Genomic DNA, 110704 nt, shown 5'->3' on the forward strand with positions numbered 1-110704 from the left:
CGCAGCGGCTGCAGGCTGCCTTCCAGGTCGCCCGCTTCCAGCGCACGGCGGGATTTTTCGATCTCGGCGGCGGCGGCATCGCCCCAGACCACCTCCTCTCCCCGGCGCACGGTCACCAGACCGGACAGGCGGGCGACGGCGGAATCCAATACGCTCTGGCCCTGGCGGCCGGGGTCGCTGGCCGCCATGGCGGCGCGGGCGGCATCCTCAAAAGTCAGGCGCAGCGCGGATTCGGTGGGCGGGCGCGTCTCGGCGAAGCGGGTCAGGGCGGCGGGCGGCTCCCGCAGCGTGGAAAGCGCGCCACCCAGCGGGGCGCCACCTTCCAGCGCGGCGCGGAGCTGGTCGAGCGTCGCCAGACGCCCGGCGCGGCCTTCCAGCGCGGCGAGGCGCTGCTGCTGGCCCTCCAGCTCGGCGATGCGGGCGGCCTGGGCCTGGATTTCGCTGCGCCGCTCGCCAAGCGCCGTCTCCAGCGCGGCGATGCGCCCGGCCAAGGCGGATTCGACGGCGCCGATGCGCTGCGCCGACTGGGTCTGCGCCTGTTCGGCGGTGCCGAGGCGCGTGGCGAGTTCGCGGGCCACACCCTCAATGCGCGCGGAGCTGGCGGTGGCGCGGGCCTCCTCCTGCTGAATGGCGGCCTCGGCGCGCTGCGCCAGACCATCGACGCGCTGACCTAGCGCCTCCACCGCCGCGCGGGGGGCGAGGTTTTCCAGGGCGCTGCGCGGCGCCAGATTTTCCAGCGCGCTTCGGGGCGCGAGATCCGCCAGCGCGCTGCGCGGCGCAAACGCCTCGGTATCCACCGCCGGCCGGGCGGCGGCCTCGCGGCTGGCCTGCTCCACCGCCGTCAGGCGGCGCTCCACGGCGCCCAAATCCGGTGCGGCGCGGCCTTCCAGCGCCGCCAGCCTTGCCTCCAGCGCCGGATCGGCCCCGCGCGCCGCCTCCTGCGGCAGGGGGCGGGCCAGCAGCCAGGCGACCGCGCCCACCAGCACGACGGCCGCGACCAGGATGGGCAGGGCGGCGGGGTCCAGGCGGAAGCGGCGCAGCCGCTCGGCGAAGGACGGGGGAGGGGTCTGGCTCATGGGTCTCCTGGCGCGGCTAGAGTCTGCTCCGGGCCAGCGAACCGGCGGCGGGGCAGGCGTCAAAACAGGGTCTGGCTGCCCGAACCCGCCGCAGCGGGGCCGAGCAGCGCCAGCAAGGCTTCCTCGGTCGGCCGCGCGGCAACACGCAACGCGCGCCATTGCAACGGGGCGAGCGCCATGCGCGCCGCTTCCGCGACGCGGGGACTGATCGCCAACGCCGACATGCCCGCGATGGTCGCCGCATACCCGGCCTCCCGGAACAATGTGATGGCACAGCCAGCCGAGCGAGGCGAGTGGAACAGGATGTGATGCGGTGTGACATGGGCGAGTGCCGCCCCAACCTCCTTGGGCAGCGCGGTCGCCGGCTGCGCGGCATAGGCGATGCGCCGCAGCACCCGGAAGCCGCGCCCCCGCAGATCCGTGGCCAGGTCCAGCGCATAGCCCTGGCCCACCGCCAGCAGCAGCGGACCGGCGGCGGGGTTGAGTCGCGCGACGGCCAGCGTGGTGAGGTCGGCGGCGGTGCCCTCCGCCGCCTCGGCCTTCCAGCCCATCGCCCGCGCGGCCTCCGCGGTCGCCTCGCCCACCGCCAGCAAAGGTAGGCCTGGGATCGGGGGCGGCAAGGCGCGGGCGGCGGCACGGCTGGTCAGCAGCACGGCCTGACAGGGCGGCAGGGTGAATCGGCGCGGCGCGAGAACCAAGGCCGGCGCCAGCAGCGGTTGCCAGCCCAGCGCCACCAGTCGCGCGGCCGTTTCCGCCCCGCCCGGTTCCGGGCGGGTGACGAGGACGCCGCCGGCCAGCCTAGCCAAAGAGATCGGCGGGGCTGTCGCGGCGCAGGCTCTCGCCCAGCTCCCGGCCCAGCGCCGCCGCATCGGCCACGGCGCCGAGCGCGCTGCGCTTCAACAGGAAGCTGCCATCGGCACGGGCCACCAGCCCGGTCAGATGCAGCCGGCCGTCCGGCAGCAGCCGGGCGTGGCCGCCGATCGGTGTGCGGCAGGTGCCGTCCAGCGCCGCCAGCAATCCGCGTTCCGCCTGGCTGACCGCCGCCGCCTCCCGGTCCTCGATGGCGGAGAGCAGTTCGAGCAGTTCCAGGTCATCCGCCCGCACGGTCACGCCGATGATGCCCTGCCCGGCGGAGGGCACCATCGCATCCGGGTCCAGCACGACGGAGGCGCGATCCTCCAGCCCCAGCCGGCGCAGGCCGGCCAGCGCCAGCAGCGTCGCGGCCGGGCCGCCCTCGGCTTCCAGCTTGGCCAGGCGGGTCTGCACATTGCCGCGGATCATCTCGATGCGCAGATCGGGCCGCGCATGCAGGATCTGGCTCTGCCGGCGGACGGAGGCGGTGCCGATGACGGCGCCGGCGGGCAGCGCCCCAAACGGGTCGGAGGGGTCAGGCGTGCCGCAGGACGGGCCGAGGATCAGCGCATCCCGCGCATCCTCCCGCCGCAGGGTGCAGGCCAGGACGATGCCGGGCGGCAGCTCCGTCTCCAGGTCCTTCAGGCTATGGACGGCGAAGTCGATCCGGCGATCCAGCAGCGCCTCATGGATCTCCTTGGCGAACAGGCCCTTGCCGCCGATATCGGCCAGCAGCTTGTCCTGGGTGCGGTCGCCGGAGGTGACGATCGCATGTTCCTCGAAGGCCTGCACATCGCGCAGCACGGGGCAGAAGCGGGTGATGATCGACAGGAAGTGCCGCGTCTGCCACAGCGCCAGCGGCGAACCCCGCGTGCCGACCCGCAGCGGCAGGCTGCGGAAATGCGGACGGACCGGGCCATGGGCGGCCTGGCCGGGGCGGGTGGGATAGGGCGTGGCGGGATGAACGGCGGACATGGGGGCGTATTAGGCCCCTGCGCCGGGTGTTGAAAGGTGGCGGGATGCCAGAGTCGGTTGGGAATCTGCGGGAGGGCGCGCTGGTGCTCGGCCTGGAATCGTCCTGCGACGAAACCGCCGCCGCGATTCTGCGCGCCGATGGCACCATTCTCGCCGAGGCGGTGCTCTCCCAGCTGGAGGAACACACCCCCTATGGCGGCGTGGTGCCGGAGATCGCGGCGCGGTCGCATCTGGCGCATCTGCCGGCCCTGGTGCGCCGCGTGCTGGACCAGGCGGGCATCACGCCGGCCGGGCTGGCGGCGGTGGCAGCCACGGCCGGGCCGGGGCTGATCGGCGGGCTGATCGTCGGCGCCACACTCGGCAAAGGCATCGCCATTGCCCAGGGCATCCCCTACCTCGCCATCAACCACCTGGAAGGTCACGCGCTGACGCCGCGTCTGCCGGGGGTGCATCCCGGCGGTTTGGCCTTTCCCTATCTGCTGCTGCTGCTCTCCGGCGGGCATTGCCAATGCGTGCTGGTGGAGGGTGTGGCGCAACACCGCCGGCTGGGCACCACCCTGGACGATGCGGTGGGCGAGGCTTTTGACAAATCCGCCAAGCTTTTGGGGCTGCCCTGGCCGGGTGGGCCGCACCTCGAAAAGCTGGCCGCAGGCGGCGACGCGAAGCGGTTCAGCCTGCCACGGCCGCTCTATGGGCGGGAGGGCTGCGACTTTTCCTTCAGCGGGCTGAAGACGGCGGTGGCCAATATCGTCTCCAAGGGGTTGGACGCCCAGGGCCGCGCCGATGTCGCGGCCGGCTTCCAGGCCGCCGTTTCCGCCACTCTGGCCAATCGCGCGGCGCATGCCTTGGCCATGGCGCCGGGGGCGACGGCGCTGGTGGTCTCGGGCGGGGTCGCGGCCAATCAGGGAATCCGGACGGCCCTGGCGGCGGTGGCGGCCCAGGCCGGGCTGCCGCTGGTGGCGCCGCCGATCCGGCTGTGCACGGACAATGCGGTGATGATCGCCTGGGCGGGGATCGAGCGGCTGCGGGCGGGGCTGACGGAGGCGCTGGACCATGCGCCGCGACCGCGCTGGCCTTTGTCCGAGTTGGGGGTTCAGGCCCATCCCGGTTAGATCACCGCCGGGGCGGTGCCAGGCAGACCATGCGGGCGCCGCGCCTCCGGACCCTTGGGTCCAAGGTGCCGCGTAGAACCAGCACCAGCCGGGCACCGGGGGCGCAGAGGTCACCCGGCGGAAGCTCGATCGAGGCCGCCGCGGGCGTGCCGCCGCGCCAGGCCTCGCCAAGCCGGGCCAGGGCGACGCGGCGCTGATAGGCTTCGCCGCGCGCCGCATCGCCGGAATGGTAGCGGCGGATGGCGGCCTCCCAATCCGGCAGCCCGGCCCGCAACCGGGACAGGAAGGCGGCGGCGTAGCGAACATTGGCGACCGGGTCGAAGGCCTCCTCCAGGCTGGCGAAGGCGTTCGGATGGTACATCAGGTTGATCTGCATGCAGCCGACATCGACCGATGTGACGCCGCCGGCCCGCAAGGCGCCCACCGCGGCGACGGCGGCCGCCCTGGTCGGGGCCACGCCGCCCCGGCCCGCCGCGTTCCAGGACCAGGGCCAGGGCTGCATGCCGCCACCGCCGGGCACGGCCCGCCCCGTCTCGACCAGGGCGATGGCAAGCAGCAGCCCGGGCGGCAGGCCCGAAGCGGGCTCGATCTGGGCGATCGCGGCGGCGCAGGCGGGGTCGGCATGGGCCGGTGCGGCCGTGCCGGCCAGAAGCCCGAGCGCCGCCAGGATGGGCGCCATTCGGCGCGCAGGGCCGAACATGCCGCGCTCCCCCGGTTTCAGGACCCGCGCTTGGTAGCGCCGCCCGCCGGAAGGTCGCAACCCGCGACCTTCGGCACCCCGCCTCACACCCGGCGGAGCGGCACCCGCGTGGACATCCAGGCGCCGAACAGCACCAGCGCCGCCGCGGTGGCGAAGCTGGCGCGGAAGGCGGTTGTCATCTGGGCGCGGAACACGGCCTCCGCCGCCGCATCCAGCCCGTCCAGCGCGGCCGGCCCCTGGTTGACCAGCGCCACGAACAGCCGCGTCGCCTCGCCGCCCATCAGCGTCAGCGCGCCGAACAGCACCGCCCCCAGCAGCGCCGTGCCCGTCGCCGCGCCGAGGGAGCGGGTGAACTGGACGGAGGCGGTGGCGGAGCCGAGCTGCCGCGTCCCCGCCGCCACCTGCACGGCCACCTGCACCATCGGAAAGGACATGCCGAAGCCGATCGAGGTCAGCCCCAGCATCGCCACCATGACGGGCAGCGGCAGGGTGGCGAGTCCGATGGTCAACGCCAGCAGCAGCGTGGCCGACATGCTCAGCCCGATGCCCGGCCAGCGCATCACGTGCCCGGTCCGGGCCAGCAGCGTGCCGGAGATCATCGCCCCGAAGCCGGCGCAGGCCGAAAGCGGCAGCAGCGCCAGGCCAAGCTGGGCCGGTGACAGCCCGCGCACCGCGGCGAAATAGATCGGCAGGAAGGCGATGCTGCCCACGAAGGCGCCGGCGACGCAGGAGGACATGAGGTTGGCGCGCCAGATGGTCGCATTGCCGAGCAGGTCGAGCGGCAATAGCGGGTCCGGCGCCCGCTTTTCCTGGCGCAGCAGCAGCCAGAGCGCGGTGCCCGCCACCGCCGCCAGCCCCAGCGCCAGCAGCAGCGGCCCCGGCGCCAGCCGCCGCGCCTGGTCCAACGCCATCAGCGCGGGCGCCACGAAGACCGCGAACAGCACCAGCCCCCACCAGTCGAAGCTGAAGCCCTTGGCCTGGCCGCGGGAGGCATCGCGCAGCCGCGTCACCGCTAGCCAGGCCGCGAGGCAGGAGAGCGGCAGTTGCAGCATGAAGATGCTGCGCCAGCCGAAATGCTCCGCCAGCAGCCCACCCAGCACCGGGCCCAGCGCGCTGGCGGTGGTGAAGACGGCGGCGATATAGGCCTGGAAGCGCCCGCGTTCCCGCGCCGGCACCACCTCCGCGATCAGGGCGACCGACAGGCTGATGAGGCCGCCGCCGCCGATACCCTGCACAACCCGCGCCGCCGCCAGCGTGCCCAGCGACCCGGCAAAGGCGCAGAGCGTGGCGCCGGTGGCATAGACGGCCAGCGCCACCAGCAGCATGCGCTGCCGTCCAAAAGCGTCGCCGAGTCGGCCATAGACCGGGGCGGCCACGGTATTGGCCACCAGGTACAGCACGATGATCCAGGACAGCCGCTCCACCTCGCCCAGGCCGCGGGCGATGGCGGGCAAGGCGGCGGCGACCAGGGTCTGGTCCAGCGCCGCGCCGAACATGGCCAGTCCGACTGCGGGAAAGACCCTGAAGAACAGGCGGCGCAGTTCGGCCGGAGGCACCGGCTGGGCCGGTGCGCCGCTATCAGGGGGAGGGGTCATGCGGGCGGGATAAAACCACCCGCCGGGCGGTCAGACGACCCCCGCGCGGCCCATATCCAAAAACTTCTCGCGCCGGCGGGCGCGCAGCGTGGCGCCATCCAGGGCCAGCAGCGGCTCCAGACTGTCCCAGATCTGGCGGGACACGGCGGCCAGCATCGCGGCCGGGTCGCGATGCGCGCCGCCCAGCGGCTCCGCCACCACCGCATCCACCAGGGCCAGCTTGCGCAGATCCTCGGCCGTCAGGCGCAGGGCCTCGGCCGCGGTCGCGGCCTGGGCGGCGTCGCGCCACAGGATGCTGGCGCAGCCCTCCGGCGAGATCACGGAATAGATCGAGTGTTCCAGCATCAGGATGCGGTCGGCGGCGGCGAGCGCGATGGCACCGCCCGATCCGCCTTCCCCGATGATGGTGGCGATGAAGGGCACCGGCGCGTCGAGACCCGCCTCGATGGAGCGCGCGATGGCTTCCGCCTGGCCGCGTGCCTCCGCCTCGATGCCTGGGAAGGCCCCGGCGGTGTCGACGAAGGACAGGATGGGCAGGCCGAAGCGGCCGGCGAGCTCCATCAGGCGGCGCGCCTTGCGGTAGCCTTCCGGGCGGGCCATGCCGAAATTGTGCTTCACGCGGCTTTCGGTGTCGTGGCCACGTTCGGTGCCGATGACCATGACGGCGCGGCCGCGAAAACGGCCCATCCCGCCCGTCACGGCCAGGTCATCCGCGAAGGCGCGGTCGCCGGCCAGCGGCAGGAAGTCCTCGATCAGGCCCTTGATGTAGTCGGAGGCGTGGGGGCGTTCCGGGTGGCGGGCGATCTGCGCCTTCTGCCAGGGCGTCAGCTTGGCATAGGTGGCCTGAAGCAGCTTGTGCGCCTTGTCGCGCAGCTTGCTGACTTCATCGGCCACGTCGATGCCGCCGGCATCGGTGGTGCGGCGCAGCTCCTCGATCTTGCCCTCGAGTTCCGCGATCGGTTTTTCGAAATCCAGGAATTGGCGCATGGCGGAGGCGGGTTACCCGAAAATCGGGGGGCGCGTAAGGGCGGGGGCAGATTTAGCCTGAGCCCTGGGCCGGCCGCCCGGCACCACCACCCCGCGGCCGCGGCCTATGCGACCTATCCAAGCCCCCGGAGGGCGCGCCCGGCGCCTAAGGGCACGGCAACCCGCGGCCGGCGTCTTTCGCCGGCCGAGCGCCCGAATGGGCGCCGCCGCTTATGCGGCGTAGCCAAGCCCCCGGAGGGGGCGCCCGGCGCCTGAGGGCACTGCAACCTGCGGCCGGCGTCTTCCGCCGGCCGAGCGCCCGAATGGGCGCCGCCGCCTATACGGCGAGCCAAGCCGGCGTAGCCGGCGCCCGGCGCCTGAGGGCACCTAACTAATTCGCCGTGGCGCCGGTGGCGCGGACGATCGGAGCCCATTTCGCCGTCTCGTCCCGGATGAAGCGGCCCAGCTCCTCGGGGGTGGAGGCCAGCGGGTCCACGCCATGGCGGGCGAGGTGGGAGACGATGGTGGGGTCGCGCAGCGTCGCATGCATGGCCGCGTTCAGCTTGGCCACGATCGCATCCGGCAGGCCGCGCGGGCCGAGCAGGGCGTACCAGTTGCCGACCTCGTAGCCCGGCAGGGTCTCCGCCACCGTCGGCACATTGGGCAGCAGCTCCGACCGCGCCAGGGTCGGCACTGCCAGCGCCCGCAGCCGGCCGGATTCGATATGCGGCACGGCGGTGGGCGCGGTGGAGAAGGCGAAGTCCACCTTGCCGCCGATCAGGTCCGTCATCAGCGGGCCGCCGCCGCGATAGGGCACATGGGCGGTCTTGATGCCCGCCATCTGGTCCAGCAGCGCGCCCGCCAGATGGCCGGCGCCACCGACGCCGGAGGAGCCGTAGTTGAGCGTGTCGGGCTGCGCCTTGGCCGCCGCGATCAGCTCCGCGGTGGTGCGCCAGGGCCGGTCCGCCGGCACCACCAGCACGTTCAGGATAGAGCCGGACATGCAGATTGGCGTCAGGTCAGTCTGCGGGTTGAAGGGCAGGTTGCTGTAGATGGTCGGGTTGATGGCCAGGGCGCCGATGGTGCCCATCAGCAGGGTGTAGCCATCGGGCGCCGCGCGCACGGCGAGTTCGGTCGCCAGGTTGCCGCCCGCGCCGGGGCGGTTTTCGATGACGATGTTGCCGCCCAGTGCCTGCTGCAGCCGCGGCTGCATGGTGCGTGCCGTCAGGTCCGTGCCGCCGCCGGCGGCGAAGCCGACGATCAGGCGGATCGGCCGGCTCGGGTAGTCGGTGCCCTGGGCCTCAGCGCGGGAGATGAGCGCGGGCGCGGCAAAGGCGGCCGGGATCAGACGTGTCAGGCGACGGCGGCTCAGCATGGGCGGTATCCTCCAGGCGCCCGTGGTCGGGCGCGCCTTTTTCGATATCGACACGCTGCGCCATTCCCGGCTGGCGGGTAAAGCGGAAGATGCGCCCGATTAAGGGGGCGGCAACCGATCCCGTGGGAAGCTGGCATATCAGCAAGACGCCAGGGAAGGCCGCCCATGTCATTCTTCCGCCGGGACCCCTCGGAGCTCTCGGTGAAGGCCGAATGGCTCGACACCTTGTCGAACCATGCCGGCGTCGGCCTCTGGGACGCGATCCTGCATGAGGGGGATGCCATGCATCCCCTGTCGCGCTGGACCTGGTCGGCGGAATTCCGGCGTCTCTGCGGCTTCACCAGTGCCGCCGAATTCCCGGACAAGGTGCAGAGCTGGTCGGACCGCCTGCATCCGGAAGATGTGGACGGCACCTTCGCCGCCTTCGGCGCGGCGCTGGCCAGTGGCGGCACCTATGACACCAGCTACCGGCTGAAGGTGAAGGACGGCAGCTACCGCTGGTTCCGCGCCACCGGCGGCGTTATCCTGGACGCCAATCGCAAGCCGCGCCGCGCTTGCGGCTCGCTGGTCGATATCCATGCGGCCAAGCAGGCGGAGGCCGGCGGCAAGGCCGTGCTGCGGGACATGGCGGATCGCTTCGAGGCGGAGGTGATGGCCATGGTGGGCGATGTGGCCAGCGGCACGGCGCGGCTGGAGCAGGAGGCACGCGCCATGAACAGCGCGGCCGCGCGCACGCTGGACGAAACCGGTCATGTCGCCAGCGCCGCCGCGGCCACCAGCGGCAATGTCCGCTCGGTGGCGGAGACGACGGAGCAGGTGACCGCCTCGATCCAGGAAATCGGCAGCCAGGTCGTGCGCTCCACCAGCGCCACCGGCTCCGCCACCGAACAGGCGCGCGGCGCGACGCTGGTGGTGGAAAGCCTGATCTCCGATGTGAAGCGGATCGGCGATGTGGTGAAGCTGATCTCCGACATCGCCGGCCAGACCAACCTTCTGGCCCTGAACGCCACCATCGAAGCCGCCCGCGCCGGCGAGGCCGGGAAGGGCTTTGCCGTGGTGGCGAGTGAGGTGAAGACCCTCGCCGCCCAGACCGGCAAGGCGACGGAGGACATCACCGCGCGCATCCATGCCGTGCAGGTGGCGACCGACAGCGTCGCTTTGGCGATCCAGCAGGTGGCGGCGACCATCGTCAATCTGAACGAAAGCGCCTCCGCCATCGCGGCGGCGGTGGAACAGCAGGGCGCGGCGACGCGGGAGATCGCGCGCAGCGTGCAGCAGGCGGCCGGCGGCACGGATGATGTCTCCACCTCCATCGCCACGGTGGATCAGGCGGCGCGGGAGACCGGCGCGGTGGCCGGGCGGATCGCGGAGGATGCGCGGTCGCTCTCCATCCAGGCGGGCGCGCTGCGCGAACAGGTCAACGGTTTCCTCGGCCGCATCCGCGCGGCCTGAAGGGGGCCGGAAGGGGGTAAGGCGCGCCGCGCTGCCTCAGGGCAGCATGATCGGCGCCAGCCCGTGCCGCTGGGCGGCGCGCGCCAGGCTGCCATCCACCCGGGAGCGTTCGAGGAAGGCGTTCACCTCGTTCAGCCAGGCTTGGTCGCCGCGCGCCACGGCATAGGCGTAGAGGGTGTCGCCGAAGCGCCCCGGCGGGTCGATCACCCTGGCCCAGTCATGCATCAGCACCATGCGGCGGGTATAGGGAAAGTCCGACATGAAGACGTCGGCGCGGCCTGACAGGATTTCCCCCTCCCGCGTCCGGGGCGGGGCGACCACCATCAGCTCCGCATTGCGCAGCGTATCCCGCATCAGCGGTTCCATCACCGTGCCGGCCGCCACCGCCACCACCGTGCCGGGGCTGTCGATATCCCGCCAGGCCTGGATGCGCGTATTGGTGCGGGTCGTCACCGCATAGATCGGGCTGGCCATATAGGGTTTGGAGAAGGCCACTCGCTGGGCGCGCGCCGGGGTGACGCCCACCGCCATCATGGCGATGTCGCAACTGCCGGCTTCCAGCCGGTCCATGAACTCGGTGAAATTGGTCTCGACGAAGCTCGGCCGGACCTCCAGCCGGGCGGCCAGGCCGCGTGCCATATCGATATCGATCCCCTCCATTTCGCCATTGCGCGGATTGCGGAAGGAGATGGCGAAGTAATCGGGCCAGATACAGACCATCAACTCGCCCCGGCTGCGAATGGCCGCCAGCCGGTCTGGCAGCGGGGGCCGGCCGGTGGGCTGGGATGGCGTGATTTGTTGCGAGGGTAGAATTTGCGCCCGAACTTCGCCTCTCGGCTCGCAAATTAAGACGAAAAAGGCGATAACGCCCGTCGCAAAGATGATCCCACGCATCACCCAACTCCGTTCCGGCTTTCGGCGGTCGCTCGGCCTCGGCGCCCCGCGACCGTCGGAGCCGCGTCCCTGGCTGCTTTTCGCCGCGGCCGTCGGCTTGGTCGCTCTCTGTCTTGTGGGCATCTACAGCATCTTGATGCATCGCGGCCAGCAGGACGCCATTGAGGAGACGGAAAGACTGACCCAGGGGGTCGCGGCCGGCCTGGCGGACCAGTTGACCCGGGCCATGCAGACCGTCGACCTGGTGATGATGGACGCGCAGGACCGGCTGGTGGAAGCCGAGCCCGGCCAGGTGGCGCGGCAGGTGACGGCGCGCATCCGCGACGTGCCGCAACTGCGCGCCGTGCTGATCGCCGATGCGCAGGGCTTCATCCTGGCCAGCTCGGTCGAGGGGCTGCGCGAGGCCTCGGTGGCGGAGCGTGAGTGGTTTCGCCTGCTGCGCTTCGGCGCCCAGACGCTGCGGCTGGGGGCGCCGGAGGCGGGGCGCTACCTCGGCCCCACCGGGCGGGCCATCAGCCATGCCGGCGGGCTCTATGCCATTCCCTATGCCCGGGCGCTGCGCGGTCCGCGTGGCGAGTTCCTCGGCACCATCATCGCCATCCTGAACCCGGACTACTTCGTCGGCGTGGCACGGCGGCACGCCGATGCCTTCGGCGCCACCATCCGCATCCATTCCTTCCAGGGCCTGCTGCTGGCGCGCTCCGATGGTCGGACGGACGGGGTGGGGGAGCTGAACGCCTCCTCCTGGATCTTCCGGGACTTCCTGCCGCGCCGGGAATCCGGCACCTGGGCCGGCATCGACCAGGACCGGGAGGAGGTCGTGGCCTCCTTCGCCGTCACCCGCCAGGGCGCCTTCGTGGTGGAGGTGGCGCGCAACCGGGAGGATGCGCTGGACAGCGCGCATCGCCTGGGCGCGCTGCTGGCCGCCGGTGTCGCCGCCGCAGCCGTGGTCACGCTGGTGGCGCTGTGGCTGCTGGTGCGACAGGCGCAGGCGCTGAAGCTGCAAGGCCAGCGGCTGGCGGAATCCGAACGCCACGCCGTCGCCGCCTCCCGCGCCAAGGAGGAATTCCTGGCGTCCATGAGCCATGAGATCCGCACGCCGATGAACGGCGTGATCGGCATGACCGGGCTGCTGCTGGACACCCGGCTCGACAGCCTCCAGCGCCGTTACGCCGACACCATCCAGGGCTCTGCCGAGCATCTGATGATGGTGCTGAACGACATCCTGGACTTCTCCAAGCTGGAAGCCGGCGCGCTGCAGATGGAGCAGGTGCCCTTCAACATCGAGGCGGAGATCGCCACGATCGTCGAGCTTTTCGCCCCGCGCGCCGCCGCCAAGGGGGTGGAGCTGGTCTGCGCCCTGTCGCCGGACCTGCCGTCACGGGTCATGGGCGACCCCGGGCGCATCCGGCAGATGCTGTTCAACCTGGTCGGCAACGCGGTGAAATTCACCGAGACCGGCTGGATCCAGGTGGCGATCTCGGTGGAGGCGGAGCTGGATTACTGGCGGCTGCGCGCCTCCGTCTCCGACACCGGGATCGGGCTGGAACGCGACAAGATCGCGCATCTGTTCGAGCGTTTCACCCAGGCCGATGCCTCCATCCGCCGCAAATACGGCGGCACCGGCCTGGGGCTGGCCATCTGCAAGCGGCTTGCGGAGGAGATGGGCGGGGGCATCGAGGCGGTGCCGCGGCTGGCCGGCGTGCGCAATGGCGGCGGCAGCGTCTTCCGCTTCTCCGTGAAGATCGGCCGGGTGGAGGGCGACCAGCAGCCGTTGAGCGGCCTCGCCGGGCGCCGCGTGCTGGTGGTGGACGATCTGCCGCTGAACCGGGAAATCCTGGTGCGCCAGCTTGTCGGCATGGGGGCGGAGGCCGCCGCCGTTTCCGATGGCGGCACCGCGCTGGCCGCGCTGCGTGCCGCCGCCAGCCAGGGCCGCCCCTTCGAGGCGGCGGTGCTGGACGGGCAGTTGCCGGATGGCGACGGGCTGGCCCTGGCGCGGCGCATCCGCCAGGACTGGGACAGTTTTGGCCGGCCGCGCCTGCTGCTCTGTGCCTCCGGCTCCGCCGATCCGCGGGAGGCGCAGCGCGTCGGCCAGGGCAGCGGCCAGGGGCGGGGCCAGGGTGTGCTGGACGGGCTGCTGCTCAAACCCGCTTTGCCGACCCGGCTGCGCGACGCCCTGTTGCTGGCCCTGGCCCCGCAGCAGGCGGAGGCGCCGCAACCACCGCCGCCACCGGCCGTCGAGCCGCAGGACCCGCCGGCCGGGCCGCCGATCCGCATCCTTCTGGTGGAGGACAATCCGACCAACCAGCTGGTCATGCGCACCATCCTGTCCCGTGGCGGGGCGGCGGTGGAAGTGGCGGGCGATGGCGCCCAGGCCGTGGCCGCGTCCCAGGGCGAGCCCTTCGACGCCATCCTGATGGACCTGCAGATGCCGGTGATGGATGGGCTGGAGGCAACGCGCACCATCCGCGCCACGCCGGGGCCGAACCGCAACGCCCGCATCATCGGCCTGACCGCGGCCGTTGGCCCGGAATTCGAACGGCAATGCCGGGAGGCCGGGATGGACGATTATCTCGGCAAGCCGGTGCAGCGCGACACGCTGCTGCGCAAGCTCGGCCTGACGGTCAAGCCGAAGCAGCCGGCTGGGTCCGACCGGGCGGCCTAATACCAAATCCATTGATCGTAGCCTGCGGCCAGCGAAGCTGGCCGAGCGCCCGAATGGGCGCCGCGCCAAGTGGCGCGCGGTGATCGGTCACGATCACCAGGATTTGGCATAAGCTACTCCGCCAGGGGCAGGCCCTGCACCGCAACGGCGAACCCGCCGCGGCCGTCGCGAATGGCCGTGACCGCCACCCCTGCCACCGCCCATCCCGAGCCCTGTTGCACCAGCAGCGGCGCGCCGGAGACGCCGCGGGTGCCGGCGCAATCGTGCCGCAGCAGAATCCGACCGGCTGTATCCCGCTGCACCGCCAGAACCCGGCAATTCGTATCGGCGAGCAGCGCATGCGCCCGATCCTGCTGCCAGCCGCCCAGTGCGACCGCCGCACCGGGCTGCGGCAATGGGGCCAGCGGCAGGAACGGGTTGGGCAGGCGGCGCGCCAGCCGCAGCACCGCCCAATCGGCCGCGGTGGGTCCGCCGCTGGCGGGGTCGTAGCCCGGGGCGATTCGCAGCGCCGCGCCCTGGGCATGGGCGGTGAAATCGCCCCGGTCGTAGCCGGCCAGCACATGCAGGCGCTCCGGCCGCAAAGGCTGCTGCGTGCGCCGCGCCACCACGCAATGCGCCGCCGTCAGCACCAGGTTCGGGGTGATTAGCACGCCGGTGCAGCGGCCGCCGGCCTCGCTCTGCACCCGCACCAGGCTGGACCAGGGGGCCCGCCCGGTCGGCACCGGCTGGCGCGCCGCATCCTCCCCCAGCCCCGGCAATTGCGCCGCCGCCGGGCTTGCCAGCAACAGGAGGAGCAATGCGACGCGGATCATGCGGACCGGCGGCCCGGCAGGCGATGGATCAGGATCGCGACGGCCAGGGCCAGCAGGACCAGCAGCCAGGGCACCAGCCAGGCCCCCCAAAAATCCGCCGCCAGACCCAGCGCCGCCGGCACCATCGCCACACCCAGCGTCGCCGCCGAGACCTGCAACCCCACCGCCTGCGCCGCCGCCGCCGCGCCCAGCCGGGCGGGAGTGCGGGCCATGACGGTGGGGTAGATCGGCGACAGCGCCACGGCCAGCAGCGCCAGCATGGGCAGGTCCGCGAAACCGGCGGCAAAGCCCAGCGCCGCCAGCACCGCCAGCGGCGCCAGCAGCCGCAGCAGCCGATCGGCGCCGATCCGGTCCACCACAAAGCCCAGGCCGATACGCCCGCCGGTGATGGCGGCGAAGAAAAGGGTGGCGGCCATGGCGCCCTCCGCCGGGCTGGCGCCCCGCGACGCGGTCAGGATGGTGGCGGCCCATTGGCCGGTGCCGGCCTCCAGCCCCGTATAGAGAAAGAAGATCACCACCTGCAGCCGCGCCACCGGATTGCGCAGCACGGTCCAGGCGGTATGGCGCGGCCCCTCCGCCGGGCCGGCGCCCTGCCAGCGGTCTCGGGTGGCGAGGAAGCCCAGGGTCAGCAGCGCCAGCGCCAGCCCGACGGCCAGGTAGCCGGCCTGCCAGCCAAACCCCAGCGCCAGCAGCCCCGCGGCGCTGGCCGGGCCGAGCGTGGCGCCGACCCCCCAGAAGCCGTGCAGCCAGTTCATGTGGCGCGGCTGGAAGCGGGCGGCGGCGAAGGCGTTCATCGCGGAATCCACCGCCCCGCCCCCCGCGCCGGCCAGCGCGGCCAGGGCCACGAAGAAGACAAAGGGTGGCGCCGCGGCTTGCAGCAGCGCGGCGCAGGCAGTGGCCGCCAGACTCGCCACCAGCAGCCAGCCGATGCCGAAGGCGCCGATCAGTCGGGCGGTGAAGATGCCCGCCAGCACATAGCCGCCCGCGGTGACCGCCAGGATCAGCCCGAGCCCGGCATTCGGCACGCCATAGAAGGGCCGCAGCTCCGGCCAGAGGCTGCCCGGCATCGGGTCCGGCAGGCCGAGCCCGATGAAGGCCAGGAAGGCGAGGGCAAGAAGCGGCATCAGCGGGGGCTACACCGGACGCGGCCCCGAGGCCATCAGGTGCCGCCGCCGCCCGTCGCCTGAAGCGGCGTGCCGTCCTTGCGCGTGTACATCGCGGGCTGGTCGTTCGGCGGCGCCAGCATGTCGATGTCGGAATAGGTGGCATCGTCGTCGGGGATGCGGCTGCCGATCTCCAGCACCAGGGCCTCGGCGCCGGACAGGTTGCGCAGATGGTGACCATCCGGCTCGCCGGCCTTGAAGCCGGCGGCCTCGCCGGGGCGGAGCACTTCTTCCCCCGCATCGGTCACCAGCGTCACCTCGCCGGAGAGCACCAGGATGAATTCGTCGGAGCCATTGTGCCAGTGGCGCTGGCTGGACCAGGCGCCGGGCGGCAGGCGCAGCAGGTTGACGCCGAACTGTGTCAGCCCCGCCGCATCCCCCAGCCGGCGGCGTTCCCGCGTTTGGCAGGGTTGGTCATGCGGCGCGGGATAGGAGCAGCCGATGACAGGGGGAATGGTGGCCGGATCGATGCGCTTGCCCATGCTGCGGTCCCTTCGAAGCGAAGGGCATCACAGCATGGGCCGGCGCCGCGGTCATGGCCGCGTCGTCAGTGCCTGTGGCCGCCACCGGCCGCGGCGGCTGGCCCACGGGCCCCGGCGGATTGCACGGCAAGCTGCACCTGCACCTCCCCGGCCCGCTCGAAAACCAGTGTGACCGGCACGCGCTCGCCCTGGTTCAGCGGCTGCTTCAGGTCGATCAGCATCAGATGCAGGCCGCCGGGCTGCAAGGTGACCGTCTCGCCGGCCGGCAGCTCGATCGCCTCCACCGGCCGCATCCGCATCACGCCGCCCTCGTGAAGATGCGTGTGCAGCTCCACCACCCGGGCAATGTCGGCGCGGGCGGAGACCAGCCGGTCTGCCGCCGCGCCACTGTTGCGCAGGGTGAGGAAGCCCGCCCCGACGCGGCCGGCGCCGGCGGCGCGGCTCCAGCCCGCCTCGGCCTGGATGGTGGCCTGGGCCTGGGCCTGGGCTTGGGCGCCGGTCGCGGCCAGGCCGATCAGCGCGCCGAGACTGGCGCGTCGTGTGAATGCCGTCATGTCGCGGTCCTCAGCCCAGCATGTCGAGGCTGTCGGCGCTGATGCCGGCGCGGCCCTCGATGCGCCCGGCGAGGCGGGCGAGATTCGCGGCGATGCGGGCGCCGGCCACCGGGTCGCCGGTGGTGCAGGTGGCATTGGCGATGGTCAGCGCGCGCTGCATCGCCATGGTCTCGGCCGGGGTGGCGTGGGTCAGCGCGGCCTCAAGCGCCTTGCGCGCAGGTTCCAGCGCACCGTCGCAGACGGCGGTGAGATGCGCCTCCATCGCTTCCGCATCGCAGGCGGCGGCGCGGCGGGTGGAGAGCAGCGTGCCGGCGGCGACCGCGGCGGCGGCGAGCGGCAGGAAACGGCGGGTCTGAGTCATGATGCGGTCCTCAATTGCGCGGCGTCAGCCGCACGGCGGGCGCGGGCATGCGGTAGTCGGTGATGCGGCGGCCGGCTTCGGGAATCTCGGTCCAGGCGGCCTGCTTGCCGTCCGGGCAATCCTGCACGACGGGAATGTAGAACAGCTCGCCGGGCGTGTTGGGCAGGCGCATGCGGACAACGAATTCGTCGTAATGCGCGTTTTCCAGCGATCCGCCTTCCCAGATGATCTCCGCCAGTGGCGGCAGGGCGCCATGGCCGCCGCCGGCCTCGCCACGGGCGACGGTGCGCAGGGTCCAGCCCGGCTTCGGCATCGGCTGGGCGACGGTCACACCCTCCGGCACCCGAACGGTGAAGCGGATGGTGGGGGCGCCATCGCAGCCATGCGGCACGCGGAAAGTGGCGCGGTAGGTGCTGTTGGGCGCGGCCTGCTGGACTTCCAGCGTGACATGGGCGGCGGCGGGCGCGCTGCACAGGGCAGCGCCGGCCAGGGCAAGGGCGCCCAGAGTGGTCTTGAACATGCTCAAACATCCTGATTCCAAGGGAAAAACCCGGTTGGTCGTCAGGAGGTCGGCGGAGCCCTGGGTTGCGGCTGGCAGCGCGGCGGCGGGGCGGGGCTGGGGGTGGAGGGCGGCGCCGGCACCTCGGCCTGCGCCAGCAGCAGCGCCGGCACAATGGCGACGGGCGGGGGCGGAAGCGCGCCGCCGTAGCCGCCGCAGAGCGGGCAGATCATGCCCGCCGCATGGTCCTGCGGCGGGTTGTCCTGGTCGTCGAGGGTGATGGTGATGCTGCGCGGCCCGTCGGCCGAGCAGATATCCATGTGCAGCACGCCGTCGCCGGGCGCGGCCAGCCTCAGGCAATGGCCGAACGCCGAGCCCCACTGCAACAGCAGCAGCAGGACGAGCAGCCGTGTCAGGGCGGGGCGGAGATGCACGGCGGCAGACTAGCATCCAGGGGGATCAAAACGGAAGCGGCGCGCGACCCGTTCGGGATCGCGCGCCGCGTCTTGTCAGGCCATGGGCCTCGGCATCAATCGCTGTTCTGGCGAACGCCCATGAACTGGAGCATCAGCTGGAACAGGTTGACGAAGTTCAGGTAGAGACCCAGCGCGTCGAAGACGCTGCGCTTGCCGGCTTCGTCCGAACCCTCGGCATAGGCATATTCCACGTAGTCCGCCTTGATCCGCTGTGTGTCATAGGCGGTGAGGCCGACGAAGACGACCACGCCGATGACGCTGATGGCGAATTGCAGGGCGGAGCTCTGCAGGAACATGTTCACCAGCCCGGCGATGATGATGCCGATCAGGCCCATCATCATGAAGCTGCCCATCTTCGTCAGGTCGGCCTTCGTGGTGTAGCCGTAGAGGCTGATCGCCGCGAACATGCCGGCCGTGATGAAGAAGGTGCTGGCGATGGAAGCGCCGGTGTAGATCGCGAAGATGTTCGACATCGACGCGCCCATCACGGCGGCGAAGGCCCAGAACAGCGCCTGCGCGCTGGTCTTGCTCATCCGGTTGATGCCGAAGCTCAGCACCAGGATGAAGGCCAGCGGCGCGAACATCGCGGCCCAGCCCAGAATGGTCGGCGCCGTCGCATTGCCGCGCGGCGTGCGGACCACCTGGTAGAACAGGCTGGCGATATCCGGGTTGGAGGCGATGAAATAGGCGACGATGCCGGTCAGGGCGAGACCGGAGGCCATCCAGTTGTAGACGCGCAGCATGTAGGCGCGCAGGCCCGCATCGATGGCGGCGGCATCCACGCCCGCGGACCGCCCATAGGGCTGGGTCCAGGCCGACGCGCCCGTCCGGAAGCGGTTGTCGGGACCGAGAGCCATGGTCAGGAAATCTCCTCGCGGGCGATGGTTAGGGGCCGCCCGCACGTGGCCGAGTATATGGAACTTCTGTAATCCGGATCAACGGGGCCCGAGGGGTGAACGCAAAGATTCATGCGTAACCCAGAGTCTTCAGGCGGCGCCCTGCACCCAGTAGCCCTGATGCGGGACCGCACCCTCCGATTCCAGGGCGGGACCGACCACCTCCACCGCCTCCGCCGCCGATTCGAGCACCGCGCGGCAGGACAGGGTGAGCCCCGCGGTGTGCGGCTGGGCGTTGCGCAGATGCAGGATGGCGGCCGCCGACAGGCCATACACCACCCGCCCGATGCCGGTGTAGAAGATGGCGGCCGAACACATGGCGCAGGGCTCACCGGAGGAATAGATGGTGGCCCGCCGCAGCCGCGGCCTCGGCACCCCGGCGGCGATCACTGCCTGGCAGGCATTCATCTCGCTATGCGCCAGCGTGCCGCCGCCGCCCGACCCCTGGGTGGACAGGCCCTCCGCCAGGATGGTGCCGTCCTCCGCCACGATCACGGCGGAGAAGGGCCGGTCGCCACGGTCACGGGCCTTGCTGGCCAGCCGAAAGGCGTGGCGCAGATGCTCTTCATCCTCGGGAAGCAGGTCAGGGTCCATGCCCCCATCCAAGCCCGAGCCTACTCGTTACGCAACAGCGGTGCGGGGCGGACCCGCAGCGCCAGCGCCGTGCCGATATAGCCCAGCGCCAGGGTCAGCAGCACGCAGCCCAGCACCGTCACGGCCAGCGTCCCGGGCAGGAACACCCAATCGGCCCGCATGACATAGCGCACCACCGCCCAGCTTGCGGCCGATCCGGCGGCGGCGGCCAGCAGCCCGGCCACCAGGCCGAGCAGGCCGAATTCCACCAGCCAGGCCCCCCGGATCTGCCGGCGCGTCGCGCCGATGGTCTTCAGAACCACCGCATCCCGCACCCGCGCCCGCTGCCCGGCGGCCACCGCTCCGGCCAGCACCAGCATCCCCGCCAGCAGGGTGACGGAGGACACCGCCTGCAAGGCGACACCCAGCCGCGTCAGCAGCCCCGCCACCGCTTCCAGCGCATCCCGCACCCGGATGCCGGAGATATTGGGGAAGGCGTCGGTCAGGGTGCGCAGCACCGAGGTCTCCACCGCCTCCGTGCTGCGGACCGTGGCGATATGCGTGTGCGGCGCGGCGGCGAGCAGGCCGGGGGAAGCGACCATGACGTAATTGATGCCCAGGCCGCGCCACTGAATCTCCCGCAATGAGGCCACCCGCAGGTCGATGTCGCGCCCCAGCACGTTCACCGTGACGATGGAGCCGACGCCCATGCCCCAGCCGGCGGCGAGGTTGGCGTCGAAGGAGACGAGCGGCGGGCCGCTGTAATCCGCCGGCCACCACTGGCCAGCGACCAGCCGCGTGCCCTCCGGCGGCGTCGCCGCATAGGTCAGGCCGCGATCGCCGCGCAGCGCCCAGCGGGTTTCCTCGGTGGCCCGGACCTGATCGGCCGGGGTGCCATCCACTGCGACGATGCGGGCGCGAAGGGAGGGCACGCTGCGCACCTCCGCCACGCCGGGCTGGGCGGCGGCCAGAGCGTTGAAGGCCTCCGACTGGTCGGACTGGATGTCGATAAAGAAGAAGCTCGGGGCGGAACGCGGCATCTGGTCCGAAAGCTGGGCGCGCAGATTGCCCTCGATGGTCGCCACCGCCGCCAGTGTGGTCAGGCCGATGCCCAGCGCCACCAGCATGGTGGAGGTCGGCGCCCCCGGCCGGTGCAGATTGGCGAGCCCGAGACGGATGGTCGGCCGACGGATCCCACGCAGGCCCTTGGCGAAGGCCATCAGGCCGCTCGCCCCCAGGCGGAACAGCAGCAGGGTCAGGGCCGCGCCGGCGCAAAAACCCAGGGCGAAACGCGGCTGTTCCGCCGTGCCCACCACCAGCGCGATCAGGGCGAAGGCCGAAAGCCCGGTGGCCACCAGGATGCCCCGGGACGGCCAGCCGGGATTGGCGGTGATCAGGTCGCGGAACAGCGCCGCCCCCGGAATCCGTTGGGCGCGCCCGAGCGGCCAGAGCGAAAAGGTCAGCGCCGTCAGCAACCCGTACAGCGCGGCCAGCGCCAGCGGCGCCGGATACACCCCGAGCCGCGGCGGCACCGGTAGGGCGCCGGCCAGCGCCTGCGCTGCCAGCCAGGTCAGGCCGAAGCCGGCCACCAGCCCGATGGTGATGCCGATGACCGACAGCACCAGCACCTGGATCAGATAGGTGGCGAGGATGGTCCCGGCCGGGGCACCCAGGCAGCGCAGCGTCGCGATGGTGCGGCCGCGCGCATCCAGCCAGGCGCGCACGCCGGTGGCCACGCCGATGCCGCCCACCAGCAAGGCGGTGAAGCCGGCCAGCACCAGGAAGGCGGCGGCGCGGTCCATGAAGCGGTTCACCCCCGGCTCCGCCTGATCCGCCGTCCGCACCCGCCAGCCACCATCGCCCACCGCCGCCTGCATCTCCCGCCCAAAGCGGCGCACCTCGGTGCCCGGGGGCAGGCGGAAGCGGGTGTCGTAGGAGATCAGGCTGCCGGGCTGGATCAGCGCCGTGGCGGGCAGGGTCTCGGCCAGGATCAGGGCGCGCGGGCCAAGCACGGCGGGGCTGGCGACGCGGTCCGGCTCCTCCGCGATGGTGCCGGCGAAGACCAGGTTGGCCTCGCCGATGCGCAGCATGTCCCCCGGCACCAGGCCCAGCCGCTCGACCACCGAGGCCTCCAGCGCCACGCGCGGATGACCATCCACGGGCACTAGGCTGGCCTGGGGCGGGTCGAGGCGCAGCGCGCCATAGAGCGGATAGGCGGCATCCACCGCCTTCAGCTCCACCAGCGACCTTTCGCCCGAAGGCGCGACCGCCATGGCCCGCATCTCGACCACGCGGGAGGCTTCGGCGCCGCGCGCCCTTGCCCAGTCCAGCGCCGCATCGGGCAGCGGCTGGTAGTTCACCCGCACCTCAACATCGCCGCCGAGCAGCCGGGCGCCATCGGCCAGCAGCCCGGCCTCCGTCGCCGCGCGCAGCGTGCCCACCGCGGCAATGGCGGCGACGCCGAGCGCGAGGCAGGCCAGCACGATGCGCAGCTGGCGAAAGCCGCCGCGCAATTCCCGCCGCGCCAGCCGCGCGCCGAGCCGGAGATGATCCATCATGGCGCGTTATTCCGCCGCCAGCTTGAGGCCGGCGCTGTCGGCGACGATGCGGCCATCCTCCATCCGCACCTGGCGCTCGCAGCGTTCGGCCAGCAGCGGGTCGTGGGTGATCAGCAGCAGGGTGGTGCCGAGCCGGGCGCGCAGGCCGAAGAGCAGGTCCATCACCACCGAGCCGGTGGCGCGGTCCAGATTGCCGGTGGGCTCGTCGGCCAGGATCAGCCGGGGTTCGGCCACCACGGCACGCGCCAGCGCCACGCGCTGCTGCTCCCCGCCCGACATCTGGCCGGGATAATGTTCCAGCCGATGGCCGAGGCCGACATCCTTCAAGGCTTCCGCCGCACGTTCAAAAGCGTCGCGCCGGCCGGCGAATTCCAGCGGCATGGCGACGTTCTCCAGCGCCGTCATGGTGGGGATCAGGTGGAAAGCCTGGAAGACGATCCCCACCTCGTCGCGACGGAACCGGGCCAGCGCATCTTCATCCAGCGCCCCCAGATCCCGTCCGGCCACGGTCAGGCGCCCCGCACTCGGCGTCTCCAGCCCGGCCAGCAGCATGAGGAGCGATGTCTTGCCCGACCCCGACGGCCCCACGATGCCCACCGCCTCCCCGGCCGTCACTGACAGGTCGACGCCGCGCAGCACCTGCACCGGGCCTGCCGCCGCACGCGCGGTGAAGACCAGGCCGGAGGCGGCGATGAGGGGTGTCGCGTCGGGCATGCTCACGGGGCGGGAATCCTATTACGGCGGTTTCATGTCATATGGGCGCCGTGCTGCGCTGCGAAAGGCGGCCTTCGGTATCGGAATATTGCTGGCCGCAACGAAAGGCGGCCGCGCCCAAGGCGCGGAGGTCCGCCTGCTGATGCTGGGCGATTCCATCACCGCCGGCTACGGCCTGGCGCGGGGCGAGGGGCCGCCGGCGCGGATCGAGGCCTTGCTGCGTGAGCGCGGGCGGAATGTGCGGGTGCTGGATGCCGGCGTTTCGGGCGACACCACCGCGGGTGGGCGGTCCCGGCTGGAATGGGCGATGGCCGACCGGCCCCATGCGGCGATCGTCGCACTCGGTGGCAATGACGCGCTGCGCGGGCTAACACCGGCGCAGATGCGCGCCAACCTGACCGCGATCCTGGACGGGCTGGCAGCACGGGGCATTCCGACGCTGCTGGCGGGGATGATGGCGCCGCCCAATCTCGGCGCGGAATACGGCCGCGAATTCACCGCCGTCTTCACAGATCTGGCGGCGGCGCGGCCCGATCTGGTGTTCTACCCCTTCCTGCTGGAAGGCGTGGCCGGCGACCCGGCGTTGAACCAGGCGGACCGCATCCACCCCAATCCGCAGGGCGCGCGGATTCTGGCGGAGCGGATGCTACCCGCCATCGAAACGCTACTGGACCGCGTGCCCGCTTCCGCCGCAGGCTGATACCGCCCCGGATTCGGAGCCGCCTGCCATGGTTCGTCTCTTCGTCGCCCTTGCCTTGCCCGATCAGGTGAAGGCTCAGCTCGCCGCGCTGATCGGCGGCATCCCCGGCGCCCGCTGGGTGCCGCCGGAGAATTACCACCTGACGCTCCGCTTCATCGGGGAGGTGGAATCCTGGCAGGCGGAGGAGGTGGATGCGGCGCTGGCGGCAATCCGCGCCCCGCGCTTCGACCTGGCGCTCGCCGGCATCGGCACCTTCGAGAAGGGCGGGCGCATCCAGTCGATCCACATCACCGCCGAACGCAGCGAGGCGCTGACCCGGTTGCAGGCGAAGGTGGAGACGGCCCTGCAGCGGGTCGGGCTGGAGCCCGAACGCCGCCGCTTCGCCCCGCACGTGACCCTGGCGCGGACCGACAAGGCGGAAACGCACAAGCTGATCGGCTTCATCCACGCCCACAGCCTGTTCCGGTCCCCGCCGGTGCCGATCGACAATTTCGTGCTGTTCTCGTCCTACCTCGGGAAGGAGGCGGCGCATTATGTGCCGGAAGTGGAGTATGAATTGAACTGAATCAACCTGAAGTTGGTTCAGATAGATCCAGCTGCTCATCGGCACTGTCCGGGTTTCCAATTGCGCTGGATCAAGAAGTGGCGCGGCACAGGGGCATATTCTCGGCGCATTGCAGGAGAAGTGCGATGCGCAAGGCCGACTTTGATGTTTCCGATCCGGTTGTGGTGCTGCGGTTGCTATGCGGCCTGTTCTATGCGCCGCATGTGCTGTTCAAACTGAACCATATGGCAGGTTCCGCAGCCTTCTTCGGCAAGGTGCTGCCCTTTCCCGAAGTCTTCCTCTACCTAGCGATTGCAGCGGAGCTGGCCTGCCTGGTCGGGCTGACGTTGAACATCCTGGTGAAGTGGGTCGGTCTGCTCTCGGCGGGCGTCATGGCGGTGGCGATCTATGCGACGCTGATGACCAAGGGCATGGGCTGGATGTGGAACCTGGGCGGGGTGGAGTACCTGGTGTTCTGGGGTATCGCCTCGGCCAGCCTGGCAGTGCAGGCCTGGAAGCATGAGCAGGCGACCTATGGTCGCCTTTCCTTCCTGCTACCGACCTCCCCCCGCCTCGCCTGACGCTTTTGGGCCCGAGGCGCCCCACGCCCCGACCCACCATCAGCCAGGCCCATAGACCCCCGGGCGCCCCGCCGTGCCACAAGGCAGCGGCAGCGTCCTAAAAATACCCTTCGCGCTTTTTGCGTTCCATGGAGGCTTCCTGGTCGTTGTCGATCAGGCGGCCCTGGCGTTCGCTGTGGCGGCTTTCGCGGATTTCGGTGAGGACCTGGTCGATGGTCTCGGCACGGCTTTCATGGGCGCCGGTCAGGGGCCAGTCGCCCATGGTGCGGAAGCGCACCCAGAGGGTTTCCACCGTCTCGCCGGGTTCCAGCGGCATGCGGTCGTCGTCGCGCATGATGAGCGCGCCGTTGCGGCGGAGCATGGGGCGCGGGGCGGCGTAGTAGAGCGGAACGACGGGGATGGATTCCGCCGCGATGTAGTCCCAGACGTCGAACTCGGTCCAGTTGGACAGCGGGAAAACGCGCATGCCCTCGCCCGGGTTGATGCGGGTGTTGTAGAGGCCCCAGAGTTCCGGGCGTTGGCCGCGTGGGTCCCAGACATGGCCGGGGGCGCGGAAGGAAAACACCCGTTCCTTGGCGCGGGCCTTTTCCTCGTCGCGCCGGGCACCGCCGATGGCGGCGTCGAAGCCATGGGCGTCGAGCGCCTGTTTCAGCGCCTCCGTCCCCATCACGTTCATATGCAGCTGAGAGCCGTGGCTGATCGGGCCGATGCCGCGGGCCAGGCCGTCGGGGTTGGTGTGGACGATGCATTCCAGCCCGAGTTCGGCCATGCGGCGGTCGCGGAAATCGAGCATCGCCCGGAAGTCCCAGCCAGTGGCGATGTGCAGCAGGCGGAAGGGGGGCTTGCCGGGGGCGAAGGCCTTCATCGCCAGTTGCAGGACGACCGAGCTGTCCTTGCCGATGGAGTAGAGCAGGACGGGGTTGCGGAAGCTGGCCGCCGTTTCGCGCAGGATGCCGATGGCCTCCGCCTCCAGGCGCCTGAGATGGGGCGTCAGGCGGTGGGCGGTCTCGGTTGCCATGGGGGGACGTTGCCTCTGCGGTTGGCGCGCCGTGTCAGATGACACGGCGCGGCGGGAGGCGGAAGTGGCGGCTTTGCCCGAGGCGGCGAAGGCGGCCCGCCGCCTATGCGGCGAAGCCCAGCGCGCGCCCGGCGTTTGAGGGCAGGATCAGGCTGCTTTCAGGAAGGTCAGCAGCTTGTCCTGGGCCGCGGCCTTGTCGGTGCGGTCGATGGCGGCGAGTTCGGCGGCCAGGCGGTCGAGCGCCTGTTCGTAGATCTGCCGTTCGGAGAAGGACTGGTCCGGCTGGCCGGCGTTGCGGTGCAGGTCGCGCACCACCTCGGCGATGGCGATCGGGTCGCCGGAGTTGATCTTGGCCTCATATTCCTGGGCGCGGCGGGACCACATGGTGCGCTTGATGCGGGCACGGCCGCGCAGCACTTCCAGCGCCTCGTTCATCTGCTCGCCGGTCGCCAGCTTGCGCAGGCCGGAGGAGGCGGCCTTGTTCACCGGCACCCGCAGGGTCATGCGGTTTTCCTCGAAGGTGACGATGATCACCTTCAGGGACATGCCGGCGACGGGCATGTCCTCAATGCCCTGCACCTGGCCGACGCCATGGGTCGGGTAGACGACATGGTCACCCGGCTTGAATTCCGGCGGCGGGCCCTTGGGGCGGGGCGGGGGCGGCGGGCTTGCGCCGTCCTCGTCATCCTGCGGCAGCGGGCGGGGGCCGCCACGGGGCGGGAAGATCGACGGGCGCGGCGCATTGGCGGAGTTGGAGCCGGGGCGGCCGGGCGGGCGATGGGGCGGCGGGGGCGAATCCTGGCGCGCCGGCAGTGGCGCGGTCCCGACCTTCTTCTCAGGCTTGGCGGCCTTGATCTCCGGGGAGGCCTCGGCCTCCGGGCCGGACTTGGTCTCGCCGGTTTTCGCCTGGGCGGTTTGCTTCATATGGCCACCCGATTTTGCATCCCGTGCCTGAACCCCGCCCCGATGCCGGTCGGCCGAGGAAGGTCAGGCTTGGGCATGTCATGGACCCGATGGGCGGCAAGGCCGGCAGCATGGCGCCGCTTCTTCCCGATCCCATTGATTATGTAATACAAACCAGGGCGAATTGCCACCCCCCGGCCCGAATCGGGCCGGGATTCAGGGCAGATCGGTCGCGGCCAGGTCTTGGGTGGCGGTCAGGCCTTGCCGGGTGCGGGGTCGAACAGCGCCTTCTTGCCGGGCTTGTCCTTCCATTCATCCGCATCCGCGGGCGCTTCCCCCTTGCGGGTGATGTTCGGCCATTCGGCGGCATAGGTGCGGTTCAGCTCCACCCAGGGTGTTGCCTTGTCGTCGCTGTCGGGCAGGATGGCCTCGGCGGGGCATTCCGGTTCGCAGACGCCGCAGTCGATGCACTCATCGGGATGGATGACGAGCATATTTTCGCCCACATAGAAGCAGTCCACAGGACAGACTTCCACGCAATCCATGTACTTGCACTTGATGCAGTTCTCGGTGACGACGTAGGTCAACTGCGCCTCCGGTGGGGATGCGGGGCCGCGCCCAGCGGCGGCTCCACCACCGCGCCAGTTCGGGGCCGCGGCCTGCCCCACATGGCCCAGCCTCCGGCGCAAGGCAAGCGGTTGCGGTGCATCATCGCGCGCGGCGGGGCGCGGAACGTCACTCAGGCGAGGGGTCGGAGAGGTCCTCATACAGGCCGCGCGCCTCGCTGGCCGGGCCACGGCGCTCGGCGAGCGCCAGCACCCGCCAGATGCGGACCTGGCCGGCCATGGTCAGGGTGAGCACATCGCCGGGCCGCAGCTTGTAATGCGGCTTGTCGGTGCGCTGGCTGTTGACCCGCACGCGCCCGGCCTCGACCTGGCGCGCGCATTCAGGGCGGGTCTTGGCGATGCGCGCGCACCAGAGCCAGAGGTCGAGCCGCTGAAAGGCCGGCTCAGCCGCCACGGCTCAGTCCTTGCGCAGCTTCAACTGGGCCAGCACCGCGAAGGGCGAATCCGGCTTGGGGCCGGAGGACCATTCGCGCGGCTGACGGTCGCCGCCCCGGTCGCGGTCGCGATCAGGGCGGGGGAAGCGGTCGCCGCCGCGGCGGTCCTGGCGTGGACCCTCGGGGCGCGGACCTTCGGGACGCGGCCGATCGCCTTGCGGACGATCACCCTGCGGGCGGGGTCCCCGGTCCGCGTAGGGGCGGTCAGCCTGGGGCCGATCACCCTGGGGACGATCCGCCTGAGGCGGACGATCGCCCTGGGGCCGGTCACCGGCCGGGCGATCCGGCCGCGGGCGGCGCGGGCCGTCGAAGCGGGGACGGTCCTGGCGCGGGGCCTCGGCGCCGGCTTCCACGGGCGTGGCGGCGTCACGGCGCTGCGGCGGCCTGCCGCGGTCGCGGCGCGGGCCATCCTCGCGCTTCGGCCGAAGTTCGGGCGGGATCGGCGGTCCAAAGTAGATCGGCCGCGGGCCGGCATCGGCCGGGCGGGGTCCGCGATCGGGACGCTGATCGGGGCGCCGTTCGCCCCTCGGCTGGTCACCCCGTGGCTGGTCACCACGCGACTCCCCACGAGCATCGCGGCGCGGCCCGCGCGGCCCCATGGGCCGGTCCTGCCGCACCAGGCTGATGCGCGGCGGCACGGGTGGGCCGAACTGCCCCTCCTCCAGCGGCGGGGAGGGCATGAGGCGGAAGCCCATGGCCTCCAGCGCCATGGACAGCGTATCGCCCTTCACCCCGAGGCGGGAGGCGAGGCCCTCCGGCAGGGGCGCGGCGGCGCGGCGGGTCAGATAGCCCAGCTCGCCGGCGATCCGCTCCGCGACATCCAGCCGCAGCAGAACCCGGCCGGCCGGCAGCCAGCCAGCGATCTGGGCGAAGCCTTGGGGCCAGCCCTCCGGCCCGCGCGGCGTGTTGGGATCGGCGGGGGCCTCCGCCGGCGTCTCGGGCAGGGTGACGGAGACCAGGCCGGGATTGGGCAGCAGCGGGGTCGGGATGTTCCGGCGCAGCGCCCAGAGCTGGGCGCGCAGCGCCATGGCGCGCGGCTTCAGCACGTCCGGCAGATACATGGCGTAGCGCCCGGCACGGATGCCGATGCCCTTCAGCCGCGCCCGCAGCTCCGCCGGAATTTCCCGGTCTGTCGCGCCGGGGGCGAGGCCCATGGCTTCGCGCAGGCGGAAGGCGGGGCCGCGCAGCGTATTGTCTTCCGCCGCCTTGGCCTCGATCGCCTCCAGCCCGCCGAGGTCCCGCTTCACCAGGCTGTCGATCCAGGTGGCGAGGCGGACCCGAACCCGCTCGCGCTGGGCGTTGTCCAGGAATTCGGTGGCGATGACGTCCACATGCGGCTTCAGCGGCTCGGGCCCTGGGCGCAGCCGGGCGATCTCGGCCGTGTCCCAGATCACGCGATGCTGCGGCGACAGGGTGAAGGCCTCGTCCTTCGCCGTCTCCAGGGCGGCGAGGCGGCGGGGAATCTCCTCCCGCAAGGCGCGGCGGGCGGCGCGCAGCACCAGGCGGCGCTCCTCCTCCTTCGTCGCATCCGGGTCAGGCTGGAAGTGGAAGCCGGTGACCTTGCCGACCGTATGGCCTTCCACCACCACATCGCCCTGGCGCGTCACGGCGGAGAGCAGCGTCTCCTCCGTGTCATCGAGCCTGCGGATCAGATGGGCGGCGCGGCGGTCGACGAAGCGGGCGATCAGACGTTCGTGCAGCGCGTCGGAAACGGCTTCCTCCGCCTTGCGGGCCTCGGCCTGCTGGGTCGCGGCATCGGCGATCCAGTCGGCGCGGGCGGCGATGTAGGACCAGATCCGGATATTGGCGAGGCGCGCCATCAATGTGTCGAGGTCGCCCTCGATATTGCCCAGTGCCGCGATATTGCCGGCGACCCAGTCGCTCGGCAGCCGGCCCTCGGTCGCCAGATGCCCGAAGATCTTGGCGCAGAGCCGGGTGTGGCTGTCATCCGCGATCTTGCGGAAGTCCGGCACCTGGCAGGCTTCCCACAGCAGCCGCACGCGGGCGCGGCCCTTGCCCAGCTCGCGGATTTCCGATTCGCGGGACAGGGCGTTGAGCGTGATGTGGTCGACCGCGTCATTGCCCTTGGCGAGGCCAGGGGTGGGCGGGGAGGTGGCGAGGCTGTCGAGCAGCCCGTCGATGCTGGCGAAATCCAGATCCGAATTGCGCCAGGCGATCTGGGCCAGCGGCTCGAAGACATGGCCCTCGATCTGGCGGGCCAGCTCGTCCGGCAAGGCCGGGCATTCGGCGGTGGTGCCGAAAGTGCCGTCGCGCATGCCGCGGCCGGCGCGACCGGCGATCTGGGCGGCCTCCTGCGCATTCAGCGGGCGGATCTGGTGGCCATCGAATTTCTGGAGATCGGCGAAGGCGATGTGGTCGACATCCATGTTCAGGCCCATGCCGATGGCATCGGTCGCGACCAGGAAATCCACTTCGCGGTTCTGATACAGCGCCACCTGCGCATTGCGCGTGCGGGGCGACATCCGCCCCATCACCACGGCGCAACCGCCACGGCGGCGACGGATGGCCTCCGCAATCGCATAGACCTCGGCCGCGCTGAAGGCGACCACGGCGCTGCGCGGCGGCAATTTTGTCAGCTTGGCCGGCCCCGAATGGGTCAGCTGCGAAAGCCGGGGACGCGTCTCGATCTCCGCCTGCGGCACGAGCCGCTGCAGCAGCGGCCGGATCGTCTCAGCCCCCAGAAACATCGTCTCGACCATGCCGCGGGCATGCAGAAGGCGATCCGTGAAAATATGGCCGCGATCGGCATCGGCGCAGAGCTGGATCTCGTCCACCGCCACGAATTCGGCGCGGCGGTCGAGCGGCATCGCTTCCACGGTGCAGGCGAACCAGCGCGCCTCGGGGGGGACGATCTTCTCCTCCCCGGTGATCAGCGCGACGTACTTCTCCCCCTTGGCGGCGACCATGCGGTCGTAATTCTCGCGCGCCAGAAGGCGCAGCGGGAAGCCGATGATGCCGGAGGCATGCGCCAGCAGGCGGGTAATCGCCAGATGCGTCTTGCCGGTATTGGTCGGGCCAAGCACCGCGCGAACGCGCGGGGCAAACATCTGGCCGTGGGACATGTGATGGTCGGACATATTGGTATTCGGCATGGTCCGTGGGGGCAGCGGTTGCGTGGCACGGCATGGCGCCCTTGGCAACAGCGGCGCCCGCCGCGACCTGTCATCGCCGTGGCAACGAAGTGTCAATCTCCCTGAGTCAGCTTGCCTTCGGTGGCCCTTCCCCCCGGGTCACATTCGGGCAGGAGGCCCAGGATGTCCGCAACATTTCGGCGCGCCCTGACATCAGAGGCCGGCTCCGACACCCCCCCAACCCCCGAGGCTGCCGAGGGTCGCCTGGCCTGGCTGATCGGCCTCGGCGCATTGGTGGGTCTGTGCCTTGCCGTGGCGCTGGTGCTGCCCGGCGCCGATCCGGCGCCGGAACCGCCGGGCGCGGCGCAGGCGCTGTCACTCCTCGCCCCCCGGGCGCCGGAACCGGCGACGCTGGGCGGGATGAACCGGGCGCTGGTGGTGCTGGATCGCGACCTGACCATCTGGCAGCGGCTGGTGGCGCCGGAAGGCCGCATCGATCTCGGCCCGCTGCGCGCCGGGCTGGCGGATTTCACCGGCTTTGGGCACGAGGCGCCGCCCCGCCCCACCACGGACGAGCCTGCGGCGAATCCGGCGGTGCTGGCGCTGACCCTGCTGGCCATGACGCTGGCCGGGGCGACGCTCTGCGTCGGAATCACCGCCCTGCTGCTGGACCAGCGGCTGCGTGCCACCTTTCGCGCGGATCGCGTGGCGGCCTGCGACATGGCGGAGGGCCAGCAGGACCGCGCGGCGCCCGCAACCGAGCGGATCGATGAGGCTGACCATATCGGGCGCATCGCCGCGGAGGCCTCGGCCCGCGCCCTGGAGCCAGGCCTGGCCAGCAGCGCGGTGCGGCTGCGGGAGGATCTGGCGCGGCAGGCGCGGGACATGGCGCGGCAGGTGCAGGCCCGCCATGCCGGGGCCGACCCCTCCACCCAGGGGCTCGAGGCGGAAGCGGCCGGCACGGGCCGTGCCTTCGAGTCCAGCCAGGCCGGCTGAGCCGGATTCAGCCCCGCAAGGGGCCTTGGCGCCGTCGCCGGGCCGGGTCAGCTTGCGAGGGTGACACCCGCCCTTCGCTTCGTTCTGCTCTACAGCGCCCAGTTCGTGGTGGTCGGCGTCACGCTGCCCTTCCTGCCGGCGGTGCTGGCCGCCAAGGGCCTCTCGCCACAGGAGGTGGGGGTGCTGCTGGCGGTGGGCTCCGCCGTGCGGCTGCTGGCCGGGCCGGCGGGCGGGCGGGTAGCGGATGCGTTGGGCGATGCGCGGGCGGTGCTGGTCGCCGGCGCCGGCATCGCGGCGCTGGCCGCCTGCGGCTTCCTGCTGCCGGCGGGGTTGCTGCTGCTGTTGCTGGCGATGGGCCTGCACAGCGCCGCCTTCGCGCCCGTGGTGCCGCTGACCGATGCGCTGGCGATCGCTGCGTCGCGTCGCGAGCCGGGCTTCGATTATGCGCGGGTGCGGGCGGCGGGCAGCATCGCCTTCATGCTGGCGGCGGTCGCGGTGGGGCAGGCAGTGGCCTGGGCCGGGATCGGCGCGGCGGTGTGGCTGATGCTGGCGGGGCTGGTCGCCACCGCGCTGGCCGGCCTGGTTCTGCCCGCATCACCACCCCGCGCGGCGCGGGGCGTGGCGCGCGGCTGGGTGGGTTTCCTGGCGCCGCTACGGATTCCGGCGGTTCGGCGGCTGATGCTGGTTTCCGCCCTGATCCAGGGCAGCCATGCGCTATATTACGGCTTTGGCACGCTGCACTGGCAGGCGGCGGGGCTCGGCGCCGGGCTGATCGGCGGGCTCTGGGCCGTGGGGGTGCTGGCGGAGGTCGCGCTGTTCCTCTGGGGGCGCGGGCTTGTCGCGCGACTCGGGCCGCTCGGCCTGTCGCTGGGGGCCGCCGGCGCCGGCGTGCTGCGCTGGGGGGTGACGGCGCTGACGGTCGATCCCTGGCTGCTGGTGCCGGCGCAGATGCTGCACGCCGCCACCTTCGGCATGCAGCACCTGGCGACCATGGCGGTGCTGTCCCGCATGGTGCCGCCGGCGGAGGCCGGCACGGCGCAGACGCTGCATGCGGCGCTCGGTGTCGGGCTGTGGATGGGGCTGCTCGCCTTGGTTTGCGGCCCGCTTTACGCCTGGGCGGGCGGTTCCGGCTTCTGGGCCATGGCGGCGCTTTGCGCGTTGGCCGTGCCGGCCAGCCTGGCTCTCGGGACCACTCTGAACCCTAAAGATCCCGCCAGCCGTCCCCGTACCAGACCCGCGGCGTGACCTTCGCCCGGCCCTCCTCCACCTCGATGCGGTTATAGGCGTTGGGCGTGCCGCGCAGGCGATAGGAGGTGGCGCTGCCCGCCTGGGCGAGCACCAGCCCGCCGTCCCTGACCGGCCGCACGTCCCCCAGATGCAGATGCCCGGTCAGCACCAGCCCCACATTCAGCCGGGCGAAGGCGGCCAGCGCCGGCTCCGCATTGCCCACCAGCTTCGCACCAGGCTTCAGCAGCGGCGCCTGGAAGGGGTGGTGCGCCACGATGATGCGGAAGGGGCCGGGCGGAAGGGCCATCAGATGCGCCTCCGCCGCCGCCAGCCGGCTGCGGGACACACGCCCATGGGCCCAGTTCAGATAGAAGCCGGCGCGGCGGGCGGTGTTCATGCCGACCAGAGCCACCTCCGCATCGGTGAAGACCGGCTCCGTCTGCGGCCCGACATGGAAGCGCCAGCGGCGATAGGGGTCGGTGAAGCGTTCCAGCAGGTTGTAGGGCGACAGGTCGTGATTGCCCGGCACCGCCAGGAAGGGAATCCGCAGGCCGCGCAGGAATTCCATGGCGGCGATGAACTCGCTGTGCCGCGCACCCTGGGTCAGGTCGCCCGACACGGCCAGAAGGTCGGGCCGCCATTCCGCCATTTCCTGCGCGAAGCTGGCCACCACCTCCGGGTCATGCGCGCCGAAATGCAGGTCGGAGAGATGCGCGATACGTCGGGTCATCTCTCAGGCCGCGGGCGCGGTTTCGGCGATCTCGCCCTCGGCCTCCCCGGGCGGCGGCACCAGCACGCGCAGAGCGCCAGGATGGATGCGATAGACCAGGGGCGGGGTGAGCAGAATCGCCTCCCCGTCATTCATCACCCGGAGCGCGGTGCGGGGGGTGCCGATGGTCACCTGGCTGGCCGTGCGTTCCTGCACCAGGCGGGATCCGCGCCAGCTGCCCAGGAACATCCCGGCCATCAGCTTGACCCACCACCAGGCGCCGTAGCGCCGCGCCACATACAGCGCGAGTTCCCCGGCATCGAGGCGCGGCCGGGCCATCATCAGCCCGAATCCCTCCGCATAGCGATTGTTGGCCACCGCCAGCGCGCGGGTCCAGAGCCGGACGATCCGCCCCCCCTCCAGCGCCACCGACAGCCGCATCGGCCGGTGCCGCCATTCGGAGCGCAGCGCGGCGAGGGCGAAGCGGAGGCGCGGCCGCCAGCCGCGCTTGCCGCGCCCGCGTTCCCGGTGCCGGCCGAGCCAGGAGGGGGAGCCGATGACGGAGGAGCACAGGAAGACATGGCCGTTCACATCGGCCACATCGATCGCGCGGATATGGCCATGCGACAGCGCGATGGCCGCGGCATCCAGTTCCAGCGGAATGCCGAGATCCTTGGCCAGCATGTTCATGGTGCCGAGCGGCAGGATGCCGAGCGCCGTGTCCTTGCCCATCAGCCGTTCGGCGGCCGCCATGATGGAGCCGTCGCCGCCGCCCACCACCACGGCATCCGCGCCCATGGCGACGGCGGCGTCGAGCCGGGCGAGCAGCCCGTCCGCATGGTCGGGCACCATCACGGCATCCAGGCCCGCGGCCGTGAGATGCCGCGTGACCTCGGCCTCGATTTCCTCGCGGCCAAGAGCAGTGCCGGAGGCGGAGTTGATGACGACAGCGATGCGCATGTGACCCGCAACGGTTTGGCTGGCGAAAGGTTCGCCGGCACTGTGTGATGACACCAGAGGTGTCTGCATGACGCTGCGGTTCGGGCGCCGGGATCACGCCATCGTGCCCGGGCAAGGGATGCGAAAAGGGCGCGGCCCTCGCGGACCGCGCCCGTTCACTGAAGGCGGAGAGGTGTCCCCCTCACCCAAACCTCTCCCCCATCAGGGGGAGGGCTTTTGTGGAGCTCAGGCGGCCTTGGCCATCCCGCGCAACACGTAGTTCAGGATGCCGCCGTTCTTGTAGTACTCGACCTCATCCGCCGTATCGACGCGGCAGAGCAGCGTCGTGCGGTGGGTGGTGCCGTCGGGGCGGTGGATGACCATGCCGACCTGCATGCGGGCCTTCAGATCCTCCAGCCCTTCCAGGTCGATGATCTCGGCGCCGGTGATGCCGAGGGTCTTGCGGTCCTCGCCATTCTGGAAGGTGAGCGGCAGCACGCCCATGCCGACCAGGTTGGAGCGGTGGATGCGCTCGAAGCTCTCGGTGATGACGGCCTTCACGCCGAGCAGGAAGGTGCCCTTGGCCGCCCAGTCGCGGGAGGAGCCGGTGCCGTATTCCTTGCCGCCGAAGATCACCAGCGGCACGCCCTCGGCCTTGTACTTCATCGCCGCGTCGTAGATCGGCAGCACCTCGCCCGAGGGGTGGTGCTTGGTCATGCCGCCTTCGATGCCCGGCACCAGCTCATTGCGGATGCGGGTATTGGCGAAGGTGCCGCGCATCATGACTTCATGGTTGCCGCGGCGGGCGCCGTAGCTGTTGAAGTCGTGCTGCCGCACCTGGTGTTCCAGCAGGTAGTCGCCGGCCGGGGAGGTCTTCTTGATGGCACCGGCCGGGGAGATGTGGTCGGTGGTGATGCTGTCGGCCAGCTCCGCCAGGATGCGCGCCCCGGTGATCGGCGGGATCGGCGGGATCTCCATCGTCATGCCGGTGAAGTAGGGCGGGTTCTGGACGTAGGTGGAACCGCCATTCCAGCGATAGGTGTCGCTGTCCGTGTCAACGCGGATGGCCTGCCACTGCGCCGGGCCTTTGAACACGTCGCCATAGCGCTGCATGAACATCTCGCGGGAGACGGCGGAATGGACGGTGTCGTTCACCTCCTTCTGCGTCGGCCAGATGTCCTTCAGATAGACCGGCTGGCCGTTGCTGCCGGTGCCGATCGGGTCCGTGGTGATGTTCAGCTTCACCGTGCCGGCCAGCGCATAGGCGACCACCAGCGGCGGGGAGGCCAGGTAGTTGGCGCGGACGTTGGCGTGGACGCGGCCCTCAAAATTCCGGTTGCCGGAGAGGACGCTGGAGACGACCAGCTTGTTGTCCTCGATGGCTTCCAGGATCGGGTCTTCCAGCGGGCCGGAATTGCCGATGCAGGTGGTGCAGCCATAGCCGACGGTCTGGAAGCCGAGCGCGTCCAGGTCCTGCGACAGGCCGGCCTTGTCCAGATATTCGGTGACGACCTGGGACCCAGGCGCCAGCGAGGTCTTCACCCAGGCCTTCGGCTTCAGCCCCAGCGCCCGCGCCTTGCGCGCCACCAGACCGGCGGCGACCATGACATAGGGGTTGGAGGTGTTGGTGCAGGAGGTGATGGCGGCAATCACCACGTCGCCATGGCCCAGGTCGTAGTTCTTGCCCGAGACCGGCACGCGCAGATCGGCCTTGTCGCCGGGCACGCCCATGGTGCCGGCCGCCAGATCCTTGGCGAAGCTGGTGGAGACCTGGGTCAGCGGCACGCGGTCCTGCGGGCGCTTCGGGCCGGCCATGGAGGGCTCGACCGTCGAGAGGTCGAGTTCCATCGTGTCCGTGAAGACCGGGTCGGGCGTGGAGGCATCGCGCCACAGGCCCTGCGCCTTGGCATAGGCCTCGGTCAGCTTGATGCGGTGCTCGTCGCGGCCGGACAGGCGCAGATAGTCGATGGTGGTCTGGTCGACCGGGAAGAAGCCGCAGGTCGCGCCGTATTCCGGGGCCATGTTGCCGATGGTGGCACGGTCGGCGAGCGCCATGTCCTCCAGGCCCGGGCCGTAGAATTCGACGAACTTGCCGACGACGCCCTTCTTGCGGAGCATCTGCGTCACGGTCAGCACCATGTCGGTGGCGGTGACGCCTTCGCGCACCTTGCCGACGAGGCGGAAGCCGATGACGTCGGGGATCAGCATGGCGATGGGCTGGCCGAGCATCGCGGCCTCGGCCTCGATCCCGCCAACGCCCCAGCCGAGCACGCCCAGGCCGTTCACCATGGTGGTGTGGCTGTCCGTGCCGTAGCAGCTATCCGGGAACACATAGGTGTCTGGGCCGTCCTGGCTGGTCCAGGCGACCTGGGCCAGATATTCCAGGTTCACCTGGTGGCAGATGCCGGTACCGGGCGGCACGACGCGGAAATTCGCGAAGGCGGACTGGCCCCAGCGCAGGAACTCATAGCGTTCGCCGTTGCGCTCGAACTCGACGTCCACGTTCTTCTGCAGCGCATTCGCGGTGCCGGAGAAGTCCACCATCACCGAGTGGTCGATCACCAGATCGACCGGCACCAGCGGGTTCACCTTCTTCGGATCGCCGCCCAGGTTGGACAGCGCATCGCGCATCGCGGCGAGGTCGACCACGGCCGGAACGCCCGTGAAGTCCTGCAGCAGGATGCGGGCCGGGCGGAACGGCACTTCCTTGGTGGAGGAGCCCTTCTCCAGCCAGGCGACGACGGCCTTGGCGTCGTCCACGGTGTAGCTGCGGCCATCCTCGAAGCGCAGCACATTCTCCAGCAGCACCTTCAGGCTGACCGGCAGCCTGCTCGGGTCGCCGATGGCAGCAGCAGCCTCGGGCAGGCTGAAATAGTGATAGTCCTTGCCGTCCACCTTAAGGGTACGGCGGGTCTTCAGGCTGTCCTGCCCGATCATCCGCATGGTCCGGGGTCCCCGTTCGCGTGGCGCCGGTTGGGTGCCACCCCGGAAGCGGGGCGCCTCCGCCAAGCCTGGCGCGGTTCCGCCGTGCCGCTTTCGCGACCGCAGCTTGCGGCTTAAACCACAGGGATGACGGGCGGTCCATCCGCTTGCGTCGCCTATGCGCGGGCTTGTGCGCGCGTTGTGTCCGACGCATGCCGGATTGGACCCTGCAAACCTGTGCAGGGGTTGTTTTCGTGTGCCGGGCCGTCAGCCTGGGTGCGGGGAAGGGGGAGGGGTGCTGGAAGCGCGGGATCTGGCCTGCTGGCGTGGCGACCGCGCGATCTTCGCCGGCCTGTCCTTCACCCTGGAACCCGGCGGGGCGCTGCTGCTGCTCGGCGCCAATGGCGCGGGCAAGTCCAGCCTGCTGCGGCTGCTGGCCGGGCTGATCCCGCCGGCGGAGGGCCTTCTTCTATGGCAGGGGCAGGATGCGCTGGCCGATCGCGTCGCCCATGCCGCGCGGCTGCGCTACCTCAGCCACCAGGATGCGCTGAAACCCTCCCTGACCGCGGCCGAGAATCTGGCCTTCTATGCGCGGCTCTGGGGTGGGGAGGTGGGGTCGGCGCTGGCGGCGGTAGGGCTGGAGGAACTGGCCGAATTGCCGGCGCGGATGCTGTCCTCCGGCCAGAAGCGACGGCTCGCCCTGGCGCGGCTGGCGCTGGCGCCGGTGCCGATCTGGCTGCTGGACGAGCCGACCGTGGGGCTGGACGCGGCCTCCGTCGAACGCCTCGGCGCGCTGCTGGAAGCTCATCGCGCGGCCGGCGGCGCGGTCCTGGCCGCCACCCACCTGCCGCTGCCGCTGCCGGGCGCGCGGGAGCTGGTGCTGTGAGTGGCGGGCTTTGTTGCCCTATCCCCCCTGCGGGGGGGGATGGCTTTGATAGTGTCTTGCCCTGTCCCGGAGCCTTCCTGTGAAAGGCTTCAACGCCGTTCTGGGCCGCGAATTGCGGCTGGCGCTGCGGCATCCGGCAGACAGCCTGGCGGCGGTCATGTTCTTCGTGCTGGTCTGCGCCCTGTTCCCCTTCGGCATCGGGCCGTCCCCCGAAATCCTCGCTCGCATCGCCCCCGGCGCGCTGCTGGCGGCCGGGCTGCTGGCGGCGCTGCTGCCGCTGGACCGGCTGTTCGGGGCGGAGGCGGAGGATGGCTCGCTCGACCAGCTCCTGGTCTCCGGCCTGCCGCCCTCCCTGCTCGCGGCGGCCAAGGCGCTGGGCCATTGGCTGGTCACCGGCCTGCCGCTGCTGGTGGCGACGCCCGTGGCAGCTGCCATGCTGAACCTGCCGGTGGAGGCCTGGGGCGTGGCGATGCTGGCGCTGGGGTTGGCCACCGGCGTGCTGTCCCTGTTCGGCACGGCCGGCGCGGCGCTGACGCTGGGGGCGCGGCGCGGCGGGGTGCTGCTGCCGCTGCTGGTGCTGCCCTTGTCCATCCCCGCCGTGATCTTCGGCGCCGCCGCCATCGAGGCCGCGGCCGGTGGCATCTCCGCCCGGCCCTATCTTCTGCTGCTGGCCGCGCTGCTGGCCCTGGCCGCGCCGCTGGCGCCGCTGGCAGCGGGGGCGGCGTTGCGGGGGGAATGAGGAACGCCCACCCTGCTTGACGAGGCTTTGACCCGCGCCCAACAATGCATGCGTTAGCCCATTCGCTTGCGCGCGCCTTGGTGGCTGCGGCGGTCTTTCCGGTCCAGACGGGCCGGCGATGGGCATGAAACCAGGCGGGTCAACCGCCGGTGCATGGGGGAGACCATCCGATGACCACTCGTCGCGCCTTGCTCGGGGCCGCCCTGTCCCTGCCGGCCCTGGCCAGCGCCCGCGCCCAGGAGGCCTGGCCCGAACGACCGGTGCGCATGATCGTGCCCTTTCCGCCCGGCCAGGCCGCCGACATTTTTGCGCGCGTCATGGCGGACGAACTCTCGAAGCGCTGGCCGCAGCGGGTGGTGGTGGAGAATCGCGCCGGCGGCGCCGGCGCGATCGGCATGGATGCGGTGGCCCGCGCCCCGGCGGATGGCTACACGCTGGGCATCGGCACCTCCGGCACGCTCGGGGTGAACCCCTCCGTCATGACGCGGCTGCCTTATGACGCCGAGAAGGACTTTGCGGCGATCACCAATATCTTCACCCTGCCGCTGGTCTTCTGCGCCCATCCGAGTTTTGAGGCGAATGACATCGCCGGCTTCGTGGCCCTGGCCAAGGCGCAGCCCGGACGGGTGCAGTACGCCTCCGCTGGCCCGGGCACGGCGCAGCACATGACGGCGGAGATGCTGGCGCATCGCCTGGGTCTGGAGATGCAGCACGTGCCCTATCGCGGCAGTGGCCCGGCCATGGCCGATCTGATCGCCGGCAATGTGAAGGTGATGGTGGACAGCCTGGCTTCCGCTTTGCCGAATATCGCGGGCGGCCGCATCAAGCCGCTCGCCGTCACCGGCCGGGCGCGCACGCCGCAACTGCCCAATGTGCCGACGGTGGCGGAGAGCGTGTCGCCGGGGTTCGAGGCGCTGGGCTGGTCCGGTATCGTCGCCCCCGCCGGCACGCCCGCTGCCGTCATCCGCAAGGTGAATGCTGATGCCGTCGCGATCCTGCGCGACCCCACGGTGTCGGCCCGCATGCTCCAGCTCGGCGGCTTTCCCGACCCCGGCACCCCTGAGGAATACGGCGCCTTCATCAAGGCCGAGATCGCCAAGTGGCGCGAGGTGGCCCGCGTCGCGAACGTCCGTCTGGACGGCTGAAGTCGAGGGTCCCAAGGGGCCCCTGCCCCTTGGTGGGGAAGCTTGAGGGGGCAACGCCCCCTCAACCTGTCATCTGCCTGCCTGTTGACGCCGCCCCGATGACGGCGCCTTCTGCCATAATGTTCCTGTTTCGTCTCTTTGAGCGCGCCGTCGATCCGGTGGCGCCGCCCGGGGCCCGCGCCGCGCGCTGGCTTGGGTCCCCCGTGCCCGAAACCCCGCCGCCGGCGCGGCTGGTGGGTTTCTACTGGCATTTCGCGCGCCAGGCGCGGGCGCTGTTCGGGCTGCTGTTTGCCACCGGGCTGACCGTCGCGCTGCTCGACCTGCTGATTCCCATCTTCATCGGCAGGGTCGTAGGTCTGCTGGATGAGCATGGCCCGCAGCGGATCTGGGCGGAGGCGGGTGGCACGCTGGCCGGCATGGCCGCGGTGCTGCTGCTGGCCCGGCCGAGCGCCATCCTGTGCCAGAATCTGGTGACGCAGCAGGCCATCATTCCCGCCGTCACCTCCATGATCCGCTGGCAGAGCCATTGGCAGGTGGTGCGCCAGGGCTGGGCCTTCTTCCAGGAGGATTTTGCGGGGCGCATCGCCAACCGGGTGATGCAGGCCGGGCCGGCGCTGCGCGAGTCGGTCGTGCAGTCGGTGAATGCCGTCTGGTACATCCTGGTCTATGGCACCGGCGCCGTGCTGGTGCTGGCGGCGACCGACTGGCGGATGGCGATTCCCATCCTGGTCTGGTTCGCGCTCTACGCCACGCTGCTGCGGCTGATCGTACCGCGCATGCGCGATCGCGCCCGCAAGGCCAGTGAGGCGCGCAGCCTGCTGACCGGCCGCGTGGTGGACAGCTACACCAATATCGTCACCGTCAAGCTCTTCGCCCGGGCGGAACAGGAAGACGCCTGGGTGCGGGAGGGGGTGGAACAGCTCAACCGCGACTTCGCCCGGCAGACCCGGCTGGTGACGCTGAACGGATTTCTGCTGTCGACGCTGAATGCCAGCATGCTGACCTCCACCGCCGCGCTGGCGATCTGGCTCTGGTCGCGGGGGGAGGTGTCGCTGGCGATGGTCGCCTCGGCTCTGCCGATGGCCTGGCAGATCGCCAATATCTCCGGCTGGGTCGCCTTCAACGTGGCCGGCATCTTCGAGAATATCGGCGTGGTGCAGGAGGCGATGGGCAGCATCGCGGTGCCGCGGACGGCGCCCGACGCCCCCATGGCGCGGCCCCTGGTGGTGACCAAGGGCGCCATCCACTTCGAGGATCTGCGCTTCGGCTACGGCCGGGCCAGCGCCGAGGGCGCCGCGCCGCGGGGCGCCGTGCTGCATGATTTCGACCTGGATATCGCGCCGGGTGAGCGCGTCGGGCTGGTCGGCCATTCGGGGGCCGGCAAGACCACCGCCATCAACCTGCTGCTGCGCTTCTTCACGCCGGAGGGCGGGCGCATCCTGATCGATGGCCAGGACATCGCCGGGGTGACGCAGGAAAGCCTGCGGAGTGCGATCGGCGTGGTGACGCAGGATACGGCGCTGCTGCACCGCTCGATCCTGGAGAACATCCGCTACGGCCGGCCGGATGCCAGCCCCGCGGAGGTTGTGGCGGCGGCCGAGCGGGCGGAGGCGCATGATTTTATCATGGCACTCTCCGACTGGCGCGGCCGCACCGGCTATGACGCCCATGTGGGGGAGCGTGGGGTGAAGCTCTCCGGTGGCCAGCGCCAGCGGGTGGCGATTGCCCGCGTGCTGCTGAAGGATGCCCCCATCCTGCTGCTGGACGAGGCAACAAGCGCCCTCGACTCGGAGGTGGAGGCGGCCATCCAGGCCAGCCTGGAACGGCTGATGGCGGGTAAGACCGTGATCGCCGTGGCGCATCGTCTGTCCACCTTGGCGCGGATGGACCGGCTGGTGGTGCTGTCCGAGGGCGCGGTGGCGGAGCAGGGCAGCCACGCGGAATTGCTGGCGCGGGGGGGCATCTATGCCAATCTGTGGCGGCGACAGTCGGGTGGATTCATCGGGGAATAGGGCGACTTAGGGCGCGGAAGCCATGTTGCACCGCGTTCATTGCCTTGACACTTGCCCCCCCGCGCCGTAGGAGCGGGCCGCCTTCCGGGCGGGGCGCCGCAGGGGAGAGCGACGGGTGGCGGAAGACGACGGCTTCGAGCAAAGACTCCGGCAGGCCCGGGCACGGCAGGGGATGGATCCCAAGCCGCGCCTCAACGGTCCTCTTTCGGGGAGTAGCGCGAATGTCGGCTTCCGTGCCGGTGTCGAAGTGGTGTCGGCGCTGGTCGTGGGCGTGGCCCTCGGCTGGTATCTGGACCGCTGGCTCGGTACCTGGCCGTGGCTTTTCCTGCTGTTCTTCGTGTTCGGCAGCGTCGCTGGGGTGATGAACGTCTATCGTTTGTTCGCCCCCGGGCGCGGTGCCGGGAAGCAGGATTAGAGGCTGCCGCTTCGCGGCAAGGAAGCTCCCCCGTTCGCGGGGGGACGGGAGATTGCGAGTGGCCGCCGAATCCGGATCGATCGACGCGCTGAGCCAGTTTGAGCTGACGCCCGTTTTCGGGGCCGTCGGTGCCGCGGTCGGCTTCTCCCAGTCCAATGCGCATATGCTGCTGGCGGCGGGGCTGATCACCGCCCTGCTGATGTTCGGCATGGCCGCCCGCGCCGTGGTGCCGGGGCGCCTGCAATCCTTGGCCGAATCCTCCTACGAATTCGTTTACGGCATCGTCGACAGCCAGGTGGGGCATGGCGGGAAGCGCTTCTTCCCCTTCGTCTTCACGCTGTTCATGTTCGTGCTGTTCGGCAACATGCTGGGCCTGTTCCCCTACGCCTTCACCTATACCAGCCATCTGGCGGTGACCTTCGGCCTGGCGCTGATCGTCTTCGTGGTGATCACGGCGGTGGCGCTGGCGCTGCACGGCCGGAAGTTCTTCGGCTACTTTTTCCCCGAGGGTGCGCCGCTGTGGCTGGCGCCGATCATCGTGCCGGTGGAGGTGGTGTCCTACCTCTCGCGCCCGGTGAGCCTCTCGGTGCGTCTGTTTGCCAACATGGTCGCCGGCCACGTGCTGCTGAAGGTGTTCGCCACCTTCGTGGTCATGCTCGGGGCGCTCGGCGCGGTGGGGCCCTTCGTGGCCACGCTGCCGCTGGCGGTGAACGTGCTGCTGATCGGGTTCGAGATCCTGGTGGCCTTCCTCCAGGCCTATGTCTTCGCGATCCTGACCAGCATCTACCTCCACGACGCGGTGCACCTGCACTAGGCCTTACAGGCCCAGGCAGGCGCCCTGCGCGCCGGACCAAGATCCACCCTCTCGAGACGTCGAAAAGGATTACTTTCATGGAAATCGTGCTTGCTGCGAAGGCGATCGGTGCCGGCATCGCTGTCCTCGCCCTGTTCGGCGTCGGCCTGGCGCTCGGCAACATCTTCTCCACGTTGATCGCTTCCGTGGCCCGCAACCCGGCGTCCCGCGACGCGGTGTTCCCGATCGGCATTCTGGGCTTCGCGCTGACGGAAGCCGTGGCGCTGTTCGCCCTGCTGATCGCCTTCCTGATCCTGTTCGCCTGATTTTCGCGGCCGGCACAGGCCGGTCGCGACGTGCGAGTGGCGCGCCGCCCAGGGGGGCTGGCGCGCATCAGGGACGTTGACGGGGAACACCATGCCGCAGCTCGATTTCGGCAACCCGCTGATGATCGCCCAGATCGTCTGGTTGCTGATCATCTTCGGAGTCCTCTACTTCGCTCTCGCCACCTACGCGCTGCCGCGCGTGGAGGCGGTGCTGGAGGATCGCCGGCGCCGGATCGAGGGTGACCTCGAAGCCGCCCAGGCGGCGAAGGCGGAAGCCGATGCGGCCATGGCGACGCATCGCGAGGCGACCGCCAAGGCCCGTGCCGAGGCACAGGCCGCCATCGCCGCCGCCCTGCAGGCGGCGCAGGCCGAATCCGCCCAGCGGTCGGAAGCCCTGGCCGCGAGGCTGGCGCAGCAGATCGAGGCGGCCGAGGGCCGCATCGTGGCCGCGCGGGATTCCGCCATGCGGTCGCTGCGTCAGGTCTCCACCGAGACCACCATCGCCGTGCTGCAGCGCCTGACCGGTGAGGCCGACCAGGCCGCGGTGGGTGCCGCGGTGGACCGTGCGCTCGTCGCGCGCGGCCAAGCCTAAGGACCCGCCGCCATGGCCCATCATTACGAGCATTTCTGGCTCGACCCGAAGTTCTGGGTCGCCATGTCCTTCGTGCTGTTCGTGCTGCTGGTCGGCAAGATGGCCTGGGGCCGGATCACCGGCATGCTGGACGCTCGCGGTGCCCGCATCCAGGCGGAACTCTCCGAAGCCTCTCGCCTGCGGGTGGAAGCCGAGGCGATGCGCCAGCAGGCCGAGGCCGACCGCGCCGCCGCGCTGGTGGAGGCGGAGCAGATGATCGCCCGCGCCCGCATCGAGGCCGGCCGCGTGGCCGAGGCCGCGGCGCTGGAGGCGGAGCAGTCCGCCAAGCGGCGTGAGCGCATGGCCATGGACCGTATCGCCGCAGCCGAGGCCTCCGCCGTCGCCGAGGTGCGCAACGCCGCCGCCGAGATCGCCGGCCAGGCAGCGCGCGAGGTGCTGGCGCAGACGATGAATGCCGAGAAGGACGCCGTGCTGATCGACCGCGCGGTGACCGACCTGCCTCGCGCACTTCGTGCGGCCTGACATTAGGTCGCGCTGCGCGCGGCCCGATTTTATCTACATCGCGTGCCTCCACGACGGGGACCCCAAGGGGTCCCCGTTTTGCGTTTCAGCGGGTTCCCATCGCGCAGGATGCCGGTAGTCTTCCCTGGATCGAAAAATCAGGAGACTTCCATGCGTCGCCACCTTTTCACCGCCGCGCTGCTGGCCGGTGCGGCCTGTGCCGCGCCGATGGCCGCCCAGGCCAATCTGTTCCGCTGGGCCAATGACGGCGACGTCAATTCCATGGACCCCTATGCGCGGCAGGAAACCTTCCTGCTGATGTTCAACGGCAATATCTATGAGCCGCTGGTCCGCCGGAATCGTCAGCTCCAGGTCGAGGCCGCGCTGGCCGAGAGCTGGACACAGCCCAGCCCGACCGTCTGGCGCTTCCAGCTGCGCCGTGGCGTCACCTTCCAGGACGGCACGCCCTTCACCGCGCAGGACGTCGTCTTCTCCTACACCCGCGCCAAGGCCCAGGGCAGCAATGTCGGCGGCAGCCTGGCCAGCGTGAAGGAAGCCCGCGCGATCGACGACCACACGCTGGAAATCGAGACCACCGCGCCCAACCCGATCTTCCTGGAGGAGATCACCGGTATCGGCATCATGTCGCAGCGCTGGGCGGAGGCGAACAACGCCACCCGCAGCGCCGACCTGACCAGCGGCGCCGAGAATTTCGCCACCCGCAACGCCATGGGCACCGGCCCCTTTCGCCTAGTGAGCCGGGAGCCGGATCGCCGCACGGTGCTGGCGCCGAACCCCGGCTGGTGGGACCGGCCGGAGCACAACCTGACCCGCGTCGAGTTCAACGTCATCTCGAACGATGCGACGCGCGTCGCCGCTTTGCTCTCGGGCGAGGTGGACATGGTCTACACCGTGCCGCCGCAGGACACGCAGCGCCTGTCCCGCACCGCCGGCATCACCATCCATCAGCAGGCGGAGCTGCGGACCATCTATTTCGGCTTCGACCAGAGCCGGGCGGAACTGTTGAAGTCCGATGTCCGCGGCCGCAACCCGTTCCAGGATGTGCGGGTGCGCCAGGCCTTCAACCATGCGCTGGACCGCGCCAGCATCGTCCGCACCGTCATGCGCGGCCAGGCCCGCGCCACCGGCCTGATGATCGGCCCGGGCGTGAACGGCTTCACCGAGGCGCGGGACCAGATCCCGGCCTATAACCCCGACCTGGCCCGCCGCCTGCTGACCGAGGCCGGCTATCCCAACGGCTTTGGCGTGACGCTGGACTGCCCGAACGACCGCTACGTGAATGACGAGGCGATCTGCACCGCGGCCGTCTCCATGCTGGCCCGCGTCGGCATCCGGGTGACGCTGAACGCCCAGACCCGCGCCCGCTACTTCGCCGAGATCCTGGGCCCGCGCTACAACACCAGCTTCTACATGCTGGGCTGGACCCCCAACACCTACGACGCCCACAACGCCTTCTTCAACCTGATGGCGTCCCGCGAGGGCAACCGCGGCATGTTCAATGTCGGCGGCTTCAACAATGCCCGCTTCAACGAGCTGGTGGACCTGATGGCGGTGGAAACCGACGTCACCAAGCGGAACGGCATGATCGAGGAGGCGATGCGCATCCACACCGAACAGGCCGGCCATGCCCCGCTGCACCAGCAGACGGTGATCTGGGCGGCGCGCAACAACGTCCAGCTGCAGCAGCTGGCCGATAACTGGTTCCCGCTGCGCTTCGTGCGCATGGGCAACTGAGGCCGCAGGGCGCCGGGCAACCGGCGCCCACTACGGCAGTGTCACTGACCTATCATGCCTGCCGCGCATAGGTGCATTGTTAGCTTCGGTGGCTCCCTTGCGCATGGGTGTTGCGATAGCATCGGGTCACACGCAATAAAAACCGAGAGCGACAGACGCCATGACCCACTTCCCCACCACGCTGACCCGCAGCCCGAAGCCGCGCCAGGCCGATACCGCGCTGGCCTTCGGCAAGTCCTTCACCGACCACATGTTCCTGATGGACTATGCGGAGGGGAAGGGCTGGCATGATCCGCGCATCGTTCCCTATGGCCCGCTGTCGATGGACCCGGCGACCACGGTGCTGCACTACGCCCAGGCGGTGTTTGACGGCCTCAAGGCCTATCGCGGTGCCGATGGCACGATCCGCCTGTTCCGCGCCCAGCGCCATGCGGAGCGCCTCGGCAAGTCCTGCGCCGGCCTCTGCATCCCGCCGATCCCGGCCGAGCTGGTGCGCCAGAGTTTCGAGGCGATCGTGGGCGTGGACCATGACTGGGTGCCGCGGACCGAGGGCACCAGCCTCTACATCCGCCCGACCGTGATCGCGACGGATGTGATGCTCGGCGTGCACCCGTCCCACAGCTACACCTATTTCGTCATCTGCTCCCCGGTCGGCGCTTATTACAAGGAGGGCGTGAAGCCGGTGCGTATCCTGGCGACCGATACGCATGTGCGCGCCGTGCAGGGGGGCCTGGGCGAGTCCAAGGCCGCCGCCAACTACGCCGCCTCCCTCTCCGCGCAGCAGGAGGCGGAGCGCCAGGGCTTCACCCAGGTGCTGTGGCTGGATGGCGTGGAACGGCGCTGGATCGACGAGGTCGGCACCATGAACATCATGATGAAGATCGGCGACGAGATCGTCACCCCGCCCCTGGCGGGCACCATCCTGGACGGCGTGACCCGCAACTCCATCCTCACGCTGCTGCGCGACTGGGGTCACACCGTCTCCGAACGCCCGGTGAGCATCCAGGAAGTTATGCAGGCCGGGCGCGAGGGCAAGCTGACCGAGATGTGGGGCACCGGCACCGCCGCCGTGGTCTCCCCGGTGGGCGAGCTTGGCTACAAGGGCGACCGGATCAGCATCGGCAATGGCCAGACCGGCGAGCTGACGCAGAAGCTGTATGACAGCATCATCGGCATCCAGTACGGCCGCCTGCCGGATGCGCATGGCTGGATGAGCACGGTGCCGGTGCCCGTGGAGGCGTGAGCGTTTAGCCCTCTCCCCCCGAAGCGGGGGGTCGAGGGCTTCAAGGCGCTACTCGCTCTCCAGCCGGTCGATGTCGTCGTCTGAAAACCCGAAGTGGTGCGCGATCTCATGGATCAGCACATTGCGCACCAGTCGGAACAGGTCCTCCCCGGTCTCCACCCATTCCAGCAGGATCGGCTCCCGATAGAGGGTGATGCTGTCCGGCTCGCCCGGGGCGTCGAAGACGCTCTTCTGGGTCATGGGCACACCGCGATACAGGCCGGTCAGCGCCCAGGGGCTTTCGAAGCCGAGTTCGGCGGCGGTTTCATCATCCGCCACCTCCTCCACCACGATGGCCGCGCCGCGGACCAGGTCGCGCAGCTCCTTGGGGATGGCGGAGAAGGCCTGCTCGGCCATCTCCACGATGTCCTCCAGCGTGGGGGGGTGGTGGAATCGGGTCATCCGGTGCTTCCTTCCCGCAGCCGCCGCCGACGTCAAGTCCGCTGAGGGAGAACACCGGCCATGATCCGTCCGCTCGACGCCGCGACCCGTGCCGAACTGTCCCAGGCCCTGCCGCTGTGGAGCCTGGCGGAGGGGCGGGATGCCATCACCCGCCGTTTCCGCTTCACCGATTTCTCCACCGCCTGGGCCTTCATGTCCCGCGTGGCGCTGCTGGCGGAGAAGCACGACCATCATCCGGAATGGTCCAATGTGTGGAACCGGGTGGATATCCTGCTGACCACCCATGACGCCGGCGGCCTGTCGGAGCGGGATGTCACGATGGCGCGGGCGATCGACGCGATCGAGCCTGCGCGCCTTCTCTGATATCTGCGGGCCGGTCTCTTGACCGGTCCGAGCGGCCGAATGGCCGCCGCGGCTTATGCCGCGCTAAGGGCGCGCCTTTGGCGCGACGAAGCCAAGGAAACCGGAGGTTTCCGCGTCACGCCATAGGCGTGCCTCCGGCACGACCGTCTGAGGGCGGCCCGGAGCGGTCACGCGAAGGGCCATTGGCATGAATGCTGGCCACGCGGCCCGGCTCTCGCTTAACCTTGCGACACCGGGCCGATAACGCCCTGAAGCAGGGAGCAACAAGGATGATAAAGCGCAGGACGATGCTCGGCGGCACCCTCGCGGCCCCGATGCTGCTGACGGCGGGGCGCGATGCCCTCGCCCAGGGTTCCGGCCCGATCCGGGTGGCGACGGCCGGGCCGATGACCGGCCAATACGCGGCCTTCGGCGGCCAGATGCGCGCCGGCGCCGAACAGGCGATCACCGATCTCAATGCCGCCGGCGGCGTGCTCGGCCGGCAATTGGCGCTGGAAGTCGGCGACGATGCCTGCGACCCACGCCAGGCGGTCTCCGTCGCCAACCAGCTTGCCTCCCGCCGCGTGGCGCTGGTGGCGGGGCATTTCTGCTCCGGCAGTTCCATCCCGGCCAGCAAGGTCTATGCCGAGGAAGGCGTGCTGCAGATCAGCCCGGCCTCGACCAACCCGACCTTCACCGATAGCGGCGACTGGAATACCTTCCGCGTCTGCGGCCGCGACGACCAGCAGGGCCTGGTGGCGGGGCGCTACATCGCCCAGACCATGCGCGACCGGCGCATCGCCATTCTGCACGACAACACCGCCTATGGCCGCGGCCTGGCGGAGGAGACCAAGAAGTCGCTGAACGCCGCCGGCGTGACGGAGGCGCTGTATTCCGCCTACACGCCAGGGGAACGCGACTATTCGGCCATCGTCTCCCGCCTCCAGCAGGCCAATATCGGCGTGGTCTATGTCGGCGGCTACCACACCGAATCCGGGCTGATCCTGCGCCAGGCCAAGGAAGTGGGCCTGAACCTGACGCTGATCGGCGGCGATGCGCTGGTCACCAACGAGTTCTGGCAGATCACCGGCGCGGCCGGGGAGGGCACGCTGATGACCTTCAGCAGCGACCCGCGCCGCCGCCCCACCGCGGCCCAGGTGGTGCAGCGCTTCCGCGCCCGCAACATCGATCCGGAGGGCTATGTCCTCTACACCTACGCCGCCCTGCAAATCTGGGCGGCGGCGGCCACGCGTGTCGGCGGCACCGATCCGCGCCGCATCGCCGCGCTGCTGAAGTCCGGCGGCCCCTGGGCCAGCGTGCTGGGCGATATCAACTTCGACCAGAAGGGCGACGTCACCGTGCCGGACTATGTTTTCTACGTCTGGCGCAACGGCACCTACGCCGAGATGTAGCCTGCCGGGACGGGGGCGGCGTGTTGCCGCCCCTATTCCACCCGCATCCCCGTCGCCTGCACCACCTCCCGCCACGCCGCGGAAGCCCGCGCCACCCAGGCTTCCGCCGCCGCGCCATCCCCCGCCTCCGGCGTCACTGCCCAATTCGCAAGCCGGGCCTGCGCCGCCGGGTCGGCGAAGACCGTGGCGACCAACCGCGCCGCTGCCGCCCTTGCCGCTTCGGGCGTGTCCTTCGGTGCCATCAGCAGATAGGCGAAGCGGATATCGAAGCCGGCATGGCCCTGCTCCGCCACGGTCGGCACATCGGGCAGCATCGGCAGCCGCGCCGGGCCGGAAATCGCCAGCGCCCGCAGCCTGCCATCCTTCACGAATTCCGCCCCGCCGGAGATGGCGATGAAGCCGGCCTGCACGCGCCCGGCCAGCAGCTCCGTCACCGCCTCCGCATTGCCGCGGAAGGGGATGTGTTCCAGCGCCGCCGGCGGCAGGCCCAGCGAATGGCCGAGATGCGCCATCGCCAGATGCCCCGGCGAGCCATAGCCGGCGGAGGCATATTGCAGCGGTTCCCGCCGCGCCTTGGCGAGGAATTCGGCCAGCGTCGCGATGCCGGCGGAGGGATGCACCAGCAGCACTACCGGATAGGTCCCCGCCACCGCAACGGGGCGCAGAGCCTCCGGATCGAAGCCCAGGTTGCGATAGAGATGCGGGTTGACCGTGAAGCTGCTGTCGATGGCCAGCAGCAGGGTGCGGCCATCCGGCGCGGCGCGCGCGGTCAGCGATGCGGCGATATTGCCATTGGCGCCGGGGCGGTTGTCCACCATGGCGTTGCCCAGGCCGAGCCTTGGCGCGGCTTCCGCCAGCAGCCGGGCGATGCCGTCCAGCGCTGCGCCGGGCGGGAAGGCGGCGATGATGCGCAGCGGGTCGCCACCCTGGGCCAGGACAGGTTTGGCGGCCAGGGTCAGCGTGGCGGCCAGCGCCGTGCGGCGGGACAGTTTCATCCGGTTCTCCCCAGGCCTCTTGTTGGCCCCTATGCTGCGGGACGGAACCTGGGGGGACAAGGCCGATGGCCACGCGCAATGTGCTGTTCATCATGTGCGACCAGCTGCGCTGGGACCACATGGCCTGCGCCGGCCACCCCTTCCTGAAGACGCCGAACCTGGATGCCCTGGCCGCCCGCGGCGTGCGCTTTGCCCAGTCCTACGTGCAGTCCGGCATCTGCGGCCCCTCCCGCATGTCCTACTACACCGGCCGCTACGTCTCCTCGCACGGCGCCACCCACAACCGCGTGCCGCTTTCGGTGGGGGAGGTCACGCTGGGCTGGCATTTGCGGGAGGCGGGGCGGACGCTGGCCCTGGCCGGCAAGACTCATGTCCTGCCCGATGCGCATGGCATGAAGCGCCTTCAACTCGATGGCCAACATGACCTCGCCGCGCTGTTGCGAGAGGGCTGGTTCACTCTGGTCGATCGCCATGACGGCCATCATGCCGAGCCTGACAGCGCCTATGCCCATTGGCTGCGCAGCAAGGGCTACGACAGCGCCGATCCCTGGACCGACTACGTCATCGCCGTGCAGGACGCGCAGGGCCAGGTCCACAACGGCTGGAAGATGCGCAATGCCCGCCTGCCCGCGCGCGTGGCGGAGGAACACAGCGAAACTGCCTATACGGCGGACCAGGGCATCGCCTTCATGGAGCAGCAGGGCGAAACGCCCTGGGTTCTGCACCTGTCATTTGTAAAACCGCACTGGCCCTATATCGCCCCTGCCCCCTACCACGCGATGTATTCCGCCAACCAATGCCTGCCGGTGTCCCGCCACCCGGCGGAGCGCGGGCCGGACGCGCATCCGCTGTTTCGCGAATGGCAGAATGAGGAGGTGTCGCAATCCTTCCAGCAGGATGACTGCATCGCCACCGTGCGCCCGGCCTATCAGGGCCTCATCACCCAGCTCGACGATCATCTCGGCCGGGTGTGGCAGGCGCTGGAGCGGCTGGGGCGCTGGCAGGACACGCTGGTGGTCTTCTGCTCCGACCATGGCGACTATCTCGGCGACCATTGGATGGGGGAGAAGGAGCTGTTCCACGACTGCGTGCAGCGCGTCCCCATGCTGGTCTACGACCCCTCGCCCCAGGCCGATGCCACGCGCGGCACCGTCGACAACCGTTTCGTGGAGGCGATCGACCTGGTGCCGACTTTTTTGGACGCGCTCGGCCTGGAGGCCGCGCCGCATCTGCTGGAGGGGCGGTCGCTGCTGCCGCTGACGCGCGGCCAGGACGTGCCCTGGCGCGATTCGGTGGTCTCCGAACTCGACTGGACCTTTCGCGGGGCCAGGCGGCGGCTGGGCGAAAAGGTGGGGCAGCACCACGCCTGGATGCTGCGCGATGCTCGCTGGAAATACATCCACTGGACCAGCGGCTACCGCCCCCAGCTTTTCGACCTGCAAGCCGATCCGCAGGAATTTTGCGATCTTGGCGCCGACCCTGCCTATGAGGACATCCGCACCGCCATGCGCGAGAGGCTGCTGACCTGGTTCACCGGGCTCAAGCGCCGCACGACACTGACCTGGGCGGAGGCGGAGCTGCGCACCGACCGGCACAAGGCGGCGGGCGTCTTCTACGGGGAGTGGTAGCCCCAATTTTCACGAAGCCGCGACCCCGTGATGCGCCAACCTCCCACCGGCGTTGTCCTGACCTGAAGCAGAACGACCGGGGGAGGGATGTGCATGGCATGGCGCGCGGCCATCGGACTGGCCGTGGCCCTGGTCATCGCGCCGGCGGCGCGGGCGCAGGTCACGCTGGCGATCTCCTGCGGTGCCGTGGGCATGGAGCTGGAGCTTTGCCGGGAAGGGGCCGAGGCCTGGGCGCGGCAGACCGGCAACCGCATCACCATGGTCTCCACCCCCAGCGGCAGCACCGAGCGCCTGGCGCTGTACCAGCAGCTTCTGGCGGCGCGTTCGGCGGATATCGACGTGCTGCAGCTCGACGTCGTCTGGCCCGGCATCCTGGCCCGCCACCTGCTGGACCTCAGCCCGCACGTGGATGCGGCGGAACGCGCGCGGCATTTCCCCGCGCTGATCCGCAACAACACGGTGGAGGGCCGCTTCCTCGCCATGCCCTGGCTGACCAATGCCGGCGTGCTCTACTACCGGCGCGACCTGCTGGAACGCTACGGCCGCCCGGTGCCGGAGACCTGGCAGGATCTGGCCGAGACCGCGGACCTCGTCATGCAGGCCGAACGCGCCGCCGGCCAAAGCCGCCTCTGGGGCTTCGTGTTCCAGGGTCGCGCCTATGAGGGTCTGACGGTCAGCGCGCTGGAATGGCTGCACAGCCATGGCGGCGGCAGCATCGTGGAGGCCGATGGCCGCGTTTCCGTCAACACGCCGGAGGCCCGCGCCGCCATCGCCCAGGCCGCCTCCTGGATCGGCGGCATCACCCCGCGCGGCGTGCTGAATTATGCGGAGGAGGAGGCGCGCGGCGTCTTCCAGACCGGCAATGCCGTCTTCATGCGCAACTGGCCCTATGCCTGGCCGCTCCTCAACGCCGAGGACAGCGCGGTGCGCGGCCAGGTCGGCGTGGCGCTGCTGCCGCGCGGCGGGCCGCAGGGCACGCATAGCGCGACGCTGGGCGGCGAACAGCTCGCCGTTTCCCGCTATTCCCGCCATCCGGATCAGGCGCTGGCCCTGGTGCTGTATCTGACGGGGCGGGAGGAACAGAAGCGCCGCGCCATCACCGGCGGCTTCAACCCGAGCAGGCTCGACCTGTACGAGGATGTGGAGGTGCTGAGCGCCAACCCCTTCTTCGGCGATCTCTACGAGGTCTTCCTCAACGCCGTGCCGCGCCCTTCGGCGGTCACGGGCAGCCGCTACAACCAGGTCTCGGCGGAGTTCTGGAACGCGGTGCATGTGGTGCTGGCCGGGCAGGTGGAGCCCGGGCCGGCGCTGGATCGGCTGGAGCGCAACCTGACCCGGATCGGTCGCGGCGGGCGGTGGGCCCAATGAGCACCTCCCCGATGCAGCGGGCGAGGCGGCGCGCGGCCTGGCTGTTCCTGGCGCCGATGCTGCTGGTGCTCGCCGGCATCGCCGGCTGGCCGCTGGCGCGCACCATCTTCTTCTCCCTGACCGATGCGCGCCTGGACCTGCTCGGCGAGTACGGCTTCATCGGGCTGGAGAACTACCTGTGGCTGGCGCGCGACCCGGAATGGTGGGCGGCGGTGCGCAACACGCTGGTCTTCGCCAGCATCTCCGTCAGCCTGGAAACGCTGCTGGGCATCGTCATCGCCCTGGTGCTGAACGCGAAGCTGCGCGGGCGCGGGCTGCTGCGGGCGGCGATGCTGATCCCCTGGGCGATCCCGACGGTGGTCTCGGCGCAGATGTGGGGCTGGATGCTGCATGACCAGTACGGCGTCATCAACGAGATGCTGATGGCCATCGGCCTGATCGCGGAGCCGCGCGCCTGGACGGCGGATTACGGCACGGCGCTCGCCGCCATCATCGCCGTCGATGTCTGGAAGACCACGCCCTTCATGGCACTGCTGGTGCTGGCGGCGCTACAGTTGCTGCCGGAGGAATTGTACGAGGCGGCGGAGATCGACGGGCTCGGCCCCATCGGCCGCTTTTTCCGCATCACCCTGCCGCTGATCTGGCCGGCGCTGATGGTGGCGATCATCTTCCGTACCCTCGATGCGCTGCGGGTCTTCGACCTGATGTATGTGCTGACCGGCAACAGCCGCGCCACCGCCTCGATGTCCGTCTATGCGCGCCAGCAGCTCGTCGACTTCCAGGATGTCGGCTACGGATCGGCGGCGGCCACGGGGCTGTTTCTGGTCATTGCCATCGTCACCGCGCTGTTCCTGACATTTGGCCGGCTGCGGCTGGGTGCGGAGCCGGGGCGATGAAAAAGCCGGGACGCATTCTTGGCCGCTCGGCCTTCTTCCTGCTGGTGCTGGTGATCGTCGCCTACACCGTCTTTCCCTTCTACTGGGCCATCGTCGCCTCGCTGAAGGAGGGCAGCGCCCTGTTCACGGTGGAGGCCTGGCCGTCCCGCCCCGCATGGGACAATTACGCGGCGGTGTTCCGCGAACAGCCTTTTGGGCGGAACATCCTGAATTCCGTGATCGTGGCCGGTGGCGTCGTCGCCTTGTCGCTGGCGCTTGGCCTGTCCGCCGCCTTCGCCCTCGGGCGGGTGCAGTTCCGGGGGCGCAAGATGCTGCTGCTGGTGATCCTGGGCGTGTCGATGTTTCCGCAGGTGGCGGTGCTGTCGGGCCTGTTCGAGCTGATCCGCGCGCTCGGCCTCTACAACAACCTGTTCGGGCTGACGCTGAGCTACCTGATCTTCACCCTGCCCTTCACCGTCTGGGTGCTGACCACCTTCCTGCGCGAAATGCCCGTCGAATTGGAGGAGGCGGCGATGATGGACGGCGCCGGTCCCTTCACCGTGCTGACCCGCATCTTCCTGCCGCTGATGGGTCCCGCGATGGCGACCACGGGCCTGCTGGCCTTCATCGCCGCCTGGAACGAGTTTCTGTTCGCCCTGACCTTCACCCTGACGGATGAGATGCGGACGGTGCCGGTGGCCATCGCGCTGATCACCGGGGCCAGCAGCTTCGAACTGCCCTGGGGCCGCATCATGGCCGCCAGCGTCATCGTCACCGTACCGCTGATTCTGCTGGTGCTGGTCTTCCAGCGCCGCATCGTGGCGGGGCTCACGGCGGGGGCGGTGAAGGGTTAGTCCTTTGTAGGACCGCGTGATTCAGACCTGCGGTGCCTTCGCACCTTCGGTCATCACGCTATACCACCGCGTCGTCGTGCCCCACCGGATGATAACCCCGCCCGTACCAGATCAGCGCCCGCCCCGGCGTGCCCTGCCGGATCGCCGCCACCTCGGCGAAGAGCACGCTATGGGTGCCCTTCTCGATGATATCGACGATGTGGCAGTCGAAGGACACCGCCGCAGCCTCCAGCACCGGCGCGCCGGTGGACAGGGTGGACCAGGCGCCGAAGGCGAAGCGGCCTTCGCCCTTCAGCCCGCCGACGCCGGCAAAAGCGTCCGAGATGTCCCGCTGCCCGGCCGCCAGCGCATTCACACACAGCACCCCATTCGCCTTGACCAGCGCATTGCCGGAGGAGGAGCGGTTCAGGCAGACCAGCAGGGTCGGCGGGTCATCCGTCACGGAACACACCGCGCTGGCGGTGAAACCGCCGCGCCCGGCCACGCCGGCGCTGGTCACCACATTCACCGCGGCGCCAAGTCGGGCCATGGCGTCACGGAATTCGTCTCGGCTGACTGTCATGGCCCTCGGTCTTGTCTGGTCACGCTGCCATGCAAGATGGGTCGCCAGGCGCCGCTTGGGAAGCCGCCTTCAGCCGCAGGGCAGCAGGCGGATGTTCTCGACCTGGGCGTCGATCGGGCTGTTGGTGTCGTCCACATCCGTGCCGATCGCGACTTCGAGCAGCGCCGGCACCGTGCCGCCGCCGAAGGCGGCGCGCCAGTCGGCGCCGAGGTCCACCTTCTCCTCCACCCAGCGGCCGCGCTGCGCGCCGGCCGGATGCATGATGCGGAGGCGGGAGATGGCGGTGCTCCAGGGGCTGGCGAAGAAGCCATGCGGCGCGCCCGCCGCCTCCTGCCCCGTACCGCCCCAGACATAGGACAGGGCGCTGCGTGGCAGGCGGTGGTCGCCCGTCACGGCCTGCGCCATGGCCATCTGCGCGCGGGCGGCCAAGCCGGCATTCGGCCCGTAATCGGCGAATCCCACGGTCAGCGAAAGCGCCCGGTCATCGCCGCCCTTGCGGCGTAGATCGGTGGCGGGCGGGCCGGCATCGACACGCCAGCGCCAGGCGAGGCAGGTGGCCTGACCCGAGAGCGGCCGATGCACGAAGGCCGCCTGCCCCCGGCCCAGAACCCGGACCCCGCCGGAGGCCGTGGCCTGGAACTGCGCGGGGGCGATCCCCTGCCAATGCACCTTGCGCCAGCCCAGCCGTTCCAGATCCGGCGGCGTGACGCCCGGCGTGATGGCGGCCATGAGCAGGGGGGCGGCACAGGCCACGGCCAGCGCCAGGGCGGGTCGTTTCATGCCGCCAGAATTGCGGCCGCCGATCCATGAAACAAGTGTAAAGTGAGGAGGCCGCGATTCATTCCTCCAGCTCCCGCGCCGTCATCCAGCCCGCCCGGTCCAGCGCGTACCAGAGATGCCGGCTGAGCCGGTGCCCCACCGGAAGCCGGGGATGGTTGAATTCCCCCTGCCGCCGCATGCCCAGCCGTTCCATCAGCCGCCAGGAGGGTTCGTTCTCCGGCGGTGTGAAGGCGATGATCCGGTCCAGCCGCAGCCGGCCGAAGCCATAGGCCAGGGCCAGCCGCGCCGCCTCCTCCGCCAGGCCCTGGCGCTGATGCGCGCGGGCGATGCGCCAGCCGATCTCGATGGCGGGGGTGAAGGGGGCCTGCCAGGGCACCTCCAGCAGCCCGACCACGCCGACGCAGCCGGCGCCGGGCAGATCCACCGCGCCGAAGGAAAAGCCCTGCGCCCCCTGATGCGCCATCATCCGGTCCACCCAGGCATCGCTGGCCGCCCGGCTCATGACCTCCGGGAAATGGCGCATCACCTCCGGGTCGCTGTTCATGGCGAAGACCGTGTCGCGGTCCCCATTCGCCAGGGGGCGGAGGATCAGGCGGGGGCCGTGCAGCAGCATGGAGGGCTCCGGGCGGGAAGGGCGCGGGACCATAGGGCGGCTTTCCGCCCTCTCCAACGCCATGCAACCCCTTCGCGCCGGGGGCAAGCCAGCGTAGTTAGGGCGCATGAGGACCGTCACATGACCCCCAACTCGCCCGACAGCCTCGCCGCGACCGTGCCGGATGGCGCGCTGGTGGCCCTTCCTCCCGACAATTCGCTGCCTTCCGTCGCCCTGGCCCGGGCGCTGGTGCGGCGTGGCGCGAAGCGGCTGCGGCTGCTGGGCGTGCCGGTTTCGGGCTTCGCGACGGATCTGCTGATCGGCGCCGGCTGCGTCGCGGAGATCCAGACCAGCGCCGTGTCGCTCGGCGAGGCCGGCTTCGCGCCGCGCTTTTCCGCCGCGCTGAAGGCCGGCAGCATCACGCTGCGCGACGCTACCTGCCCGGCGATCCATTCCATGCTGCAAGCCGCCGAGAAGGGCATTCCCTTCATGGCGCTGCGCGGCATCATCGGCAGCGACATTTTGGCCAACCGCCCCGACTGGAAGGTGGTGCCGAACCCCATGGGTGACGGCGTCTCCGACCCCATCGTGCTGCTGCCCGCCTTGTCGCCCGATGTGGCGCTGATCCATGGCGTGATGGCGGATGAGGCCGGCAATATCTGGGTCGGCCGCCGGCGCGAACTGGCGACGGTCGCCCATGCCTCCAAGCGCGTGCTCGCCACCGTCGAGCGGATGGTGAAGGGCGACATGCTGGAGGATGAGAAGCTCGCCCCCGGCTGCATCAGCGGCACCTATATCGAGGCGGTGGCCGTGGCCGAGCGCGGCGCCTGGCCGGTGGCACTGCTGGACGAATACGGCTTCGACGCGGCGCATGTCGCGGAATATGCCCGCATGGCCAAGACCGAAGCCGGCTTCGCCGAATATCTTGACCGCTATGTTTTTGGCCAATCGGCACAGGCCGCCGCGGAATGACGATCAAGTTGGAAGAGCGCCTCGCGGCCACCCTGGCGCGGCTGATCCTGGACCCGGCGGCCCCGCCGGCACGCCATATCGCGGTTGGCGCCGCCAGCCCGATCCCGGCGGCGGCCTGCTGGCTGGTGAAGAAGCAGGGCCATCCCGTGCGGCTGTCGCTGCTCCATAAGCGCACCGGCAATCCCTTCAGCGAGGGCTCGCGCGAACTGTTCGACCTGACGGGGCAGGGGCGGATCGACCTGTTCTTCCTGGGCGGTGGGCAGATCGACGGCCAGGCGAACCTGAACCTGGTCGGCACCGGCGAATGGCCCGGCAAGTCCGTGCGCTTCCCCGGCAGCTTCGGCAGCGCCTTCATGTATTTCATGACGCCGCGCACCATCCTGTTCCGCGAGGAACATTCGCCCCGCGTGCTGGTGCCGAAGGTGGACAATATTTCGGCCCCCGGCGTCTCGGAGCCTGGCGTTTTTCGGCGCGGCACGGCCCAGGCCCTCGTCACCGGCAAATGCGTCTTTGCCTTCCATCCGGACCGCGCCCGCTTCTCGCTGGCCAGCATCCACCCCGGCGAGACGGTCGAAAGCATTCGCGCCGCCACCGGCTTCGACTTCGACGCGGCGGATGACGTGCCGCAGACCCCCGATCCGACGGAGGCCGAGCTCGCTTTGCTGCGCGGGCCGATCTGCGACGAGATGCTGGAAACCTATCCGGAGTTCTGTGCCCGCGTGTTCGACAGGAAACTCGCAGCGTGACCGATGCTGTCCCCATGGCCCAGGGCAAGGGCCTCGCTCTGTCCCCCGGCGCGCTCGCCGGCCTCAAGGTCATCGACCTCACCCGCGTCCTCGGCGGCCCCTATTGCACCATGATCCTCTCCGACCACGGGGCGGAGGTGGTGAAGATCGAGCCGCCGCAGGGCGATGAGGTGCGCGACTGGGGCCCGCCCTTCGTCGATGATTCCGCCAGCTATTTCATCGGCGTGAACCGCAACAAGCGGTCGCTCGCGCTCGACCTCGGCAAGCCGGAGGGGCGGGAGGTGTTGATGCGCCTGCTCGATGGCGCCGATGTGCTGATCGAGAACTACAAGCCCGGCGCCATGGAGAAATGGGGCATGGGCTATGCCGATGTCCTGTCCAAGCGTTTTCCCAAGCTGGTGCATTGCCGCGTCTCCGGCTTCGGGCCGGATGGGCCTCTGGGCGCGCTGCCGGGCTATGATGCGGTGATCCAGGCCATGGTCGGGCTGATGTCGATCAATGGCAACGACACCACCGGCCCGCTGCGCATGGGCACGCCGATCGTCGACCTCGCCACCGGCCTCTATTCCGCCATCGCCATCCTGATGGCGCTGCAGGAGCGGACGAAAAGCGGCCAGGGCCAGTTCCTCGACATGTCGCTGCATGACTGCGGCATGGCGCTGCTGCATCCCCAGGCGGCAAATTTCTTCCTCAACGACAAGCGCCCCAAGGCGACCGGCAACCCGCACCCGAACATCTCGCCCTATTCCAAGTACCGGACGAAGACCTGCGAGATCTTCCTGGCCGTCGGCAACGACCCGACCTTCCGAAAAGTCTGCAAATTCCTGTCGCTGGACAGCCTGCCGGATGATGCGCGCTTCCGCAGCAATGGCGACCGCCTGACGAACCGGGACACGCTGACCGAAATTCTGGAAGCGCGCCTGGCGGCGGAGGATGGGCACGAGCTGTGCGACCGCCTGCTGCGCGCCGGCGTGCCCGCCGGCCCCGTGATGCATGTGGACGAGGCGATGGCCGCGCCCCATACAGCGCACAGGCAGATGGTGACGGAGCTGGGCAGCTACCGGGGCCTCGGCACGCCGATCAAGATGAGCCGGACGCCGGGCGGCACACGCGCCGCCCCGCCGCGCTTCAACGAACATGGCGATGACATCCTCGCCCGCCACGGTTTTTCGGCGGAGGAGGTCACGGCCTTGAAGGAAAAGGGAATTGTGGTGGCGGTACGCCGGACATGAGCATGAGCAAGGAACCGCCGCGCAGCCTACGCGCGATCGAGCAACCGGCCGAGATCGAAAGGTTGCTGGCCCTCTGGGCAGCCGCCTTCGATGAAAAATCCATCCCCGCCCGCGCCAAGCCCCGGCTGCGCCCCCCGGCCACCGGCCGAAAGGCCGGATGTACCCTGTGGCAGGCCAAGGTCGCCGGCCTCGACATGAACATCTGCCTGGAGGAGGTCACCTCCAATCGCTGGCGGCTGGACCATGGCAATCAGGGGGCGCTGGCCCTGATGGACGGCACCCCGGTGCTGCTGCGGCAATGGTATGTGAAGCGGGCGCCCACCGATGCCTCGCTCTCCGCCGCCGAGATCGCGCAGGTGACGGAGGAGGCGCCCTATTACGTCACCCCCGGCGTGCATCGCGGCGCGCCGTCGGAACGCCGGCTGTACCAGGTGGTGGCCGACCTGACCCAGCCGCCGGAGGCCATCCGCGAACAGACAGCGGCCGCCATCGCCCGCCAGACCGCCGCCAACGAGAAGTTCGGCTTCGTCTGACCAAAGCCCTCTCCCCCCGACGGGGGGAGAGACTTGGCTGAGGGGGCTTTGCCCACCAGCCGCACCCATCCGCGCAGACCAGTCCCGCGCAACGACCGGATGGCGCCACGCCCGCGCCCCGCTCTATCCACCCCCCATGACCACCCCCATGAATGCCCGGCTCTGGACCCTGCTGCTGGCGCTGGCCGTCATCTGGGGTGGGTCCTTCTTCTTCATGGCCGTGGCGCTGCGCGGCTTTCCGCCCTTCACCATCGTGCTGGTGCGCGTGGCGCTGGCCGCTGGTGCGCTGGCCCTGGCCTGCCGCATTCTGGGCCTGGCGCTGCCGGCGACGCGGGCCGGGTGGTTGGCCTGTGCCGGGACGGGGCTGCTGAACAATGCCATCCCCTTCACCCTGATCGTGCTCGGCCAGCAGTACATCCCCTCCGGCCTCGCCGCCGTGGTCAATGCGGCGACGCCGGTTTTTGCCGTGCTGGCGGCGCACCTCATGACCACGGACGAAAAGCTCACGCCGAACCGCCTGGCCGGCACGCTGCTGGGCCTGCTGGGCGTCGCCATCCTCGCCGGACCCGCCGCCTTTGGCCGCGGCGCGGCGGATGAGGCGCTGGGCATCGCGCTGTGTCTCGGCGCCTGCCTCTCCTATGGCCTGTCGGGCATCTGGTCGCGTCGGGTGCGCCGGGCCGGGCTGGCGCCGCTGCCGGCGGCGACGGGGCAGTGCATCGCCTCCAGCCTGATGATGCTACCGCTGGTGCTGGCCTTCGACCGGCCCTGGGCACTGCCCACCCCGTCGCTGGAGGCGGTGGCCGCGTTGCTGGCGCTCGGCTTGCTGGCAACCGCGCTGGCCTATGCGCTGTTCTACGCCATCCTGGCCGGGGCGGGGGCGACCAACACCATGCTGGTGACGCTGCTGGTGCCCGTCACGGCCCTGCTGCTCGGCGCGCTGGTGCTGGGCGAGGTGCTGGCCCCGCGCCACTTTGGCGGCATGGCGGTGATCGGGCTGGGGCTGCTGGCGATCGATGGGCGGGTGCTGGCCCGAGCGCGGCTCGCCTTCACCGGGCGTTGAGGCCTGGTCCGCGATGATCCGCGCCATGGAGATCGTCAACGGCTACCCCTGCCGCGACTGCACGGATGTGGCGCGAGCGAAGAAGAACATCGACCCCGCCAAGCCGGAGCAGGCCGCGCCGCCCAAGCCGGAACCCGCCTGGGTGGCGGCTGCCGCCGCGGCCGGCGTGCCGCAGCGGCTGCTCGACCTCTACGCCTAAGGCCAGCGGAAATTCCGGGCGAAGGCCTGCTGCGCCGGGGTCTCGGCGGCATGCGGCAGGTAGTTCGCGCGCACATAGTCCAGCGGATCGCCCGCCACCCCCGCCGCCCTGGCCAGACAGGCCATGAACAGCCCGGTGCGGCCGACACCGGCCCGGCAGCCGATATGCACGGGCCGGTCCGGCTCGGCTTCCAACTGCCGCAGCACGACGCCGACCGCCGCGCGCAGCGCCTCCGGCTCCGGCAGGCCGAAATCGGCGGTGGGCAGCGGCACATCCGCCAGCCAGGCCTTTTCGGACATCATCTCCAGACAGACGCCAAAGGCGCCATCCGGGATGGCATCGAAGGGGCCGCCGGTGATGGTCACTGCCCGCCCCGCCACGGTCAGCGGCAGCCTGCCACGAACATTCACGGCTGCGGCGGCAGGCTGCGCAGATAGGCCACCAAGTCGCCCAGCTCCTGCGGGGTCATGTTCGCATAGGCCCAGAAGGCCATGGGCGGCGCGAGCTGGCGGCCGGTATTCGACACGCCCTTGGTGACCGCCTCCACGATCTGCGCATCGGTCCAGCCGCCGAGGCCGTTCGCATGCGGCGTCAGGTTGCGCGCCACGGAAACGCCCCAGGGGCCGCGGAATTCCATGCCGCCGGCGCCGAGCCGGGTCCGGTCATTCTGGCCGGTGGGCAGCATCGGCGTGTGGCATTCCATGCAATGGGCGACGGCATTGGCCAGGTATTCGCCCCGCGCCACCGGCGTGTCGGCGGGCGGCGGCACGCTGCCCAAGGGCGGGCCATAGGCCGGCGGCAGGGTGATGCGGTAGACGCTGCGCTCCACGCGGTTTTCCACCGGCGCCACCGTGCGCAGATAGGCGACGATCGCCGCGAGGTCCTGGTCGGACAGGCCGCGATACAGCGTCATCGGCATGGGCGGGCCGATCAGACTGCCATCGGGGCGAATCCCCTCCCGGATCGCGCGGGCCAGCTGGGCGTCGGTCCAGCGGCCGATGCCGGTCTCGGGGTCCGGGGTGATGTTGGGGGCAACGGCGCGGAAGGGCGGTTCGTCGAAGACCGTGCCGCCGGCCAGGGTGCGGCCCGCGATGGGCCCCTGCGGCCCCATCGGCGTATGGCAATTGCCGCAGGCGCCGGTCACTTCCACCAGATGTCGGCCGCGGGCCAGCAGCTCGGTCTGGGCCAGGGCGGGGGGCGCCAAGGCGGGCAGAAGCGCCGCCACGGCCAAGGCGATCGTCCGAAACATTCCTGGGAATTCCCCCTCCTGCGACAGCGGGGGGCAGACTGGCCGCGCAACGTTTTTCCGGCAAGGGGAGATCATCCCCCGCCGGTTTCACATCATGTCATGCGGCGCTGGTCGGGTCCGCCTCGGGCTCGATCAGCGATTCCGCTTCCCGCTTCAAGGTCAGGTAGGATTGCAGCGAGAAGGGCAGCATGCCGAGATAGATCAGGCCGCCGGCCGCCAGCGCCGCCCAGGGCTCCGCCACCAGGAAGGCGACATAGAGCCCGGCGCCGAGCAGCAGGGGCAGGACGGCGAAGCGCGGCACCCGGAAGTTCTTGAAGGACCAGGTCGGCAGGGTGCTGACCATCAGCACGCCAACCGCGACCAGCACGAAGCCCACCAGGATGGGATGGCGGATGGCGTCGCCGGTGCCGATCCAGCCCCATTCGGAAAAGGCCAGGGCGCCGAACAGCGGGAACAGCGCGCAGCCCGCCCCGGCCGGGGCCGGGACGCCTGTGAAGAAATTATAGGCATAGGCGGGCTTGGGCGCCGGGCCGATATCCAGCGAGGCATTGAACCGCGCCAGACGCAGGGCGGAACACACCGCGAAGAGCAGGCAGGGCACGAAGCCCAGCGGCCCGACCGTCTGCATCGACCACAGATACAGCACCATGGCGGGCGCCACGCCGAAGGACAGGAAGTCCGCCAGGCTGTCGAATTCCGCGCCGAAGCGCGACGTCGCCTTCAGCAGCCGCGCCAGCCGGCCATCAAGCCCGTCGATCACCGCCGCCACCACGATCAGCGCGGCCGCCAGGGCGAAGCGCCCCTCGATCGCGGCACGGATCGCCACCAGCCCGGCGCAAAGGCCGAGCATGGTCAGGATGTTCGGAATCAGCCGGTTGAATGACAGGCCCTCGAACCGCGGCCTGGTGCGGGGGCGAAAGCGGCGCAGGCCGCGCAGGCGCTGCGGTTCGGGCGGCGGAAGCGCCTCACTCATGCCGGGCTCGCCATCGGCAGCAGTTCCGCCACCACAGTCTCCCCGCCGATCATAAGCTGGCCGACCGCGACAAGCGGGCGGGCGCCTTCCGGCAGATAGACATCGGTGCGGCTGCCAAAGCGGATGATGCCGAAACGGTCGCCTGCCTGCACCTGATCCCCCTCCCGCACATGGCACAGGATGCGGCGGGCGATCAGCCCGGCGATCTGCACCACGGCCACGTCCCGCCCATCCGGCATGCGAATGGCGAGCGCGTTGCGTTCATTGTCCACGCTCGCCTTGTCCAGGCTGGCATTCAGGAAGGCGCCGTGCCGGTAAGCGATCCGGGTGACAACGCCATCCACCGGCATGCGGTTCACATGCACGTCGAGGACGGACAGGAAGATGCAGACGCGGTAGCGCGGCGCCGGGCCGAGGCCCAGCTCTTCCGGCGGCACGGCGGGGCCGGCCATCACCACGCGGCCATCGGCCGGCGCCAACACCACCTGTCCGCGGGGCGGGGGCACCCGTTCGGGGTCGCGGAAGAAGTACAGGCAGAACAGCGTGAAGATCACGCCGGGCCAGAACAGCCAGCCGCCGAGCAGCAGACCGCCGATCACGGCGACGGCAAGGCCGCCATAGATGAAGGGGCGCCCGGCCGGGTGCGGCTTGGACAGGACGAGTTGCAGGCTGGTGATCAGGCTCATGTAGGCGCTTATGGTATGTTCATCCTTCGCGGACAACATGCATCCCCATGGACCCACTTCCGCACGGACCCTTTCTGATCGCGCATGATGGCCGCCTGACCCCGGTTGGGCGCCCCGCGCTGCACTTCGCCTGGCGTGGGCGCGGCTGTGAGGCCGTGGTCAGCCCGGGGCATATCAGCCTGACGGCGCAGGCCGGCGCGGTGCCCTACACCGCCGAGCGGCCCTCGGCGCGCCCCGGCGCCTTCGCGGCGCTGGAGGCCATGCCGGCCGACCTGCCGGAAGGCTGGCGCCTGCGCCTGATGCCGGACCATCGGGTGCGGCTGGAGACGGATATGGAACTGCCGGGCAGCACCACGGCCACCGCGCTGGTCAGCGCCATGGTGGGCTTCGCTCTGGCGCTGGACCCTTATCTGGACCGGCTGGAATCGGCCGGCATGGCGGCGGGGATCGCGAAGACCTGACCGGGGAAGATCCGGTTCGGATTGCGGATCTGGTTCCGGTTGGCCTCGAAGATCACGGTGTAGCGAATGCCCTGGCCATAGGCCGCGCGGGCCAGTCGCCACAGGTTGTTGCCCGGCTGCACCACCACGCGCCCCTCCGCCACACTGCCTTCCGGCAGCTGGTCGCGCTGGAAGGGCAGTTCGATACGGGCCGCCACGGCGCCATTGGCGGCGATCTGGTCCAGCCGTAGGTGATGACGGCCGATGGCGGGGGATTCCGCCGGCGCCATGGTCCAGCGACCCTGCGCATCGGCCTCCGCATCCCCGGCATGATGGTCGTTCACATAGACGCGGACGGAGGCGCCGGGCGCGGCTGTGCCGGCGAAGCGGATGCTGCCGGCATCGGTATAATCCACCACTTCCAGCCCCAGGGCCGGATTGGCCGCCGCGGCGCCACCCTGCAGCACGCGTGCGGGCCCGGCTTCGGCCGGCGGCAGCAGCACCACGAGGGGACGGGCGGGGGCGGGCGGCGTGACGGGCCGGGCCGCCGCGCTGGCCTGGGTACTGGCCTGGGCGCTGGACTGCGCGCGTGCGGTCTCGGTCTGGCGAAGCGCCTCGGCGGCCTCCGCTGCGGCGAGCGCTGCCTGCGTGGCGGCATCGACCAGGCGCGTGGCTTCCGCCTGGGCCAGGGCTTCGGCCCGGGCGGCGGCCGCGGCGCGCGCGGCGGCGGCCCGGGACGCCGCCTCGGCTTCCGCCATCTGCATGGCTGAGGCCGCGCGCGCGGCTTCAGCCTGCGCCACCGCCTCGGCCCTGGCGGCGGCTTCGGCACGGCTGGCTGCCTCGGCCCGGGCGACGGCCTCGCGCGCTGCCGTCTCGGCCTGCAAGGCAAGGCGGTCCTGCGCGTCCCGCGCGGCGCGGCGCTCCGCCTCGGCCGCGGCTTCCGCGGCGGCAAGGCGTTCGGCCTGGGCAGTGGCCTCGGCCTGGGCGTCCGGACGGGGGGCCTCGGCCATCAAAGTCGGCTCCGGCACGATCACGACCACCACATCGAGGCCGGCGATCTCGACGCCGGCGATGCGGGCGCGCAGGGAGAGTTGCCGGCTGCCGGGGCGCATCGGCTCGGCGGGCAGGATTACCCATTCGCCGCGCGCATCGGCCCGGGCGCGACCGATCTCCCGCCCATCCTCAAGCAGAATTACCTCTGCGCCCGCCGCGGCCCGACCCGCCACCACAACGCCGCCGCGCGCACCGACGCGCACCACGTCGAAACGTGGCGGCTCCGGCGCCGGCGCGGCCGGGGCGGCAACTTGCGGGGCCACGACAGGCGGGGGCGGGGCGGGGCCCACCTGGGTCGCGCCCGCCTGGGCTGGGCCGGTCGGGGTTTGGCCGGTTGCGACGGTCCCGGTCGGAGCCGTAACGGCCGGGGCTGCAACAGTCGGAGCCGCAGCAGCAGGGGCCGCAGCGGTCTGGGGCGTCGCGGTCGCGACGGCGGGCGGGGGCGCGGCGACCCGTGCCTCCGACCCGGGAACCGGGCGAGTCTCAGCACCGCCCGCCGGATCGTTCCGAACGAACCGGCTGGCGACAAACGTGGCGAGGCCTGCAGAAACCACCACCACGATCAGAAGGGCGCGCCCACTGTTCGTCATACGCACGTAACTAGGACGTGATGCCCTGGGCGCACAAGGGTTTGAGTGCCTTGCATTCACGGCTCACCGGGCCCATGGCGCGCCGGACCCCGTCCGGCGCCCCGCTCAATTGGCCTGCGCGCCCGATGTGGCGACGACGCGGCCCCATTTCGCCCGCTCCTCCGCGATGAAACGGCCGAAATCGGCGCCGAGGCGAGTGCCCGGCTCGGCGCCGCCCTGGGCGAATCGGGCGCGCAGCCCGGCATCTTCCAAGGCGCCGGCGCAGGCGGCCTGAAGCCGTTGCAGCACAGCCTCCGGCGTAGCGGAGGGCGCCACCAGGCCGAACCACGCCTCCGCCGCAAACCCCGGCACGCCGGATTCGGCCACCGTGGGCAGGTCCGGCAGGGCGCCGGCGCGGGCGCTGCCGGCCACCGCCAGGCCCCGCACCTGGCCGCCACGCACCTGCGGCAGGGCGGCGGGCATATTGTCGAACATCATCTGGATCTGCCCGCCCACCAGATCCGTCATCGCCGGCGCCGCGCCGCGATAGGGCACGTGGACGATATCGATCTCCGCCATCGCCTTGAACAGCTCCCCCGCCAGATGGTTGGTGCTGCCATTGCCGGAGGAGCCGAAGGCGAGCTTGCCCGGGTCGCGCTTCGCCAGGGCCACCAGCTCCGCCACCGAGCGAACGGCGAGGCCATTGGTCACCATCAGCACGATCGGCACGCTGGCCACCAGCGCCACCGGGGCGAAATCCCGCTGCGGCACGAAGGGCATGCCGCGGAACAGATGTTCGTTGATCGCCAGCGGCCCCGGCGCGGTCAGCAGCAGCGTCAGCCCATCCGGCGCCGCCTTGGCGACACTGTCGGCGCCGACATTGCCACCCGCCCCGGCACGGTTCTCCACGATCACCGGCTGGCCCAGCCTTTCGCGCAGCGCCTCCGACAACTGCCGGGCGATGATGTCGTTCGACCCGCCCGGCGGGAAGGGAACCACCATGCGCAGTGGGCGGTCAGGCCAGCCCTGGGCCAAAGCGGGCGCGGCGAGGCTGGAGGCAAGGGTGGCGGCCAGCAGGCCGCGGCGGCGCAGAATCATCTTGGACACTCCCGATCGGGCGGCTCGGACGGCCACCTCGTCCAGCCCGGCTTATCGGCTGCGCCCAGGACGGGCAATCGGGATCACGGATCGGCGCGCATCGCGGCGGCACAAAAAAAGGCGGCGACCCTGCGGTCGCCGCCCTAACTGTATGTACACCGAGACCGAAGCCTCAGGCCGCCGTGACGGAAGCCGCTTCCGGCCCCTTCTTGCCCTGCACCACGCGCAGGGTGACCGACTGGCCCTCCGTCAGCGGACGCAGACCGCTGCGCTCCAGCGCCGTGGCGTGGACGAACACGTCCTTGCCGCCGTCGCTCGGCGTGACGAAGCCGAAGCCCTTCTCGGCGCTGTACCACTTGACCGTGCCCTGGACCTCCTCGCCCGAACCGGGCGGGGGCGGGCTGCGGAAGCCGCCGGCGCCGCCGGGCGGGCCACCGGGCCGCGGACCCATGCCACGCGGCGGAGAGGCCGGAACCTCCCCCACCGCGCCAACTTCCAGCACCTCGGTCACCTGCGGGCCGCGCTCACCCTGGCCGACGCGGATGCGCAGCTTGGTGCCGGGCGCCACCGTATCGGCGCCGACGCGCTGCAGGACGCTGATATGGAGGAAGGCATCGCCGCCACCGCCATCGACCGCCACGAAGCCGAAGCCCCGCTCCGGGTCGAAGCGCTTCACCACCGCCGCAACCTCCGGCCCCGAGGCCACCGGGGCGGAAGACCGCCGCGGCGCGCCAGAGGCGGCGGAAGGTGCATAGCTCGGAGTCGGCGGAGGTGCCCACCCGCCCTCCTGCGGCATGTCGTCGTCGAAGCCTCGCTTGCTGCGGGCTTTGCGGTCTCGCCGCCAGTCGTGCGTGTTGGTCATCTCTGGACTCGCCTGTTCGGCCGCGAGCGCTTCCGTCCCCGCCGTCTCGTGGATTCGAGCCCGGGGAGGAGGAGCGGCCGCACCGGCCTGACCCGCAGTATAGGTCACCAGCGTCGCGCTTCAACGTATGAAGCGCAACGAAGTACCGAAAGCTGCTGTCAAGGTGGTCACGGCGGCGGCAAAACCACGACGGTGCCATGAAATCGTGCAGCTGCGCTCCGTCGCAACATGGCCGATGGCACCAGTCTTGCTTCCGAACGCGCGGACAATGCCCGCATCTTCCGGAGGAATCGCATGACCCTGGCCCGCCGCACCCTGTTCGGCGCCACAGCCGGCCTGCTCGCCGCGCCCGCCCTCGCCCAGGCGCCGGAGCGCCTGCGCTTCGTGCTGAACTTCCGGCCCGATGGCGGCACCGCAGGCTATCTGCTCGCCTTGTCGCGCGGCTACTACCGGGACGTCGGGCTCGATGTGACCATCGACGGCTCCTCCGGCTCCGGCGACGCCATCACCCGCGTCGCCTCCGGCAACTACCAGATGGGCAGCGGCGACATCGCCACCCTCATCGAATTCCACGCCCGCAACCCCGCCGCCGCGCCGAAGGTGGTGATGTCCCTGCACGACAGCTCCCCCCAGGCCATCATGAGCCTCGGCGGCACGCGCATCCTGAAACCCGAAGACCTCGCCGGCCGCACCATCGGCCAAGGCCCGGCCGACGGCGCCTCCCGCATGTTCCCGGCCTTCTGCCGCATCAATAACATCCCCATGGACCGGATGCGGCTGCAACAAGTCACCCCCGCCCTCCGCGACCAGATGCTGATGACCCGCCAGGTCGATGCCGTGACCGGCTTCGACTACACCGTCTTCTTCAACCTCAAGGCCAATGGCGCCAAGCCCGAGGACATCCACACCCTTCGCTACGCCGATTACGGCATGGACTTCCCCGGCAACGCCATGCTCGCCAGCCGCAGCTTCATCGCCGAAAAACCCGACGCCGTCCGCCGCTTCCTCTCAGCCTCCACCCGCTGCTGGCACGACGTCATGGCCGACCCCGCCAAAGCCGCCAGTGAACTCAAGCGCCAATTCCCCCTGCTCGAAGAACCCATCGAAGCCGAACGCATCATCTACCTGCGCGACCGCCTGATGATCACCCCACGCACCCAAGCCGACGGCCTCGGCACCCTCAGCGAAGCCCGCCTCACCGAAACCATCTCCCTCGTCAAAGACGGCTTCGGCCTGGCATCCGCCCCACCCCCCGCCGAAATCTACGACGGCCGCTTCCTGCCGAGCGCGGACGAGCGCCGTCTGCGGGGGTAGGGCGAAGGTCCGGCGCGGGTGGCCTTGCGGGGGGACGTTGTCCCCCTGCAAGGCCACTCGCGCGGCCTTCGGCCCTACTCCGCAGCCGTCTCCTGCCCGGTCGGGAAGCGGCGGCGGACTTCGTCGCGGCGTTCGAGCCACCAGGCGTAGGAGGGGGGCATGAGGGGGAGGGGGTTTTGGCCGAGGGTTTGGGCGGCGTGGGTCGGCCAGTTGGGGTTCCACATCATTTCCCGGGCCAGGGCGATGAGGTGGCAGGAGCCGTCCTGGAGGTAGGATTCGGCTTGGTGGGGGTCGGTGATGAGGCCGACGGCCATGGTGGGGAGGCCGGTTTCGCGCAGGATTTCGGCGGCGAAGGGCACGTGGTAGCCGGGGGCGCGGGGGACCACGGCGAGGGTCAGCGGGCCTTCGATGCCGCCGGAGGAGCAGTCGATCAGGTCGATGCCGCGCGGTTTCAGGGCGTGGCAGAGGGCGAGGGTGTCTTCCATGTGCCAGCCGCCGCCGCGGCCGTCGACGCAGGACAGGCGGATGAGCAGGGGTTTGTCGGCGGGCCAGGCGGCGCGGACGGCTTCGACGAGTTCCAGGCCAAAGCGCATGCGGCCTTCGCGGTCGCCACCGTAGCTGTCGCTGCGTTGGTTGGTGATGGGCGAGAGGAATTGCTGGATGATGTAGCCGTGGGCGGCGTGGATTTCGAGGATGTCGAAGCCGGCGTCGTCGGCACGCTTGGCGGCATCGGCGTGGAGCTGGATGACGTGGCGAATATCGTCCGCGTCCATTTCCTTCGGGATTATGGCGCCCGGCTTGAAGGGGATGGGGCTGGGCGCCAGGCCGGACCAGGGCGGCCGGCCGCGGGCGGCGTCTTCCTCGGTAAGTGGAGAAAAACCGTCCCAGGGCGCGCGGGTGGCGACCTTGCGGCCGGCATGGCCGATCTGCATGGCGCTGGCGCTGCCGTTCGCGCGCAGGAAGTCGGTGATGCGGCGCCAGGCGCGGGCCTGTTCGTCGGTGTAGATGCCGGGGCAGTCATAGGTTTTGCGGGAGCGCTCGGAGACGCTGGTTTCCTCGCAGAAGACCAGCCCGGCGCCGCCGAGGGCGAATTTGCCGAGATGGACCAGGTGCCAGTCGCCTGGGATGCCGCCTGGGTCCGACCTGTATTGCGACATCGGCGAAACGACGATGCGGTTGCGCAGTGTGACGCCACGCAGTGCGTAAGGGGTGAGCAGAAGGGGGGTGGCGGCGTCGGTCATCGGCAACTCCGGTCGTAGGGGCAGGTAGGCCCGGGCGCGGGTGGGATGCAAGATGGTGGCCATGGAAGCCAAGGGTTGGATTGGGGCCTCGGTGCCCAGGCGGGAGGATGCGCGGCATCTGCTCGGCCAGGGGGTGTTTGCGGCCGATGTGGCGGCGCCGGGGATGCTGGAGCTGGCCTTCTGGCGCAGCCCGGTGGCGCATGGGCGGATCGGCGCGGTGACGCGGCCGGCGGGCGTGTATGCGGCTGGGGAGTTTGGCCCGGTGACGTTGCTGCCGGCGGGGCCGGACATGCCAGGGTTTCGCCAAGCGCCCTATCCGCCGCTGGCGGAGGAGGTGGTGCGCTTCGCGGGCCAGCCGGTGCTGGCGGCGCTGGCCGCCACGCGCGGCGCGGCGGAGGATTTGCTGGCGCGCTGCGAGGTGGAGATTTCGCCGCTGCCGGCTTTTGCCGATGTGCCGGCGGCGCTGGCGCCCGGTGCCGCCGTGCTGCATCCGGGCTGGGCGGACAATCGCTACGGGTCCGGCCATGTGAAGGCCGGGGACGTGGCGGGACTGGATGCCCCCATTCGCATCCGCCGACAACTCGGGCTGGGCCGGCAATCGGCGGCGCCGATGGAGCCCCGCGCGCTGATCGCCGTGCCGGACCGGCGCACCGGGGAGCTGGTGCTTCACATCTCCTCCCAGGGGCCGCATGTGCTGCGGCATGCGCTGGCGGCCATGCTCGGCCTGCCGGAATCGCGGCTGAGGGTGGTGGCGCCGGATGTCGGCGGCGGCTTTGGTGCCAAGAACCGCCTGATGCCGGAGGAGGTGGTGGCCTGCGCCCTCGCCCTGAAGCTGGACCGCCCGATCCGATGGGTGGAGGACCGCCGCGAGCATCTGATGGCCGGCGCCCATGCGCGGGAACATCTGTACGACCTGACCCTGCATGCGACGCGGGACGGCATCGCGCTCGGCATCGAGGGCGAGCTCTGGGTCGATGCCGGCGCCTATGCACTCTGGCCGACGGGCGCCTTTGCCGAGGCGGGGATGGCGGCGCGCAACCTGGGCGGCCCCTATGGCATCGCGCATCTGGACGTGCGGCATCATACGGTGGCGACGACCAAGCCGCCGATGGGTCCCTATCGCGGTGTCGGCCGCACCGGGGCCTGTTTCGCGATCGAGCGGCTGATGGATGCGCTGGCCGATGAGGTGGGGCTTTCGCGGTTCGAGATCCGCCGTCGCAACCTGATCGCCCACCTTCCGCACACCACGGCGGCGGGGATGACGCTGGATACGGGCGACTATCCCGCGGCGCTGGAAGCCTGTGCCGGCATGCTGGACCTGCCGGCGCTGGAGGCGCGGCGCGCAGCGGGGGAGAAAGTGGGCGTCGGCTTCGCCATCTACACCGAGCAATCCGGCCACGGCACCACGGAATGGGCCGGGCGCAAGGCGCGGGTGGTGCCGGGGCATGAAACGGCGACCTTGCGCATGCATCCGGATGGCAGCCTCACCTTGCTGACCGCCATTCACAGCCACGGCCAGGGGCTGGAGACGGTGCTGGCGCAGATCGTGGCGCAGGAGCTGGGCCTGCATCCGGATGACATCGCGGTGCGGCATGGCGATACCGGCCTTTCTCCCTTCGGCTTCGGCACCTTCGCATCCCGCTCGCTGGTCTTTGCCGGCGGCGCGGCCAAGGCGGCGGCCGAAATGCTGGGCGCCAAGCTGCGGCGCATCGCCGCGCATTTCCTGCAGGCGGAGGTGGCGCTGGTGGAGTTGCGGGAGGGGCGCGCCTGGGCAGGTGCGGCCTCGATCCCCCTGGTCGACCTCGCCCATGCGGCGACGATGCGCCAGGAACGCCTGCCGCCGGGGGAGGCGCCGGGGCTGGAGGCGACCGCCGATTACAGCCCGCCGGAGGATGCCGGCGTCTTCTCCTACGGCGTGCATGCCGCGGTGGTGCGGGTGGATGCGGAGACTGGCGCGGTGGCGCTGGAGGATTACTGCGTGGCGGAGGATTGCGGCACCATGATCAATCCGATGGTCGTCGATGGCCAGGTGAAGGGCGGCGTGGTGCAGGGCATCGGCACCGCGCTAACGGAGGAATTGCGCTTCGACACGGAGGCCCAGCCGCTGTCCACAACCTTCGCCGAGTATCGCCTGCCCGATGCGCCCAGCCTGCCGGAAATCCGCGTGCTTCATCTGGTGACGCCGGCGCGCAGCACGGTGCATGGGGCGAAGGGCGTGGGGGAGGGTGGGGCGATCGCGCCGCCGGCCGCCATCGCCTCCGCCGTGGAACAGGCGCTCGGCCTCGGCATGGTGGTGACGCAGACCCCGGTGACGCCGCGCCGCGTGCTGGCCGCTTTGGCATGATCCCGGCCCCCTTCACCCTCCGCCGCGCCGCGACCTGGGACGCGCTGCCCGCGCTGCTGGAAGACGCGCTGCCGCTGGGTGGCGGCCAGTCGCTGATGCCGTTGCTGGCGCTGCGCCTGGCGGAGCCGGCCGCGCTGGTGCCGCTGCGCGATCTGCCCGGCCTGGCCGAGGTCGCGGAGCGCGACGGCGCGCTCTGGATCGGCGCCGGCGTGACCCATGCGCGGATCGAGGACGGCATCGGCCCGGCCCCCCTGCGGGACTGGCTTTCCCGAATTGCCGCCGGCATCGCTTATCGGCCTGTGCGCAACCTCGGCACCATTGGCGGCAGTCTGGCGCTGCATGATCCGGCGGCGGATTGGCCGGTGGCGCTGCTGGCGCTGGGTTCGAGCGCCGAGCTGCGCCGAGGCGAAGCACGACGGGTGCTGCCTCTCGAAAAGTTCTGCACCGGCGCCTTCGCCACGGCGTTGCGGCCCGGCGAGGTGATCGAGGCCGTGACCATTCCCCTGCCTGCCCCCGGTACCCGCTTCGGCTGGTGCAAGCTGGCCCCCGCGCCGGGCGCCTTCGCGGAGGCGCTGGCCGGCGTGTTGCACACCCCCGGCGCCGCGCCGCGCATCGCCGTGGCGAGCCCGGCGGGCGCCGCGCTGATGCCGGAGGCGCCAGCGCCGGATGACCCGCATCTGGCACGGCTGCGCGCCGTCGCGATCCGGCGGGCCAGCGCATGACGCATCTCTGTGTGAATGGCGAGACCCATGATGTGGTCTGCGAGGATCGCGATTCGCTGGCGCTGGTGCTGCGCGACGGTCTCGGCCTGACCGCCACGCGGATCGGCTGCCAGCATGGCAGTTGCGGCGCCTGCAACGTCTTGATGGAGGGCGTGCCAGTGCGCGGCTGCCTGGTGCCGGCGGCACTTGCCGAGGGCCAGTCCGTCACCACGCTGGAGGGTCTGCGTGACGACGCGGTGATGATCCGTCTGCGTGAAGCATTCACCACGCATCACGCCTTGCAATGCGGCTATTGCACCGCCGGCATGCTGATCGCCGCGCGGGACCTGATTTTGCGTGGCCGCGCGGGATCGGCGGCGGAGGTGCGGGCCGGTCTCGCCGGGCAGCTCTGCCGCTGCACCGGCTATGACGGCATCGTCGCGGCGGTGCTGGACGCGGCTCAGTAGCCGCGCGTGCGATCCACCACTTGATGCAGCGGCTGGCCGGCGCGGAAGCGTGTCAGGTTGGCGAAGAAGGCCTCCAGGCAGCGCGGGGCGTATTCCGCCGGATCGTACAGCCCGCAATGCGGGGTGATGGTGAGATTCGGCGTGTCCCAGAGCGGATGGTCGGGCGGTAGCGGTTCCTGCGGCAGGGCGTCGAGCACCGCACCGGTGAGGCGGCCATCGGCGAGCCGTTCGGCCAAAGCGGCGGTGTCCAGGATTTCGCCGCGGCCGATATTCACCACCCCCGCATGACGCGGCAGCAGGTCCAGCTCCGTCGCGCCGATCAGCCCCTGGGTGGCCGGGGTCAGGGGCAGGGCGATCAGCAGAAAGTCGGCCTGGGGCAGTTGCGCCCGAAAACCGGCGCCCTGGCTCATCTCCGCCACATCCGGATGCGGGCGGCCGGAGTGGCTGTTGCCCAGCACCCGCATTCCCTGCCGGGCCAGGGCCGTTGCCGCGGCCCCGCCGAGCGCGCCCATGCCGAGGATCAGCGCGGTCTTCCCCGCCACGGTGCCGCCGGGATTCGGCGCCCAGCGATGCGCCCGCTGCGCCGTGGCGAAGAAGGGGATCTGGTTGTTCAGCATCAGCACCGACAGCAGCGCGAATTCCGCCGCCTTCGGAATATGCGTGCCGCTGGCATTGGTCAGCGTCACCTGTTCGGGCAGGCCGGCCTTCAGCAGCCATTCGACGCCGGCGCTGGTGTAGCTGATCCAGCGCAGTTTTGGCGCGCGGCGCGGCAGGTTATGCAGGGGCGCGCCGCCGACCAGCAGCAGCGCTTCGGCCTCCGCCAGCCCGGCCTCCAGCGCTTCGGGCGTCTGCCCGAAGCTGAGCGTCGCGTCCTCGCCCGCTGCCAGGCCACGGATGAGGGATTCCGCAAAGGCCTCCGCGATGGCGGAGGCCGGGTTCACCTGCATATGAAGGCGTATCGGCATGATCACTCGATGCGGATGTTATGGGTGCGGATGATGCGGCCGTAGCTTTCGGTCTGCTCGGTCAGGATGCGGCGGAAGCTGGCCGCGCCCTCAGGGCGGACCTCGCCGCCGATCTCGGCGATGCGCTGGATGATGTTGGGCTCGGCCAGCACCTTGGCCAGCTCGCCTTCCAGCCGCGCGATCATGGCGGGCGGCGTGTTGCCCTGGGCCAGCAGCCCCTGCCAGGTGCCGGACTGCGGCTCCGGCCAGCCCAGCTCCTGGAAGGTCGGCAGGTTGGGGGCGGCGGCCAGGCGCTTGGTGCCGGTCACGGCGATGCCGCGCATCTGGTTGTTCACCACGAAGGTCTGCGACTGCGTGGCACCGGCCACGGTGAAGTTCGCCTCGTTGGTGACGAGCGAGGTCAGGGCCGGTGCGCCGCCGCGATAGGGCACATGCACCACATCCCCGCCCCAGGCGGCGGAGAGGGAGGCCGCGACCAGATGGCTCAGCGTGCCGGTGCCGGAATTGGCGGCGTTGAGCTTGCCGGGATTGGCCTTGGCATAGGCGGCGAGTTCCGCCGCGTCGCGCACCGGCAGGTCGTTGTTCACCGCCAGGATATAGGGCGCGTAGACCACCATCTGCACGGGCGCCAGGTCGCGCAGGCTGTCGAAGGGCAGGCGCGGGAACAGATGCGGGTTGGTGGCCAGGACTGAGATGTCCAGCAGCACCATGTTATGGCCATCCGGCCGGCTTTTCGCGACGAGGTCAGCGCCGATATTGCCGCCGGCGCCAGCGCGATTCTCCACCACCACGGACTGGCCGATGTAGCGGGTGAGGGACGGCGCGATCAGCCGCGCCAGGATGTCGCTGGTGCCGCCCGGGGCGAAGGGCACGATGATCCGGACGGGCTGGGTGAAGTCCTGGGCGCGGACGATCGCGGGGGTCGCCAGCAGCGGCGCGGCGGCCAGGGATTGCAGAATGGTGCGGCGTTGCATGGCGCGGTCTCTCCCGAATGCGGCGCCTCTGTCGGGCGCGCAGCGGGGGCAGTTTCGCCGCCGTCCGAGGGGGCGACAAGGCCGCCGGTGGCCGGCGAGGTGGCCTGGCCATCCGCTCTCCGCATCGTGGCACGCGGATTGCTGCATTGCAGCACGTTCATCACGGCCCGATCCGGCCACCAGACCAGGAATTTCCATGCACCGCCGTTCCCTGCTCGCCCTGCCTGCTCTGCTTGCCACCTCCGCCTTATCCCCCGCTGGGGCTCAGGGCACCGCCTGGCGCCCCAATGCCCCGGTTCGCTACGTGATTGGCTTCCCCCCTGGCTCCAGCTTCGACATGGTGGGCCGCATCGTGGCCGAAGGCGCGGCGCCGCTGCTCGGCCAGACGGTGGTGGTGGAGAACCGGCCGGGCGCCGGCACGCTGGTGGCGGTGCAGGCGGTCAAGACCATGCCGGCCGATGGGCAGGTGGTGCTGATGGTCGCCAACAGCTTCACGGTGAACCAGTCGCTGCACAAGCCGCAGCCCTACAGCGCCTCCAACGACTTCGACCCGCTGGCGCTGCTGGTCACCACGCCGCATGTGCTGGTCTGCCATCCCTCGGTGGCGACGGATTTCGCCGGCTTCCTGACCAAGGCGAAGGCGGCGGGCCGCGGCCTGTCCTTCGGCACCAATGGCCAGGGTACAAGCCAGCATATGGGGCTGGAGCATCTGAAGATGCTGGCCGGGCTGAATGCGGAACACGTGCCCTATCGCGGCGTGGCGCCGATGCTGACCGACCTGCTGGCGGGCCGTGTCGACTATTCCATGGGCAATCTGTCCGATGTTCTGCCCGCGCTGCAGGACAATAAGCTGGTCGCGCTGGGCATCGTCTCCGACACCCGCCACGCGCTGCTGCCGAATGTCGCGACCTTCCGCGAGCTGGGCTTTCCGCAGCTTCTGTCGGACACCTGGTATGGCGTGGTGCTGCCGGCCGGCGCGCCGGCGGCGGTGAAGGCGGCGCTGTCCACCGCCTTCATCCAGTCCATCGGCCGCCCCGCGGCGCGGGAACGTCTGGCTGCCATCGGCCTCGACGTGCTGGCGCAGGGGCCGGAGGTGCTGGCGGAACGCATCCGCAGCGACACCACGACCTATGCGGAGATCGTGCGCGCGGCCAATCTGACGGCGGGCTAGCGCCGCATCGGCTGGGACTCGACAGGCGCGGGGCCTCCGACAAGGCTGTTCGACAACCGCGCCCCCTGGAGATGCCGACCTTGTCCCTGGACCTGCTTGAGGCCCGCCTGCGTCAGGATCTGGCGCTGCTGAACCTGCCGCCGGCCAACTGGGTGCCGCCGCGTCCGGATGGGGCGCTGGATGTGCTCGTGCTGGGCGGTGGCATGCTCGGCCTCTCCGCCAGCTTCGCGCTGCAACGCCTGGGCATCGCCCGGCACAGGGTGCTGGACGCCGCGCCGGCGGGGCAGGAGGGGCCCTGGGTCACCTATGCCCGCATGCTGACCCTGCGTTCGCCCAAGCATCTGGTCGGCCCGGCACAGGACCTGCCGAGCCTCACCTTCCGCGCCTGGTACACGGCGCAGCATGGCGAGGCGGGGTGGGAGGCGCTGGGCAAGATCCCGCGCGCGATGTGGATGGACTATCTGGTCTGGCTGCGCCGCGTGCTGGCGCTGCCGGTCACCAATGGCGTCACCGCCACCCGCATTCGCCCGGGGCGCGATGGGCTGGTGGCGGTGGAGACGGATCGCGAAGGGGTGGTGCTGGCGCGCCGCCTGGTGCTGGCCACCGGCCGCGACGGGCTCGGCGGGCCGCGCGTGCCGGATTGGGTGCCGGCCACGCCCGGCCCGCGCATCCGCCACAGCAAGGATGCCATCGACTTCGCCGCGCTCGCCGGCCAAAGCGTCGCCGTGGTGGGCGCCAGCGCATCGGCGGTCGACAACGCCGCGACGGCGCTGGAACACGGCGCGGCGGAGGTGCATCTGCTGGTGCGCCGCGCGGCCCTGCCGGTGCTGAACCGCTTCAAGTCCATGGTGCATGCCGGCTTCACCCACGGCATGCCGGGCCTCGACGACGCAACGCGCCTCGCCATCCTGATGGCGGCCTTCGAGGGTGCCGTCGCGCCGCCGCGTGAATCGCTGCTGCGCCTCGCCGCCCATCCCGGATTCCGCCTGCACCTCGCCACGCCGGTGCTGGGCGTGGCGGAGGATGCGGCGGGGGTGACGCTGGCCCTGCCGGGCGGGCCGATGCGCGCGGCGATGCTGATCCTCGGCACTGGCTTCGCCATCGACATGTCCCTGCGCCCCGAATTGGCGGAACTCGCGCCGCATGTGCGACTCTGGGCCGATATGGTGGATGCGCCGGGCGGGCTGGGCGAATTCGCCACCTACCCCTATCTCGGCCCGGGTTTCGAATTCCAGCCGCGCGGCGCCGCCCGCTCCGCCTGGGTCGGCCGGGTGTATGGCTTCAACATCGGCGCCATGGCCAGCCTCGGCCTGGTCAGCGGCGATATTCCGGGCGTCGGCGACGGCGCGCGACGGCTGGCGGAGTCCATCGCCCGGTCGCTGTTCGTGGAGGATGCGGCGCATCACCTGGCCGCAGTTCGGAGCTATTCCGACAGGGAGCTTCTGGGGGATGAAATTCCATCCGCGGCAATCATGGGGGCATGATCTGCCATCCGGGGCATGACACTTGCATGGGCGTGACCGGTCGTTACTCTCGCCGCATCGCAACAATGCGCCTTCATCCTCCTTGGGGCATCGCGCCATGATCCAACGTCGCAGCTTGATGGGTGGCCTTGCCGGCCTGGGCGCCGTGGCGCTGATGCCGGATCGCGTGGTCGCCCAGGGCAATACGGTGAAGTTCGGTTTCTTCGGCCCCTTCACCGGCAATTTCGCCGCCAATGGCCAGCGCTTCCGTGAGGCTGGGGAGCTGTTCCTGGAACAGACCAACGCCGCCGGCGGCCTCGCCGGGCGCCGGCTGGTGGTGGATTTCCAGGACGATCGCGGCGACCCGCTGCAATCCACCAACATCGCCCAGCGTTTCGTGGCGGATGCCGAGGTGGTGGCCGCCATCGGCAGCTTCACCAGCACATCCTCGATGGCCGCGGGGCAGGTCTTCGCCCAGGCGAAGATGCCGCAGGTCAGCCCGACCTCCTCGCATCCCGACTACACCAAGATCAGCCCCTATCAGTTCCGCATGCCCAATACGCAGGACATCGTGGCGGAGCTGAATGCGGAGCTGATGGTCAACCGCCTGGGCACCAAGCGCATCGCGCTGCCCTATTTCCAGGATGACTGGGGCATCTTCGTCGCCCAGGCCACCAAGGCGGAGATCGAGAAGCGCGGCGGCCAGGTGATCCTGTCCGAGGCGATGACCCAGCAGGCGCGCGACTTCCGCGCCATGATCACCAAGATCCGCGCCGAACGCGCCGATGGCATCTTCATCGCCAGCCATTACGCGCCGAGCGCCATCTTCATGCAGCAGCTTCGCCAGGCTGGCATCACCGTGCCGGTGGGCGGGGCGGACCCGCTGTACAATCCTGAATTCCTGCGCCTGGCCGGGGCGGCGGCGGAAGGGGTGGTCTGCACCACCTATTTCTTCCCCTCCGACCCCGCCAAAGCCACCTTCACCCAGGGCTATCAGGCGAAATATGGGCGGGAGCCGGACCAGTGGGCGGCCTTCGCCTATGACGCCATCGCCATCGCCGCGGAAGGCGCCAAGGCGCTGATCACCGCCGGCCGCCCGGTGACGCGGGAAGCGCTGCGCGATGCCATCGACGCGCTGCCGCCTTATGACGGCGCCAGCGGCGTGACCGAATTCGTCAATGGCAGCCCGCGCAAGCCGATGACGCTGCTGGTGATCCGCAACGGCAAGTACGAACTCTACACGTGAGTCCGCGGCCGGGATGCTGACGCGCGCCTGTCCCTTCGCGGCATAGGCCGCGGGCCGCATTCGCGGCCTCGACCCGCCTGACGGCGGGTCGCATGGAAGGTCTGTTCACCGGGATGATGGACTCGCCCCCCGCATGATCGAGCTGTTCCTCAGCCAGTTGCTGAACGGGCTGGTGATCGGTTCGGTCTATGCGCTGATCGCGCTGGGCTTCTCGCTGGTCTTCGGCGTCGCCAATCTGATCAACTTCGCCCAGGGCGCCCTGCTGATGCTGGGCGCCTTCTTCGCTTTCACGCTGATCCAATGGGGCCTGCCGATCGTGGTGGCGGGCATCCTCTCCGTGCTCGCCACGGCCGCGGTGGGCATGCTGGTGGAACGGCTGGCGCTGCGGCCGCTGCGCAATGCGCCGGCCATCGCGCCGCTGCTGTCCACGCTCGCCATCGCCGTCATCGCCGATGCGGGGGCTGAGCTGATCTGGTCCGCCGAATCGCAACCCTTCCCGAGCCCGCTGCAATCCTTCGTCGTCTTCGTCGGCGGCGCCTTCCTGACCGGCGTGGACATCGCGACCTTCATCGTCTCGCTGGCCGTGATGGGCGGGCTGATGCTGTTCCTCTCGCGCTCCTGGACCGGCCGCGCGCTGCGCGCCACGGCGCAGGACCCGGAAGCGGCGGCGCAGATGGGCATCGACGTCGCCTTGATGCGCCAGATCGCCTTCGGCCTGGCCGGCGCGCTGGGGGCGCTCGCGGGCATATTGGTCGCGATGTACTACCAGTCCGTCTTCCCGCAGATGGGCGTGCCCTTTGGCATCAAGGGCTTTGCCGCGGCGCTGCTGGGCGGACTCGCCAGCATTCCCGGGGCGGTACTGGGCGGTTTCCTGCTGGGCATCTTCGAGAATCTCGCCAGCGGCTATGTCGGCGAAGGCTCGCGCGACCTGATCGCCTATTCGCTGCTGATCCTGGTGTTGATGGTGCGCCCACAGGGGCTTTTGGGCACCGGGAAGCTGGAGGCGCTGGGCGGCGTCGGCGGCGCATCGGGCGCCATCCCCACCACCTCCATCATCGCCAGTCTCGGCGGTGCCACGGCGCGGACGCGCAACTGGGTGCTGCGGCCGAAACTCTGGATGATGCTGGCGGTGATCGCGCTCGCCGCGCTGCTGCCTTGGCTGGGCTCGGCCTATGTGGTGCAGGTGGCGGCGGGCTGCGCCGTCTTCGCTATGCTGGCGCTGAGCCTGACGCTGCTCTCGGGCTCCGCCGGCATCATCTCCATTGGCCATGCGGCGCTGTTCGGCTTCGGCGCCTATCTCTGCGCCATTCTGGGTCGCAACCATGGCTGGCCGGTGGAGGGCATCCTGGCCGCCGCCGCCTTCGGCACCGCGCTGATGGCGGCGGTGGCGACGCTGCCGGCGATCCGCCTGACCGGCCATGCGGTGGCGCTGGCGACTCTGGCGGTGGGGCAGGTGGGTTATCTGCTGTTCCTGAACTGGATCGAGCTGACGCGCGGCCCGATGGGCATCGCCGGCATTTCTCGCGGCACGCTGCTCGGCGTCCCGATGCAGCCGCTGGATCGGCAGTACTGGTTGGCGCTGGCGCTGCTGGCGGTCTGCTACGTCATCGCACATCGCCTGCTGGAATCCCCCATCGGCCGCAGCTGGCGCGCGATCCGGGAGGATCGGCCGGCGGCGCATGCGGCTGGCGTGCCGGTGCGACGCTATTTGGTGCTGGCGGCCGCGACCTCCGGCCTGATCGCCGGGCTGGCGGGCGCGCAATTCGCCTGGCTGCAGGCCTTTGTCAGCCCGGATTCCTTCGTGCTGGAAACCAGCATCGTGCTGATCTCCATGGTGGTGCTGGGCGGCATGGGGAATATCGCCGGCGCCGTCATCGCCGGCGTGCTGCTGGCCATATTGCCGGAGGCGCTGCGTGCCTTCGACGACTGGCGGATGATCGTCTACGGCCTGATCCTGCTGGCGCTGCTGCGCTTCCGCCCGCAGGGGCTGGGCGGCGTGCGATGAGCGAAGCGCTGACCCAGGCCCTGGCCGCGCATCGCCATCCCGGCGCGCTGGTGCTGGAAGGCGTCACCCGCCGCTTCGGCGGGCTGGTCGCCACCAATGATGTCGGCTTTACCGTGCCGGGCGGCGAACTTTTGGCCATCGTCGGCCCGAACGGCGCCGGCAAATCCACTTTGGTGCAGCTCATCACCGGCTTCGTACGGCCGGATGCGGGCCGCATCCGTCTTGGCCCGCATGATCTGACGCGGCTGCCGCCGGAGCGCATCAGCGCCCTCGGCGTGGCACGCAGCTTCCAGACCAGCCGGGTCTTCCCCGGCCTGACCGTGCTGGAAAGCGTGCTGGTCGGCACCCAGGTGCAGTTGATCGGCGGCGGCCGCCTGCCGTGCGCCTTCAACACCTTGGCCGAGACCGCCTCCGTCCTGTTCGGCCTGCCCGGCTATGCCAGCCGCCGCCGCCTGCTGGAGGATCGGGCGGAGGCGACGCTGAAACTGTTTGGCGACCGCCTCTGGCCACGCCGGGACGCGCCGGCCTTCAGCCTGTCCTATGCCAATCGCCGCCGGCTGGAGATTGCCCGCGCTTTGGTCGCGGAGCCCGACCTGCTGCTGCTGGACGAGCCCACCGCCGGCATGAATCCGACCGAGACGGGCGAACTCGCCGACCTCATCGCGCAACTCCACGCCGACCGTCCGGCGCTGACCATCGTGATGATCGAGCACAAGCTTCAGGTGGTGCGGCAGCTCGCCTCCCGCGTCATCGTCATGAACCATGGCAGCGTGCTGGTGGATGCGACGCCGGAGGACGCGCTCGCCGATCCGCGCGTCGTCACCGCCTATCTCGGCCGCGCCGAGACGAGCCACGCCCATGGCTGAACCCTATCTCTCCATCGACGCCATCGACGTTTTCTACGGCCCGGTGCAGGCGCTGTTCGGCGTGACTGTGACGGTCGGGCGGGGGGAGGTGGTGGCGGTGCTCGGCGGCAATGCCAGCGGCAAGTCCACCACGGTGAAGGCGGCGCTCGGCCTGGTGCGGCCGCGTGCCGGGCAGATCACGCTGGCGGGCCAGCGCATCGACGGGCTCGCCCCGCACCAGATCATAGGCCGCAGCGTGGGATCGATCCCCGAGGGCCGCCGCGTCTTCGCCGAGATGAGCGTGGAGGAGAATCTGCGCCTCGGCGCCTATGCGCGGCGCGGCGATCCGGCTGAGCGCCTCCAGGCGGATCTGGAGGAAGCCTTCGCGCTGTTCCCACGCCTGGCCGAGCGTCGCCGCCAGGCCGCCGGCACGCTCTCGGGCGGGGAGCAGCAGATGCTGGCCATGGCCCGCGCCTGGATGCGCCGGCCGGAGCTGCTCTGCATCGACGAGCCCTCCATGGGCCTCTCGCCGCTGTTCGTGGATCATGTGTATGAGGTTCTGGCCCGCTGGAAGGCGGCCGGCCTGACCATCCTGATGGTGGAGCAGAACGCCAATATGGCCCTGCAACTGGCCGATCGTGCCTATGTGCTGCGCAACGGCGCCATCGTGGTGCAGGGCGCGGCGGCGGAGCTGGCGGGGGACCCGGAATTGCGCAAGGCCTATCTCGGTGGCTGATCTTTTGGGTGGTGCGACGATGCGCCAGGTGCTGGGCGCCGGGGGCGTGCGGCTGGCGGCGGTGGAGGGTGGTAATCCGGATGGCTCGCCCATCCTCTTCATCCACGGCTTTTCGCAGGCCGCGCTGTGCTGGACCCGGCAATTCACCGGCGAGCTGGCGCGCGATTTTCGTCTGATCGGTTTCGACCTGCGCGGCCATGGGCAGTCCGACAAGCCGGAGGACCCGGCCGCCTATCAATCCCCCGAGCTATGGGCCGATGACGTGGCGGCGGTGATCGCCGCCTTCGGGCTGGACCGCCCGGTGCTGGCCGGCTGGTCCTTTGGTGGGCGCGTTCTCGGCGCGGTGGCGCGGCGACATGGGACGGCGGCGCTGGGCGGGCTGGCCTTCGTCGGCGCCATCAGCAAGGGCGGCGTGCCGGATGCGCAGCGGTTTCGCGGCACCACCGGCCCGATCCAGGCGGCGATGGGCTCGGCGGACATGGCCGAGGCGGCGGCGGGCACGCTGCGCTTCATCGAGGCCTGTACCGCAGCCCCGCTGCCGCCCGATCTGCAACGGCTGATGGACCTGACCAATGGCATGACGCCGCCCTGGGTCCGCCGGGCCATGATGGGCTGGCAGGTGGACCATGACGATCTGCTGCCGACCCTGCGGGTGCCGGCGCTGGTGATCCATGGTGGCCAGGACCAGGTGCTGCTGCCCAGCGCCGGGCGCCACATCGCATCGCTGCTGCCGGGCGCCGAACTGCGCATCTATGAGGCCAGCGGCCACGCGCCCTTCCTGGAGGAGCCGGCGCGTTTCGACGCCGACCTCGCCGCCTTCACCCGTCGCGTTAGAGCATTTTCAAGCCTTGCGGCTTCGCAAGGCGACTCGGAAAATGCGTAAAAATAAATAGCTAGAGCTGTTTCACCGTCTTCGCTTTCGGTGAAACGGCTCTAGGGCCGGCTGAAGAAGGCCGCTTCCTCCGCCGCCAGGTGCTTTGCCCACATTGCGACGGTGGCCTCCGCCTTGCCGGTTTCCTGCCAGCGGCGGCCGAAGCCGGACATGCCATGCGGCCGGCGCTTGCGGTCCAGCCGCAGTTCCACCATGCAGCGTAGCAGTTCCAGGATGGATTCGCCCGCGATCGGCGGCGTGCCGTCCACCCAGCCATGCGCCATGCCGCTGGTCGGGTCGATGAAGCCGGCGCGCGACGCCGCATCAGCCACACGGCGTTCCACATCCAGGGAATGCAAGGCTTCCGGCAGATGCAGCGCGGCGGCGAGGCAGGCCTCGATGGCGTAGCTGCCCCAATTGGCGATGGTGGCAACCACCAGGATGTCGGTTTCGACCTTGGTGCCGATCAACTTGCCGGTCGGCACGACATCGCGCACCGCCTCCGGAATCCGGCCCATCCCGACCTCGTTGCCGCCATCGCCGATTCCGATGGTCAGCACGCCGCGGCGCTTCGCCTCATCGATATAGAGCTCCACCTTGCCGACCACATCAGTCACGTCGAGGCCCGGGCCGGTATGGGTGGTGCCGGAGAAATTCGGCGCCGGCTTCTCGATGCAGACCATCGCCTTGGCGTTGGTGCCATCGAAGCAGTGCACAGCTTCCACCGCCGCGCGGGCGCGGTCGATCGGCAGGGGCAGGATGGCGGCCTTGAAGGGCGTGGTGACGGCCATGTCCAGACCGATCACGTCGAGGCCGGTGGCGCGCACCAGCGCTTCCATCCGCGCGATATTGGTGACTTCGGTGAGGAAGACCGGCGTGGCATCCAGCGCCACGGCGATGGCGCGGCCGAGCAGCGCGGCGCCGACCGGGCCATCGGCTTCGGAGATCATCGCCGGCGGGTCGAAGAAGCCGGCGCAGATCAGCACCACGTCGCGCGGCTGCACGCGCTCCACCAAGGCGCGCGCGGCCATCGAGGACAGCGGCGCGCCCTGCAGCGCGCGGGCGGCCTCATACAGCTCCTTGGTGATGTTGCGGTTGGTGATGTCGGCGCCACCGCCCGACATGAAGACCTGGGCCGAGACCAGCCGGTCGGCGGATTCGCCGACGACCTGGCAGAGATCGAAATCCGGTTCCATTTTCTTGGGGTCTTTCCTCAGGGCGTCAGCACGATGCGGCCATTGACGGCGCGATCCCGCAAAAGCGCCAGTGCCTGCGCCACCTGATCCAATGTCATGACGGTCGCCGGCGCCGGCTTCACCAGGCCGCGTTCATAGAGGGCAAAAATTTCGGCGAAGCAGGCGGCGACGTCCTGGGGCACGCGCTTGCGGTAGTCGCTGATCTGCAACCCGCTGACCTCGATGTTCTTCACCAGCAGATAGTTGGCCTTCAGCGTCGGGATGTTCCCCGCCGCGAAGCCCACCACGACCAGCCGCCCCTTCCAGGCGAGTGCGCGGAGCGCCGCCTCGAAATAGATATCGCCGAGGGGATCGATGACGATGTCAACGGAACCGCCCCCCGTCACCTCCTTTACCTGCGCACGCAGGCTTTCGCGAATGTTCGGCTGCGACAGGTCGATGATCGCATCGGCGCCCGCATCCAGCGCCAACTGCGCCTTGGATGCGGAGGACACACCCGCCAGCACGCGGCCACCCAGCGCCTTCGCCAGCGCCACGGCGGCGAGCCCCACCGCGCCGGTCGCGCCGAGCACCAACACCGTCTCGCCTGGCTGAAACCGCGCGCGTTCGCGCAGCGCGAACCAGGCAGTGTCATAGGCCAGCGCCATGGACGCCGCTTCCGTGAAGGGCATGGCCGTTGGCAGGCGATAGCACTGGTTGGCGGGCGCGAGCGTGTATTCGGCGTAGCTGCCGATTTCCGCCATCGCCAGCACGCGATCGCCCGGCGCCCATTCCGTGACGCCTTCACCCACCGCTTCGATGATTCCCGTGGGACCCTTGCCCGGCGTGAAGGGCAAAGGCGGCACGAACTGGTAGCGCCCGGCGATCACCACCAGGTCTACATAATTAACGGACACCGCCTGCACGCGGACCAGCACCTCGCCTGGTCCCGGCGCGGGGCGTGGCAATTCGGTGATGACCACCGCCTCCGGCCCGCCAAAGGCGGCGACCTGCGCGGCCCTCATGCCGGCGCGCTCCAGCGCACCGGCACCGGCGTCAGGCGCCCGGCCTCCACCTCCGCCGCCACGCCGCGCTTCAGGATCTTGCCGCTGGCCGTCAGGGGAATCTCCGGCAGGTCGAGGAAGAATTCCGGCATGTCGTAGCGTGACAGGCCCGCGGCATCGAGATGTGCGAGCAGCGCCTCCGCCGTCACCTCCTGTCCCGGCTTGCGCATCACGGCCAGACACACCTTCTCCCCCAGCCGCTCATCCGCCACCGGCAGCGCGGCGGCGCGGGCGATGGAGGGGTGCTGCATGGCCAGTGTCTCGATTTTCGCGGGGAAGATGTTGTGGCCACCGCGGATGATCACATCCTTCTTGCGGCCGGTGATGCGGATGTAACCGGCCTCGTCCACCCAGCCGAGATCGCCGGTCAGGAACCAGCCTTCGCGATTGAAACTGTCCTCGGTCGAGGCCTGGTCGTCGAAATAGCCGAGCATCAGGCTGGTGCCGCGCCCGGCGATTTGCCCGGTCTCGCCGGGAGGCAAGGCCTGATCCGGATCGTCGCGCGAGACGACCTGGATTTCATAACCCGGCGCGGGGCGGCCGGAACTGCCGGTGATCAGCGCGGGATCGTCGCCGGGCAGGGTGTAGTGGGTGGAGCAGGCCTCCGTCATGCCATAGCCGGATTGCGGCGTGACGCCATGCGCCAGCAGATCCGCCACCACCTGCGGCGGCGCCGCGGCGCCGGAGATGCGGAAGCCGCGCAGCGCGCCGATGCGGGTCGCCTGGCGGCGCTTCAACTCCGCCAGCAGGTCGATGGCATGGGTGGGCACGCCGACCAGGAAGGTGGTGCCGGTGTCCACCAGCCGATCGAGCAGCGATCCGCCGCGCGGCAGGTCCGGCAGCACCAGCTCGCAGCCCGCTTCCACCGCCATCACCATGCAGCCGAAGCCGAGGTTGTGACTTAGCGGGCTCAAGGTCGCGATCACATCGCGCGAATCCAGGGACCAGTCGGCCAGAATGGCGCGGGCATTGGCCAGCACGGTGTTGTCGCTGTGCATCACGCCCTTCGGCGCCGCCGTGGTGCCGGAGGTGAAGGCGAGGTACAGCACGCCGTCCGGATGCCCGACGGGTGCGGCTTCCGGCGAGGTGGCCAGCGCCGGCCCCGCCCAGGCCTGCCGCGCCTCCGGCGACAGCTTCGCCATTTGATGCACTCGCTTCAGTGACGGGATCTCCGCCGCGCGCGCGAAAATGTCATGACGTGCCGCATCGGCGCCGTAGCCTTCCTCCGCGATCAGCGCGGCGGCGCGCATGCGTGTCAGCAATTCCGCCACCTCACCAACGGTGTGGTCGCGATGCAGGGATGGGCAGCAGACCAGCCCCTCGCGCGAACAGGCGAGCAGCGCGACCAGAACCTCAACACGGCTTGGCAGCCAGACGGCGACACGCTGCCCGGTGCGCAGTCCGGCGGCGCGCAGGTCGGCGGCCAGCGCATCAGCGGCTTCCACCAGCGCGCGCCATGTGATGGCGCGCTGGCGATCGCGCATGGCCACGGCCTCCGGCGTGCGCGTGGCCTGGGCGAGGGCTCTGGCATGCAAGGTGTGTGGTTGCCAGAAACCCGATTCGTAGCCTTGCCGCAGGCGGTCCGGACCAAGAGTGGTGAGCAGAGTTGTCATCAGAATGGGATGCCGGATGCGCGCGGCGCGAAGGGCGGGCGCTGGGTGAAGGAATTATCCTGACATTTAACCATGTCGTTGCGGCTGGCTGTCAACCATCTTCCCCCCTTGTTGCGACGCAGCTATTCTCGGCCGCAGGATACGACAGGAGCCTGCGGTCCGTGACATCTCCCGCCCGACGGAACCCGCGTGCGATTCCAGCGCCCGCCGCCGTGCCAACAACCCCGTCGCCCGGCAGTCGGGGTACCGCGCGGGCCTTCGTGCTCAATCGCATCGCACCGCTGAATCCGGCGCATGCCATGCCGCTCTATATGCAACTTGCCGAACGTTTCGTCGCCCTGGTGGCGCAGGGACAGGATGCGTTGGTCGGGCAGTCTTTGCCGACCGAAAGCGAATGCATGGCGCATTTCGGCATCAGCCGGCCGACGGTGCGCCAGGCCATGGCACATCTGGCGAATCTCGGCCTCATCACCCGCGGCCGCGGCCGGGGCACCTTCGTCGCGCCGCGCCGGCTGGACCATGATCTGAGCCTGGCCTTCGAGGATGAGGCACGCAATGCGCGCAAGCGCGTGTCCTTCCAGTTGCTGGATCGCCGCACCATCCTCGCCCCCGCCACCGTGCGCACCGCGCTGGAGCTGCCCGAGGGGTCGGAGGTTGAGATGGTGGAGCGGCTGCGCCTGCTGGATGGGGAGGTGTTCGGTCATGAGATGCGCTACCTGCCCCTCAGCGTCTCACGCCATGTGACGGCGCGGATGCTGGAACGTCAGGCGGTGAACACGCTGCTGCGTGCCGCGGTGGGGGAGGCGCCGAAGCGCATGCGCCTGGTGGTTCGCAGCGTGCCGGCGGATACGCGAATCGCCCGTCTGCTGGGCGTGAAGCGCGGCATGCCGCTGCTGGAAAGCGAGCATGTCTACCGCCTGGCCTCCGGCGCGCCGGTGCTCTGCGGATTCGTGCGCTTCCATGGCGACCGCTTCCAGTTCATCGCGGAGGCCGAAATTCGCAGCGAGGCACAGGTCTAGCACCTCGTCTGCCGCGCGCCGGGCATCATCGCCCTTGACGTCTCCGCCCTGCGCCGTCCTATTGTCAGGACATTCACGCATGAGGCGCGGGACAGGGCATGCCGCCGGACAGCAGAATACCGAACGCGCTGCCGAATGACGGGCCGGGGGCGATCGACCGCCCGGCACCGATGACCCAGCCGGAGTCGGCCTGGGGCAGCGACGCCGTGGCGGATATGCTGCGGGCGTTGGGCGTGCCCTATGTGCCGCTGAACCCGGGTGCGTCCTTCCGTGGACTGCATGACAGCCTGGTCAACCACCTCGGCAACCGCGACCCGCAGATGCTGCTCTGCCTGCATGAGGAACATGCGGTCTCCATCGCGCATGGCTGGGCCAAGGTGACGGGCAAGCCGCTGGCGGTGGTGCTGCACAGCAATGTCGGGCTGATGCATGGCAGCATGGCGATCTTCAACGCCTGGTGCGACCGCGTGCCGATGATCGTGCTGGGCGCCACCGGCCCGGTGGATGCGGCGCGGCGCCGGCCCTGGATCGACTGGATTCACACCGCGCAGGACCAGGGCGCGCTGGTGCGCAATTTCTGCAAATGGGACGACCAGCCGGCCTCCGTGCCCGCCGCCGTCGAATCGATGCTGCGCGCCAACCAGATCGCGACGACCGCGCCGCATGGGCCGGTCTATATCAACCTCGACGTCTCGTTGCAGGAAGAAGCGGCGCCGGCGCCGCTGGTGGTGCCGCCAGTCGACCGCTACCGCGCGCCGGAATCGCCGGTGCCGTCGCCCAAACTGGTCGCCGAGGCGGCGGCGCTGCTGCGGGGCGCGCGTAAGCCTGTGATCCTGATGGGCCGCGTCTCCCGCAACCAGGGCGACTGGGACCGGCGTGTGGCATTGGCGGAAAAGCTCGGCGCCACCGTGGTCACGGACCTGAAGGCCGGCGCCGCCTTCCCCAGCACCCATCCGCTGCACGGCCCGCCGCCGAGCGGCTTCCTGACGCCCGCCAACGCCAACGTACTGCGGCAGGCGGATGTGATCCTGGCGCTGGACTGCATCGACCTGGCCGGCACCTGCAAGCTGGTCTGGGACGGGCAGCCTCCGCCGGCGAAGATCATCCGGGCGTCTGTGGATCAGTTGGTCCACAATGCCTGGTCCATGGACTATCAGGGCCTGCCGCCGGCCGATGTCTATCTGCTGTGTGAGCCGGATGCTGCGGTCGCAGCGCTGCTCGATGCGATGGCCGATTTTTCGGGCCCCACTCTGCCGGCGGCCGTTGCGCGCTCCTGGCCAGCGCCGACGCCGGACAATGAGATCGGCCTGCCGGAGCTGGCCGGCGCGCTGCGCGCGGCGCTGGGCGACACGGCGACGACGCTGGTGCGCGTCACCATCTCCTGGCCCGGCACGCTGTGGGATTTTGGCGGGCCGCTGGATTTCCTGGGCGGCGATGGTGGCGCGGGGCTGGGTTCCGGGCCGGGGCTTGCCATCGGCGCGGCGCTGGCGCTGCGTGGCAGCGGGCGGGTGCCGGTGGCGGTGCTCGGCGATGGCGATTTCATGATGGGCGCGACGGCGCTGTGGACCGCGGCGCGCTACCGCATTCCGGGGCTGATCGTTGTTGCCAACAACCGTTCCAACTTCAATGACGAGCTGCACCAGGAACGCGTGGCGCTGACGCGCGGGCGGCCGGTGGAGAATCGCAGCATCGGCCAGGCGATCGCCGGGCCGGATATCGACATTGCCGCGCTGGTGCGCGCGCAGGGCGCGGTGGGGCTCGGCCCGGTGAGCGATCCGGCGGAGCTGGAAGGCGTGTTCCGGGACGCGCTGGCGCAGGTGGCGGAAGGACATTTCGTCGTCGTGGATGTGCGCATCCGCCCGGGCTACGAGGTCGCTACCGCCAGCGGCATGATGCAGCGCGGATCCAAGGCGTGAAGCCCGCGCCCTTTGACTGGCACGCCCCGACCACGCTGGCGGAGGCGGCTTCCCTGCTGGCGCAGCTGGCGCCGGAGGATGGGCGTGTTCTGGCCGGTGGGCAGAGCCTGCTGCCAGCCATGGCGCTGCGCGTTGCCCGGCCGCCGCATCTGGTGGACATCAATCGCGTCGCCGGGCTGGATGTGCTGGCCGTGGAGGATGGCGTGCTGCGCATCGGTGCGGTGGTGCGGCATGTGGCCTTCGAGACGCCGGTCGAGCCCGGACCGCTGGGCGCGCTGCTGGCGGAGGTGGTGCGCCATATCGCCCATTGGCCGATCCGCCAGCGCGGCACCTTTTGTGGCAGCCTGTGCCATGCCGACCCCGCCGCCGAATGGCCCCTGGTGGCTGTGGTGCTGGAAGCGGTGATGCTGGCGCATTCGGTGCGAGGGGATCGGCGCATCGCGGCGCACGACTTCCTGCGCGGGCTGCTGGACACGGCGCTGGCGCCGGATGAGCTGCTGCGCGGCGTCGAAATTCCGCTGCTACCGCAAGATGCGCGCTGGGGTTTTGTGGAAGTCAGCCGCCGCGCCGGCGATTTCGCCCAGGCCATGGCGCTGGTGGTGCTGCGTCTGGACGCGCAGGGCCGTATCGTCGCGCCGCGCCTGGGGATTGGCGGGGTGGAGGCGGTGCCGCGCCGCTTGGCCGTCGTTGAAGCCGTGCTGGAAGGGCAGGCGCCCTCCGACGCGATCTTCGCTGCGGCGGCGGAGGCCGCGGCCGAGGCGGTCGATCCGATGGAGGATGAGGCGTATCGCCGCGCCTTGACCCGCACCGTGACGTTACGAGCGCTGCAACGGGCCTGCCAGGCATGAAGGATCATGCCCTGACCCTGACGGTGAATGGCGCGGCCCATCGCATCACCGTGCCCGCGCGCCGCAGCCTGGCGGATGCCCTGCGCGAGGATTGCGGGCTGACCGGCACGCATCTCGGCTGCGAGCACGGTGTCTGCGGCGCCTGCACCGTGCTGGTGGATGGCGCGCCGATCCGCGCCTGCCTGATGCTGGCGGTGCAGGCGGAGGGTGCGGAAATCCGCACCGTGGAAGGCCTGGCTTCCGGCGGCGCGCTGAACCCGTTGCAGCAGGCCTTCACCGACCATCACGCCCTGCAATGCGGCTTCTGCACGCCGGGCTTCCTGATGCTCGCCACCGCGATGCTGGAGGAAAATCCGGCGATGGCGGAGGCGGAGATGGTGGATCGGCTTTCTTCAAATCTGTGTCGCTGCACAGGCTACACCAATATCCTGAAGGCGGTGCAGGCCGTGGCGGCGCAGCGGCGATGAGCGTCTTCGGGCAAAGCGTGACGCGGCTGGAGGATGCGCCGCTGCTGCGCGGCGAGGGCGCCTTTGCGGCGGACATCGACTTTCCGCGCCAGATCCAAATGCGCGTGGTGCGGGCAGAGATGGCGCATGCGCGGCTGATCTCGGTCGATGTCATGCCGGCGCTCACGCTGCCCGGCGTGATCGCGGCCTGGTCGGCCGCGGATGTGGCGGAGGTGCCGCCGATTCCATTCCGCGCCACCAAGGTGCGCGGGCTGGAACCCTATTGCCAGCCGATCCTCGCCCAGGGCCGCGTGCGCTATGTGGGCGAGCCGGTGGCCGTGATCTTCGCCGAGGATGCGGCTGTGGCGGAGGATGCCGCGGACCTCGTTCTGGTGGAGCTGGAGGAACTGCCGGCGCTGCTGGACGCCGCCGCGACGCCAGGGGATTTCGACGCGACGCGGGACACCGAACCCACCATCGTGCGCAAATCCTATGGCGAACTCGACGCCGCTTTTCGCGACGCGCATGCGGTTGTGGCGCTGGACCTCGCCATTGGCCGGCATTCCGGCGTGCCGATGGAAACGCGGGGCGCCATCGCGCGCTACGACGCGGCGCAGGATGTGCTGGAACTGCACGGCACGGCGAAGAAGCAGCACTGGAACCGCGACGAGATCGCCCGCCTGCTCGGCCGTGCGCCATCCTCAGTGCATCTCTTCGAGGGCCATGTCGGCGGCGGCTTTGGCGTGCGGGGGGAGCTGTATCCGGAAGACCTGTTGGTGTGCCTCGCGGCGCTACGTCTGCGCCGGCCTGTGAAATGGATCGAGGATCGGCGGGAACATCTGGTCGCGACGAATCACTCGCGCGAACAGCGGCATCGAATCCGCGCGGCGGTGGATGCGGAAGGGCGCATCCAGGCGATCGACAATGTCTTCTTCCACGACCAGGGTGCCTATATCCGCACCCATGGCGCGCGGGTTGCGGATATGTCGGCGGGTCTGCTGCTTGGCCCGTATCGCGTGCCGGCCTATCGCGCCACCGGTCATTTTCGCCTGACCAACAAGACGCCAGCCGCCACCTACCGCTCCCCCGGCCGCTTTGAGGGCAGCTTTGTGCGCGAGAGGCTGATGGATGCCATCGCGGCATGCTGCGGCCTGGACCGTGTTGAAGTGCGACGGCGCAATTTTGTCGATGTGTCGGAGATGCCTTATGCGCGGCCTCTGGATGCGCTGGGCACGGATGTGGTGCTGGATTCCGGCGACTATGCGCTGCTGCTGGACAAGGCGCTGAAGCGCTTCGGATGGGACGCGCGCGTCGCCGATGTGGCGCGGCGACGTGCGGCGGGCGAATGCGTCGGGCTGGGGCTGGGCGTCTTCGTGGAGAAGAGCGGGCTCGGTCCTTCGGACGGCGTGCGCATGACGGTGGATGCGACCGGCGCGGTGGAGCTGGTGACGGGCGCGGCCTCGGTGGGGCAGGGGGTAGAGACGGCGCTGGCGCAGATCGCGGCGGCGGCGCTCGGCGTGGATTATCGGCGCGTGCGCGTGGTGCGGGGCCGCACGGACCGCATCGAATTCGGCAGCGGCGCCCATGCCTCCCGCGTTACCGTCATGTCCGGCTCCGCGACGCATCAGGCGGGGCTGGCCCTCGCCGCCCTGGCGAAGCAGACGGCGGCCGCGTTGTTGCAGACTCCGGAAGATGCGCTGGAGATTGTCGACGGCGTGGTGCGTCGTGCCGATGCGCCGGAGGGTGCCTCCGTCACATTGGGCGAAGTCGCGCGCGCCTTGGCGCCGGGAACGAAGCTGTCGCGCGACCGCGCGACGCCGGGGCTGACGGTGGAGAGTTGGTTCCACAGCGATCACATGGCCTATCCCTATGGCGTGCATATGGCGCAGGTGGTGCTGGATCGCGGCACGGGGCAGGTGAAGGTCGAGCATTACCTGGTGGGTTATGATGTCGGCCGCGCGGTGAATCCGATGCTGGTCGAAGGCCAGATCGCCGGCGGCTTTGCGCAGGGCCTCGGCGGCGCGCTGTATGAGGAATTCCGCTACGACGAGCGCGGCCAGCCATTGTCCACGACCTTCGCGGATTACCTGATGCCGACCATCGCGGAGATGCCGCCGCTGGATATCCTGGTGACGGAAGACGCGCCGAGCCCGCTGAACCCGATCGGCGTGAAAGGCGCGGGGGAGGGCGGCACCAATGCCGTTGGTGCCGCCATCGCCTCCGCCGTCGATGATGCGCTGGGCGGGCGTGGCCAGATCACGCAGCTTCCGATCATGCCGCGCGACGTGCTGCGCTTCCTGGCGGAGGGCGCGGCATGAAGGCGCCGGCCTTCGAATATCACGACCCGACGACGCTGGCGGAGGCGATCGCGCTGCTCGGCCGCCTGGAGAATGCGCGACCGCTGGCCGGTGGGCAGTCGCTGATGCCGATGCTCAACATGCGCTTTGTACAGCCGGACCATGTGGTGGACCTCAATCGCATCGCGGAGCTTTCGGGCATCAGCGTGCTGGCGGATGGTGCGCTGGAGATCGGCGCCATGACGCGGCAGCGCGACATCGAACGTGATGCGCGCGTCGCCCAGGCCTGCCCGCTGATGGTCGAAGCACTGGCGCAGGTCGGCCATACGCAGACGCGCAATCGTGGCACCATTGGCGGATCACTCTGCCATATGGACCCGGCGGCGGAACTGCCGTTGGTCTGTGCGGCGGTGGAGGCTGTGGTGCGCATCGCTGGGCCGGATGGTGTGCGGGAGATGCCCTTCGCCGAGTTTCCGCTGGGCTACATGACGCCCGCGGTGGGGCCTGACGAATTGCTGGTGGGGCTGCGCCTGCCGGCGGCGCCGAAGGGGCAGGGGCACGCCTTTCTGGAATTCGCGCGGCGGCATGGCGACTTTGCCGTCGTCGCCGTGGCGGTGCTGCTGGACCCGGCGCCGGATGGGCGCGTGGCGCGCGCTTCCGTGGCGCTCGGCGGCGTTGGTCCGGCGCCACTGCGACTTGCGCAGGCGGAGGCGCTGCTGCGCGGCACGGCGGTGGAGGACGAGGTCATTTCCCGCTCTGTGGCCACCACAGCATCGCTCGATCCGATGGAGGATGCGTTGGTGCCCGGCTGGTATCGCCGCCACCTGGCCGGCGTGCTGCTCGGCCGCGCGCTGCGCATCGCACGGGGGCGCATGGCATGAGCGAGCGGCGGATCACGCTGGCGGTCAATGGCCAGCGCCACGACATCACCGTGCCGGTGCGCCGCAACCTGGCCGATGCGCTGCGCCAGGATTGCGGCCTGACCGGCACGCATCTCGGTTGCGAACACGGCGTCTGCGGCGCCTGCACCGTGTTGGTCGATGGGCGCTCTGCGCGCGCCTGCCTGATGCTGGCGGTGCAGGCCGAAAGCCTGGCCATCACCACGGTGGAGGGGCTGACGCCAGACTCCACAACACTGCATCCGTTGCAGCAGGCTTTTGCCAACAATCATGCGCTGCAATGCGGCTTCTGCACGCCGGGCATGCTGACCACGCTGGTGGAGCTGCTGGCCGAGAATCCTTCGCCGAGTGCGGCGGAGGTGCGCGTCGCCATCTCTGGCAATCTCTGCCGCTGCACGGGCTATGAGACGATCATCGCCGCGACGCTGGAAGCAGCCGCCGTGATGCGGGGAGAGGCGGCATGACGCGGATCGTCGGCCGTGACGTAAAACGCACCGAGGACCCCGCGCTGCTGCGTGGGCGCGGCCGCTTCGTCGATGACATCGCGCCGCCCGGTCTGCTGCACGCCGCCTTCCTGCGCAGCCCACATGCCCATGCGGCGATCCTGTCCGTCGATTGCAGCGCGGCGCGCGCCATGCCCGGTGTCCATGCCGTGCTGAGCTATGCTGATATCGCCCCGTTGTTGGCGGAACCGCGCCTGCGCGTCGCCCTGCCCAGCCCCGCCTACCGCCAAACGCTGGACCGCCCCATTCTTGCGGTGGATGAGGTGGTTCATGTTGGGGAGCCCGTGGCGATCGTCGTTGCGACGGACCGCGCCACGGCGGAGGACGCCGCCGCGCTGATCGAAGTGGAGTATGACCTGCTCGATCCCGTGGCCGATGCCGTGGCGGCCCTGGATGCCGATGCACCGCGCGCGCATCGCACGGCGCCGCACAATCTGCTCGCCGAGTTCACCCTGGCCTATGCCGATGTTGATTCGGCCTTCGCCGCCGCGCCGCACGTGTTGCGCGAGAGCCTGGATCAGCATCGTGGTGGCAGCCATTCCATGGAATGTCGCGGTTGCGTCGCCATTCCCGATGCGGTGGAGGACCGGCTTACGCTGTGGTCCTCCACCCAGACGCCCCATGTCGCGCGCCGCATGCTGTGTGACATGCTCGGCCTGGCGGAGGATCGCATCCGCGTGGCGACGCCCGATGTCGGCGGCGGCTTTGGCCCAAAGCTGGTCTTCTATCCGGAGGATGCGGCGGTGGCCGTCGCCGCGCGGATGCTGAAGCGCCCCGTGAAGTGGATCGAGGACCGGCGCGAGCATTTCGTCGCCACCACGCAGGAACGCGACCAACGCTGGGATGTGGAGATCGCCTTCGACGATACGGGTCGCATCCTCGGGCTGCGCGGCGAGGTCATCCACGACCACGGCGCCTATACCGCGCGCGGCATCAATGTCGCCTACGGCGCCGTTTCCGCCATGCCGCTGGCCTATGTCGTGCCGGCCTATGCCATGCGCTGTCACTCCGCCGTCACCAACAAGGTGCCGGTCACGCCGGTGCGCGGTGCGGGGCAGCCGCAGGGCGTCTTCGCGATGGAGCGACTGCTGGACGCGGCCGCGCGCAAGCTGGGGCTGGATCGCGCCGAGATCCGGCGGCGCAACCTCGTCCCCGGCGATGCGATGCCCTATGCGACGCCGCTGCGTACGCGCGGCGGGATGCAGGTTGTGCTCGACAGCGGCGATTATCCGCGCTGTCTGCAAGCGGCGCTGGATCGTGCGGAATGGGATGGTTTTGGAGCCCGCCAGGCGGCAGCGCGGACGCAGGGGCGCTATCTCGGCATCGGTCTCGCGAACTACGTCGAGGGCACGGGGCGCGGACCCTACGAACACGTCTCGGTCCGCATCGAAGCCTCCGGCCGCATCTTCGTCGCCACCGGCGCGGCGGCGATGGGGCAGTCCACCCACACCATGCTGGCGCAAATCGTCGCGGAGCAACTCGGCTTCGACATGGAGAATATCGAAGTGGTGGCCGGCGACACCGCCGCGGCGCCGCTCGGCCTCGGCGGCTTCAACAGCCGCCAGGCGGTGCTGGCCGGCACCTCCGCCCATGTTGCGGCGCTGAAGGTGCGCGAACGCGTGCTGCGCGTGGCGGCGACACTGCTCGAAGCCGCCGAGGCGGATCTCGAAATCGAGGGCCGCGCCGTGCAGGTGAAGGGTGTGCCCGCCATGCGCGTGACGCTGGCGGAGGTGGCACGCGCCGCCGCCGGCTTGCCGGGCTTCAGCATTCCCGGCGGCGCCGGCCCGGGCCTCGCAGCGTCGGAGGAAGTGGTCATCGATCCGATGAGCTACGCCAATGGCAGTTGCGTGGCGGAGGTGGAGGTGGATGAGGCCACCGGCGCCGTCACCCTCCGCCGTATCAGCTTCGTGCATGATTGCGGCCGCGCCCTGCATCCGCGCATTGTCGATGGCCAGGTGCTCGGCGGCATCACGCATGGCATCGGCAACGCGCTGTATGAGTGGATGGGCTATGACGAGCAGGCGCAGCCCGTCACCACCACCTTGGCGGAATACCTGCTGGTGACCTCCACCGAAATGCCGTCGGAGATTTCCATCGGCCATATCGAAAGCCCGACGCCGCTGAACCCGCTGGGCATCAAGGGTGTCGGTGAATCCGGCGTGATTCCGGTGGCGGCCGCCATCGCCTCCGCCATCGAGGATGCGCTGTCGCCTTTCAACGTCCACATCACGCGCGTCCCGGTGATGCCGCAGCACCTGGTCGCGCAGATTTCGCCGGAGGCGGTGCGATGAAATTCACCAATCACTTCGAAGTGCCGCTGCCCCCCGATGAGGCCTGGGCGCTGCTGCTGGACGTGCAGCGCATCGCGCCCTGCGTGCCAGGCGCCGAACTGACGGAGGTGATCGACGACCGCAGCTTCAAGGGTCGCGTCTCCGTAAAGCTTGGCCCTGTCGCGCTTACCTTCGCCGGCACCGCGCGTTTCGAGACCATCGACGAGGCCGCGCGCAGTGCCACCGTGAAGGCCCAGGGCACGGATGCGAAGGGCCGCGGCGGGGCCAATGCCGTCGCCACCTTCGTGCTCGCCCCGACGGACTCCGGCACGCGCGTGGACATCACGACGGACCTGAACCTCTCCGGCTCCGTCGCGCAATATGGCCGTGGCGCCGGCATGATCCAGGAAGTGGCCTCGCAGATCATCCGGCAGTTCGCCGAGGCCCTGCGCGCCGATATCGCCCGCCGCAGCCCGTCGCCGGCAACCCCGGACGCCGCACCGCCACCACCGCCGCCCCCCGCGGCCCCCATTGGCGGCTTCGGCCTGCTCTGGCGCGCCTTCCTCGCCTGGCTGCGCCGCGCGACGGGGCGCTGATCATGAAGCGCCTCACCCTCAGCCTGTCCTGCCCCGCCTATGACCGCACCCGGGCGCTGTTCGACGGGCGGGTGAGCGTGGAAGGCTGCGATATCATTCCCGTGGCGATGTCGCCCGAAGAGGCCTTCCACCGCGCCTTCCGGCACCAGGAATTCGACATCTCCGAACTCTCGATGTCGAGCACCATGGTGCAGATCGCCGAAGGCCGCTGCGCCTATGTGCCGATCCCGGTCTTTCCCTCCCGCCTCTTCCGCCATTCCGCCATCTACATCCGCGCCGATCGCGGCATCACGCGGCCGGAGGATCTTCGCGGCCGCATCGTCGGCGTGCCCGAATATCAGATGACCGCGGCGCTCTGGGTGCGCGGCATCCTGCAGGACGAATATGGCGTGGCGCCCGCCGAGATGCGCTGGCGCAGCGGCGGTCTTGAGGAAGCGGGTCGGGGCCAGGTGGTCGCGCTGAACCTGCCGCCGGATGTCGAGTTGCAGACGATCGGCGCCGAGGAAACCCTTTCCGGGCTGCTCGATGAAGGCCGCATCGATGCGCTGCTGACGGCCCGCGCCCCCTCCTGCTTCGGTCGCAATCCGAATGTTGTGCGCCTGTTCCCCGATTATCGCGCGGCGGAGGAAGACTACTTCCGCCGCACCGGCATCTTCCCGATCATGCATCTGGTCGGCATCCGTCGCAGCCTGGTCGAGCAATTCCCCTGGCTGCCGGTCAATGTCTTCATGGCCTTCGAACGCGCGAAGCAGCTCTGCTACACGGATCTCGCGAAGATCGGCCATCTGTTCACCACACTGCCCTGGGCAGTCGAGGAATTGACGCGCACCCGCGCGTTGATGGGAGAGGATTTCTGGGCCTACGGCGTGCAAAAGAACACGCAAGTGATCCAGGCGATGACACGCTACGCGGCGGAACAGGGACTCACCCGACGACATCTGTCGGTGGAAGACCTGTTTCCCGCATCGGTCATCGATCTCGCCAAAGTCTGACGGCATCTGAAACCGCGCTTCTGGGGGCTTCAACATGACCGCACCAACCATCACCCGTGCCGCCTTCCTGTCCGGCGCCGCCGCCCTGGCCTTCGCCGGTGGCCGTAGAGCGCAGGCGCAAGGACGACCGCTGCGCATCGTGCTGCCCTATGCCCCCGGTGGCGTGGTGGACACGCTGGGCCGCGTGCTGGCGCAGGGCATGACGGATGCCATGGGCGTGCCCGTCGTCGCCGACAATCGCCCGGGCGCGGGTGGCATGATCGGCTCCGACCACGTCGCCAAATCCGCCCCGGATGGCGCCACCGCGCTGGTGATGGACCCGGCCATCATCATCAACCCCTCGCTTCAGGCGAGCGTGCCCTACGACGTCTTCCGCGATCTGAAGGCCGTCTCCATCGTCAGCTCCTCCCCGCTCGTCTGCGTCGTCTCGCCGTCGCTGCCGGTGAACAACCTGATGGAGCTGGTGGAATACGGTCGCGCGCATCGCGGCCAGCTCAGCTACGCCTCCGCCGGCGTCGGCACCACGCCGCATCTGGCCGGCGAAATGCTGAACCAGCGCACGGGGATCGAGGCCACGCATATCCCCTATCGCGGCATCGCCACCTCCTTCGCCGATATCATGTCCGGCAAGGTCCACTTCGCCTTCAGCAGCATCGCCGGCGCGCGTGGCCTGGTTCTGGACGGCCGCATGCGCGGCTTGGCCACCACCGGCGCCACCCGCCCTGCGGCGCTGCCGGACCTGCCCACCGCCGTCGAGGCCGGGCTGCCCAACTTCGTCATCGATCTCTGGCTCGGCGTCTTCGTGCCCAGCGCGACACCGGATGCCACCATCGCCACCATGCACCGCGCCATCCAGGCGGCGCTCGCCAAGCCTGAGACCGCCGCCGCCTTCCTGCGCGCCGGCGCCGAGGTGCGGCACACCTCGCCCGCTGAAGCGGCGGACATCCTGCGCACCGAACACGCCATGTGGCGGGACCTGATCACCACCGCCAAGATCACACTCGGCTGAGGGCACTCATCATGACCCTCACACGCCGCGCGGCCCTCGCGCTGCCCTTCCTCGCCACGCCGGCGCTCGCCCAGGCGCGGCCGGTGCGCCTGCTGGTCGGCTTCGCCCCCGGCGGCGCGGCGGATACGATCGCCCGCCTGGTCAGCGCCCGCATGGGCGAACATCTTGGCCAGACCGTCATCGTCGAAAACCGCAGCGGTGCCAGCGGCACGCTGGCCGCCGCCCAGGTGGCCCAGTCAGCCCCCGATGGCACATCCCTGCTCTTCGCCACGCTGACCCACGCGACCAACCCCTTCCTGTTCCAGGGCCTGCCCTTCGACTACGCCACCGCCTTCGCCCCTGTCAGCCAGGTGGTGATCTGGCCGCAAATCCTGGCCGTGAAGAATGACTTTCCTGCCCAGAGCTTCGCCGAATTCCTGACCCTGGCACGCGCCCGCCCCGCCACCATCAGCTACGGCACCCCCGGCAACGCCACCGCCCAACACCTGATCGGCGAAATGCTGCAACGCCAGGCCGATATACGCCTGGTCCACGTGCCCTATCGCGGCGGCGCCGATGCCGCCCGTGATCTCTCGGCCGGCGTCATCGACGCCGCCTTCATGACCACCTCCACCGCCCTGCCCATCCTCTCCGGCAACCGCGCCCGCCTGCTGGCCGCCGCCACCACCACTCGCCTGCGCGCCTATCCGGACACCGCGACCATCGCCGAATCCGGCATCCCCGGCTTCGAACTCAACGACTGGTGCGCCATCTTCGCCCCCGCCGCGACCCCCACACCAACCCTCACCCGCACCCACGCCGCCCTGACCCACGCCTTGGCGAACCCGGAGGTGCAAACCCGCCTGCGCGACCTCAGCACCGAACCCGTCGGCAGCACCCCCGAAGTCTTCACCCAATTCCTGACCACCGAATCCACCCGCCTCGGCACCCTGATCCGGGACGCGAATATCCGGATCGGGTGATCCTGGAAGGCGCGGCACTGGGTGAGTTGCAAGGAGGGCTCTGCCCTCCCTGCACCCTCCCGCCAAGGGGCAGTGGCCCCTTGGAACCCTTTGATTCATGAAGAGAAAAGGAGAGGGGCCGAAGCGACCGCATGTTCAGCGGTCCCTCTGGCCCCTCTCCATTTCTCTTCAAGGTCCTGAGGTCCAGGAGGCCACTGCCTCCTGGCAGGGGGTGCAGGGGGACAGCGTCCCCCTGCAAGGCCATTCAGCGCCCCCCTCCCAGCATTTCCGATCCCGGTATCGTGCCTTGGGGCAGGTTGGCGGCGTAGGTGGCGAGGTCGCCGGGGCGGGTTAGCCAGATGTCGTCGCGGTGGGTCAGGATGTGGCGCAGGGCGTTGCGCAGGGGGCGCAGGCGGAAGGGTTGGCCGACGACGAAGGTGTGCAGGACGATGCTGCAGACCAGGGGGCGCTTTTTGGATTGTTCGAGCATTTCGTCGAACTGGTCGGTGATCATGTCGGCGAATTCGCGTCCGCTGTGTTGGCGGAAGACCATGGCGGGGCTGTCGTTCAGCTCGATGGAGTAGGGGACGGAGAGGATGGGGCCGGCGCGGGTGGACATCCAGAAGGGTTGGTCGTCGGCGGGCAGGTCCATCATGTAGCGGAAGCCTTCTTCGCGCAGCAGGTCGAGGGTGACGTTGCTTTGCGCGAGGTAGGGGCCGAGCCAGCCGGTGGGCGGCGCGCCGGCGTGGCGGGTGATGGCGTCGCGGGTTTCGACGATCAGGCGGCGTTCGTCTTCTTCCCAGAGGGTGTCCTGACGTTCGGCGTTGCTGCGGCCGTGGCCGATGAATTCGTCGCCGCGTTTCAGAAGTGCGGGGGCGATGTCGGGCATGTAGTCGAGGGCGGCGCTGTTGACGTTGTGGGCGGAGGGGATGTCGAGCTCGTCCAGCATCTCCAGCATGTTCCAGAGGCCGACGCGGTTGCCGTAGTCGCGCCAGGCGTAGTTGCGCGCGGATTGCGGTGCGTTGACCTGGGCGCTGTCGCTGCCCATGCCGGCGCGGAAGGCGAAGTGTTCGATGTTGTTGCAGACGATGACGGCGAGCTTGGCGCCGTTTGGCCAGCTGTAGGTGGGGCGCGTGGGGATGGCGCTGGGCGCATAGCGGCTGTGGCTGGGCAGCTTCATAATGTCAGGTCCTTTGCAGGTGGCCTGACGCTATGGCGTGGGAAGGCTGGCGGCAACCTCAGCTGCGGCAGGCGGAGGCGCTGATGCGGCAGACGGCCATCGGGTCGCGGGACCGGCATTCGGCAATCGCCTGCTGTTCGGCATGCGCCTGCGTGGCACCGCTGCCGGCGGAGAGCGAGGTGACGACGTAGGAGTTGGGGTCGGAGGTCATGAACAGCGCCCATTGGCTGCGCTTCACGCCATGCGCCGCGGCGCCGCAGGCCTCGGTGAATTCGGCGAGGGGCCGGCAGTCGGGGCCGCCGGCGGTGCAGGCCTGCTGGGCGATGCGATGCGCGGCCATCCGATCCGCCTGCCCCACGACGAGGCCAAAGCCGGCGGAGGGGGTGCGGGCGCCGTAGATCACGCCATGGCTGGCGGCGGGGCGCGCGGCGGCCGGGGTGGCGGGCACCGGGCGGGGTGCCGGCGCGGCGGTACGATAGGCGACGGGCTGCGTCATGCGTTGAGGAACCGGCGGGGTGGCGCGCCGTGGCGCGGCGGGCTCGCTGCCCGGCGCGCGGCCACGGCCGGTGGCTTCCGCGGTGCCGCGATGGGATTGGGTGGAAAGGTAGGCCAGGGTCGCGTCGCAGCGGATGGCGCAGGCTTGCGCGGTGCGGGCGCGGTTGGCGCCCAGCTGGGCATTGCCGGCTTCGTTGCAGCTGGCGCGGCACATGTTCGCCGTTTCGGGATGCGGGCGCTGCTGCGCCACAGCCAGGCCGGGCAGGGACAGGAAGGCGAGGCTGGCGGCGATCAAGGCGGGGCGCATTGGACAGGTCCTTGGGCGGGTCTCGTGGTGGCGCCCTTTTGCTCGCCTGATCTTGCCGCGTGATGTCGTGCTGGTGATGCAATGGCTTGTCATGTTTCGTGCGGTGAGCCGCGTGTGACATTTGTTTCGCGGCGTCCTACGCACGGCCATGACCTTGCCCGATCTACCTGTCTCCGAAGCCCTGCCCCGCCTGACGGCGGCGTTGCGCGCGGGCGCCAATGCGGTGCTGGTGGCGCCGCCTGGCGCCGGCAAGACCACCCTGGCGCCGTTGGCCCTGATGGCGGAGCCCTGGGTGCAGGGGGGCAGGATTCTCGTGCTGGAACCGCGGCGAGTGGCGGCACGGGCCGCGGCACGGCGCATGGCGGAGCTGATCGGGGAGGGGGCGCCGGGCGGCACCATCGGCCTCGCCACCCGGCTCGACCGCATGGTCTCCGACCGCACGCGGGTGGAGGTGGTGACAGAGGGGCTGCTGGTGCGCCGGCTGCAATCCGATCCGGGGCTGGAGGGTGTGGCCGCGGTGCTGTTCGACGAGGCACATGAGCGCAACCTCGACACCGACCTGGCGCTGGCCTTCTGCCTCGACCTGCAAAGGGCGCTGCGGCCGGAGCTGCGGCTGCTGGCCATGTCCGCCACCCTTGATGTCGCGCGCTTCGTCGGGTTGCTGGGCGATTGCCCGGTCATTGAATCCCTCGGCCGGGCCTATCCGGTGCAGGTCGAGTATAGGGCGCGGGACATTAAGGAAGCGCGTGAATTGCCGGATGCGATGGCCGGCGCGATCCGGGAGGCGCTGCGCACCCATCCCGGCGATGTGCTGGCCTTCCTGCCCGGCTGGGGTGAGATCCGTCGCACGGCGGAGCGGCTTTCGGGGATCGAGGCGGAGGTCCTGCCCCTGCATGGCGAATTGCCGCCCGCCGAGCAGGACCGGGCGCTGAACCCTTCGGACCGCCGCAAGGTGGTGCTGGCGACCTCGATCGCCGAAACCTCGCTAACCGTGCCAGGGGTGCGGATCGTGGTGGATGGTGGCTTCCGGCGCACGCCGCGGCTGGACCCGGCTTCGGGGCTGGCGCGGCTGGCGACGGTGCGGATTAGCCGGGCGGCGGCGGAACAGCGCGCCGGCCGTGCCGGGCGCACCGCGCCGGGGGTGGCGATACGGCTGTGGACGGAAGCGGCGCATCGCGGCCTCGCCTTGCAGGACCGGCCTGAGATCCTGGAGGCGGAGCTGTCCGGCCTCGCCTTGGATTGCGCCGCCTGGGGCGCCGCGCCGGCCGATCTGGCGTTCCTCGATCCACCGCCGGCGGGTGCCATGGCGGCGGCGCGGGCGCTGCTGCGGGATCTGGATGCGCTGGATGGGGAAGGGCGCATCACCGCCATGGGGCGCGGCATGGCGCGCATGGGCACGCATCCGCGCCTGGCGCGCATGCTGCTGGCGGCGGTGGATGAGGGGGAGAAGGCCCTGGCCGCCGACCTCGCCGCGCTGCTGGAGGAACGGGACCCGCTGCGTGGCCGCGACCAGCCGGCCAATATCAACCTGCGGCTGGAATTGCTGCATGGCGGCGACCATCCGGATGCCGATCGCGCCACGGTGCAGCGCATCCGCCGCGCCGGGGCGCTGCATCGCCGCCGGCTGCGGCTGCATGGCAGCGCGCTGCCCGGGGGCGAGGCCGGACCGCTGCTGGCGGCGGGGTTTCCGGATCGCATCGCGGCGAAGCGCGGCGGGATGGACGGCGCCTTTCGACTCGCCTCCGGCCAGGGCGCCCGCCTTGGTGCGACCGATCCGCTGTCCCGCGCGCCGCTGCTGGCCGTGGCCGACCTCGAATTGCTGGGGACGGAGGCGCGCATCCGCATGGCGGCGCCGCTGGATCGTGCCGCGCTGGAAGCGCGCTTCCCCGAAAGGCTGCGCTGGGTGGAGGGGGCCGCCTTCGACGCCCGGGCCGGCGCCGTGCTCGCCCGCCGCCGGCTGATGTTCGGCCCGCTGGTGCTGGAAGACCACGCTTTGTCCAGCGCCGACCCCGCCACCATCGCCGCCGCCTTGGCCCAGGGCATCGCCGAGCGCGGTCTGCGCGACCTCGACTGGTCCAATGCCGCGAAGCAGCTTCGCGCCCGCATCGGCTGGATGCGGCGGGCGGAGGGGGAGGCCTGGCCCGACCTGTCCGACGCCGCGCTGGTCGCGACCGCAGCCGATTGGCTGGCGCCACATCTGCATGGTCGGACCAAGCTGACGGAGGCCAAGGCGATCGACATGGTCGCGGTGCTGCGCGGCCTGCTGCCCTGGGATCAGCAGCGGCGGCTGGATGCGGCGCTGCCGGCGCGGCTCGATCTGCCGGCCGGGCGCTCCGCCGCCATCGACTATGACCGGGACGTGCCGACGCTGGAGGCGCGCGCCCAGCATCTGTTCGGGCTGGAACGCCTGCCGCCGCTGGCCCAGGGCCAGGTGCCTTTGCAGGTAGCGCTGCTGTCGCCGGCCAGCCGGCCGGTGGCCATCACCGGGGACCTCGCCGGCTTCTGGCGCGGCGCCTGGGCGGATGTGCGGCGCGACATGCGGGGCCGCTATCCGCGCCATCCCTGGCCGGAGGAACCCTGGGCCGCGACTCCGCCGCCCCCACCGCCCCCGCGGTAACGCTTCGCAATCCGCCGCGACTTGACCTATCCGCGGCCATGGCGCCCGTTGTTTACGAAACCATATCAGGGTCGCCCGTGCCCTTTTGCCTCGGAGTCCCCATGCCTCACGCGCTGTCCCAAAAAGGCCTGGCCCGCCGCGCCTTCGCCGGCCTTGCCCTGCTGCCCGTGGTCGGTTGCGCCGCGCCGCCGGCCCAGGCGCAGCGCGGCGCGCTGGTCGCCCTGCCGGATTTCGCCGATCTGGCGGAGAGGGTGCTGCCGGCCGTGGTCAGCATCGCCGTCACCTCCGAGGCGCGCGCGGAAATCCCGGCGGAGCTGCGGGGCACGCCCTTCGAACGCTATTTCCGTGACCGGCAGCGGGGCCGCGGCCAGCAGGTGATGGGGGCCGGGTCGGGCTTCGTCATCGACCCCTCGGGCCTCGTGGTCACCAACAACCATGTCATCGGCAATGCCAGCCGGGTGCAGATCACCTTCCAGAACGGCCAGGACTACACCGCCCAGCTGGTCGGTATGGATGAGCTGACGGACCTCGCGCTGCTGCGCATCGAGGCGCGGGCGGCCCTGCCCTCATTGAACTGGGGCAGCTCCGCCGCGCTGCGGGTCGGCAATTGGGTGCTGGCGGCGGGCAATCCCTTTGGCCTCGGCGGGTCCATCACCTCCGGTATCGTGTCCGCCCGGGGGCGGGAGATCGGGGCGGGTCCCTTCGACGACTTCATCCAGACCGATGCGCCGATCAATCCGGGCAATTCCGGCGGGCCGCTGTTCAACACGGCGGGGGAGGTGATCGGCATCAACACGGCCATCTATTCCCCCTCCGGCGCCTCCGCCGGCATTGGCTTCGCCGTGCCCTCGGATCTGGCGCGCGGGGTGATCGAGCAGCTTCGCGCCACCGGCCGGGTCGAGCGCGGCTGGCTGGGCGTCTCGGTGCAGGATGCGGGTGGCGAGGCCGGCGCGGCGCGAAGCAGCGCCGGCGTGCTGGTGGCGGGGGTGGAGCGCGGCAGCCCGGCCGCCCGCGCGGGGCTGCGCCAGGGCGACCAGGTGATCGCCATCAATGGCGACCGGGTGGAGACCAGCCGGGCGCTGGTGCGCGGCATCGCGGCGGTGGCGCCGGGGCAGACGGTGCGGCTTTCGATCCTGCGCAATGGCCGGCCGATGGACATGCCGGTGCAGGTCGGCCGCCGGCCGGTGCAGCCGGCGGGCTGATGCGGCCGCCCGGCGCCTGAGGGCATCATCGCCACCCAGGTGACGCGGCGCCGATTCGGGCAGTATGGTGAACACCTGCGCTTTTTTTTACTGGAACACCCATGCGGATCCTGCTGGTCGAGGACGACGCCGAAGTTGCCCGTTTCGTGAAGAAGGGGCTTCAGGAGGCCGGGCACACGGTCGAGCATGCCGCCAATGGGCGTGACGGCCTGTTCCTCGCGGCCTCCGAGGGTTTCGACGTGCTGGTGCTGGATCGCATGCTGCCTGGCGGCGTGGATGGGGTGCGGCTGGTCGAGACCCTGCGCGGCCAGGGCAATCGCAGCCCCGTCCTGTTCCTGTCCGCCCTGACGGCGGTGGATGAGCGGGTGAAGGGTCTAAAGGCCGGCGGCGACGACTATCTGACCAAGCCCTTCGCCTTCGCCGAGCTGCTGGCGCGGGTCGAGGCGCTGGGTCGTCGCCCCTCCGCCGAGATGCCGACCACGCGGTTGAAGGTGGCGGATCTGGAACTCGACCTGCTGTCCCGCACCGTGACGCGCGGCGGGCGCAAGATCGACGTGCAGCCGCGCGAATTCCGCCTGCTGGAGCATCTGATGCGCCATGCCGGCCAGGTGGTGACCCGCACCATGCTGCTGGAGAAGGTCTGGGACTACCATTTCGACCCGCAGACCAATGTCATCGACGTGCATGTCAGCCGGTTGCGGCACAAGCTGGACAAGGGTTTCGACAAGCCGCTGATCCAGACCGTCCGCAACGCCGGCTACATGATCCGCGCCCAGCCCTGAAGCCGGGCACATGCCACAGCCGATGACGCGCCGGGCCGGGGCGGCCGGGCCGATGGATGTGGGCATGGCGCAATTGCCGCTGATCGGCCTGCTGCGCAGCGCCTCCGGCCGCTTCGCGCTGCTGTTCACGGCGCTGTTCGCCGCCTCCGCCACCGCGGCGGCCGTGGTGCTGTGGTGGAACACCGCCGGCGCCCTGGACCGGCAGACGGATGCGGCGATCCGCGCCGATGCCACCGCCCTGGTCGAGCGCCGGGCCGATTCCGGGTTGGCGGCCCTGGTGCCGGCCATCGTCGATCGCCTGGCCGTCGATGTGCAGAACGAGGCGCTGTACCTACTGCAGGCGCCAGACGGGCAGGTGTTGGCCGGCAATCTGGAAGCCTGGCCGGCGGAGGCCGACTCCGACTCGCCCTGGATCCGCATGCCCTTGCTGCGCGACGGGTCGGAAAGCGAGGCGCGGCTGCTGCGCGTGGAGGTGGGGGAGGGCCACCGCCTGCTGGTCGGCCGCGACGTGGCGGAGAAGCTGCGGCTGCGGGCGCTGCTGAGCGAGGGCTTGGCCTGGGCCGCCGCCTCCTCCGCCCTGATCGCCGTGCTCGGCGCCTGGATGCTGCGCCGGGCGCTGGAGGATCGGCTGGCCCCGGTCTACGGCACGGCGGCGGCGATCGGTGCCGGCGACCTGTCCCGCCGCGTGCCGCTTTCCGACCGGCAGGACGAATTCGACCGGCTCGGCATGACCATGAACGCCATGCTGGACCGCATCGCCCAGTTGATGGAGGGCGTGCGCGGCGTCTCCGACGCCATCGCCCACGACCTGCGCACCCCGA

At 70.3% G+C, this 110704-nt stretch carries 105 protein-coding genes and 1 pseudogene (2 of these 106 only partly in view); 59 read left to right on the forward strand and 47 right to left on the reverse strand.

Going from position 1 to position 110704, the window contains the following annotated elements:
* The 3 genes in view from ACVFYP_RS14100 to hemC are tightly spaced (at most 59 nt apart) and all read right to left on the reverse strand, a layout consistent with a single transcriptional unit that may run on beyond the window.
* On the reverse strand, positions 1–1076 hold the 5' portion of the coding sequence (locus ACVFYP_RS14100; protein WP_499200820.1) for a COG4223 family protein. It extends 103 nt beyond the left edge of the window; 1076 of the gene's 1179 nt are visible here — the first part of the coding sequence; its start codon is at positions 1074–1076; the stop codon falls past the left edge of the window.
* A gap of 59 nt (positions 1077–1135) precedes the next feature.
* Positions 1136–1882 (reverse strand): uroporphyrinogen-III synthase, encoded by a 747-nt coding sequence (locus tag ACVFYP_RS14105; RefSeq protein ID WP_499200821.1) that lies wholly within the window; start codon positions 1880–1882, stop codon positions 1136–1138.
* On the reverse strand, positions 1875–2903 hold the full coding sequence (hemC, locus tag ACVFYP_RS14110) for a hydroxymethylbilane synthase (protein ID WP_499200822.1): 1029 nt from the start codon (positions 2901–2903) through the stop codon (positions 1875–1877). The genes ACVFYP_RS14105 and hemC overlap by 8 nt, the downstream gene beginning before the upstream one ends.
* 44 nt (positions 2904–2947) lie before the next feature.
* On the opposite strand from hemC, the gene tsaD reads away from it, so the two are divergent.
* Positions 2948–4015, forward strand: a complete 1068-nt coding sequence (tsaD, locus tag ACVFYP_RS14115; protein ID WP_499200823.1) for a tRNA (adenosine(37)-N6)-threonylcarbamoyltransferase complex transferase subunit TsaD — start codon at positions 2948–2950, stop codon at positions 4013–4015.
* A gap of 1 nt (position 4016) precedes the next feature.
* Here tsaD and ACVFYP_RS14120 read toward each other — a convergent pair whose 3' ends face one another.
* The 4 genes from ACVFYP_RS14120 to ACVFYP_RS14135 form a co-directional block, all read right to left on the reverse strand.
* A complete protein-coding gene (locus tag ACVFYP_RS14120; protein WP_499200824.1) occupies positions 4017–4715 on the reverse strand; it encodes a lytic transglycosylase domain-containing protein in 699 nt (232 codons plus the stop codon).
* An 83-nt stretch (positions 4716–4798) separates the two neighbouring features.
* Complete coding sequence (locus tag ACVFYP_RS14125; protein ID WP_499200825.1) at positions 4799–6310, reverse strand: MFS transporter; 1512 nt, start codon at positions 6308–6310, stop codon at positions 4799–4801.
* A 30-nt stretch (positions 6311–6340) separates the two neighbouring features.
* Positions 6341–7297, reverse strand: a complete 957-nt coding sequence (locus tag ACVFYP_RS14130) for an acetyl-CoA carboxylase carboxyltransferase subunit alpha (RefSeq protein ID WP_499200826.1) — start codon at positions 7295–7297, stop codon at positions 6341–6343.
* 370 nt (positions 7298–7667) lie between these two features.
* Positions 7668–8651: a Bug family tripartite tricarboxylate transporter substrate binding protein gene (locus tag ACVFYP_RS14135; RefSeq protein WP_499200827.1), complete on the reverse strand. Its 984-nt coding sequence runs from the start codon at positions 8649–8651 to the stop codon at positions 7668–7670.
* A gap of 165 nt (positions 8652–8816) precedes the next feature.
* Here ACVFYP_RS14135 and ACVFYP_RS14140 point away from each other — a divergent pair, with 165 nt between their 5' ends.
* Positions 8817–10103, forward strand: a complete 1287-nt coding sequence (locus ACVFYP_RS14140; protein WP_499200828.1) for a methyl-accepting chemotaxis protein — start codon at positions 8817–8819, stop codon at positions 10101–10103.
* A gap of 36 nt (positions 10104–10139) precedes the next feature.
* Here the strand turns inward: ACVFYP_RS14140 and ACVFYP_RS14145 are convergent, their stop codons facing one another.
* Positions 10140–10823 carry a substrate-binding periplasmic protein gene (locus ACVFYP_RS14145; protein ID WP_499200829.1) on the reverse strand — a complete coding sequence of 228 codons (684 nt, stop codon included), beginning with the start codon at positions 10821–10823 and terminating at the stop codon, positions 10140–10142.
* A 160-nt stretch (positions 10824–10983) separates the two neighbouring features.
* Between ACVFYP_RS14145 and ACVFYP_RS14150 the strand changes: the two genes are divergently transcribed.
* Entirely contained in the window at positions 10984–13662 is a 2679-nt protein-coding gene (locus tag ACVFYP_RS14150) for a hybrid sensor histidine kinase/response regulator (protein ID WP_499200830.1), read from the forward strand.
* A gap of 113 nt (positions 13663–13775) precedes the next feature.
* Here the strand turns inward: ACVFYP_RS14150 and ACVFYP_RS14155 are convergent, their stop codons facing one another.
* From ACVFYP_RS14155 to ACVFYP_RS14205, 11 genes are all read right to left on the reverse strand, one after another.
* On the reverse strand, positions 13776–14459 hold the full coding sequence (locus ACVFYP_RS14155) for a trypsin-like serine peptidase (RefSeq protein WP_499200831.1): 684 nt from the start codon (positions 14457–14459) through the stop codon (positions 13776–13778).
* Positions 14460–14470: 11 nt separating this feature from the next.
* Positions 14471–15598, reverse strand: coding sequence for an MFS transporter (locus ACVFYP_RS14160; RefSeq protein WP_499200832.1), 1128 nt, complete (start codon positions 15596–15598; stop codon positions 14471–14473).
* 35 nt (positions 15599–15633) lie between these two features.
* Positions 15634–16119 (reverse strand): cupin domain-containing protein, encoded by a 486-nt coding sequence (locus tag ACVFYP_RS14165; protein WP_499200833.1) that lies wholly within the window; start codon positions 16117–16119, stop codon positions 15634–15636.
* Positions 16120–16184: 65 nt separating this feature from the next.
* On the reverse strand, positions 16185–16673 hold the full coding sequence (locus ACVFYP_RS14170) for a copper chaperone PCu(A)C (protein WP_499200834.1): 489 nt from the start codon (positions 16671–16673) through the stop codon (positions 16185–16187).
* A gap of 10 nt (positions 16674–16683) precedes the next feature.
* Positions 16684–17034, reverse strand: coding sequence for a hypothetical protein (locus ACVFYP_RS14175; protein ID WP_499200835.1), 351 nt, complete (start codon positions 17032–17034; stop codon positions 16684–16686).
* 10 nt (positions 17035–17044) lie between these two features.
* Positions 17045–17554: a YcnI family protein gene (locus ACVFYP_RS14180; RefSeq protein WP_499200836.1), complete on the reverse strand. Its 510-nt coding sequence runs from the start codon at positions 17552–17554 to the stop codon at positions 17045–17047.
* A gap of 41 nt (positions 17555–17595) precedes the next feature.
* Complete coding sequence (locus ACVFYP_RS14185; protein ID WP_499200837.1) at positions 17596–17967, reverse strand: DUF2946 family protein; 372 nt, start codon at positions 17965–17967, stop codon at positions 17596–17598.
* A 95-nt stretch (positions 17968–18062) separates the two neighbouring features.
* Entirely contained in the window at positions 18063–18866 is an 804-nt protein-coding gene (locus ACVFYP_RS14190; protein ID WP_499200838.1) for a Bax inhibitor-1/YccA family protein, read from the reverse strand.
* Between the two features lie 129 nt (positions 18867–18995).
* Positions 18996–19499, reverse strand: coding sequence for a nucleoside deaminase (locus tag ACVFYP_RS14195; protein WP_499200839.1), 504 nt, complete (start codon positions 19497–19499; stop codon positions 18996–18998).
* Between the two features lie 20 nt (positions 19500–19519).
* Positions 19520–22036, reverse strand: coding sequence for an ABC transporter permease (locus tag ACVFYP_RS14200; RefSeq protein ID WP_499200840.1), 2517 nt, complete (start codon positions 22034–22036; stop codon positions 19520–19522).
* 6 nt (positions 22037–22042) lie between these two features.
* The gene (locus ACVFYP_RS14205; RefSeq protein ID WP_499201276.1) at positions 22043–22750 is read right to left on the reverse strand and encodes an ABC transporter ATP-binding protein; all 708 of its coding nucleotides are present in this window, start codon (positions 22748–22750) and stop codon (positions 22043–22045) included.
* On the opposite strand from ACVFYP_RS14205, the gene ACVFYP_RS14210 reads away from it, so the two are divergent.
* The 3 genes from ACVFYP_RS14210 to ACVFYP_RS14220 all read left to right on the forward strand — a co-directional run bounded on the left by ACVFYP_RS14210 (position 22728) and on the right by ACVFYP_RS14220 (position 24575).
* Positions 22728–23450: an arylesterase gene (locus ACVFYP_RS14210; protein WP_499200841.1), complete on the forward strand. Its 723-nt coding sequence runs from the start codon at positions 22728–22730 to the stop codon at positions 23448–23450. The two genes, ACVFYP_RS14205 and ACVFYP_RS14210, sit on opposite strands and share 23 nt — an antisense overlap.
* A gap of 28 nt (positions 23451–23478) precedes the next feature.
* Positions 23479–24015, forward strand: coding sequence for an RNA 2',3'-cyclic phosphodiesterase (gene thpR / locus ACVFYP_RS14215; RefSeq protein ID WP_499200842.1), 537 nt, complete (start codon positions 23479–23481; stop codon positions 24013–24015).
* A gap of 125 nt (positions 24016–24140) precedes the next feature.
* Positions 24141–24575, forward strand: a complete 435-nt coding sequence (locus ACVFYP_RS14220) for a DoxX family protein (RefSeq protein WP_499200843.1) — start codon at positions 24141–24143, stop codon at positions 24573–24575.
* 97 nt (positions 24576–24672) lie between these two features.
* On the opposite strand, the gene cysD is transcribed toward ACVFYP_RS14220, so the two are convergent.
* The 5 genes and pseudogenes from cysD to ACVFYP_RS14245 all read right to left on the reverse strand — a co-directional run.
* Positions 24673–25593 (reverse strand): sulfate adenylyltransferase subunit CysD, encoded by a 921-nt coding sequence (cysD, locus tag ACVFYP_RS14225; protein WP_499200844.1) that lies wholly within the window; start codon positions 25591–25593, stop codon positions 24673–24675.
* Positions 25594–25740: 147 nt separating this feature from the next.
* Complete coding sequence (locus ACVFYP_RS14230) at positions 25741–26517, reverse strand: CarD family transcriptional regulator (RefSeq protein WP_499200845.1); 777 nt, start codon at positions 26515–26517, stop codon at positions 25741–25743.
* A gap of 233 nt (positions 26518–26750) precedes the next feature.
* Entirely contained in the window at positions 26751–27083 is a 333-nt protein-coding gene (fdxA, locus tag ACVFYP_RS14235; RefSeq protein WP_499200846.1) for a ferredoxin FdxA, read from the reverse strand.
* Positions 27084–27231: 148 nt separating this feature from the next.
* Entirely contained in the window at positions 27232–27516 is a 285-nt protein-coding gene (locus ACVFYP_RS14240; RefSeq protein WP_499200847.1) for an RNA-binding S4 domain-containing protein, read from the reverse strand.
* Between the two features lie 672 nt (positions 27517–28188).
* A pseudogene (locus ACVFYP_RS14245) lies at positions 28189–30669 on the reverse strand (helicase-related protein); the annotation flags it as partial.
* 162 nt (positions 30670–30831) lie between these two features.
* On the opposite strand from ACVFYP_RS14245, the gene ACVFYP_RS14250 reads away from it, so the two are divergent.
* Complete coding sequence (locus ACVFYP_RS14250) at positions 30832–31644, forward strand: hypothetical protein (RefSeq protein WP_499200848.1); 813 nt, start codon at positions 30832–30834, stop codon at positions 31642–31644.
* Between the two features lie 60 nt (positions 31645–31704).
* Entirely contained in the window at positions 31705–32889 is a 1185-nt protein-coding gene (locus ACVFYP_RS14255) for an MFS transporter (protein WP_499200849.1), read from the forward strand.
* Here the strand turns inward: ACVFYP_RS14255 and ACVFYP_RS14260 are convergent.
* The 3 genes from ACVFYP_RS14260 to acnA form a co-directional block, all read right to left on the reverse strand.
* Entirely contained in the window at positions 32846–33601 is a 756-nt protein-coding gene (locus tag ACVFYP_RS14260; RefSeq protein WP_499200850.1) for a metallophosphoesterase family protein, read from the reverse strand. The two genes, ACVFYP_RS14255 and ACVFYP_RS14260, sit on opposite strands and share 44 nt — an antisense overlap.
* 3 nt (positions 33602–33604) lie before the next feature.
* On the reverse strand, positions 33605–34540 hold the full coding sequence (locus tag ACVFYP_RS14265; protein ID WP_499200851.1) for a diacylglycerol/lipid kinase family protein: 936 nt from the start codon (positions 34538–34540) through the stop codon (positions 33605–33607).
* Between the two features lie 225 nt (positions 34541–34765).
* Positions 34766–37462, reverse strand: a complete 2697-nt coding sequence (acnA, locus tag ACVFYP_RS14270; RefSeq protein ID WP_499200852.1) for an aconitate hydratase AcnA — start codon at positions 37460–37462, stop codon at positions 34766–34768.
* A gap of 274 nt (positions 37463–37736) precedes the next feature.
* Between acnA and ccmA the strand changes: the two genes are divergently transcribed.
* From ccmA to ACVFYP_RS14325, 11 genes are all read left to right on the forward strand, one after another.
* Positions 37737–38327, forward strand: coding sequence for a heme ABC exporter ATP-binding protein CcmA (gene ccmA / locus ACVFYP_RS14275; protein ID WP_499200853.1), 591 nt, complete (start codon positions 37737–37739; stop codon positions 38325–38327).
* Between the two features lie 79 nt (positions 38328–38406).
* On the forward strand, positions 38407–39066 hold the full coding sequence (gene ccmB / locus ACVFYP_RS14280) for a heme exporter protein CcmB (RefSeq protein WP_499200854.1): 660 nt from the start codon (positions 38407–38409) through the stop codon (positions 39064–39066).
* Positions 39067–39236: 170 nt separating this feature from the next.
* Positions 39237–40211 (forward strand): Bug family tripartite tricarboxylate transporter substrate binding protein, encoded by a 975-nt coding sequence (locus ACVFYP_RS14285; protein ID WP_499200855.1) that lies wholly within the window; start codon positions 39237–39239, stop codon positions 40209–40211.
* Positions 40212–40330: 119 nt separating this feature from the next.
* Positions 40331–42223, forward strand: coding sequence for an ABC transporter ATP-binding protein (locus tag ACVFYP_RS14290; RefSeq protein ID WP_499200856.1), 1893 nt, complete (start codon positions 40331–40333; stop codon positions 42221–42223).
* A gap of 115 nt (positions 42224–42338) precedes the next feature.
* Positions 42339–42638, forward strand: coding sequence for an AtpZ/AtpI family protein (locus ACVFYP_RS14295; RefSeq protein WP_499200857.1), 300 nt, complete (start codon positions 42339–42341; stop codon positions 42636–42638).
* A gap of 58 nt (positions 42639–42696) precedes the next feature.
* A complete protein-coding gene (locus ACVFYP_RS14300; protein WP_499200858.1) occupies positions 42697–43452 on the forward strand; it encodes a F0F1 ATP synthase subunit A in 756 nt (251 codons plus the stop codon).
* A gap of 77 nt (positions 43453–43529) precedes the next feature.
* Positions 43530–43757, forward strand: coding sequence for an ATP synthase subunit C family protein (locus ACVFYP_RS14305; RefSeq protein ID WP_216874325.1), 228 nt, complete (start codon positions 43530–43532; stop codon positions 43755–43757).
* 91 nt (positions 43758–43848) lie between these two features.
* A complete protein-coding gene (locus ACVFYP_RS14310) occupies positions 43849–44349 on the forward strand; it encodes a F0F1 ATP synthase subunit B family protein (protein ID WP_499200859.1) in 501 nt (166 codons plus the stop codon).
* Positions 44350–44361: 12 nt separating this feature from the next.
* The gene (locus tag ACVFYP_RS14315) at positions 44362–44871 is read left to right on the forward strand and encodes a F0F1 ATP synthase subunit B (protein WP_499200860.1); all 510 of its coding nucleotides are present in this window, start codon (positions 44362–44364) and stop codon (positions 44869–44871) included.
* A 150-nt stretch (positions 44872–45021) separates the two neighbouring features.
* On the forward strand, positions 45022–46605 hold the full coding sequence (locus ACVFYP_RS14320; RefSeq protein ID WP_499200861.1) for an ABC transporter substrate-binding protein: 1584 nt from the start codon (positions 45022–45024) through the stop codon (positions 46603–46605).
* A 160-nt stretch (positions 46606–46765) separates the two neighbouring features.
* Positions 46766–47848, forward strand: coding sequence for a branched-chain amino acid aminotransferase (locus ACVFYP_RS14325; RefSeq protein WP_499200862.1), 1083 nt, complete (start codon positions 46766–46768; stop codon positions 47846–47848).
* A 48-nt stretch (positions 47849–47896) separates the two neighbouring features.
* Here the strand turns inward: ACVFYP_RS14325 and ACVFYP_RS14330 are convergent, their stop codons facing one another.
* Entirely contained in the window at positions 47897–48289 is a 393-nt protein-coding gene (locus tag ACVFYP_RS14330; protein WP_216874333.1) for a metallopeptidase family protein, read from the reverse strand.
* A 60-nt stretch (positions 48290–48349) separates the two neighbouring features.
* Here ACVFYP_RS14330 and ACVFYP_RS14335 point away from each other — a divergent pair, with 60 nt between their 5' ends.
* Positions 48350–48652 carry a 4a-hydroxytetrahydrobiopterin dehydratase gene (locus ACVFYP_RS14335; protein ID WP_499200863.1) on the forward strand — a complete coding sequence of 101 codons (303 nt, stop codon included), beginning with the start codon at positions 48350–48352 and terminating at the stop codon, positions 48650–48652.
* Between the two features lie 269 nt (positions 48653–48921).
* Entirely contained in the window at positions 48922–50043 is a 1122-nt protein-coding gene (locus tag ACVFYP_RS14340; protein ID WP_499200864.1) for a branched-chain amino acid ABC transporter substrate-binding protein, read from the forward strand.
* A gap of 32 nt (positions 50044–50075) precedes the next feature.
* On the opposite strand, the gene ACVFYP_RS14345 is transcribed toward ACVFYP_RS14340, so the two are convergent.
* Positions 50076–51038 (reverse strand): Bug family tripartite tricarboxylate transporter substrate binding protein, encoded by a 963-nt coding sequence (locus tag ACVFYP_RS14345; RefSeq protein ID WP_499200865.1) that lies wholly within the window; start codon positions 51036–51038, stop codon positions 50076–50078.
* Positions 51039–51103: 65 nt separating this feature from the next.
* Between ACVFYP_RS14345 and ACVFYP_RS14350 the strand changes: the two genes are divergently transcribed.
* The 4 genes from ACVFYP_RS14350 to ACVFYP_RS14365 all read left to right on the forward strand — a co-directional run bounded on the left by ACVFYP_RS14350 (position 51104) and on the right by ACVFYP_RS14365 (position 55763).
* Positions 51104–52666, forward strand: a complete 1563-nt coding sequence (locus ACVFYP_RS14350) for a sulfatase-like hydrolase/transferase (protein WP_499200866.1) — start codon at positions 51104–51106, stop codon at positions 52664–52666.
* Between the two features lie 93 nt (positions 52667–52759).
* On the forward strand, positions 52760–54034 hold the full coding sequence (locus ACVFYP_RS14355; protein WP_499200867.1) for an ABC transporter substrate-binding protein: 1275 nt from the start codon (positions 52760–52762) through the stop codon (positions 54032–54034).
* Positions 54031–54930, forward strand: a complete 900-nt coding sequence (locus ACVFYP_RS14360; RefSeq protein ID WP_499200868.1) for a carbohydrate ABC transporter permease — start codon at positions 54031–54033, stop codon at positions 54928–54930. Before ACVFYP_RS14355 ends, ACVFYP_RS14360 begins: the two co-directional genes overlap by 4 nt.
* Entirely contained in the window at positions 54927–55763 is an 837-nt protein-coding gene (locus tag ACVFYP_RS14365) for a carbohydrate ABC transporter permease (RefSeq protein ID WP_499200869.1), read from the forward strand. The genes ACVFYP_RS14360 and ACVFYP_RS14365 overlap by 4 nt, the downstream gene beginning before the upstream one ends.
* Before the next feature lie 58 nt (positions 55764–55821).
* Here ACVFYP_RS14365 and ACVFYP_RS14370 read toward each other — a convergent pair whose 3' ends face one another.
* The 3 genes from ACVFYP_RS14370 to ACVFYP_RS14380 all read right to left on the reverse strand — a co-directional run bounded on the left by ACVFYP_RS14370 (position 55822) and on the right by ACVFYP_RS14380 (position 57751).
* Positions 55822–56325 carry a flavin reductase gene (locus ACVFYP_RS14370; protein WP_499200870.1) on the reverse strand — a complete coding sequence of 168 codons (504 nt, stop codon included), beginning with the start codon at positions 56323–56325 and terminating at the stop codon, positions 55822–55824.
* Positions 56326–56394: 69 nt separating this feature from the next.
* Positions 56395–57105 carry a DUF3047 domain-containing protein gene (locus ACVFYP_RS14375; RefSeq protein WP_499200871.1) on the reverse strand — a complete coding sequence of 237 codons (711 nt, stop codon included), beginning with the start codon at positions 57103–57105 and terminating at the stop codon, positions 56395–56397.
* 58 nt (positions 57106–57163) lie between these two features.
* Complete coding sequence (locus ACVFYP_RS14380; protein ID WP_499200872.1) at positions 57164–57751, reverse strand: GNAT family N-acetyltransferase; 588 nt, start codon at positions 57749–57751, stop codon at positions 57164–57166.
* An 87-nt stretch (positions 57752–57838) separates the two neighbouring features.
* On the opposite strand from ACVFYP_RS14380, the gene ACVFYP_RS14385 reads away from it, so the two are divergent.
* The 6 genes from ACVFYP_RS14385 (at position 57839) to ACVFYP_RS14410 (ending at position 62439) form a co-directional block, all read left to right on the forward strand.
* A complete protein-coding gene (locus tag ACVFYP_RS14385; protein ID WP_499200873.1) occupies positions 57839–58669 on the forward strand; it encodes a CoA transferase subunit A in 831 nt (276 codons plus the stop codon).
* Positions 58666–59415 carry a CoA-transferase gene (locus ACVFYP_RS14390; RefSeq protein WP_499200874.1) on the forward strand — a complete coding sequence of 250 codons (750 nt, stop codon included), beginning with the start codon at positions 58666–58668 and terminating at the stop codon, positions 59413–59415. The genes ACVFYP_RS14385 and ACVFYP_RS14390 overlap by 4 nt, the downstream gene beginning before the upstream one ends.
* On the forward strand, positions 59412–60647 hold the full coding sequence (locus tag ACVFYP_RS14395; RefSeq protein WP_499200875.1) for a CaiB/BaiF CoA transferase family protein: 1236 nt from the start codon (positions 59412–59414) through the stop codon (positions 60645–60647). The genes ACVFYP_RS14390 and ACVFYP_RS14395 overlap by 4 nt, the downstream gene beginning before the upstream one ends.
* 2 nt (positions 60648–60649) lie before the next feature.
* Complete coding sequence (locus ACVFYP_RS14400; protein ID WP_499200876.1) at positions 60650–61180, forward strand: hypothetical protein; 531 nt, start codon at positions 60650–60652, stop codon at positions 61178–61180.
* A 136-nt stretch (positions 61181–61316) separates the two neighbouring features.
* The gene (locus ACVFYP_RS14405; RefSeq protein ID WP_499200877.1) at positions 61317–62240 is read left to right on the forward strand and encodes a DMT family transporter; all 924 of its coding nucleotides are present in this window, start codon (positions 61317–61319) and stop codon (positions 62238–62240) included.
* A 25-nt stretch (positions 62241–62265) separates the two neighbouring features.
* A complete protein-coding gene (locus ACVFYP_RS14410; RefSeq protein ID WP_499200878.1) occupies positions 62266–62439 on the forward strand; it encodes a hypothetical protein in 174 nt (57 codons plus the stop codon).
* Here the strand turns inward: ACVFYP_RS14410 and ACVFYP_RS14415 are convergent.
* From ACVFYP_RS14415 to ACVFYP_RS14430, 4 genes are all read right to left on the reverse strand, one after another.
* Positions 62436–62849 carry a protein-tyrosine phosphatase family protein gene (locus ACVFYP_RS14415; RefSeq protein ID WP_499200879.1) on the reverse strand — a complete coding sequence of 138 codons (414 nt, stop codon included), beginning with the start codon at positions 62847–62849 and terminating at the stop codon, positions 62436–62438. The two genes, ACVFYP_RS14410 and ACVFYP_RS14415, sit on opposite strands and share 4 nt — an antisense overlap.
* A complete protein-coding gene (locus ACVFYP_RS14420) occupies positions 62846–63688 on the reverse strand; it encodes a c-type cytochrome (RefSeq protein WP_499200880.1) in 843 nt (280 codons plus the stop codon). The genes ACVFYP_RS14415 and ACVFYP_RS14420 overlap by 4 nt, the downstream gene beginning before the upstream one ends.
* A gap of 97 nt (positions 63689–63785) precedes the next feature.
* On the reverse strand, positions 63786–64661 hold the full coding sequence (locus tag ACVFYP_RS14425; RefSeq protein ID WP_499200881.1) for a CDP-alcohol phosphatidyltransferase family protein: 876 nt from the start codon (positions 64659–64661) through the stop codon (positions 63786–63788).
* A complete protein-coding gene (locus tag ACVFYP_RS14430; protein WP_499200882.1) occupies positions 64658–65347 on the reverse strand; it encodes a phosphatidylserine decarboxylase in 690 nt (229 codons plus the stop codon). Before ACVFYP_RS14430 ends, ACVFYP_RS14425 begins: the two co-directional genes overlap by 4 nt.
* Before the next feature lie 47 nt (positions 65348–65394).
* Here ACVFYP_RS14430 and ACVFYP_RS14435 point away from each other — a divergent pair, with 47 nt between their 5' ends.
* A complete protein-coding gene (locus ACVFYP_RS14435) occupies positions 65395–65808 on the forward strand; it encodes a hypothetical protein (protein WP_499200883.1) in 414 nt (137 codons plus the stop codon).
* On the opposite strand, the gene ACVFYP_RS14440 is transcribed toward ACVFYP_RS14435, so the two are convergent.
* The 3 genes from ACVFYP_RS14440 to ACVFYP_RS14450 all read right to left on the reverse strand — a co-directional run bounded on the left by ACVFYP_RS14440 (position 65754) and on the right by ACVFYP_RS14450 (position 69369).
* The gene (locus tag ACVFYP_RS14440; RefSeq protein ID WP_499200884.1) at positions 65754–67103 is read right to left on the reverse strand and encodes a LysM peptidoglycan-binding domain-containing protein; all 1350 of its coding nucleotides are present in this window, start codon (positions 67101–67103) and stop codon (positions 65754–65756) included. The two genes, ACVFYP_RS14435 and ACVFYP_RS14440, sit on opposite strands and share 55 nt — an antisense overlap.
* Before the next feature lie 432 nt (positions 67104–67535).
* Positions 67536–68507, reverse strand: a complete 972-nt coding sequence (locus ACVFYP_RS14445; RefSeq protein WP_499200885.1) for a Bug family tripartite tricarboxylate transporter substrate binding protein — start codon at positions 68505–68507, stop codon at positions 67536–67538.
* A 172-nt stretch (positions 68508–68679) separates the two neighbouring features.
* Complete coding sequence (locus ACVFYP_RS14450; RefSeq protein WP_499200886.1) at positions 68680–69369, reverse strand: cold-shock protein; 690 nt, start codon at positions 69367–69369, stop codon at positions 68680–68682.
* A gap of 294 nt (positions 69370–69663) precedes the next feature.
* Here ACVFYP_RS14450 and ACVFYP_RS14455 point away from each other — a divergent pair, with 294 nt between their 5' ends.
* A complete protein-coding gene (locus ACVFYP_RS14455; RefSeq protein ID WP_499200887.1) occupies positions 69664–70683 on the forward strand; it encodes an ABC transporter substrate-binding protein in 1020 nt (339 codons plus the stop codon).
* 74 nt (positions 70684–70757) lie between these two features.
* Here the strand turns inward: ACVFYP_RS14455 and ACVFYP_RS14460 are convergent, their stop codons facing one another.
* Positions 70758–71924 (reverse strand): NADH:flavin oxidoreductase/NADH oxidase, encoded by a 1167-nt coding sequence (locus ACVFYP_RS14460; protein WP_499200888.1) that lies wholly within the window; start codon positions 71922–71924, stop codon positions 70758–70760.
* 52 nt (positions 71925–71976) lie between these two features.
* Between ACVFYP_RS14460 and ACVFYP_RS14465 the strand changes: the two genes are divergently transcribed.
* Genes ACVFYP_RS14465 through ACVFYP_RS14475 form a run of 3 tightly spaced genes read left to right on the forward strand, consistent with a single transcriptional unit; the run spans position 71977 to position 75436 of the window.
* The gene (locus ACVFYP_RS14465; protein WP_499200889.1) at positions 71977–74268 is read left to right on the forward strand and encodes a xanthine dehydrogenase family protein molybdopterin-binding subunit; all 2292 of its coding nucleotides are present in this window, start codon (positions 71977–71979) and stop codon (positions 74266–74268) included.
* On the forward strand, positions 74265–74990 hold the full coding sequence (locus ACVFYP_RS14470) for an FAD binding domain-containing protein (RefSeq protein WP_499200890.1): 726 nt from the start codon (positions 74265–74267) through the stop codon (positions 74988–74990). The genes ACVFYP_RS14465 and ACVFYP_RS14470 overlap by 4 nt, the downstream gene beginning before the upstream one ends.
* Positions 74987–75436, forward strand: coding sequence for a (2Fe-2S)-binding protein (locus tag ACVFYP_RS14475; protein ID WP_499200891.1), 450 nt, complete (start codon positions 74987–74989; stop codon positions 75434–75436). The genes ACVFYP_RS14470 and ACVFYP_RS14475 overlap by 4 nt, the downstream gene beginning before the upstream one ends.
* On the opposite strand, the gene ACVFYP_RS14480 is transcribed toward ACVFYP_RS14475, so the two are convergent.
* Complete coding sequence (locus ACVFYP_RS14480; protein WP_499200892.1) at positions 75430–76401, reverse strand: D-2-hydroxyacid dehydrogenase; 972 nt, start codon at positions 76399–76401, stop codon at positions 75430–75432. The two genes, ACVFYP_RS14475 and ACVFYP_RS14480, sit on opposite strands and share 7 nt — an antisense overlap.
* A gap of 2 nt (positions 76402–76403) precedes the next feature.
* Complete coding sequence (locus ACVFYP_RS14485) at positions 76404–77375, reverse strand: Bug family tripartite tricarboxylate transporter substrate binding protein (protein ID WP_499200893.1); 972 nt, start codon at positions 77373–77375, stop codon at positions 76404–76406.
* Between the two features lie 196 nt (positions 77376–77571).
* Between ACVFYP_RS14485 and ACVFYP_RS14490 the strand changes: the two genes are divergently transcribed.
* The 7 genes from ACVFYP_RS14490 (at position 77572) to ACVFYP_RS14520 (ending at position 85724) form a co-directional block, all read left to right on the forward strand.
* Positions 77572–78546: a Bug family tripartite tricarboxylate transporter substrate binding protein gene (locus ACVFYP_RS14490; protein WP_499200894.1), complete on the forward strand. Its 975-nt coding sequence runs from the start codon at positions 77572–77574 to the stop codon at positions 78544–78546.
* Positions 78547–78617: 71 nt separating this feature from the next.
* Complete coding sequence (locus tag ACVFYP_RS14495) at positions 78618–80030, forward strand: NAD(P)-binding domain-containing protein (RefSeq protein WP_499200895.1); 1413 nt, start codon at positions 78618–78620, stop codon at positions 80028–80030.
* A 97-nt stretch (positions 80031–80127) separates the two neighbouring features.
* Complete coding sequence (locus ACVFYP_RS14500) at positions 80128–81255, forward strand: ABC transporter substrate-binding protein (RefSeq protein WP_499200896.1); 1128 nt, start codon at positions 80128–80130, stop codon at positions 81253–81255.
* A 133-nt stretch (positions 81256–81388) separates the two neighbouring features.
* Entirely contained in the window at positions 81389–83260 is a 1872-nt protein-coding gene (locus tag ACVFYP_RS14505) for an ABC transporter permease (protein WP_499200897.1), read from the forward strand.
* On the forward strand, positions 83257–84126 hold the full coding sequence (locus ACVFYP_RS14510) for an ABC transporter ATP-binding protein (RefSeq protein WP_499200898.1): 870 nt from the start codon (positions 83257–83259) through the stop codon (positions 84124–84126). Before ACVFYP_RS14505 ends, ACVFYP_RS14510 begins: the two co-directional genes overlap by 4 nt.
* Positions 84119–84841 (forward strand): ABC transporter ATP-binding protein, encoded by a 723-nt coding sequence (locus ACVFYP_RS14515; protein WP_499200899.1) that lies wholly within the window; start codon positions 84119–84121, stop codon positions 84839–84841. The genes ACVFYP_RS14510 and ACVFYP_RS14515 overlap by 8 nt, the downstream gene beginning before the upstream one ends.
* Positions 84834–85724 (forward strand): alpha/beta fold hydrolase, encoded by an 891-nt coding sequence (locus ACVFYP_RS14520; RefSeq protein ID WP_499200900.1) that lies wholly within the window; start codon positions 84834–84836, stop codon positions 85722–85724. The genes ACVFYP_RS14515 and ACVFYP_RS14520 overlap by 8 nt, the downstream gene beginning before the upstream one ends.
* A 50-nt stretch (positions 85725–85774) precedes the next feature.
* Here the strand turns inward: ACVFYP_RS14520 and ACVFYP_RS14525 are convergent, their stop codons facing one another.
* The 3 genes from ACVFYP_RS14525 to ACVFYP_RS14535 are packed head-to-tail and all read right to left on the reverse strand — an operon-like array spanning position 85775 to position 89564.
* Positions 85775–86908 (reverse strand): glutamate cyclase domain-containing protein, encoded by a 1134-nt coding sequence (locus tag ACVFYP_RS14525; protein ID WP_499200901.1) that lies wholly within the window; start codon positions 86906–86908, stop codon positions 85775–85777.
* 17 nt (positions 86909–86925) lie between these two features.
* On the reverse strand, positions 86926–87912 hold the full coding sequence (locus tag ACVFYP_RS14530) for an NADPH:quinone oxidoreductase family protein (RefSeq protein WP_499200902.1): 987 nt from the start codon (positions 87910–87912) through the stop codon (positions 86926–86928).
* Complete coding sequence (locus tag ACVFYP_RS14535) at positions 87909–89564, reverse strand: class I adenylate-forming enzyme family protein (RefSeq protein WP_499200903.1); 1656 nt, start codon at positions 89562–89564, stop codon at positions 87909–87911. The genes ACVFYP_RS14530 and ACVFYP_RS14535 overlap by 4 nt, the downstream gene beginning before the upstream one ends.
* A gap of 260 nt (positions 89565–89824) precedes the next feature.
* On the opposite strand from ACVFYP_RS14535, the gene ACVFYP_RS14540 reads away from it, so the two are divergent.
* The 12 genes from ACVFYP_RS14540 (at position 89825) to ACVFYP_RS14595 (ending at position 103321) form a co-directional block, all read left to right on the forward strand.
* Positions 89825–90583, forward strand: a complete 759-nt coding sequence (locus ACVFYP_RS14540) for a GntR family transcriptional regulator (protein ID WP_499200904.1) — start codon at positions 89825–89827, stop codon at positions 90581–90583.
* A 98-nt stretch (positions 90584–90681) separates the two neighbouring features.
* On the forward strand, positions 90682–92499 hold the full coding sequence (locus ACVFYP_RS14545; protein ID WP_499200905.1) for a thiamine pyrophosphate-binding protein: 1818 nt from the start codon (positions 90682–90684) through the stop codon (positions 92497–92499).
* Positions 92496–93347 carry an FAD binding domain-containing protein gene (locus ACVFYP_RS14550; RefSeq protein ID WP_499200906.1) on the forward strand — a complete coding sequence of 284 codons (852 nt, stop codon included), beginning with the start codon at positions 92496–92498 and terminating at the stop codon, positions 93345–93347. The genes ACVFYP_RS14545 and ACVFYP_RS14550 overlap by 4 nt, the downstream gene beginning before the upstream one ends.
* Positions 93344–93814 carry a (2Fe-2S)-binding protein gene (locus tag ACVFYP_RS14555; RefSeq protein ID WP_499200907.1) on the forward strand — a complete coding sequence of 157 codons (471 nt, stop codon included), beginning with the start codon at positions 93344–93346 and terminating at the stop codon, positions 93812–93814. Before ACVFYP_RS14550 ends, ACVFYP_RS14555 begins: the two co-directional genes overlap by 4 nt.
* A complete protein-coding gene (locus ACVFYP_RS14560; protein ID WP_499200908.1) occupies positions 93811–96111 on the forward strand; it encodes a xanthine dehydrogenase family protein molybdopterin-binding subunit in 2301 nt (766 codons plus the stop codon). Before ACVFYP_RS14555 ends, ACVFYP_RS14560 begins: the two co-directional genes overlap by 4 nt.
* Positions 96108–96971 carry an FAD binding domain-containing protein gene (locus tag ACVFYP_RS14565; RefSeq protein ID WP_499200909.1) on the forward strand — a complete coding sequence of 288 codons (864 nt, stop codon included), beginning with the start codon at positions 96108–96110 and terminating at the stop codon, positions 96969–96971. Before ACVFYP_RS14560 ends, ACVFYP_RS14565 begins: the two co-directional genes overlap by 4 nt.
* A complete protein-coding gene (locus tag ACVFYP_RS14570) occupies positions 96968–97453 on the forward strand; it encodes a (2Fe-2S)-binding protein (RefSeq protein WP_499200910.1) in 486 nt (161 codons plus the stop codon). The genes ACVFYP_RS14565 and ACVFYP_RS14570 overlap by 4 nt, the downstream gene beginning before the upstream one ends.
* On the forward strand, positions 97450–99783 hold the full coding sequence (locus tag ACVFYP_RS14575; RefSeq protein WP_499200911.1) for a xanthine dehydrogenase family protein molybdopterin-binding subunit: 2334 nt from the start codon (positions 97450–97452) through the stop codon (positions 99781–99783). Before ACVFYP_RS14570 ends, ACVFYP_RS14575 begins: the two co-directional genes overlap by 4 nt.
* Positions 99780–100358, forward strand: coding sequence for an SRPBCC family protein (locus ACVFYP_RS14580; RefSeq protein WP_499200912.1), 579 nt, complete (start codon positions 99780–99782; stop codon positions 100356–100358). The genes ACVFYP_RS14575 and ACVFYP_RS14580 overlap by 4 nt, the downstream gene beginning before the upstream one ends.
* A 2-nt stretch (positions 100359–100360) precedes the next feature.
* Positions 100361–101350, forward strand: coding sequence for an ABC transporter substrate-binding protein (locus ACVFYP_RS14585; RefSeq protein ID WP_499200913.1), 990 nt, complete (start codon positions 100361–100363; stop codon positions 101348–101350).
* 34 nt (positions 101351–101384) lie between these two features.
* On the forward strand, positions 101385–102359 hold the full coding sequence (locus tag ACVFYP_RS14590) for a tripartite tricarboxylate transporter substrate binding protein (protein ID WP_499200914.1): 975 nt from the start codon (positions 101385–101387) through the stop codon (positions 102357–102359).
* Positions 102360–102370: 11 nt separating this feature from the next.
* Positions 102371–103321, forward strand: a complete 951-nt coding sequence (locus ACVFYP_RS14595; protein ID WP_499200915.1) for a Bug family tripartite tricarboxylate transporter substrate binding protein — start codon at positions 102371–102373, stop codon at positions 103319–103321.
* Between the two features lie 244 nt (positions 103322–103565).
* Here ACVFYP_RS14595 and ACVFYP_RS14600 read toward each other — a convergent pair whose 3' ends face one another.
* Together ACVFYP_RS14600 and ACVFYP_RS14605 are read right to left on the reverse strand one after the other, a co-directional pair.
* Positions 103566–104480 (reverse strand): polysaccharide deacetylase family protein, encoded by a 915-nt coding sequence (locus ACVFYP_RS14600; RefSeq protein WP_499200916.1) that lies wholly within the window; start codon positions 104478–104480, stop codon positions 103566–103568.
* 58 nt (positions 104481–104538) lie between these two features.
* The gene (locus tag ACVFYP_RS14605) at positions 104539–105282 is read right to left on the reverse strand and encodes a DUF4189 domain-containing protein (protein WP_499200917.1); all 744 of its coding nucleotides are present in this window, start codon (positions 105280–105282) and stop codon (positions 104539–104541) included.
* 148 nt (positions 105283–105430) lie between these two features.
* Here ACVFYP_RS14605 and hrpB point away from each other — a divergent pair, with 148 nt between their 5' ends.
* From hrpB to ACVFYP_RS14625, 4 genes are all read left to right on the forward strand, one after another.
* Complete coding sequence (gene hrpB / locus ACVFYP_RS14610; RefSeq protein ID WP_499200918.1) at positions 105431–107899, forward strand: ATP-dependent helicase HrpB; 2469 nt, start codon at positions 105431–105433, stop codon at positions 107897–107899.
* A 101-nt stretch (positions 107900–108000) separates the two neighbouring features.
* Positions 108001–109101, forward strand: coding sequence for a trypsin-like peptidase domain-containing protein (locus tag ACVFYP_RS14615; RefSeq protein WP_499200919.1), 1101 nt, complete (start codon positions 108001–108003; stop codon positions 109099–109101).
* 101 nt (positions 109102–109202) lie between these two features.
* Positions 109203–109883: a winged helix-turn-helix domain-containing protein gene (locus ACVFYP_RS14620; protein WP_499200920.1), complete on the forward strand. Its 681-nt coding sequence runs from the start codon at positions 109203–109205 to the stop codon at positions 109881–109883.
* Positions 109884–109893: 10 nt separating this feature from the next.
* Positions 109894–110704, forward strand: the 5' portion of a protein-coding gene (locus ACVFYP_RS14625) for a HAMP domain-containing sensor histidine kinase (protein ID WP_499200921.1). It continues 692 nt past the right edge of the window; only the first 811 of its 1503 coding nucleotides appear in the window; the start codon lies at positions 109894–109896; its stop codon lies beyond the right edge, outside the window.

The organism is Roseomonas sp. F4, from assembly GCF_053891155.1.

Bases quoted from the DNA above. Each gene is read 5' to 3' on its own strand.
- hemC (WP_499200822.1), bottom strand. From the start codon at position 2,903: ATGTCCGCCGTTCATCCCGCCACGCCCTATCCCACCCGCCCCGGCCAG.
- tsaD (WP_499200823.1), top strand. From the start codon at position 2,948: ATGCCAGAGTCGGTTGGGAATCTGCGGGAGGGCGCGCTGGTGCTCGGC.
- ACVFYP_RS14120 (WP_499200824.1), bottom strand. From the start codon at position 4,715: ATGTTCGGCCCTGCGCGCCGAATGGCGCCCATCCTGGCGGCGCTCGGG.
- ACVFYP_RS14125 (WP_499200825.1), bottom strand. From the start codon at position 6,310: ATGACCCCTCCCCCTGATAGCGGCGCACCGGCCCAGCCGGTGCCTCCG.
- ACVFYP_RS14130 (WP_499200826.1), bottom strand. From the start codon at position 7,297: ATGCGCCAATTCCTGGATTTCGAAAAACCGATCGCGGAACTCGAGGGC.
- ACVFYP_RS14135 (WP_499200827.1), bottom strand. From the start codon at position 8,651: ATGCTGAGCCGCCGTCGCCTGACACGTCTGATCCCGGCCGCCTTTGCC.
- ACVFYP_RS14140 (WP_499200828.1), top strand. From the start codon at position 8,817: ATGTCATTCTTCCGCCGGGACCCCTCGGAGCTCTCGGTGAAGGCCGAA.
- ACVFYP_RS14145 (WP_499200829.1), bottom strand. From the start codon at position 10,823: ATGGTCTGTATCTGGCCCGATTACTTCGCCATCTCCTTCCGCAATCCG.
- ACVFYP_RS14150 (WP_499200830.1), top strand. From the start codon at position 10,984: ATGATCCCACGCATCACCCAACTCCGTTCCGGCTTTCGGCGGTCGCTC.
- ACVFYP_RS14160 (WP_499200832.1), bottom strand. From the start codon at position 15,598: ATGCCGCTTCTTGCCCTCGCCTTCCTGGCCTTCATCGGGCTCGGCCTG.
- ACVFYP_RS14165 (WP_499200833.1), bottom strand. From the start codon at position 16,119: ATGGGCAAGCGCATCGATCCGGCCACCATTCCCCCTGTCATCGGCTGC.
- ACVFYP_RS14170 (WP_499200834.1), bottom strand. From the start codon at position 16,673: ATGACGGCATTCACACGACGCGCCAGTCTCGGCGCGCTGATCGGCCTG.
- ACVFYP_RS14175 (WP_499200835.1), bottom strand. From the start codon at position 17,034: ATGACTCAGACCCGCCGTTTCCTGCCGCTCGCCGCCGCCGCGGTCGCC.
- ACVFYP_RS14180 (WP_499200836.1), bottom strand. From the start codon at position 17,554: ATGTTCAAGACCACTCTGGGCGCCCTTGCCCTGGCCGGCGCTGCCCTG.
- ACVFYP_RS14190 (WP_499200838.1), bottom strand. From the start codon at position 18,866: ATGGCTCTCGGTCCCGACAACCGCTTCCGGACGGGCGCGTCGGCCTGG.
- ACVFYP_RS14195 (WP_499200839.1), bottom strand. From the start codon at position 19,499: ATGGACCCTGACCTGCTTCCCGAGGATGAAGAGCATCTGCGCCACGCC.
- ACVFYP_RS14200 (WP_499200840.1), bottom strand. From the start codon at position 22,036: ATGATGGATCATCTCCGGCTCGGCGCGCGGCTGGCGCGGCGGGAATTG.
- ACVFYP_RS14210 (WP_499200841.1), top strand. From the start codon at position 22,728: ATGAGGGGTGTCGCGTCGGGCATGCTCACGGGGCGGGAATCCTATTAC.
- ACVFYP_RS14205 (WP_499201276.1), bottom strand. From the start codon at position 22,750: ATGCCCGACGCGACACCCCTCATCGCCGCCTCCGGCCTGGTCTTCACC.
- thpR (WP_499200842.1), top strand. From the start codon at position 23,479: ATGGTTCGTCTCTTCGTCGCCCTTGCCTTGCCCGATCAGGTGAAGGCT.
- ACVFYP_RS14220 (WP_499200843.1), top strand. From the start codon at position 24,141: ATGCGCAAGGCCGACTTTGATGTTTCCGATCCGGTTGTGGTGCTGCGG.
- cysD (WP_499200844.1), bottom strand. From the start codon at position 25,593: ATGGCAACCGAGACCGCCCACCGCCTGACGCCCCATCTCAGGCGCCTG.
- ACVFYP_RS14230 (WP_499200845.1), bottom strand. From the start codon at position 26,517: ATGAAGCAAACCGCCCAGGCGAAAACCGGCGAGACCAAGTCCGGCCCG.
- ACVFYP_RS14250 (WP_499200848.1), top strand. From the start codon at position 30,832: ATGTCCGCAACATTTCGGCGCGCCCTGACATCAGAGGCCGGCTCCGAC.
- ACVFYP_RS14260 (WP_499200850.1), bottom strand. From the start codon at position 33,601: ATGACCCGACGTATCGCGCATCTCTCCGACCTGCATTTCGGCGCGCAT.
- ACVFYP_RS14265 (WP_499200851.1), bottom strand. From the start codon at position 34,540: ATGCGCATCGCTGTCGTCATCAACTCCGCCTCCGGCACTGCTCTTGGC.
- acnA (WP_499200852.1), bottom strand. From the start codon at position 37,462: ATGCGGATGATCGGGCAGGACAGCCTGAAGACCCGCCGTACCCTTAAG.
- ACVFYP_RS14285 (WP_499200855.1), top strand. From the start codon at position 39,237: ATGACCACTCGTCGCGCCTTGCTCGGGGCCGCCCTGTCCCTGCCGGCC.
- ACVFYP_RS14290 (WP_499200856.1), top strand. From the start codon at position 40,331: ATGTTCCTGTTTCGTCTCTTTGAGCGCGCCGTCGATCCGGTGGCGCCG.
- ACVFYP_RS14305 (WP_216874325.1), top strand. From the start codon at position 43,530: ATGGAAATCGTGCTTGCTGCGAAGGCGATCGGTGCCGGCATCGCTGTC.
- ACVFYP_RS14310 (WP_499200859.1), top strand. From the start codon at position 43,849: ATGCCGCAGCTCGATTTCGGCAACCCGCTGATGATCGCCCAGATCGTC.
- ACVFYP_RS14315 (WP_499200860.1), top strand. From the start codon at position 44,362: ATGGCCCATCATTACGAGCATTTCTGGCTCGACCCGAAGTTCTGGGTC.
- ACVFYP_RS14320 (WP_499200861.1), top strand. From the start codon at position 45,022: ATGCGTCGCCACCTTTTCACCGCCGCGCTGCTGGCCGGTGCGGCCTGT.
- ACVFYP_RS14325 (WP_499200862.1), top strand. From the start codon at position 46,766: ATGACCCACTTCCCCACCACGCTGACCCGCAGCCCGAAGCCGCGCCAG.
- ACVFYP_RS14330 (WP_216874333.1), bottom strand. From the start codon at position 48,289: ATGACCCGATTCCACCACCCCCCCACGCTGGAGGACATCGTGGAGATG.
- ACVFYP_RS14335 (WP_499200863.1), top strand. From the start codon at position 48,350: ATGATCCGTCCGCTCGACGCCGCGACCCGTGCCGAACTGTCCCAGGCC.
- ACVFYP_RS14340 (WP_499200864.1), top strand. From the start codon at position 48,922: ATGATAAAGCGCAGGACGATGCTCGGCGGCACCCTCGCGGCCCCGATG.
- ACVFYP_RS14345 (WP_499200865.1), bottom strand. From the start codon at position 51,038: ATGAAACTGTCCCGCCGCACGGCGCTGGCCGCCACGCTGACCCTGGCC.
- ACVFYP_RS14350 (WP_499200866.1), top strand. From the start codon at position 51,104: ATGGCCACGCGCAATGTGCTGTTCATCATGTGCGACCAGCTGCGCTGG.
- ACVFYP_RS14355 (WP_499200867.1), top strand. From the start codon at position 52,760: ATGGCATGGCGCGCGGCCATCGGACTGGCCGTGGCCCTGGTCATCGCG.
- ACVFYP_RS14360 (WP_499200868.1), top strand. From the start codon at position 54,031: ATGAGCACCTCCCCGATGCAGCGGGCGAGGCGGCGCGCGGCCTGGCTG.
- ACVFYP_RS14365 (WP_499200869.1), top strand. From the start codon at position 54,927: ATGAAAAAGCCGGGACGCATTCTTGGCCGCTCGGCCTTCTTCCTGCTG.
- ACVFYP_RS14370 (WP_499200870.1), bottom strand. From the start codon at position 56,325: ATGACAGTCAGCCGAGACGAATTCCGTGACGCCATGGCCCGACTTGGC.
- ACVFYP_RS14375 (WP_499200871.1), bottom strand. From the start codon at position 57,105: ATGAAACGACCCGCCCTGGCGCTGGCCGTGGCCTGTGCCGCCCCCCTG.
- ACVFYP_RS14380 (WP_499200872.1), bottom strand. From the start codon at position 57,751: ATGGTCCCGCGCCCTTCCCGCCCGGAGCCCTCCATGCTGCTGCACGGC.
- ACVFYP_RS14385 (WP_499200873.1), top strand. From the start codon at position 57,839: ATGACCCCCAACTCGCCCGACAGCCTCGCCGCGACCGTGCCGGATGGC.
- ACVFYP_RS14390 (WP_499200874.1), top strand. From the start codon at position 58,666: ATGACGATCAAGTTGGAAGAGCGCCTCGCGGCCACCCTGGCGCGGCTG.
- ACVFYP_RS14400 (WP_499200876.1), top strand. From the start codon at position 60,650: ATGAGCAAGGAACCGCCGCGCAGCCTACGCGCGATCGAGCAACCGGCC.
- ACVFYP_RS14405 (WP_499200877.1), top strand. From the start codon at position 61,317: ATGACCACCCCCATGAATGCCCGGCTCTGGACCCTGCTGCTGGCGCTG.
- ACVFYP_RS14410 (WP_499200878.1), top strand. From the start codon at position 62,266: ATGGAGATCGTCAACGGCTACCCCTGCCGCGACTGCACGGATGTGGCG.
- ACVFYP_RS14420 (WP_499200880.1), bottom strand. From the start codon at position 63,688: ATGTTTCGGACGATCGCCTTGGCCGTGGCGGCGCTTCTGCCCGCCTTG.
- ACVFYP_RS14425 (WP_499200881.1), bottom strand. From the start codon at position 64,661: ATGAGTGAGGCGCTTCCGCCGCCCGAACCGCAGCGCCTGCGCGGCCTG.
- ACVFYP_RS14430 (WP_499200882.1), bottom strand. From the start codon at position 65,347: ATGAGCCTGATCACCAGCCTGCAACTCGTCCTGTCCAAGCCGCACCCG.
- ACVFYP_RS14435 (WP_499200883.1), top strand. From the start codon at position 65,395: ATGGACCCACTTCCGCACGGACCCTTTCTGATCGCGCATGATGGCCGC.
- ACVFYP_RS14445 (WP_499200885.1), bottom strand. From the start codon at position 68,507: ATGATTCTGCGCCGCCGCGGCCTGCTGGCCGCCACCCTTGCCTCCAGC.
- ACVFYP_RS14450 (WP_499200886.1), bottom strand. From the start codon at position 69,369: ATGACCAACACGCACGACTGGCGGCGAGACCGCAAAGCCCGCAGCAAG.
- ACVFYP_RS14455 (WP_499200887.1), top strand. From the start codon at position 69,664: ATGACCCTGGCCCGCCGCACCCTGTTCGGCGCCACAGCCGGCCTGCTC.
- ACVFYP_RS14460 (WP_499200888.1), bottom strand. From the start codon at position 71,924: ATGACCGACGCCGCCACCCCCCTTCTGCTCACCCCTTACGCACTGCGT.
- ACVFYP_RS14465 (WP_499200889.1), top strand. From the start codon at position 71,977: ATGGTGGCCATGGAAGCCAAGGGTTGGATTGGGGCCTCGGTGCCCAGG.
- ACVFYP_RS14470 (WP_499200890.1), top strand. From the start codon at position 74,265: ATGATCCCGGCCCCCTTCACCCTCCGCCGCGCCGCGACCTGGGACGCG.
- ACVFYP_RS14475 (WP_499200891.1), top strand. From the start codon at position 74,987: ATGACGCATCTCTGTGTGAATGGCGAGACCCATGATGTGGTCTGCGAG.
- ACVFYP_RS14480 (WP_499200892.1), bottom strand. From the start codon at position 76,401: ATGCCGATACGCCTTCATATGCAGGTGAACCCGGCCTCCGCCATCGCG.
- ACVFYP_RS14485 (WP_499200893.1), bottom strand. From the start codon at position 77,375: ATGCAACGCCGCACCATTCTGCAATCCCTGGCCGCCGCGCCGCTGCTG.
- ACVFYP_RS14490 (WP_499200894.1), top strand. From the start codon at position 77,572: ATGCACCGCCGTTCCCTGCTCGCCCTGCCTGCTCTGCTTGCCACCTCC.
- ACVFYP_RS14495 (WP_499200895.1), top strand. From the start codon at position 78,618: ATGCCGACCTTGTCCCTGGACCTGCTTGAGGCCCGCCTGCGTCAGGAT.
- ACVFYP_RS14500 (WP_499200896.1), top strand. From the start codon at position 80,128: ATGATCCAACGTCGCAGCTTGATGGGTGGCCTTGCCGGCCTGGGCGCC.
- ACVFYP_RS14505 (WP_499200897.1), top strand. From the start codon at position 81,389: ATGATCGAGCTGTTCCTCAGCCAGTTGCTGAACGGGCTGGTGATCGGT.
- ACVFYP_RS14510 (WP_499200898.1), top strand. From the start codon at position 83,257: ATGAGCGAAGCGCTGACCCAGGCCCTGGCCGCGCATCGCCATCCCGGC.
- ACVFYP_RS14515 (WP_499200899.1), top strand. From the start codon at position 84,119: ATGGCTGAACCCTATCTCTCCATCGACGCCATCGACGTTTTCTACGGC.
- ACVFYP_RS14525 (WP_499200901.1), bottom strand. From the start codon at position 86,908: ATGGAACCGGATTTCGATCTCTGCCAGGTCGTCGGCGAATCCGCCGAC.
- ACVFYP_RS14530 (WP_499200902.1), bottom strand. From the start codon at position 87,912: ATGAGGGCCGCGCAGGTCGCCGCCTTTGGCGGGCCGGAGGCGGTGGTC.
- ACVFYP_RS14535 (WP_499200903.1), bottom strand. From the start codon at position 89,564: ATGACAACTCTGCTCACCACTCTTGGTCCGGACCGCCTGCGGCAAGGC.
- ACVFYP_RS14545 (WP_499200905.1), top strand. From the start codon at position 90,682: ATGCCGCCGGACAGCAGAATACCGAACGCGCTGCCGAATGACGGGCCG.
- ACVFYP_RS14555 (WP_499200907.1), top strand. From the start codon at position 93,344: ATGAAGGATCATGCCCTGACCCTGACGGTGAATGGCGCGGCCCATCGC.
- ACVFYP_RS14560 (WP_499200908.1), top strand. From the start codon at position 93,811: ATGAGCGTCTTCGGGCAAAGCGTGACGCGGCTGGAGGATGCGCCGCTG.
- ACVFYP_RS14565 (WP_499200909.1), top strand. From the start codon at position 96,108: ATGAAGGCGCCGGCCTTCGAATATCACGACCCGACGACGCTGGCGGAG.
- ACVFYP_RS14570 (WP_499200910.1), top strand. From the start codon at position 96,968: ATGAGCGAGCGGCGGATCACGCTGGCGGTCAATGGCCAGCGCCACGAC.
- ACVFYP_RS14575 (WP_499200911.1), top strand. From the start codon at position 97,450: ATGACGCGGATCGTCGGCCGTGACGTAAAACGCACCGAGGACCCCGCG.
- ACVFYP_RS14580 (WP_499200912.1), top strand. From the start codon at position 99,780: ATGAAATTCACCAATCACTTCGAAGTGCCGCTGCCCCCCGATGAGGCC.
- ACVFYP_RS14585 (WP_499200913.1), top strand. From the start codon at position 100,361: ATGAAGCGCCTCACCCTCAGCCTGTCCTGCCCCGCCTATGACCGCACC.
- ACVFYP_RS14590 (WP_499200914.1), top strand. From the start codon at position 101,385: ATGACCGCACCAACCATCACCCGTGCCGCCTTCCTGTCCGGCGCCGCC.
- ACVFYP_RS14595 (WP_499200915.1), top strand. From the start codon at position 102,371: ATGACCCTCACACGCCGCGCGGCCCTCGCGCTGCCCTTCCTCGCCACG.
- ACVFYP_RS14600 (WP_499200916.1), bottom strand. From the start codon at position 104,480: ATGAAGCTGCCCAGCCACAGCCGCTATGCGCCCAGCGCCATCCCCACG.
- ACVFYP_RS14605 (WP_499200917.1), bottom strand. From the start codon at position 105,282: ATGCGCCCCGCCTTGATCGCCGCCAGCCTCGCCTTCCTGTCCCTGCCC.
- hrpB (WP_499200918.1), top strand. From the start codon at position 105,431: ATGACCTTGCCCGATCTACCTGTCTCCGAAGCCCTGCCCCGCCTGACG.
- ACVFYP_RS14615 (WP_499200919.1), top strand. From the start codon at position 108,001: ATGCCTCACGCGCTGTCCCAAAAAGGCCTGGCCCGCCGCGCCTTCGCC.
- ACVFYP_RS14620 (WP_499200920.1), top strand. From the start codon at position 109,203: ATGCGGATCCTGCTGGTCGAGGACGACGCCGAAGTTGCCCGTTTCGTG.